This window comes from Streptomyces sp. NPDC025638 (assembly GCF_055558775.1).
In genome coordinates this window covers 229,206-339,754 of record NZ_JBVHLX010000004.1, presented here as the reverse complement: position 1 = coordinate 339,754, position 110,549 = coordinate 229,206, and the positions used below count along the sequence as shown (strand labels likewise).

The window sequence follows — 110,549 nt, the reverse complement described above, 5'->3', positions numbered from 1 at the left end:
CCCGGCACTTCGCGCCGCTGGCCCTGGTCAGGGGCGAGGGCGGCACTGTCGACCTGCGCCTGGCCTTCGGACCGCTGGCCGTCGGCATTCCGGCGGCCGACGAGGCGACGCTCGCCGCCGAGGCCCAGGCCGCGAGCGAGGAACAGGCCGCCGAGGCCGATCCCTCCGGCGGCCGCTCACAGACCACAGCGGCGGCCGAGGCCGCCGTGGAAGGAGACCGCTGATGGCCCAGCCGATGAGCGCGTCCAAGCTGGTGGAGATCCTGCGTGCCGAGGGCGTCACCGTCCACGAGGTGCGCAACTGGCGTCAGCACAACCGCAACAGCAAGGGCCCCTGGGGACCGGTGAACGGTGTCATGATCCACCACACCGTCACCTCCGGCACGTCCGCCTCCGTCGACATCTGCTACAACGGCTACTCCGGCCTGCCCGGCCCGCTGTGCCACGGTGTGATCGACAAGCAGGGCCATGTCCACCTCGTCGGCAACGGCCGCGCCAACCACGCGGGCCTCGGCGACAGCGACGTCCTGCGCGCCGTCGTCAACGAGACGAGACTGCCCCACGACAACGAGGCCGACGTCGACGGCAACCGGCACTTCTACGGCTTCGAGTGCATCAACCTCGGCGACGGCAAGGACCCCTGGCCCGAGGCGCAGAAGGAGGCCATCGAGAAGGTCTCGGCCGCCATCTGCCGCCACTACGGCTGGTCCGAGCGCTCCGTCATCGGGCACAAGGAGTGGCAGCCGGGCAAGCAGGATCCGCGCGGCTTCACGATGGACAGCATGCGGGCGCGCATCGCCGAACGGCTGGCCGGCACGGGCGGCGGGAAGGACCCGGGCGGCCCGACCGACCCGAAGCCCGCGCCGAAGCCGGCCCACGCGCCCTTCCCGGGCAGCGGCTTCTTCCACATCGGGCAGAAGTCGCCGGTCATCACGGCCATGGGCCGCCGGCTCGTCGCCGAGGGCTGCGGCCACTACGAGAGCGGGCCGAGCCCCGAGTGGACCGAGGCCGACCGCAAGTCGTACGCCGCCTGGCAGCACAAGCTCGGCTTCAAGGGCAAGGACGCGGACGGCATCCCCGGCAAGGTCAGCTGGGACCGGCTGAAGGTGCCGTCGGGCGGGTGAGCGGGCGGCGCCCGGGCGGGTCGGAGCCTCAGTCCCGCTCGGCGCCCTGCTCCTTGTCCTGCTTCAGGTTCTTGACGCGCACCGACTCCTTGCGGACCTCGGCCTGGGTGGCGCGCTCCTTCTCCAGCCACTCGGGCCGTTCCTGCTTCAGCGCCTCGATCTGCTCGGTGGTGAGGGCCTCGGTGACCCCGGCGCGGGCCAGGCCCGAGATGGAGACCCCGAGCTTCGCCGCCACCACGGGGCGCGGGTGGGGGCCGTTGGCGCGCAGCTCGCGCAGCCACTGGGGCGGATCGGCCTGGAGCTCGTTCAGCTCGGCGCGCGAGACGACACCCTCCTGGAACTCGACGGGGGTGGCGGGGAGGTACACACCCAGCTTCTTCGCCGCCGTGGCGGGCTTCATCGTCTGGCCGGTCTGCTGCGAACTCATGAGGTCAAGGGTATCGGCCGGGTACGGCAGGTCCGACCACGGCCGGTAACCTGGCCTGGTGACAGGCTCGGAGGAAACACCGTCGTTCCGGCTCGCGTACGTCCCCGGCGTGACGCCCGCCAAGTGGGTACGGATCTGGACCGAGCGACTGCCCGACATCCCCCTCACCCTCCTCCAGGTGACGGCCGCCGAGGCGCCCGACGTGCTGCGCGACGGCCGGGCCGACGCCGGGTTCGTACGGCTGCCGGTCGACCGTACGTTCTTCAGCGCGATCCCCCTCTACACCGAGGCGACGGTGGTCGTGGTCCCCAAGGACCACCTGATCACGGCGGCCGAGGAGGTCACCCTGGACGACCTCGCCGACGAGGTCCTCTTCCACCCCCTCGACGATGTCTTCGACTGGGACAGCCCGCCCGGGGAGCCCGCCTTCGAACGCCCCGCCACCACGGTCGACGCCATCGAGCTGGTCGCGGCCGGCGTGGGCCTTCTGGTCGTCCCCCAGTCCCTGGCACGCCTGCACCACCGCAGGGACCTCACCTACCGCACGGTCGTGGACGCCCCCCGGTCGAGCATCGCCCTGTCCTGGCCGGAGGAGGCCACCACCGACCTGGTCGAGGACTTCATCGGCATCGTCCGCGGGCGGACGGTCAACAGCACCCGCGGCCGCGCCCAGCCCCCGGCGCAGGAGAAGGGCAAGCGCCCCGAGAAGAAGCCCGCCGCGGGCAAGTCGGCGGCACGGAACCCACGAGGCCGCTCCGGCGGCTCGCAGGGCACCAAGCGGGGCAGGCCCCGGAAACGGTCGTAGAGGCGGGGATCCGGCGCAGACGAGGCCTGCCTGGACGTCCGGCTGACCGGCGCCGCGGTCAGGACTGCGGGGCGCGCTCGCCCAGGTCGGCGACGGCCAGGGCCAGGCCGGCCAGGACGAACAGGAGGGCCGTCAGCACGCCCAGCTGCAGTGCTCCGGAAGCCCGGCCGTGGTTGGCGAGGTGCGCGAAGTACACCGCGCCCACGGCGGCGATGCCGGCCGCCGACCCGACCCGCTGCCCCATCTGCAGCACCCCTCCGGCCGCGCCGGCCCGGCGCACCGGGACGCGGGCGAGGGTGAGGGCGGTGTTGGGGGAGGTGGTCAGGCCCGAGCCGACCCCGGCGACGAGCAGGGGCAGCGCCGCGGCCCACCCCACGCCCACACCCGGCACCAGCCACACGGCCGTCATGGTCCCCAGCAGGCCGAGCACCACGGCGCACAGCCCCAAGACCACCAGCCTGCGGCCGTACCGGACGACCAGCCGTCCCCCGGCCAGCGCGGCGACCGCCGAGCCGACCGCGAACGGCATCGCGGCCAGCCCGGCCGCCAGCGCGCTGTAGTCCAGGGTGTTCTGCAGGAACAGCGTGTACACGAAGAAGACCGAGGTGAAGCCGGCGAAGTACACCAGGCTCAGCAGCGACCCGCAGGTGAACGAACGCCGGTTGAACAGCCGCAGGTCCACCAGCGGCCCCCGCCCCAGCCGCCCCTGTCGCCGCTCCCACACCCAGAACGCGACCAGCAGCGCCATGGCCACGGGCACCAGCACCCACTTGCGCCGCCCGGGCCACGCCTGCTCCTGCACCAGGGGCAGCATCATCGCCAGCGCACCGGCGCCGAGCAGCAGCACGCCCGGCACGTCGAACCCCTCCCTGGAGCCCTTCGGCGGGGACTCGGGCAACAACCGCAGCGCCGCGGCGAACACGGCCACGCCGATCGGCAGATTGACGAAGAACACCCAGCGCCAGCTGCCGGACGCCTCGATCAACAGCCCTCCCGCCAGCGGGCCGACCGCGGTGGAGACGGCGACGACACTGCCGAACATGCCGAACGCCCGGGCACGCTCGGCGCCCTGGAACATCTGCTGGATCAGCCCCGACCCCTGGGGCGCGATCATGCCCCCCGCCACGCCCTGGAGCAGCCGGAACAGCACCAGCCACCCGGCGGTCGGCGCCAGCCCGCAGGCCGCCGAGGCCAGCGTGAACAGGGCGACCCCGACGATGAAGGTCTCCCTGCGGCCCCGCAGGTCGCCCAGCCGGCCCGCGGGCACGAGGAACAGGCCGTAGGTCAGGGCGTAGCCGGAGACCACCCACGACAGGTCGGCCTGCGCCGCGTGCAGCCTCTGCTCCATCGAGGGCAGCGCCACGTTCACGATCGACGTGTCGAGCAGGGTCATGAAGCCCGCCGTCAGACAGACCGCGAGCGCCTTCCAGCGTCGCTCGTCGGTGACCGGCTCCGTGGAGCCGGCCTGCACTGTGGTCATGGGGCCTCCGCCCGGAGCGGTCCACCGCGTCGTGGATTCCTGCGATCACCGTAGGAACCGGCACCGCCCCGCGCTCGTCGTGCCACGACCGTCCTACGCCGCCGCGGGCCGCCCGGGCGTCGCGCGGCTGATGCGGCTGCTGGCCGAGAGGGCCGTGACACACCCGAAGAACAGTTCCTGCTCGGACTGCGCCGACCGGGCGACGCCCGCGTTCACGGACGTGGCGCACCTCTTCACGGACTTACGGCAGCCGTCCGTCAGAACTTGCCCGTGCCCAGGAGCCACGCGTATGCCGACTGCGCCGTGAACTCCGCCTGGCCGCCCCGCAGGAGCAGCCCCGCGGTGGCGAACTCCGGGGCGTCGGCCTGTGCGGCGACGTACGGGATTGCGATGCAGCGCATCCCCGCCGCGTGCGCGGCCGCAGCGCCCGGTGCCGCGTCCTCCAGGACCACGCAGTTCGCGGGGGCCGCGCCGAGGCGCCGCGCCGCCTCCAGGAAGATGTCGGGCGCGGGCTTGCCGCGAGGCACCTCGTCGGCCGAGACGACCGTGCGCAGCCGGGCGTCCAGGCCCGTGCCCGCGAGCACCGCCTCGATGGCCTCGGGGGAGGAGCCCGAGGCCACAGCCGTCGGGATGCCCTCGGCCGCCAGCAGCTCCACGAACGTGCGCATCTCCGGATACACGCGGGTGCGGGTGCGGGCGAGTTTCAGATAGCGGCGGTTCGTCGCGGCGAGCAGTTCGTCGACCGGGGCGGTCAGGCGGTATCGCTCCTTCCAGACGATCACCGTCTCCAGGGTGCTGACCCCGACGTAGCTCTCGTGGTCCGACCACGTGTAGTCGTGCAGGCCGTGCTCGGCGAGGGTCTCCCGGCTCGCTTCGTAGTAGTTGGGCTCGCTGTCCACCAGCGTTCCGTCGAGATCGAAGATGACCGCGACAGTGCCGAGTCGGCCCAACTTGCTCATGGCGTCCAGGATGCCTGGCGTCAGGTGCGCGCGGCCGTCCGCCCGACCGACTCCACCAGGGGCAGCAGCCGGTACGCGACGCGCTCGCGCAGCGCCACTTCCGTCCGGGTGCGCACCACGCCCGGCAGGCTGATCAGCTTCTGGATCACGTCCTCGAGATGAGCGTTGTCCCGCGCCACGACCCGGGTCAGCAGATCCCCGCCGCCCGTGATCGAGAAGGCCTCGACGATCTCCGGCACGGCGGCCAGCGCGTCCCCGACGTCGTCGAGGTGGCCCTGGGTGACCTCGATGTGCACGAAGGCCAGCACCGGGTGGCCCAGCGCCGCGGGGGACAGCGCGGGACCCGTGCCGGTGATCACGCCCTCCCGCTCCAGGCGGTCCAGCCGGGCCTGCAGGGTGCCGCGGGCGATGCCGAGGATGCGGGCGTACTCGCGCACGCTGGTACGCGGCTGCTCCAGCAGCAGTCGCAGGATGCGGGTGTCGAGCTCGTCCACGGCCATGGTGCGCCGGCCTCCTCGTCCCTTCGATGATCACCAACGACAGTACCAATGGCACAGCTCACAGCAGCGCGGGTGAGCCGTCCGGCCTGGTCCGTTGGCCCGTCGCCGGACGCCCTCGACCGACCTCGGTTGTGCCAATGGTTCAGTGATGCGGAGGAGACTTGAGCCAGTGACCCCGTTGATGCTGTCATGGAGGCGTCGATGGCGCTGCGATTCCGCGGCGCCTTTTTCATGCCAGTGTCCACAGGGGGCGGGAAAGCAGTGCTGAAGAGGGTGTTCGTGGCTCCGGACCCGGGGCGGCTGCGGCTGCGTTTCGCCGCGCGGGCCGTGCTCGGCATCGGACTGGCGGTGGTCGTCTGCGGCCTGGCCGGACACTCCCTCGCGGGCGCCGTCACGGGCGGGCTCGCCGCACTGCTCACCCTGTTCACGGTCGCCGACGCCACCGTCCGCGGGCAGGCCGTCACCACCGCGCTGCTGCCCGCCGTGGGCCTGCCGGTGCTCGCCGCGGCGGCCGAGCTGCACGACCACCCCGTGGCGCGGGACATCGCCTTCCTCGCCGTCGTCGGCGCGGGTGTGTACGCGCGCCGCTGGGGGCCGCGCGGGCACAGCCTCGGCGTGTTCGCCTTCATGACCTTCTTCATCGCCCAGTTCCTGCACGCCACCGCGGGACAACTGCCGGAGCTGTACGCCGCCGTCCTGCTGTCCGTCCTCGCCGCGGCGGCGGTGCGCTTCGGGCTGTGGTGCTACGAGCGCCGTCTGCCCCCGGTGGCCGCGCCCGCCCCGCCCGCCGGCACCGGCCTGGCCCGGGTGACCACCCGGCAGGCCGTCCAGGCGACCGCGGGCGCCGGCTTCGCGCTGATCGTGGGCCACCTGGTGTCCGGACAGCGCTGGTACTGGGCCGTCGGTGCCACCTGGTGGATCTTCGTGAACACCGCCTCGCGCGGCGAGACGCTGGTCCGGGGCTTCCGCCGGGTGCTCGGCACGGTCATCGGCATCGGCCTCGGCCTGCTGATCGCCGTCCCGGTGCACGGCGCCCCGGCACCCACCGCGGTCCTCGTCGCCGTGGCCGTCTTCGGCATCTTCTACACGGCCGCCCTGTCCTACACCTGGATGATGCTCTGGGTGACGCTGCTCGCCGAACTGCTCTACGGCCTCCTCGGCGTCCTGAGCCCCGGCCTGCTCGCCCTGCGCCTCGCGGAGACCGGCGTCGGCGCCCTCGGTGCCGTACTCGCCGTGCTGTTCGTGCTGCCCGTCACCACCCACCTCACCACCGACGCCTGGATCCAGCGCGCCCTGCGCTGCGTGCACCTGTGCACCGCGCAGGCCGCGGCCCGGCTCGCCGGCTCGCCCACCGCGGACCCGGCGCCACGGGTGGCCGAACTGGAGCAGCTGCTCGGCCGGGTACGGCTCTCGGTCGCGCCCCTCGTGCACCCGCTCAACCCGATGCTCGGCCGCAAGCGCCGCGCCCGCCGGGTCCTCACCCTGCTGGACGACTGCGCCCGGGAGATCCGCGGCCTGGTCGCCGTCGCCGCCGACCCGGAGGCCTCCCACGACGCCCGGCTGGCCGCCGCCTGCTGGCGCGTCGAAGCGGCCGTCGAGGCGCTCACCAGGGGCTCGGAGCACATCACCTGCCCCGCCGAACCGCCCGCGGAACCCGCCCTCGCCCACCTGCACGGCGTGGAACGCGCCCTCGCCGAACTCGCCGAACCCCTGCGCACCCCGGCGGGTTCACCCCTGGTCGGCGCCTGAGACGCGCCGAACCGAAGGCCTTGGTCTAGACCGCAAACTGCTACCGTCGGCCCCGTACCGGCTCGTACTGGCTCGTACCGAGAGGGGACAGCGGTGGCAGACGGCGGCAGGCGGCAAAGGGCGTTCATCGGGTCGTTCACGGCGGCGGGCGGGCCCGGGGTCGTCACCGCGGCGGTCCACCCGCACAGCGGCGCCCTGGCCCTCCTGGAGAGCGTCGACGGTGTCCCCGACCCGTCGTATCTCGCGCTCGCGCCCGGCGGGCGCACCCTGTACGCGGTCAGCGAGACCGCCGACGGCGCGGTGGCCGCCTACCACGTCCACGACGACAAACCACGGCTCGCCGGGCCACCGGTCCCGGTCGGCGGCAGCGGGCCCACCCACCTCAGCCGCTTCGACGGGCACGTCCTGACCGCCAACTACGGCTCCGGCAGCGTCACCGCCGTCCCCGTCCGCCCCGACGGCACCCTCGCCCATGCCGCCTCCGGGCTGCTCCAGCACATCGGCTCGGGTCCGCACGAGCGACGCCAGCGCGGGCCGCACGCCCACCAGGTGCAGCCGGACCCCAGCGGCCGCTGGGCGGTCAGCGTCGACCTCGGCACCGACTCGGTCCGGGTCTGCACCCTGCACGGCGGCACCCTGGCCGTGCACCGCGAGTTCGCCCTGCGCCCCGGCTCCGGCCCCCGCCACCTGGCCTTCCATCCCGGCGGCGGATACGCCTACGTCGTCAACGAACTCACCCCGACCGTCACCGTCTGCCGCTGGGACGCGGAACAGGCCTCCCTGAAGCCGCTGACCGAGACCCCGGTGCTGCCCGGCGCTCCGGCCGGCGACGCCTACCCCTCCGGCATCGTCGTCTCGCCCGACGGACGCTTCGTGTGGACCGCGACCCGCGGCGAGGACGTCCTGTCCGTGTTCGCGGTCGACGGGGAGGGGCTGCGGCTGACCGGCACCGTCCCCTGCGGCGGCCACTGGCCCCGTGCCCTCGCCCAGTGCGGCGGTTTCCTCTACGCGGCCAACGAGCGCTCCGGGGATGTGACGTGGTTCGCCATCGATCCACTGACCGGCATGCCGCGCTACGACGGCTCGGTGGCGGTACCCGCGGCTTCCTGCGTGGTCTTCGGCTGAGCCCGCCGCCCGGCCCCGCCGGCCCCGCCCGCCTCGCCGCACAAGGCGAAGGGCCCGCCCCGTCCCGGGAGCGGGCCCTGTGTCCTACAGGTGCCGTGCGGCGTCAGCGGACCGGAGTGCCCTGCGGCTGCTGCGGGGCGATGCCCAGCGCCGTCGTGTACTTGGCCAGGGCGAGCTTGCCGATCGCCGGGTACGCGCCCAGCGCCTCGGCGGTCGCGCAGCCGGCCTCGGCGGCGGCCGCCTCCAGCAGGCCCGGGTCTATCTCGGGGCCGATCAGGTACGGCGCCAGCGCCAGCTGCTGCGAGCCCGATGACCGCAGCTGCTCGGCGACGGAGGTGATCGCACCGTCCTGGTCCAGGGCCGCCGCCATCACCGGCACGGCGAGCCGCGCGGCGAGCAGCATGCCGGTGATCCCGGCCGCCTGCACGGCCTCGTCGCCGCCCACGGAGGCGAGGATGATGCCGTCGGCAGCGGTCGCCACCGTGAACAGACGGGCACGGTCGGCGCGGGCGAGACCCGCCTCGGACAGGCGCACGTGCAGTGCCTCGGCGAGCAGCGGGTGCGGGCCGAGGACATCGGTCAGGTCGGCGGCGATCCGGCTGTCCATGACGGCCTGGCGCACCCGGCGCAGCAGCGCGCTGTCCGGACCGGCCAGCAGCGGGACGACGACGGCGACCGGGCCGTCGGGCTCCTTGACCTCGACACCGGCGGCGACGGCCTGCTCGTAGCGGGCGGTGCGCTCCTCGGCGGCGTGCGTCAGGACGGACCGGAGGGTGGGGAACTCGGCATCGTCCCCGTCCAGGTGGCCGATCCGGGCATCCAGGCCGGGCAGCTCGGAGCGGGCGATGCTCACGACCTCCTCGGCAAGGCTGCGCGTGGCGGCGCTCGGCGTACCGGGCACCGCGAGGACGAGCGCGGGCGCGCCCTCGGGAGCCACCAGCGGTTCGGGGCGGCGGTGCCGTCCGGGCTGGCGGGGTCGCGGCATTCGTACTGGCAGGCCGGACGCGGGCCCAGTGGGGGAGCTCATGGAGCCGCATGTTAGTGGCTTCCTGGGCTCCTCTGTTCGGGGAGGGTGCAGGTGAGCGGTATCCGTCCGGTTTTGTCTGATGAGTTACGCGCGAATCAGAAGTGATCGGGGCACGTGCCGGACAGTTGCGCCACCAAGCGGATCAATCACCTTTTCCGGTCACGATGTACAACATCGTCTCTTCACTCGGCAGGGTGAGCCGACCCGCCGCAAGGTCGGTCGCGACCCGCACGGCGCCGTGCAACGGGTCCCCCTCGGCCGGGACCCGCAGCGCGTGCGGCAGCCGTCTCGCCAACTCCTCCGCGAGGGGTACGAGAAGCGGGTCACCCATCTTGAACAGGCCACCGGTGAGAGCGATCCGGGGTGCACCCGCCGCAGGGCACACCGCGGCGGCGGACTCGGCCAGGTGCCGGGCCGCCGCACGCAGGATGCCGGCCGCGACCGGGTCCCCGTCCGCACAGTCGGCCACCCGGGGCGCGAAGGAGGCGAGGACGGCGGGCCGGTCGGAACGCGGGTAGAGCAGGCCCGGCAGGCCCGTCACGGGGCCGAACTGCTCCTCGGCGCAGGTCAGCAGCCGTACGGAGCCGCCGTCCCGCCCGTCGTGGGCGCGCAGCGCCGCCTCCAGACCGGCCCGCCCGATCCAGGCCCCGCTCCCGCAGTCGCCCAGCAGATGCCCCCAGCCGTCCGCCCGCCGCCAGCACGTCAGGTCGGTGCCGATCGCCACCAGACCCGTACCGCCGGCGACCACGGCACCCGGGCGCGGTCCCAGGGCGCCGACATAGGCCGTGACGGCGTCGGCGGCGAGCGCGACGGTCCGCACGCCGAGCTCCCGGGCCAGCGCACCCGGCAGTTCGGCGCGCAATGCCTCGCCCAGGGTGGCGAACCCCGCGGCGCCCACGGCAGCCGTGTCCAGCCCGCTCACCCCGGTCTCGGCGACCAGGCCGCGGACCATGGGCAGGAGCTGCTCCAACAGGTGGCCGGGATCGATCCCGCGCGCACCGGTGCGCACCGGCTCCCCGGACTCCCGCTGGGCCGACGGCCCCCGGCCGGCGACACCGACCACGGCACGGAGGCCGGAGCCTCCCGAGTCGACGGCCAGGAAGCCGGATCCGCCCGCCGTGCCGCCGGTCACGGCAGGCGCCAGTCCACGGGTTGTCCCCCCTGCTGGATCAGGAAGTCATTGGCCCGGCTGAACGGGCGCGAGCCGAAGAAGCCGCGGTCGGCGGACATGGGCGAGGGATGGGAGGACTCCACCGACGGCAGAGCGCCGAGGAGCGGCCGCAGATTTCGGGCGTCGCGGCCCCACAGGATGGACACCAGCGGCTTGCCGCGCCCGGCCAGCGCGCGGATGGCCTGCTCGGTGACCTCCTCCCAGCCCTTGCCGCGATGCGCCCCCGGGCTGCGCGGGGCCGTGGTGAGCGCCCTGTTGAGCAGCAGCACACCCTGCTGCGTCCATGGCGTCAGATCACCGTTGGACGGCTGCGGCAGGCCCAGATCGGTGTTCAGCTCCCGGAAGATGTTGATCAGGCTGGGCGGCAGGGGACGGACCTCGGGCGCGACGGAGAACGACAGCCCCACCGCGTGTCCCGGTGTCGGGTACGGGTCCTGGCCGACGATCAGGACGCGTACGTCGTCGAACGGCTGCTGGAAGGCCCGCAGAACGTTCGCTCCGGCCGGCAGGTAGGTGCGTCCGGCGGAGATCTCCGTGCGCAGGAAGTCGCCCATCTCGGCGATCCGTCCGGCGACGGGTTCCAGGGCCTTCGCCCAGCCCGCTTCGACGATTTCATGCAAAGGTCGTGGTGCCACGGGCGTCACCCTACTGCCGTACACAGGGTGACGATCAAGGGGTGGCCACAGTCCGACCGAGGTTGACCGAACCGTCGGCCCGGATGACCGGAACCTCCTTTCCTTGCGGGAGTTGACCTCATCCGACGGCCGCGGCCCGCACGCACAGCACGTCCGGCAGATGAGAGGTCAGCTGCTGCCAGCTGTCGCCGTCGTCCGCCGAGGCGTACACCTCGCCGTTGCGGTTGCCGAAATACACGCCCGCCGGGTCCGCGTCGTCCGTCCACAGGGCGTCCCGGAGCACCGTGCCGTAGTGGTCCTCCGCCGGCAGTCCGGCCGACAGCGGCTCCCAGCTCTTGCCCGCGTCCGCCGTGCGGAAGACCCGGCAGCGGTGGTCGGCGGGCACCCGGTCGGCATCGGCGTTGATCGGGAAGACGTACGCGGTGTCGGCGCGGTGCGGATGGGCGGCCACCGCGAAACCGAATGTCGACGGCAGGCCCTCGCCGATGTCGGTCCAGTGCGCGCCCGCGTCGTCGCTGCGGTACACACCCCAGTGGTTCTGCAGATACAGCCGGTCCGGGTTGCCCGCGTCCCTGGCGACCTTGTGTACGCACTGGCCGAACTCCGGGTTCGGATCCGGCAGGAACACCGCGGAGACACCGGAGTTGGACGGCGCCCAGCTCGCCCCGCCGTCCGTGGTGCGGAACACCCCGGCCGTGGAGACGGCCACGGTCACGGCATTCGGGTCGCGCGCGTCGGTGAGCACCGTGTGCAGGCCCTCACCGCCGCCGCCCGGCACCCACCGGGAGCGGGTCGGGTGCTCCCACAGGGGACGCACCAGCTCGAAGCTCTCCCCCCGGTCCTCCGAGCGGTACAGGGCGGCCGGTTCCGTGCCCGCGTAGACCACGTCCGGCTCGGCCGCGGCCGGGTGCAACTGCCACACCCGCTCCAGCGAGGCGCCGGTGTCCTGGGGGAACTTGACGGCCGGTCGGGACGGCTCGGTCCAGGTGCGGCCCAGGTCGTCGGAGTGGAACACGGACGGGCCCCAGTGCGCGCTGTCGCCCCCGGCCAGCAGCCGCGGGGTGCTGCCGCGGGTGTCGAGGGCCACCGAATACACGGCCTGGGCGTTGAAGTAGGGACTCTCGTCGAACTCCCAGGCCCCTCCGCGCCGCCGCCCGATGAACAGACCCTTCCGGGTGCCCACGGCGAGCAGTACCTCGGTCATGCCGACCACCTCCGGGACGTCTTTGTCGCAGATAGTTTTCAGACATCGGCCAGTGTGCACCCCGGCACTGACAACGACCCATGGAAACCACGTCGTCGCAGGTCGGAGGGCTGGTGTCGGCCTGTCGCGGAATTCCGGAGCGCACGTTGCGGCAGAAGCCTGCGCGAGCGGCGACTCTCGTGCGACCGTCGGGACGGGGGCTCGCCCTGAGCAACGAGAGGACCTCTCCCGTATGGGAGGGCGGTCCGGCCTGTCCGTGCGCTCGTTGAGGAGGATGCCGTTGAGGGCGTTCCGTGGTCCGAAGGTGTGGCTGTGGCGCTGGCGGCGCAACCCGCTCAGGCGTCGTGCCGACATGGTGGAGGCCTGGGTGCTGCTCGGCGCCTGGGGGCTCACCGTCCTGACCGGGGTGCTCGCCGGTCTGGTGACCGCTCGCACGGTCGAGCACGGGCTGGCCCGGGAACGCCTGGAGTGGCGGCCCGTCGTGGCGCGGGTCATCGGGAAGGCGCCGGGATCCGCCACGTCCGACAGTGAAGCCGCGGGCGGCGAGCGGGTGTGGGCGAAGGTGCGCTGGACCGCGGCCGACGGCTCCCTGCACACCGGCCAGGCACGGGTCGCGCCCGGCAGCGGGGCCGGCACACCGGTCACCGTTTGGACGGACCCGCAGGGCCACCTCGTCACCAGACCCGCCACCGCCTCCCAGGCCCACCTCCGCGCCGGCCTGATAGGCACCCTGGGAGGTCTGAGCACGGCGGTCGTCCCCTTCGTAGCCGGCCGCGCCCTGCGCGGCCGGCTGGAACGACGCCGCATGGACCGATGGGACACGGAGTGGGCCCGCCTGGGCCCCCAGTGGGGCCGGATGACGGGCTGATCCCGGCCAGCCGGACTTTGCCGTGTGCCGCCCGCCCGGCACTGGCCGTGCGCGTCCCACCCCGGCGCCCCTACCCCTCCCCCAGCACCTCGCGGCACCTCCTCAGCAACCTCTCGTCCTTCAGGATGTCGTGGCTGCCGTAGCCGCCCGTTCGGGCCGTGTGGCGGCGAGGGGTGGCGAGTTCCGTGGTCACCAGGTCCCACAGGGGCGCGCCCGCGGGGCCCATCTCGGTGAGGAGCGTGGCCGTTGTGCCCCGCGTGCGGGGGTTCTCCGCCCAGGCGGAACGGAGGATGGGGAGCACGGGCTCGGGGTCCCCGGCGATCCGCCACAAGGCGCAGGCGGCGGACATCCGCTCCCAGAGCCGGTCCGACTCGGTCATGCGGCGCAGCGCGGGCAGCGCGGGGCGGGCCTCGGGACCGAGGCGGGCCAGCTCCGCGGCGGCGGCGCGGCGGCGGCCGGACTGTTCGTGCGTCAACTCCCGTAAGAGGGCGGGGAGTACGGCGGAGGCGTCCCCCTCCGCCGACCACAGCGCCCCCGCCGCCACGGCCGCGCACCCGGTGTTCAGCAACCCCAGCAGGACCGGCACCGCCGTGCGCGCGGCCGGCCCGAACGACTCCAGCGTGCGGACCGCGTTCGCCACCACGGCCTCCCGGGGACCGGGGCCGCCCGGCGTGCCCCGGAGCAGCCGCAGCACCTCCCCAACGGCCTCCGTGTGGCCCAGGGTCCGGAGCGCCGACAGCAGCGGTACGGCACGGTCGGTGACGTCGGGGGAGTCGAGGGCCACCCGGCCGAGCCCGCGCCGCAGCGCGGGAGCCAGCGGAGCCGCGGACCCGCCGAGATGGACGATCACATGTCCGAGGTCGTCGGGTACGACCGGCCCCGCGAGCACCTCGGCGAGCAGCGGCACCGCCCGCGGATCACCGCTTCTGGCGAGGGCCTTGAGCGGTCCGCCCAGCGTCGGTGCCCCGCGCTCCCACCGGTTGACCCGCAGTCCGGGCCGCTCGGTCAGCAGCGCGGCGAGGTCGTCTGCGGCGGGCGCGGCCAGCTCGAACAGCTCCGACAGGACGGACACCGACGCGTCCCGCAACTGGTCCTGCTCCGCCCACAGCTGGGCGCCGATCAGCGCGACCGGTTCGGAATGGTCGGCGCGCCACTCGCGGAACAGCGCCGCCGACATCCACACCGCGTTGCACCGGTCGATCGGGTCCGGGCTGGTCAACTGCCCGCTGAGCAGGGCGGTCCGGTCGGTCACCCGGCCGCCCAGAGCGGTGTGGAGCGTCCGCAGCAGGTGCGAGCCCTCCTCGTCCGACGGGCGCAGGCGCCGTATCCGGCCGACGAGCGTGTCCGTCTCGGCCCGGTCCGGCCCGCCGCGACGCTGTTCGGACCTGTCCCTGAGCAGCCGCACCACGGTGGGGACCAGATCGGCCGGGAGCCGGTCCGGCGCGCCGAGCGCGAGCTGACCGAGCGCGGCGAGCCGCAGGCCGGGGTGGTACGGCGGAGCGCTCTGTGCGGTCAGGAGGTCCACCGCCGCGGCGGCGTGCCCGGGGTGGCGCCGTACGAACTGGCCGAGGCCCTCGGTCACGGCGAGCAGCACCCGGCCGTCCCGCTCGACCGTGAGCCGCTGCCGCAACAGGTCCAGCACGCGTGCCGGTTCGTCCAGGAACCGTACGAGCGCCCCGGGCGCCGCCCGCCGCACCCCCGCGTCCGGGTCCCCGGCCAGCGCGACGAAGGCCTCCGCGCCCGCGCGCACCGCGGTGTCCGCCGGCGCGCGGCCGGCTCCGGCGCACTCCTCGCCGATGCTCACCAGCAGCTCGACTATGCCGCCCCGGTCCGGCACCTCCGCGCGGGTCATGAGGCCGAACAGGAACGGCACGCAGGCCAGCGTCGAGTCGTACACGTTCCCCTGGTGGTGCACCGAGCCGTACATCCCGTCGAGCGCGATCTCCCGCTCGGCCGGGTCCGCTGAGGCGAGTCCCCGCAGCAGCGCGGGCACGTCCTCCGCACTGCCGTACGCGTGCCGCAGCGAAGCCCAGTCGACCTCGTCGATCCCCGTGAACACGTTGTCCTCCCCAGGCGATTGCCACCTGATCGCGAGTCTGCACCACGGCACTGACAACGAAGCGGAGTCGGGCGGCGACTGTGTGCGATCCGTCGGCTGTCACCGGCCACGGAGCGCGCGCCCGGCGGGAGGGATCAGTTTCCGCCGGGCAGCGCCCGCTCCAGGATCGCGTCGAGGTCGGCCGCGCCGGACAGCGTGCCGAAGGCGTGCCCCCAGTCGCCGCCGAGCCGGCTCGCGCAGAAGGCGTCGGCGACCGCGGGCGGAGCGTGCCGGACGAGGAGGGAGGCCTGGAGGGCCAGGGCCATCAGCTCCACCAATCGGCGGGCGCCGGTCTGATCGGTTTCGGCCAATCGGTCCTTCAGCCGGGCCACGGCCGCGTCCAGTCGTACGTCCGCCCCCTGTGCCAGGGCGAGTTCGGCGAACAGGGCCTCCGCGGTGCCGGGCTCGCGGCCGAGCGCCCGCAGCACGTCGAGCGCGTTGACGTTCCCCGACCCCTCCCAGATCGACAGCAGGGGTGCCTCCCGGTAGTGGCGGGGCATGCCCGAGTCCTCGACATAGCCGTTCCCGCCCAGGCACTCCAGGGCTTCCGCCGTGAAGGCCGGGCCCCGCTTGGTGACCCAGTACTTGCCGACGGCGGTCGCGATCCGCCGGAAGGCCTGTTCCCCGGCGTCCCCGCGCACCGCCCGGTCGGCCGCCCCGGCGAGCCGCAGCGTGAGCGTGGTGGCGGCCTCCGACTCCAGCGCGAGATCGGCCAGGACGTTTCGCATCAGCGGCTGGTCGATCAGCCGGGCGCCGAACGCGCTGCGGTGCCGCGCATGGTGGCCCGCCTCGACGAGCGTCTTGCGCATCAGCGTCGCCGAGGACATCACACAGTCCAGCCGGGTGCAGTTGACCATCTCGATGATCGTCTTCACGCCCCGGCCCTCGGGACCCACCAGCCAGGCCACGGTCCCGTCGAACTCCGGCTCGGAGGAGGCGTTGGACCGGTTGCCCAGCTTGTCCTTCAGCCGCTGGATGCGGAACGTGTTCCGGGTGCCGTCGGGCAGGATGCGCGGCACCAGGAAGCAGGACAGTCCCTGAGGAGCCTGGGCCAGCACCAGGAACACATCGCACATGGGCGCCGACGTGAACCACTTGTGCCCGCGCAGGGTGTACACACCGGGCTCGGCGGTGGGCGTGGCCACGGTGGTGTTCGTACGGACGTCGGAGCCGCCCTGCTTCTCCGTCATGCCCATGCCCGCGAGCAGCCCTCGCTTCTCGGTCGGCACGCGAAGTCCCGGCTCGTACTCGCGGCTCGTGAGCAGCGGTTCGTAGACCTTGGCGAGCTCCGGCTGGGCGCGCAGCGCGGGGACGGCCGCGTACGTCATCGACGTCGGACAGCCGTGGCCGGCCTCGGTGTGACCCCACACCAGCCCGCCCGCGGTACGGGCGACGTGGGCGCCCGGCCGGGCGTCCGCCCACGGCGCGCCGGCCAGCCCCTCGGCGACCGCGACCCGCATCAGGTGGTGCCAGCTGGGGTGGAACTCCACCTCGTCGATCCGGTTGCCGTACCGGTCGTGCGTGCGCAGCTCGGGCTCGTGCCGGTTGGCCTGTTCACCCCACTCCTGCGCCTGGGCGCTGCCGGCGCTCAGGCCGAGGCGCCGTACCTCCTCCTCGGCCCAGCCGGCCCCCTCGCGGCGCAGCCCTTCGAGGAGGGCCGGGTCCTCGGAGGCGTCGTAGGGCGCCAGGGGAGAGGCCTGGTTGGTGACGTCGTGGGTGGCGTACTGCGGCTGAGGCCGTGCGGGTGTCGAGACCATACGGCCATGTTGCACTCTTCCTGCGGTTGTAGCAATGATGCAACAAGAAGGCGCACGTACAGTACGTGCCCATGCGGATGAACGTGTCAGTGCAGCCCGGCGAGGCCGACCTGCGGCCGCTGTCCGCGCGATCGGTCGTGCTGAGCCTGCTGCTGGGCACGCATCCGCCGGAGCTTCCGGTGAAGGACCTCGTGCGGCTGGTGGAGCCCTTCGGTGTCGGCGGCTCCACCCTGAGGGCCGCGCTCAGCCGGATGGTGGCCGTCGGCGACCTGCGGCGCACGGACGCCGTCTACGGGCTCAGCGACCGGCTGCTGGCCCGCCAGCGCCGCCAGGACGAGGCGCTGCACCCCCGCACGCGCGCGTGGGAGGGCGACTGGGAGATGGTGGTGATCACGGCGACCGGCCGCGGCCCCGCCGAACGCGCCGAGCTGCGCGCCCGGTTGACCGCCCTGCGCCTGGCCGAGCTCCGCGAGGGCGTGTGGCTGCGGCCCGCCAACCTGGTCCGCTCCCTGCCGGACGACCTGGAGCGGGTGGCCCAGTCCTACGGCGCCCGCCCCGACGGTTCCGCGCACGAGCTGGCCGCCCGCCTGTGGCCGCTCGACGTCTGGGCCGACACCGCCCGCGCGCTGCTCGCCCATGTCGCCGAGTCCCACCGCCCGGCCGATCTGCTGACCGCCTTCGCCGCGGTCGTACGCCATCTGCTCACCGACCCCGTCCTGCCTCCCGGGCTCCTTCCCGCCGACTGGCCGGGAGAGGCCCTGCGCACCGCGTATGCGGACTATCAGCGGGAGCTGGCCCGGTCAGTCAGGTGATCTCTCCGTCCGGCGGCACGGCCTTTGCCCCACGGGTGGTAGAGGACGCATGTGAGCGCTCAACCGCCGTCCGGCCCGCCGCCCGGTCCGCTGCACGGAGCGTCGGAGCCCGGACCGCCGCCGCCCCCTCCTCCTCGTCCTCCTGCTGCTGCTCGGCGACCCTGGTGGCGTGGCGTGCCCGCGCTCGTCGTCGCGGTGCTCGCCGTCGTCGGCATCGCGGTGGTGTTCGCGATGTCCAGGGGTGGCGAAGGCGGCACGAAACAGGGCCTCAGCACCGCCGCGTCGGCTCGCGAGATCGCAAGACGCGTGGCACTGGCCCCCGCGGACTGGGGATCCGGTTTCACCCGGAGCGATCACTACGAGAACGAGGAGAAGTCCGAGGGCGTGACCGATCCCGACTGCAATTACGTGACGCAGCCGATCGTGAACGCGCTGGCCGTCCTGCGGCGCGGCGTCAGGAAGGAGGACAGAACGGTCTATGCGAACTCGACGGTCGTGGTCTACCGGAACGCGAGCTCCGCTCAGGCGGACGTGGCTCGGCTGCGCTCGGACGTGCAACGGTGCCCGATGGAGAAGGAAGCCGCGAGCAAGGCGAGGTGGGAGAGCGTCCACGAGGTCGACGTCCCGCGGCTGAAGGGATTCGACGAGGTGGTGGGGGAGGAGGGTCACCTGGTCGCCGACGAGAACGGCCGGCCGGCGGACGCGTATTACACGTACCTCACCGGCCGCAAAGGGCGCTACCTGGTGCAGACGTATGTCACCCGCGGCGGCTCCCCGGCGCAGAACCGCAGTGACGCCACGAATGCGCTCTCCCTCATGCTGAGCCGCCTATAGCGCGCATGTCACACCGACCGGTGATACTGCTCCGGCACCCGCACCTCGCCCCCGAGCTCGCGTGCCGCCAGCCGCGGCCAGGACGGGTTGCGGAGCAGCTCGCGGCCCAGCAGTACCGCGTCCGCCTCGCCGTTGGGCACGATCTTGGCCGCCTGCTCGGCATCCGTGATCAGGCCCACGGCGGCGACCGGCATCGAGGTCTCGGCCTTCACCCGTGCGGCGAAGGGAACTTGGTAGCCGGGGGCGACGGGGATGCGGACGCCGGAGGCGTTGCCGCCGGTTGAGACGTCGAGCAGGTCGATGCCGTGGGTGTGCAGTTCGCCCGCGAAGCGGACCGTGTCGTCCGGGGACCAGCCGTTCTCCTCCAGCCAGTCGGTCGCGGAGATACGGAAGAACAGCGGCTTGTCGTCCGGCCACACCGCCCGTACGGCGTCGACGACCTCCAGGGCGAAACGGGTGCGGTTCTCGTACGAGCCGCCGTATGCGTCGGTGCGGTGGTTGGAGTGCGGGGAGAGGAATTCGCCGATCAGATAGCCATGGGCGCCGTGGATCTCGACGATCTCGAAACCGGCGGCGAGGGCGCGGCGGGCGGCGGTCGCGAACTGCTCGACGATCGCCCGGATCTGATCCACCGTCAACTCGTCCGGCACCGGGTGCCTGTCGTCGAACGCGACCGGGCTCGGCGCCAGCGGCTGCCAGCCGTGCGCCTCCGGGCCGACCGGTGCGCCGCCCTTCCAGGGCCGGTCCGTGGAGGCCTTCCGGCCGGCGTGCGCGAGCTGGACCGCGGGCACGGTGCCCTGTGCGGCCAGGAAGCCCGTGATCCGGCGGAACGCCTCGGCCTGTGTGTCGTTCCAGAGGCCCAGGTCGTACGGCGAGATCCGGCCCTCGGGGGAGACGGCCGTGGCCTCGACGACGATCAGACCGGCGCCACCGGTCGCGCGGGCCGCGTAGTGGGCGAAGTGCCAGTCGTGCGGGGCGCCGGTCAGCGGGCCCTCGGGGGCGGCCGAGTACTGGCACATCGGGGGCATCCAGACCCTGTTCGGGATGGTCACTTCGCGCAGGGTGCAGGGCTCGAAGAGCGCGCTCACGGCGGACTCCATTCGTCGCGGGGCCAGTGGCAGGCTTGTACGATAGGCATCGTAGTACGGTGGATGTCAAACTACGACGCTTCTCGTACAATGAAGGTGCCGATCAGCCGAAGTGGAGCCGCCGCCGTGACCAGTAGCACCGACGCGACCAGTCGCGCGCTTCCGCATCCGAGCTGCGACGAGATCCGACTGGAGGCCGTGCTGCACGCGCTCTCCGATCCGCTGCGGCTGCAGATCGTGCGCGATCTCGCCACCGACGGCGGTGAGCTCTCGTGTTCGCACTTCGACCTGCCGGTCACCAAGTCCACGACCACGCACCACTTCCGGGTGCTGCGCGAGAGCGGAGTGATCCGGCAGGTCTACCGGGGCACGGCCAAGATGAACGGCCTGCGCAGGGAGGACCTGGAGCGGCTCTTCCCGGGACTTCTCGGCAGCCTCCTCGCCGCCGCCGACCGTCAGGCGGTCCGCCTCGGGGGCGACGGCTGAGCCGGCACAATCGCCGCGACCGGGCCGCGTACATCCCGAACCGGCCTGCCTACGAGGCCGCCGTCCGTGCCGCCGTCAGCAGCGAGTCCCAGTCGGCCAGCTTGACCACGCTGCGGCCCAGCGACGCCCCGAGTTCCGCCTCGGCCCGCTCGATGGCCTGCCAGCCCGCCCACGCGACCGGCTCGATCCCCGCGGCGCGCAGCGCCGCGACGGGGTCCGCCGGCACGTCCCGGCGTTCGAGCACGGGAGCGTCCTGAAGCAGGGACGTCGCCGTCTCCTTGGCGCAGGGGCGGTTGGTGCCGATGACACCGGTCGGACCGCGCTTGATCCACCCGGACACATACTCGCCCGGGGAGGCGAGGCCGTCGCGCACGACGCGGCCCTCCTCGTTGGGCACGGTGCCGGTGCGCGGGTCGAACGGCAGCCCTGCCAGTGGCACTCCGCGATATCCCACCGAGCGCAGCACCAACTGCGCCTCGATGTCCTCGAAGCGACCCGTGCCGGTCACCCCGCCGTGCCCGTCCGGCGCCGTCCGCTCGAAGCGCACCGCGCCCACCCGCCCATCCTCGGCGAGGAGTTCGACGGGACGCAGGAAGAAGCGCAGCCCGATGTGGCGTGCCGCGTCCCCGGGCGGCCGGTCCGCCCAGCCGCGCAGCACCTCCACGTTGCGGCGCTGCGGCGCGGGCAGTCCCGAAGAGTCGGTGTAGGCCGGGTCCAGTGCCAACTCGGCTCGGTCGACGACGACTTCGGTGTCGGGCAGGCCGCCCAGCTCGCGCAGCTCCTTCGTGGTGAAGCGGGCCTGCGAGGGGCCGCGCCGGCCCACCATGTGCACGTCGGTCACCCGGCTCGCGGCCAGTGTCGTCAGCGCCGCCTGCGGCATGTCGGTGGGGTTCAGCTCCGCCGCCCCGCGGGCCAGCATCCGCGTCACGTCGACCGCGACATTGCCCACGCCGATGACCACGGCCGACCTGACCTCGTGGACGAAGTCCTGCGGCCGGGAGTCGGGATGCGCGCTGTACCAGGACACGAACTCGGTCGCCGACCAGCTGCCCGGCAGATCCTCGCCGGGAATGCCCAGGTGCCGGTCGGTCGCGGCGCCCACGCAGTACACCACCGCGTGGTACAGCTCCCGCAGCCGGTCCACCGGCAGCCCGCGGGGGCCGCCGATCTGCACGCCACCGAGGAACCTCACCCGGTCGTGCTCCAGGACCGTCCGCAGGTTTCCCTGCAGCGACTTGATCTTCTCGTGGTCCGGTGCCACGCCGTAGCGCACCAGACCGTACGGGCACGGCAACCGGTCCAGGACGTCGACTCGCACCTCGGAGTCCTGCTGGATCAGGCTCTGGGCGGTGTAGCACCCGCTCGGCCCGGAGCCGACAACGGCGACACGCAGCACGGGGGAACCCCTTCCCCGGAAGGCCGGAGGAGATCGCTGATGGCTCCAGCATTGCACCGCAAGGGCTCCACTGACAGGGTGCAGGCGGGTGATGTGGAAGCGTGTCCATTCGTATGGATTGTGATCATGCGGTTACGTTCCGTGTGTGCTAGACGCATCCTTTCTTAATCTTTCCGCCCGTTGTGCGGCGGACGGCGCGGTGACCGTCCAGCCCGCGTGGGCGGTGCGGGAGCGCGGGGAGCGTACGTCCTGGTTCCATGTCCTGCTGGCCTTCGCCGACGGCGCCCGGGTCGACGCACTGGCCGTGGTGACCGGGGCAAGCGTCTCCATCGAGGACGTCAGGGCCCAGCCCGCCCTCTCCCTGGCCGACCTGACGGTCCTCGCCGACTGGATCGAGACACCGCTGTTCGAGGCGTGCGGCATGAAGACGAAGGCCGGGGCGGAGGCGAACGCCGCCGGGGAGACGGTTGCCGGGACAGGGACGGCGTACGGCATCGACCACGCCAGGCCGCTCGGCCCGAGCCGTGCCCGCCCCACGTGGCCGCGGGGCATCGAGGGGCGCCGGCTCGTCGCGGAGAAGTACCGCGCCGCCCGGGACGAGGGGCTCGACCCCGTCCTCGCGGTGATGTGCGCGACCGGGCGCAGTCGCCGCAGGTCGCTCCGGCTCATCGCCCGGGCGCGGGACGCGGGCCTGCTGACGCCCGGTCACGCACGGCGCTGACGGCCCGGTCCGGTCACTCCGGCCGGTCGTCCGTCGCGAAGAACCGCGACAGATCCTTCTCGCACGTGCTGCCGGGCGGCTCGGTCCCGGGCGGGATGCCCAGCTCCCAGTCGAGCCGGTAGCGCTTGAACAGCTCCGCCCGCAGGACGGGGATCTGCATCGGCACCCCGGGGATCAGCGCCGCGTACACGGCGCCCATGAGCAGCGCGCGCAGCATCGGGTAGTCGGTCGCGACGTCCTGCGAGCCGTACCGGGCGACGGTGTCGCTGAGCAGCTCCGACAGGCGCCGCTGCTCCGGGCACTGCACGAACCCCTGGGCCTGCAGGAGTCCGGCCATGTGCTGCCGCATCAGCACGGGCCGGTCGCGGGCCAGCCCCAGGATCGCGTCGATGGCCCTGGCCAGCAGCTCCCGGCCGTCCTCGGTGCGCGGCTCGCGCTCCAGGGCCTCCTGCAGCGTCCGGTGCATCAGCCGGTGCACCGCGGACTGCACCAGCTGGCGTTTGCCGGGGAAGTAGTACGACACCAGTCCGCGTGCCGAACCCGCCCGGTCCGCGATGTCACCCAGGGTCGTGGCCTCGAAACCGTGCTCGCCGACCAGCTCGACCGCGGCCTGCAGGAGCCGCTCCCGGGAACGTCGGCGCAACTCTTCATTGACCGAGGCGCTGCGCGGGGACATGCTGTAACTCCTGCGTTGACTGGCTGCCAGCCAACTATACTCAACGCGGTGGGCCCGGCTTCTGCGCGGGTCCGTTCAGGGCTGCCGTCCGTCTGGGGCGACGCGGGGGATCGTCTCAGGCGGGCGGCGTTTTCCTTCGTACGACGGTGCACCGGGGGCGGGCCGGCCCATCAGGTCCAGCACCGGCAGCAGCGCGTCCGGTCGCTCGGCGCACGGCACATGGTCCACGAAGTGCACCCGGCAGCCCAGCGCGCTCGCGCCACCGTCCGCCGGGCGGCTGTCGCCGACCATCAGTACGTCCCGCGGATCGGCGTCGAGGGCCTCGCAGGCGGCGGAGAACAGCCGTGGGTCCGGCTTCTGGACGCCGTGTTCGTACGACAGGACGTACGCGTCCACGTAGGGGTCGAGGCCGTGCTCGCGGAACACCGGGCGCAGGTCCCAGCCGATGTTGCTGACGATGCCGACCCCGATGCCGCGCTCGCGGAGCGTCCGCAGCACCTCGGCGGCGTCGGGGTACGGGGACCATGCGGCCGGGGACATGTGCCGCTCGTACAGCGCGTCGTGCAGCGCGGGGTCGGGGAGTGGGACCCGCCGGGACAGACCCGTGTACGCGGCCCGGTGCGACTCGGCGCTCTCGTCGCGCACCGCCCACACCTCGGCGAGCTCCTCGGGCAGCTCGACCGGGAACGCACCGCCCGGCAGCGCACCCGCCGTCTCCAACGCCCGTGCCGTCTCGATCAGTTCCGGCCCGGAAAGACTGAAGACCGTCTCGGCCAGTACGGCGCGCAGCCATGACTCGGTGGACTCGACACGGAAGAGGGTCCCGGAGAAGTCGAAGAGGACGGCAGCCATGTGCTGGACCCTACCGGCGGTCCGTCCAGGGCATGGCCGCGGTCCGGCGCGTGTCGGTTCGGCGGAGCGGGTCGCGCAGCGCCCCGGAACTTGTCGGCCGGTCACCCAGCGGCCCCTCGTACACCACCACCGCCACGGCCACCACCAGCGCCCCCAGCAGCCACCCGCCCACCACGTCCGAGAACCAGTGCACCCCCAGCCACACCCGGGTCAGGCCGACCCCGACGACGGAGACCACCCCCACCGTGAGCGCCGTACGCCACAGGACGCGCCCGGCGCCGAAGTGGCGCAGCAGCCACAGCAGCAGGCCGCACACCACCGTGGCGGTCATCGCGTGACCGGAGGGGAAGGCCGCGTAGTGCGCGGAGTCGACGGGGTCCGGCCAGACCGGGCGCGGGCGGCCGACAGCCGCCTTCAGCGCCTGCTGCGCCACCGTGCCCAGCGCGCAGACGACCTCCAGCCACAGCGCCGCCCGCCACGCCGAGCGGCGCCACACCAGCCACAGCGCGGCCGCCGCGGCCACCAGGCGCATGGTCAGCGGGTCCCAGACCCAGTCCGTGAGGATGCGGAAGAAATGCGTGAGGCCGTGTTCGTCGAGCGCCCAGCGGTGGGTGGTGCGGGCGATGTGCCCGTCCAGGGTCATCAGGGGGCGCCACTCGACCGCGACCAGGGTCAGCAGCGCCGCGCAGAGTACGGTCAGGGCGGCAAAGGCGAGGACGGCCGGGCGCGTCGGGCGGTGCATGCCGTGATCTTCCCCGACGCGTGGCGCCGGAGGCCAGCCCCGGAGCAATCGCCGGCGGCTCAGCCGAGCGCGCGCAGCCCTGGGACGAGCGTCACCAGCACCGGGATCACCGGCACGAACGCCGCTGCCGCCGTCAGCTTCAGGCGGCGCAGCGCGGTCAGCCGGTCCGGGGGAGTGAGCAGCCGGTGCACCCGCTCCGGGACATGGGTCTGCGAGGTGGCGCCGGGGCCGAACACACCCCGGTCCTCGTTGAGTTCGACCAGCGCCAGCGCGATGGTCAGCCGGCCGAAGCGGCGCGATGCCATGTCGTCGGCGGCCAGCTCGACCAGCCGGTGCATCTCCTCGCGGAACGCGGCGAACACCGGGACCTGCGGGAATCCGCCCGCCAGCGCGCCCGAGCAGTACAGCAGCCAGTGGTGCCGGGCCCGTGCGTGACCCTGCTCATGGGCGAATACGGCGTCCAGTTGCCGCCCCTTCAGGCGGCGCAACGCGGCCGTGGTGATGACGAGTTGAGGTGCGGCGCCGGGCAGCCACCAGGCGCCCGGCCGCTCTCCCTCCAGCATGACGAGCCGTCCGCCCACCGGCTCCTCGCCCGGCAACAGCGGGGCGCGCACCAGGAGTTCGGCCCGCCGGCGGCGCCGCCGCGCCCCGGCCCGTACGACCTCGCGGACCAGCATCGCCCCGGTCCACAGCCCGCCGCAGGCGAGCGCCACCGCGGTCGCCGCCGCCCAGGGGCCGGTCGAGCCGAGGCCGTACGCGTCCACGACGGCGCTCGGCGCCGGCGCGAACACATGCCCGCGCACCGCCTGCCAGGCCGCTGCCGCGCTGAGGGTCATCGACAGCGCGCAGCACAGCAGTACGGCCGCCACGACGCACTGCCACACCCACAGCGCGACCACCGGTTCCCGGTCCGGCCAGTCGGCCCGGGCGAGCAGCCGGGGAGCGACGACGGCGGTCAGGGCGCCGAGCAGCAGCAGTGCCACGGGGACCATCATGAACAACAGCCTAGGAGCGTCGGGCCGCCCGCGGGTACGGTCCGTCGCGGCAAGTGACGCAGACAACGCTTTCGTACGGTGCGCCGCACGGCGCCCGTCACAGCGTGAGCAGCATCGCCAGCATCCCGATCCCCATCGACAGCCGGCACGCCCGGGCCAGCTCCGGCCGGTCCCCCCATCCGGCGACGGCCCCGGTGGATCCCGCCGCGGTGGCGGGGATCAGCCGGACGCCGGACAGCAGCACATAGCCGGTGAAGTAGACGAGCAGCAGCCCCGTCACCACGGGCACCCCGGCGCCGTCGTGCGCGTGGTGACGAGGTTCCGGGGCGCCGGCCATCACGACCGCCATGTAGACCATCGCCGCGGTGCCCACCAAGTGGTGCAGATGGTGCGGGTGGCCAGGCGCGGCCCACAGGGCGCGCAAAGCGGCCGCGCCGAACACCACCGCGTACAGCGGCCACGTCCACGACGGCGGGGTGAACACCGCCGCCGGCACGGCCATGGCGGCCATGCCGAATCCCATCAGCGCCTCGCCGCCCGCGGCGCGCCGCTGCTCCTCGACGCTGCTGCGCATCCGCAGCAGACAGTAGGCGCCGGTCGCCGCACACAGCGCGACCAGCAGCCAGCCGGGCGAAGCCGGTCCGTGCACGCGCACCTCCCCGCTTTGCGCTTCACGATCCGTCCATGGTTGCGATGCCCGCGACATGCGGCGCGCACGCAAGCGCAAAGAGGTACACGGGGAGCACTCGGCGGAGCACAGCAGGTGACGACGGGGTACGGGTGGGCCTGCGGTAGATGTTTCACTAGTAAAACACATGCTAAATTGTTGGTATGAGCAGTGCCACCCCCCTCCGCCTCCCCCTCGCCGGGGTGCTGCGCCTCGGCCGGCCCTCGGACATCTGGTTCAAGCCCGCGCTCAGCGTGGTCGCCGCGGTCGCCCCGCCCAATCTCACCCTGCTGGCACTCGGCAGACTCGACCTCGCGATGTACACGATGGCCGGATCCCTGTGCGCGCTCTACGGCCACAACCGCCCGTACGCCGCACGGGCCCGCGCCCTGGCCCTGGTGGTGCTCGGCATGGTCGGCGGGCTCGCGGTGGCCCTGGTCGCCGCGTCGCTCACCACCGACGCCGTCGCCCTGGTCACCGTCGGCGCGCTCATGGCCGCCGTGCAGAAGGCGCTGTGCGACGCCGGCCGCGTCGGCCCGCCCGGGAACGTGGTGCTGACCTTCATCAGCTCCGCCTCGCTCTTCGCCCCGCAGACCCTCGGTCGGGTGCCCGGCCATGTGGGGCTCGCGCTGGCGGCGGGCGGCTGGGCCTGGCTGGTCGGCATGGCGCCCGGGCTGGTCCGCCCGCACGGCCCCGAGCGCCGCGCCACCGCCCACGCCCTGAGGGCCGCCGCCGCTTACGCCGCCACGCGCGGCACCGCCGACGGCCATGCCCGGACCCGAGCCGCCGCGGCCGTGCAGGCCGCCTGGCAGTCACTGCTCGCCACGGGCGCCCGCCCGGACCGCGCCCGTCGTGCCCTCGAACGACTCGTCGTCCGCGCCGAGGCCGCCCTCGCCGCGCCGGTGGACGCGGACCCCGGCCGGCTGCGCGCCTGGGCCCGCGACCTGCGCGGCACCGGACACATCCCCCGCGCCGACCACCTGAAGGAGGCCGCCGACGAACTCCTCGGCGTGGACGCCGAACTCGCCGCCCCACGCCCTCCGCTGTGGCGCAGACTCGGCCCCCTCACCCCGATCGCGGCCCGCACCGCCCTGGGCTGCGCCCTCGCCGGATACGCCTCCCTCGCCCTCGGAGTGGGCCGCCCCTATTGGGCCCTGGTCACCGCGGCCTCCCTCTACCAGGCCAATGTCACCCTCACCTGGAGCCGGGGCGTCCAGCGGGTCGTCGGCAACCTCGTCGGGGTCCTCGTCTTCGCCGCGGTCGTCCCGCTCGCCCATCTCCACCCGGCGGCCCTCGTGCTGTGCTGCCTGGCCTTCAACTTCGGCGCCGAGGCCCTGATCGGCCGCAACTACTGGCTCGGCAGCGTCTGCGTCACCCCGATGGCCCTGCTGATCACCGAATTCGCCCGGACGCAGGACTCCGGCCGGCTGATCACCGAACGCATCGCGGACACCCTCGTGGGCGCGCTGGTCGGGTTCGCCGCGGCCGTGGCCGTCACCAACCGGCGGGCCGGCGACCGCGTCGAGCACGCGCTGACCGCCGTCGAACGGGCCCGTGAGCACGCGGCACGCCTCCTGGCCGAGCCGCGTCCGGCGCCCCGGACCCTGGAGTCGGCCCGCCGCGGACTCGTCGCCGCGCTGGCCGAACTGCGCGCCACGGCCGACGCCGCGTCCGGCGAGTGGTGGCAACGCGCCCTCCCCCAGGAGCGGGTCGTGCTCGTCGAGCAAGCCGGACACCGTACGCTCGCCGCGACGGTACGACGCACGGGGCTGCAGTCCCGGGACGGTACGAAGGCTACGAAGACTGCGCAGTCGACAACGACAACGGAGGACGTACGGCCATGACGGCGACGAACGGACGACCGGCGGCCGGCAACGACGCGGCGAGGGGTGACACCGTCGCCGTGGTCGTCCGGCAGTGGCAGGCCGTCCACCCCGAGCTGGACACCGGGCCCATGGAGATCATCGGCCGCATCAACCGCTGCGCCGCCCTCCTGCAACAGGCCGAGGACGCCCCGCTGCGCCGCGCCGGCCTCAGCCGACCCGAGTTCGACCTGCTCGGCGCGCTGCGCCGCACCGGCCACGAACTGACCCCGAGCGAGCTGGCCCGGGAGACCTTCTCCTCGGGCGCCGCCGTCACCAAGCGCCTCAAGCACCTGACCGAGCGCGGCCTCGTCGAACGCCGTGGCGACACCCGCGACCGGCGCGTCGCCCACGTCCGCCTCACCGACAACGGCCGCGACCTCGTCGACGGCATCCTCCCCGAGCAACTGGCCTACGAGACGGCCGTACTGTCGGCGCTCGCCCCCGAGGGACAGGGACAACTGGCCGGCCTGTTGGCCGAGTTGCTGAGCCGACTCGAAGGCCGGATCGGCGTGCTGCCCGTCTGAGGCACCGGGCGCAACCCCCACGGGCAGCGCTCGGCGTACGCACCGGTCATCGACCGGGTGACGGTGACTCCGCTGGTCCGACGGATCAGCCCCGGTCGCCCTCCGCGTACACCCCGAAGGCCGCACCCTGCGGATCCCGCAGCACCCCGATGCGCCGGACGTTCCCCATCGACATCGGCTCCGCCAGGACCGAACCGCCCGCCGCGACCGCCACCTGCACCGTCGCGTCCACGTCCGTGACCGCGAAGTACGGCATCCAGTGCGGCGGCACCTCGGGCGGGAAACGGTCGCCCATGTCCGCCATCCCGCCGAAGTCCTTGCCGCCGATGCCCCACTGCGTGTACCACTCCGAGGAGTTGACGGTCCATCCGAAGACCGTGGTGTAGAAGTCCCGCGCCCGGTCGGTGTCGCGGGTCGCGAGCTCGACCCAGCCCAGCGATCCGGGCGCGTTGAACAGCCCGGCACCCGGGAACGCGCGCGCCTGCCACAGCTGGAAGGCCGCGCCCGTCGGGTCCAGGGCCACGGCGAAGCGCCCGACGTCGAAGACGTCCATCGGGCCGAGTACCACGGTCCCGCCCGCCTCCTCGACCTTCCGCGCCGCCGCGTCCGCGTCCGCCACCGCGAACGACACGTTCCACGCGACCGGTTGGGACTCCTGGTACAGCGGGGTGAGCGCGGCGACCGCCGCGTCGCCCATGTGCGCGACCGTGTAACCCCCCGCCTCCTGGCGCGGATCCGTCTCCGGAAGCCAGCCGAACAGGTCCGTGTAGAACCGCTTGGCGCCCTCCAGGTCATTCGTCCCCAGCTCCGTCCAGCAGGGTCCGCCGGTCACCGGCTTGTCGAACTTCATGGCACTCCTCCCGGCGCGGAACCGCCCCCTCTCAGCACGCTAGTCCCGCCGTCCGGCACCGGCCATCGGGAAACCCCTCGCGCGGCGCCCCGGCACGGCCGTACGCTCGTCCCGTACCGCATCGCATGGCGGCCTCCCACGACGGTTCCCGACCGGAGGTCACGCATGCCCGAGGTACGCCCCTTCCACCGCGACGACCGCGACCAGCTCACTGACCTGGTGAACGCCCATGTGGCCGCCGTCGTCCCCGGTGTCTCCGTCTCCGTGAACACCGTGCTCAGCAGCCTGGAGCGGCGGCCGGACGAGTTCCTCACCGACCCGTGGGTGAGCGAGCGCATCACACTGGTCGCCGAGCAGCGCCGGCACGTCGTCGCCGCGGCGCATCTGCTGCGCTACCGCGCCGACGCCGAGGTGGGCCCGGACTACCGGGACGCGGGCGAGATCGGCTGGTTCCTGTGGCATCCGGCGGCCTCCTACCGGCCGGACACCGAGGCGGCCGCCGACCTGCTCATGAACGCCTGCCTGGCCCGGCTCGCCCGCTGGAACGTCCGTACCCGGCACGCCTCCGGCGACCTGCCCACGCCCGCCGTCCATGGCCTGCCCCGGAACTGGCCGCACGTCCGGGCCGTCTACGAACGCGCCGGATTCCGGCACACCGGCACGACGGAGGTGATCCTGCTCGCCCGGCTCACCGACCTGCCCCGGCCCGAACCGCGCCCGGGCATCACGGTCGAGCGCACGCTGGGGGAGTGCGGCACGCGCTTCACCGCGTACGCGGCGGGATCACCCGTCGGCTTCATCGAGGTGGACACCACCCTGGCCCGCCCCGAACGCCACACCCGTGCCGAGGGCCTGGCCGACATCGGCAACCTCCACATCGACCCCGGCCGCCACGGGGAGGACTCAGAACAGCGCCTCCTCGCCCAGGCCGCCGACTGGCTCCGGCTGTGCGGCGTGGACCGCCTCCTCGCCTACGAGCGCGCCGACGACCGGGCCGGGATCGAGGCCCTGCTCAAGGCGGGCTTCCACGAACTGACGAGAACGGACCGCGTCTGGACCCACGCCTAGATGCCCGGGCGGTACCGCAGTGGATGGTCGCCCGGGACCTCCACCAGGACGATCGGGGTGCCGTCGGGATCCGCGATCCACATTTCGATCAGGCCCCACGGCTCGCGCACCGGTGGGCGCACGATCTCCACGCCCTCGGCCAGCAGTTCCGCGTGCGCCGCCGTCACGTCCGGGACCTGGAGCCACAGGCGCACGGCCGGGGGCGGCGGAGTCCGCGAGCGCCCGGAGAGCTCCAGGAAGCCGCCGCCGAGGAAGTAGACGGTGCCGTGATCGGGGCCCGTGCCGAACTCGCGGTAGACGGCGAGGCCCAGCTGCCTGCCGTAGAAGGCCCGGGACCGCTCGGGGTCGGTCGGGCGCAGGAGTGTCCGGCTGCTGAGTACGTGCACCATGCACCGGGAGCCTAGCGGCAGCGCTAGTCTCGTCACTGCCGTGCCGCGCCACAGATTCGGAGACCCGCCCCATGGACACCGCCGCCACCGCGCCCACCTTCCGCGACGCCACCGACGCCGACGTGGACGCGCTGGTCGCGCTGATCGAATCGGCGTACCGGGGAGACACCAGCCGGGTCGGGTGGACCACGGAGGCGGACATCCTGGAGGGTCAGCGGACCGACCCCGAGGGCGTGCTCCAGGTCATCAAGTCGCCCGACAGCAGGCTGCTGACGGTCGAGCGGGACGGCCGCATCGTCGCCTGCTGCCAGCTCCAGCACCGCGGTGACCACACCTACTTCGGCATGTTCGCGGTCAGCCCCACGCTGCAGGGCGCGGGCCTGGGCAAGGTGGTCATCGCGGAGGCGGAGCGGCTGGCCCGCGAGAGCTGGGCCGCCACCGAGATGCACATGACGGTGATCTCCGTACGCAACGACCTGATCGCCTGGTACGAGCGCCGCGGCTACCGCCGCACGGGCCGGATGACCCCGTTCCCGTACGGCGACGAGCGCTTCGGCATTCCGCAGCGCGACGACCTGCAGTTCGAGCTCCTGGTCAAGGAACTCGCATGACCGTTACGCCGTGAAACGGCCGGTGCGCTTGATCTCCGGGTAGTCGGTCGTCGCGCCGTCCAGCTGCAGGGCCCGTACGAGCCGCAGATGGTCCTGCGTGTTCACCACCCAGCCGATGATCCTGAGGTCCGCCTTGCGGGCGTGCTCCACGACCTCCAGGGTCAGCCGCCGGATGTTCAGGCAGACGGTCGCGGCGCCGACCTCGATGGCGCGATCCACCACGTCGGGCCCGTAGCGGCCGGCGATGAGCGCGGTGCGCACGCCCGGCACCAGGCGGGCGATCTCGGCGATCGCCTCGTCGTGGAACGAGGACACCTCCACCCGGGAGACCAGGTCCCGCTTGTGCATCACCTCGGCCAGCGCCCGGGCCGCCGCTACGTCCTTGATCTCGGCCTGCAGCGGCGCTTTCACGGCGTCCAGGACCTCCTCGAAGACCGGGACGCGCTCGCCGCGGCCCGCGTCCAGGGCACGCAGCTCGGCGAGGGTCTTCTCGGCGATCGGGCCGGTGCCGTCGGTCGTGCGGTCCACCTCGGCGTCGTGCATGACGACCAGGGCGCCGTCCTTGCTCAGGTGCAGATCGAGTTCGATCAGGTCGAGGCCGGCCTGCTGGGCGGCGACGAAGGAACGGAGGGTGTTCTCGGGCTCGACACCCATGACTCCGCGGTGACCGATGGTAAGGAAGTTCAAGGTTCGACTCGCTTCCGTCGACGGCGGCTCGGCGCACGCGCGGACGGGACGGGCATCGCGGACGTCGCTGTCCACACGGCAGAGTCGCAGCCTAATGGCCGGGTCTGCCGATGAACCCGCGCGTACACGCGGGGATTGGCGTGACAGGTGGGGCGCACCGGCCCGGCGGCTGGGCCGTGCCCGCGCCGACGCTCACCCGGGCGTGGGCGAGTCTCCCGCGCATTGACTGGCCGGATCCGATCGGTGCCCCACCGTCGGCCGCCGGGCCGCGGACCGTCGCTCGTTGAAGTCGAAAGTGAGCGTCGTCACGGTTTACGGCAGGAAAAAGAGCGGTGACCATGCGAGTCCGCAGAATATTTTCCCGCATCCACTCTTGCTGAGAGAAACCTCGTCCGCTTACGGTGTCCTCCGTTCGGTTCTCGCGTGGAGGATGGGTCATGACGGAAATTCTTGTACAGGTGGGTTCGGAGGAGCAGGTTCCTCCCGCGACCAGGGTTGTTGAGCACCCGTCGTGGCCTGTGCTCAAGGATGCCGTGGAGCAGATCCGGCCATGGCAGTCCAAGGACGGATCGATCGACTTCGACGCCGAGGGCGCCCCGCGGCGTGCGGACGCCGAGCAGGCCGTGCGCCGTGCCGTGGAGGCCGTCGAGGACCTGTCCCCGCTGCTCCCGCACGACGCCGACTACCACCAGGCCCTCGTCAAGGACCTCCGTCGCTGGGCCGACGGTGGCTTCGAGGTGCCCGACTTCCTCGACTCGCTGCTGGCCTTCCACCCCGCCGCGGGCCGCGCGGACGGCCTCCAGCACCTGGTCGTCTTCCCCATGTACACGCAGAACGGCAACCCGGACCGCAATCTGGAGGCGGTCGTCCTGCGCATGGTCTGGCCCGAGTGGCTGGCCGAGCTGGAGCGCACCCGCTATGACAACCCGCTGTTCTGCGGCATCACGTTCGAGGACTTCACGGCGGGCTACGACACCAACTCCGCCGTCCTGTTCCCCGAGACCATAGCCGTCCGTGAGGCGCCGGAACGTTTCACCTGGGGTGGCATCTTCTGCGACCGCGAGGCCGCCCGCTTCCGCCGGGTCACCGACGCCGCCGTGGACATCCTGGGCCTGGAGCTGCCCGAGGACATCGCCGCCATGGTCCACGACCAGAAGCGCTGCGAAGAGGCCTTCGTGCTGTGGGACATGGTCCACGACCGCACCCACAGCCACGGCGACCTGCCGTTCGACCCGTTCATGATCAAGCAGCGCCAGCCGTTCTGGATGTACGGCCTGGAGGAGCTGCGCTGCGACCTCACCGCCTTCAAGGAGGCCGTGCAGCTGGACGCGGACGGCGTCCCGCAGGCCCGTGACGTGCAGTACGCGGTCCTCTTCGACCGTATGTTCCGCTTCCCGCTCACCGGCGACCGCAACCGCAACTACGACGGCCTCGGCGGTCAGCTGCTCTTCGCCTACCTGCACAAGCACGATGTCGTCCGCTGGACGAACAACAAGCTCACCATCGACTGGCAGCGCGCCCCGCAGGTCACCAACCAGCTGTGCGCCGAGATCGAGAAGCTGTACCGGGACGGCATCGACCGCCCGAAGCTGGTGCACTGGTTCGCCGGTTACGAGCTGGTCTCCACCTACCTCGCCCCGCACCCGGGCTCCAAGTGGGCCAAGGGTCCCGACGCCCTGGACCTGACCCTGCCGCCGCGCAGGCTCGTCGATGACGTGCTTCCCGACGAGTTTCCGCTGAGCATGTTCTTTGAGGCACTGTCCAAGAAGCTGAAGAATGTGATCGCCTCGACCAAGGGCATCACGGCGGACAGCGCCGAGCGGGTCGCCGCGTGAGCGACCGCGCCCAGAACACTGCTACGGAGGCGAGAAAGATGGGGAACGGGGCTCTCAGCGGTGCGGTGATCGCGGTGGCCGGCGCGGGCGGTCCCGCCGGCCGGGCGACCCTGCTGCGGCTGGCCGAGGCGGGCGCGACCGTCGTCGGCGCCGACAACGACGCCGAGCGGCTGTCGGAGGCCGTGGACGCGGCCCGCTACGCGTCCGGCGGCGCCACCGTCACCGGCGACACCGTGGACCTGCTCGACCTGCAGTCCACCCGTGACTGGGCCGCCCACATCGAGAAGGACTTCGGCCGTGTCGACGGCCTGGTCCACCTCGTCGGCGGCTGGCGCGGCAGTGAGACCTTCACCAAGACCAGCCTCGACGACTGGGACTTCCTGGAGCTGCTGCTCGTCAAGACCGTGCAGCACACCTCCCTCGCCTTCCATGAGGCGCTGCAGCGCAGCGAGCGGGGGCGGTACGTGCTGATCAGCGCGGCGGGCGCGAGCAAGCCGACCGCGGGCAACGCCGCGTACTCCGCCGCCAAGGCCGCCGCCGAGGCGTGGACGCTGGCCATGGCCGACTACTTCCGCAAGGCCGGGATCTCGGAGGGCGCCGAGGGTCCGACGTCGGCGGCTGCGATCCTGGTGGTGAAGGCGTTGGTGCACGACGCGATGCGCGCCGAGCGGCCCAACGCGAAGTTCGCGGGCTTCACGGACGTCAAGGACCTGGCCGAGGCCATCGAGGGCGTCTGGAGCAAGTCCGCCGCGGAATTGAACGGAAACCGTCTGTGGCTGACCGACAGGCCGTGAACCCTCCCAGGACCGACGCGCGTCGCCACCACGACCCGGAGGTTCGCGGTTTCGCCAGTGACAACTACGCCGGTGCGCACCCGGAGGTGCTCGCCGCCCTGACGCTGGCCAACGGCGGCCATCAGGTCGCCTACGGCGAGGACGACTACACCGAGAACCTCCAGCGGATCATCCGCAGCCACTTCGGCTCCACCGCGGAGGCCTTCCCGGTCTTCAACGGCACCGGCGCCAACGTCGTCGCGCTCCAGGCGGTCACCGACCGCTGGGGCGCGGTGATCTGCGCCGAGAGCGCGCACATCAACGTCGACGAGGGCGGCGCCCCCGAGCGCATGGGCGGCCTCAAGCTGCTCACCGTGCCCACGCCCGACGGCAAGCTCACGCCCGAGCTGATCGACCGGCAGGCGTACGGCTGGGAGGACGAGCACCGGGCGATGCCGCAGGTCGTCTCGATCACCCAGAGCACGGAGCTCGGCACCCTCTACACGCCGGACGAGATCCGCGCGATCTGCGAGCACGCCCATGCGCACGGCATGAAGGTGCACCTGGACGGCTCCCGGATAGCCAACGCGGCCGCCTCCCTGAACGTCCCCCTGCGGACCTTCACCAATGCGGTCGGCGTCGACATCCTGTCCCTGGGCGGGACGAAGAACGGTGCCGTGTTCGGCGAGGCGGTCGTGGTCATCAACCAGGACGCCGTCAGCCACATGAAGCATCTGCGCAAGCTGTCCATGCAGCTCGCCTCCAAGATGCGCTTCGTGTCGGTGCAGCTGGAGGCGCTGCTCGCCAAGGACCTGTGGCTGCGCAACGCCCGCCACGCCAACGAGATGGCCCAGCGCCTCGCGGAGGGCGTGCGCGCGGTGCACGGGGTGGAGATCCTCTACCCGGTGCAGGCCAACGGTGTCTTCGCGCAGCTCCCGCACGACGTGAGTGAGCGGCTGCAGAAGCGGTTCCGGTTCTACTTCTGGGACGAGGCCGCGGGGGTCGTGCGCTGGATGTGCTCCTTCGACACGACCGAGGACGACGTGGACGCGTTCGTGGCGGCGCTCAAGGAGGAGATGGCGCGCTAGCAGGACGTGCATAGGTATGCGGTCATCTGAAAAGTCATTGACTCTCGGGTGATCGCATTCCTATGCTCTGCGGGCATGGAGCTGATCCAGAACACCCCCGACCTTTGCGCCTATCTGGCCGCCGACGAGGTCATCGACCATGACCATCCGAGGGTGCGCGAGGCGGCTGCCCGCCTCGCCGAGAGCGTTCCCGACTCGTATGCCTATGCGCGAGCCGCCTTCGAGTTCGTGCGCGACACGATCCCGCACTCACAGGACTCCGGCGACCTCCGGGTCACCTGGCGCGCCTCCGACGTCCTCGCGCGGCGCACCGGCATCTGTTACGCGAAGGCGCATGCGCTGGCCGCGCTGCTGCGGGCCGAGGACATTCCCGCCGCGCTCTGCTACCAGCGACTGGCGGACGAGGACGGTGCCGGCCATGCCGTGCACGGGCTGATCGCCGTACGGTTCCATGGCGCCTGGCACCGGCAGGATCCGCGCGGGAACAAGCCGGGGGTCGACGCGCAGTTCTCCCTCGATGGGGAGCGGCTGGCCTGGGTGCCCGACCCCGAGTGCAATGAGGTGGACTATCCGGTCCTGTACGCTGAACCTCATCCGGTCGTGCTCGGCGCTCTGAAAGCGGCGCCCGACCGGCCGTATCTGTGGAAGACGCTTCCCACCGCACTCTGAGGCGAGGCAGATGACTCTCACGCTCACCGTGTCCGACGAGGTGCGCGCTCTCGCGCCCGGCTTCACGCATGTCGCGATCGAGGCGCACGGTCTGGTCAACGGGCCCAGCACCGAGGCGAGTTCCGCGCTCCTGGACGACGCGGCCCGCCGCCTGGCCGCACGCCTCGACGGCCGCGCCCCGCACGAGGACCCGCACATGGTGGCCTGGCGCGAGGTGTACACGGCGTTCGGCTCGAAGCCCTCCCGCAGCCGCAATTCGGCGGAGGCGCTGGCCAAGCGTGCGCTGTCGGACGCCGGTCTGCCCCGCATCAATCTGCTGGTCGACCTCTACAACGCGATCAGCGTGGCCCATCTCATCCCGGTCGGCGGCGAGGACATCGACCACATCGAGGGCGCGATGCGTCTCGTGCGTGCCACGGGCGACGAGGACTTCGTGACCGTCGCCGGGGGCGAGGAGGTCGTCGAACACCCCGACGCGGGCGAGGTGGTGTGGCGCGACGGCATCGGTGTGACCTGCCGCCGCTGGAACTGGCGCCAGGGCCCGCGCACCCGGCTCACCGAGCGGACGACCTCCGGCATCTTCCTGCTGGAGACCCTCGCGCCCCTGCCGCTCGGCGAGGCCGAGGCGGCGGCCGCCGAACTCGCCGAACTGCTGGAGAAGTTCAGCCCCGGCGCCCGGATCACACCGCACGCCCCCGCCTGACCTGTGCGCGCGGGCGCGCTCGCCGGGGGCCCGCCGCCTCGGTGCACGAGCGTGGCCCGCCTCCCCCGATCTGCTGCGCTCCGCCTTCCGGCGGCATGCCGCAACGGGGGTGAACCCGGTCTCCGGGAAGGTGCTCAAGTGTGCGAGAGCCTGACGGCTCCCGTTGCCGAGGATGTCAGCGTGCCTCGGCGGCCTTCAGCTGCTCCTGCGTCGGGGCCGTACCGCCCAGGTGGGCCGGGAGCCACCAGGAGTCCTCCGTGCCCTTGGGGCGTGCGGGGTAGGCGCGCTGGGCGGCCTCCAGCAGCTCCTGGACCGTCTCGCGCAGCCGGCGGGTGATGGCGCCCGCGTACTGCTCGCGAGAGGCCTCGACCGCCTCGCCGACGCGGATCGTGACCGGGGTGTGGCTGCGCTTGAAGTTGCGCGGGTGCCCCTTGGTCCACAGCCGCTGCGTGCCCCACACCGCCATCGGGACGAGCGGGACGCCCGCCTCCTGGGCCAGGCGCGCGGCGCCCGACTTGAAGCTCTTCAGGGTGAAGGACTGCGAGATCGTCGCCTCCGGGAAGACGCCGATGATCTCGCCGGAGCGCAGCGAGTCGAGCGCGTGCGCGTACGCCGCCTCGCCCTGCTTGCGGTCCACCGGGATGTGCTTCATCCCGCGCATCAGCGGACCGGAGATCTTGTGGCGGAAGACCGACTCCTTCGCCATGAAGCGCACCAGACGCTTCTGCGGGAGGGCCGCCAGGCCGTTGAAGATGAAGTCCAGGTAGCTGATGTGATTGCTCACCAGCACGGCGCCGCCCGAGCGCGGGATGTTCTCCGAGCCCTTGCAGTCGATCTTGAGGTCCCAGGCCTTGAACATCGTCAGGGCGAGACCGACGACGGGACGGTAGACCAGCTCTGCCATGGGCGGGGTGGACCCTTTCTGCTCTGCCTGGGGAAGGGTTCCCGGCGGGAAGTTACGCAGCCGTAGGTTTACGGCGTCTCGCAGATCGTGCCCGAAGAACGGTCGGGTAGCCAGTCCTGGTGCCGCGGTTCGGCGAGATCCTCGTCACGTCGGCCTACGATCGACCTCGGCTTTTGGGCCGCCGTAGCAGTCTCGTGAATGCTGGTACGGGTGATGACCGGACGTCGACGGATCGGGAGGGTGCGGGTGCGCGGGCGGGATGAGCGGCTCGGGGCCGCCGAGTTGGGCGGCGAGCTCGGGGAGCGGGCCACGCTCGTGCAGTTTTCGAGCGCCTTCTGCGCGCCCTGCCGGGCGACCCGGCGCATCCTGGCCGAGGTGGCCGGGATGGTGCCCGGCGTCACGCACGTCGAGATCGACGCCGAGGCCCGGCTGGACCTCGTACGCGCGTGGGAGATCCTCAAGACGCCCACCGTGGTGGTCCTCGACGTGGACGGACGGGTGGTGCGGCGTGCGGTCGGGCAGCCCCGCAAGGCCGATGTGATAGCCGCGCTGGGAGAGGCGGTCCGACGGCCGTGCGGATGACGGTGAGGCACCTCCCATATCCCGGAACGTACTTGACTGTGTGCGCCACCTATAGTCAGCCTGACCCCATGGCAACGGAAATCCTTCTCTTCGGGCGGGTCCACGTCGACCTCGCCCGTACCGCGAGCGCGCGCTGTCCGGGCTGTTGAGCAGCAACGGATCCGCACGTCCCCTTTCGCAGAAGGACAACTCCATGACGGCCACGCCCGACCTCCGCTCTCCCCAGCTCGCCTCCCCCGATCTGCTGCGCTCCGCCTTCCGGCGGCATGCCGCCGGTGTCGCGGTGATCACAGCCCAAGGCGCCGGGGGACCGGTCGGCTTCACCGCCACCTCCCTCACCTCCGTCTCGGCCGACCCGCCGATGCTCTCGTTCGGCATCGGCACCGGCGCCTCCAGTTGGCCGGCCATATCGACGGCCGACCACGTCGGTGTCCATGTGCTCGGTGAGCATCAGAGGGAGCTGGCCACCACCTTCGCCCGCAGCGGCGCCGACCGTTTCGGCGCGCCCACCGCCTGGCGTGAAGGACCCGAGGGCGTACCCGTGCTCGACGACGTCCTCGTGTGGCTGGTCTGCCGCATCGTGAGCCGTGTGCCCGCCGGCGACCACCGCATCGTGCTCGCCGAGGTCGTCCTGGGCGATCCCGCGGGCGCGGGCCGGCCGCTCCTGTACCACCAGGGGCGGTTCAACGGTCTGCGCGATTGATCACTGTCCGTCCGGACTGCGAGGCAGTCGGATTCCGGTTACGCTGCGTTGCGAAGGTCACAGTTCAAAGCGCTTGCTTAGCGGGAGTGGACTGGGTGTACTGATGAGTAATATTTCGTTCGGAGCGCGCGGCCGCCCCGACCGGGATCGGCCGCTTCAGGCGCCTATGCTGCCTGCAAGAGGCAGCCCAGAAATGACGATGCAGTAGGAGAGCCGGCGTGAGCTTGAGGATCGTTGTCACTGTGAAGTACGTGCCCGACGCCACTGGCGACCGGCACTTCGCCGATGACCTGACCGTCGACCGCGACGACGTGGACGGTCTGCTCTCCGAGCTGGACGAGTACGCGGTCGAGCAGGCGCTGCAGATCTCCGAGAACTCCGACGACGACGTCGAGGTCACGGTCCTGACGGTCGGCCCGGAGGACGCCAAGGACGCGCTGCGCAAGGCGCTGTCGATGGGCGCGGACAAGGCCATCCACGTCGAGGACGACGACCTGCACGGCACGGACGTCATCGGCACCTCCCTGGTGCTGGCCAAGGCTGTCGAGAAGGCCGGCTTCGACCTGGTGATCTCCGGCATGGCCTCCACCGACGGCACCGCCGGTGTGGTTCCCGCCCTGCTGGCCGAGCGCCTGGGCGTCCCGCAGGTCACCCTGCTGTCCGAGGTCTCCGTCGAGGACGGCACGGTCAAGGGCCGCCGTGACGGCGACGCCGCCTCCGAGCAGCTCGAGGCGCAGCTCCCGGCCGTCGTGTCCGTCACCGACCAGTCGGGTGAGGCGCGCTACCCGTCCTTCAAGGGCATCATGGCCGCCAAGAAGAAGCCGGTTCAGTCCTGGGACCTGTCCGACCTGGACATCGAGGCCGAGGAGGTCGGTCTCGACGGCGCCTGGACCAAGGTCGAGACGGCGGCCGCGCGTCCGGCCCGCACGGCCGGCACGATCGTCAAGGACGAGGGCGAGGGCGGCAAGCAGCTCGCTGAGTTCCTCGCGAGCCAGAAGTTCATCTGAGGCTCGCCCCCGCTGACCGCCCCTCAACTTTCGTACGCAGGAGAGCAATCCCATGGCTGAAGTCCTCGTCTACGTCGACCACGTGGACGGTGCCGTCCGCAAGCCCACCCTGGAGCTGCTGACCCTCGCCCGCCGCATCGGCGAGCCCGTCGCCGTCGCCCTCGGCAACGGCGCCGCCGACACCGCCGCCACGCTCGCCGAGCACGGCGCGGTGAAGGTCCTCACCCACGAGGCGTCCGAGTACGCCGACTACCTGGTCGTCCCGAAGGTGGACGCCCTCCAGGCCGCCGTCGAGGCCGTCTCCCCGGCCGCCGTCCTGGTCTCGTCCTCCGCGGAGGGCAAGGAGATCGCCGCCCGTCTGGCGCTGCGCATCGGCTCCGGCATCATCACCGACGCCGTCGACCTCGAGGCCGACGACGAGGGCCCGGTGGCCACCCAGTCGGTGTTCGCCGCGTCCTTCACCACCAAGTCCCGTGTCATCAAGGGCACCCCGGTCATCACGGTCAAGCCGAACTCAGCCGCCGTCGAGGCCGCCCCGGCCGCCGGCGCGGTCGAGGCCCTGTCCGTCTCCTTCTCCGAGAAGGCGACCGGCACCAAGGTCACCGCCCGCACGCCGCGTGAGTCGACGGGCCGCCCGGAGCTGACCGAGGCCGCGATCGTGGTCTCCGGTGGCCGTGGCGTCAACGGTGCCGAGAACTTCTCGATCATCGAGGCCCTCGCCGACTCCCTCGGCGCGGCCGTCGGCGCCTCGCGTGCCGCGGTGGACGCGGGCTGGTACCCGCACACCAACCAGGTCGGCCAGACCGGCAAGTCGGTCTCGCCGCAGCTGTACATCGCCAACGGCATCTCCGGCGCGATCCAGCACCGCGCCGGTATGCAGACCTCCAAGACGATCGTGGCCGTCAACAAGGACCCCGAGGCCCCGATCTTCGACCTGGTCGACTACGGCGTCGTCGGCGACCTGTTCGACGTCGTCCCGCAGCTGACCGAGGAGATCAAGGCCCGCAAGGGCTGAGCACCTCCGGGCTGTACGAGGCCCCCGTGACCGCACGCCGGTCACGGGGGCCTCGGCTCATCCCAGGGTCAGCCACGCCTGCACGGGCAGGTGGTCGCTCGGGAACTGGCCGCTCCTGGAGAAGGTGTTGATGGAGGCCCGCTGGACCGTGACGCCCGCGGTGGCCAGGATCCAGTCGATGCGGTCGCCGTCCGGTGTGAGCGGTTTGTAGCCGTGGAAGGTGCCGTACAGCGCGCTGCGCTCGGCCGCGGTGTCCCAGCTGTCGAGGAGGCCGGCGCCCAGCATCGTGTCGTAGACCGGGTTCTTGAGCGCGGCGACGTTGAAGTCCCCGGTCACCACGATCGGCAGGCGGCGGTCGAGTTCGGCGATGCGCTGGGCCATGAGGGCGGCGCTGTGTTCGCGTGCGTACTGGCTCGCGTGGTCGAAGTGGGTGTTGAGGACGTAGAACTCCCGCCCGCCGTCGCGCAGGTCGCGGAACCGGATCCAGGTGACGACGCGGGGGAACGCGGCGCCCCAGGTGTTCGAGCGGATCACCTCCGGGGTGTCGGAGAGCCAGAAGGTGTAGTGCTCGGCCGGGGACAGACGCCGGGTGTCGTAGAAGATCGCCGCGGACTCGTCGCGGCTGCCGCCCTCGCGGCCGGTCCCGATCCAGTCGTAGTGCGGTCCGAGGTCGGAGTCGATGTCGCGCAGTTGCTGGTAGAGGCCTTCCTGGGTGCCGATGACGTGGGGCCGCTCGCGGCGCAGCAGTTCGCGCATCACCGGCCTGCGCACGGTCCAGCTGTTGGGTTCGGCGGTGCTCGCGAAGCGCAGGTTGAAGGACATGATCCCCAGGCGGTGGGCCCGGTGCTCCTCCGCCGAGGCGGTGGAGGCGGACAGTGCTGTACTGGAGAGGGGGACGGTGACGGCGGCGGCCAGCGCGACCTTGAGGCCCAGGCGGCGCGTGACTCGGCTGTGGTTCGGCACACGGGCTCCTTCGGTGGAACGGCCGGGTGACTCGAGCGGACGAAAGTGTGATACCGCGGGATGAGTTGGGCGTGAACAAGACGGGATGATGAAGCGGCACTCCTTCAACATGGTGTTGACCATCCCGAACATCCCCGGATAACTTCATTCTGCGGATTATTGATTCCGTAGAGCGGAAACATGGAGGGTGTGGGATGGGCCAGGGCCAGCAGGAGAAGGTGGCGACAAGCCTCGCGGGCGCCGTCAGCGAGGAGATCAGCGCCTCCCTCGCGCCGGTCGACGCCGAGCTGGAGCGCCACTACCCCGGAGACCCCGGCACCCGCCAGCCCGTCCACACCGTGTACGTCCCCGGTGATGTCTTCGCCGCCGACACCATCCGCTCCTGGGGCGACCGGGCGCTCGCCGCCCTCGACGAACACGCCCCGGACGCCGCCTCCTTCGCCGCCGTCCTCGGCCTCGCCGACGAGCTCGCCGAGCCGGTCTACTCCCGTGTCCGCGCCAAGCTGGAGCGCGAACCGATCGAGGACCTGCGGGTCGACTTCGAGGACGGCTACGGCCCCCGCCCGGACGCCGAGGAGGACCGGGCGGCCGCCCGCGCGGCCCGGCTGATCGCGCAGGCGTACGAGAACGGCACTGCGGCCCCGTACATGGGCATCCGCATGAAGTGCATGGAGGCCGCGGTGCGCGACCGGGGCATCCGCACCCTCGACATCTTCCTCACCGGCCTGCTGGAGGCGGGCGCACTGCCCGGCGGACTGGTCCTGACCCTGCCGAAGGTGACCTACCCCGAGCAGGTCACCGCCATGGTCCGGCTCCTGGAGGCCTTCGAGAAGGCGCGTGGCCTCCAGCCCGGCAGGATCGGCTTCGAGATACAGATAGAGACCAGCCAGTCCATCCTCGCCACCGACGGCACCGCCACCGTCGCCCGGATGATCCAGGCCGCCGAGGGCCGTGCCACCGGTCTGCACTACGGCACCTTCGACTACAGCGCCTGCCTCGGCGTCTCCGCCGCCTACCAGGCCAGCGACCACCCGGCCGCCGACCACGCCAAGGCGATCATGCAGGTCGCGGCGGCGGGCACGGGCGTACGGGTCTCGGACGGCTCGACCAATGTGCTGCCGGTCGGCCCGACCGAGAAGGTCCACGCCGCCTGGCGACTGCACTACGGCCTCACCCGGCGGGCCCTGGCGCGGGCGTACTACCAGGGCTGGGACATGCACCCCGGCCACATCCCCACCCGCTACGCGGCCGTCTTCGCCTTCTACCGCGAGGGCTTCGAGCAGGCGGCCGCCCGTCTCGCCCGCTACGCCGACCGGACCGGCGGCGACGTCATGGACGAGCCCGCCACCGCCAAGGCCCTCAGCGGCTATCTGCTGCGCGGTCTGGACTGCGGCGCGCTCGACATCGCCGAGGTGGCCGGGCCGACCGGTCTGACCCGGGCCGACCTGGAGGGCTTCGCGTCGCCGCGGCGGGCGATCTGACGGCCTCCGCCAAGTAACGGGCCGCAGTCCGGTCAGTCCGTGCGAGTCAGTCCGTGTGGGTCAGTCCCTTGTCGTGGTCCGGGGCCGCCGCAGGCCTCAGCTCTGCTCGGGCCGTACGTACCCTTCGAGACCGGACGCCGTCGCCCACTTGTGCTCCGCGAACAGCCGTGTGCCCCGTCGGCACAGTGCGGCGTCGGCGCGGGCCCGCGCGCAGAAGTCCTCCGGCGTGACACCGTACAGCTCCCGCAACGGGGCCGACCCCGCCAGGAGTTCGGTGAGCAGCGGCCGCTGCCCCGGGTGGGCGCGCGGTGTGCCGGAGCCGTTGTGCAGGACGCCGTGCCGGTTGACGTACCCGTACGCCCCGGTGAGCGTCCCGCCGTCGGACAGCTCGATCCGTACGTCCGGCGCGGGCAGCCAGGCGCGGTCGTAGCTGCCGTCCCGCAGGGGCACGCCCTCGCTTGCGTCGATCACGGTCAACTGCCGGGCGTCGAGCCAGATGACGAACAACTCGCGGGTACACCCCGGTGCCGCGACGGGCGAGGCGGAGACATATCCCAGGCGGCTGACGTGCGCGGAGACGCCGACGTCGAGACCCGTCACCCGGGTCCGCACCATCGGGACGGGCGCGGTGCTCCCGGACTCGGCCAGCTTGTGGCGCAGTTGACCGGGGCAGGCGTTGGAGCCGACCGCGAGGACCGGCACCCGGTCCTCGTGCACCAGACGGTCGAGCGGCAGTATCCGGTCGCCCCGCAGCAGCCCGGAGTCCTTCGGCCAGGCGCCCGGATAGGTCAGCGGATGGTCGCGCGGCGCCCGCGCGAGGCCCAGTTCCTCCAGGGTGCGACCCGGCATCCGCGGCTCAGTCCGCCGGCGGCAGCTCGCCCGAGCCGCGGGTGATCAGCCGGGTCGGCAGTTCGATGCGCTCCGGGACGACGAGCGTCCCGTCCAGCTGGCGGAAGAGGCGCTCGGCGGCGGTGCGGCCGAGGGCGGCCGCGTCCTGGGCGATCACCGTGACGCCCGGCTGGAGCAGGTCGGCGAGCTCGATGTCGTCGAAGCCGACGAGGGCGACCCGGCGGGAGTGCTCGGCGAGGACGCGGACGACGGTGACCGTCACCCGGTTGTTGCCCGCGAACACCGCGGTCACCGGTGTGGGGCCGGACAGCATCTCCTCCGCGGCCCGGCGCACCCGCTCCGGGTCGGTGGCACCCAGGGACATCCAGGTGTCCTCGACGGGTATCCCCGCGTCCTCCATGGCCGCCCGGTAGCCGCGCAGACGCTCGGCCGCGGTGTGGATGCGGGGCATGTCGCCGATGAACCCGATCCGGCGGTGGCCGTGGGCGATCAGATGGGCGACACCGGCGCGGGCACCGCCGTAGTTGTCGGACAGGACCACATCGGCGTCGATCTTCCCGGCCGGGCGGTCCACGAACACGGTCGCGACGCCGGCCTTGATCTCCGGCTCCAGATAGCGGTGGTCGTCCCCGGCCGGGATGATCACCAGTCCGTCCACCCGCCGTGCGCACAGCGCCAGCGCCAACTCCTGCTCGCGGTCGGGGTCCTCGGCGCTGGAGCCGTTGATCAGCAGTGCCCCGTGGGCGCGGGCCACCTCCTCGACCGCGCGGCTGAGCGGGCCGTAGAAGGGGTCGGCGAGGTCCTCCAGGACCAGCCCGATGCTCGCGGTACGGCCCTTGCGCAGCACCCGTGCGCTGTCGTTGCGGCGGAAGCCGAGCGCGTCGATGGCCTCCTGGACACGGCGCTCGGTGTCCGGGGTGACGCCGGGCTCGCCGTTGACCACGCGCGACACCGTCTTCAGCCCGACTCCGGCTCGCGCGGCGACGTCCTTCATGGTCGGACGGTTGCCGTACCGGCTCCCGGAGTGGCGGTCGGGGAGGCCGGCGGCGCGGCGGGTGGTCTCGGGCACGATGCGGTGTCCTGTCCTGTCGTCCACGGGGATGCGTCGGTCCATGGTTTTGTATGAGGATGTGGCGTCGAGCATAGAGCCTGGACAACGTTGTCAGATGCGGGAGACACTGTCCACCGCAATCAACCGGCCTGCGCCCCCACCGCTTGACCGGCCATCTTGCTCACGGTTGACGGGGAGATCTGACTCTGATGCACACCGACCTCGTGGCGGCGCTCGACATCGGCGGCACGAAGATCGCCGGCGCGCTGGTGGACGGCGACGGACGGATCCAGCTGCGCGCGCAGCGCGCGACGCCCGCCAAGGAGGACGGCGAGACCGTCATGCGGGCCGTGGAGGAGGTGTTCGCGGAGCTCGCCGACTCGCCCCTGTGGGGACGTGCGGGCTCCATCGGCATCGGCAGTGCGGGACCGGTGGACGCCTCGGCGGGCACCGTGAGCCCGGTGAACGTGCCCGGCTGGCGGGACTTCCCGCTCGTGCAGCGGGTGCGTGCGGCCACCGGCGGCCTGCCGGTCGAGCTGATCGGCGACGGCGTGGCGATCACGGCCGCCGAGCACTGGCAGGGCGCGGCCCGCGGCCACGACAACGCGCTGTGCATGGTGGTCTCGACGGGCGTCGGCGGCGGCCTGGTCCTGAACGGCCGGCTGCATCCGGGACCCACCGGCAACGCGGGCCACATCGGCCACATCAGTGTCGACCTCGACGGCGACCCGTGTCCGTGCGGCTCGCGGGGCTGCGTCGAGCGCATCGCCAGCGGCCCCAACATCGCCCGGCGCGCACGGGAGGACGGCTGGCGGCCCGGCCCGGACGGTGACACCTCCGCCGCCGCGGTGGCCGCCGCCGCCCGGGCCGGCGACCCGGTCGCCGTGGCCTCCTTCGAGCGTGCGGCGCAGGCCCTCGCCGCCGGAATCGCGGCCACCGCGACGCTCGTCGAGATCGACATCGCGGTGATCGGCGGGGGAGTGGGCAAGGCGGGCGACGTCCTGTTCACACCGCTGCGCAAGGCCCTGGCCGACTACGCGACCCTGTCCTTCGTACGGCGTCTGACGGTGGCACCCGCTCAGATGGGCACGGACGCGGGCCTGGTGGGCGCGGCGGCCGCGGCGCTGGCCCGACGGCCGGACGCGACGGCGGCCGGCGTCTGACGGCGGACACCGCGGCGGGAGGCCGGGTGCGCAGGAACGTTTTTTCTGTGCGACGGACCGGGCTCGGGGTTCTTCGTCCTCCCCCGGTCGGCCGACGGCCCCGTGGATCGCCCACGGGGCCGAGGGCCTCGGCTTTCGACCGGTCGGGCCGAGGGTCTCGGTTTCCGACCGGTCAGCGGGGCATCGGGTCAGCAGCCGAGCCGGGCGTCCGCCCAGTCCGCGTGGTCCGAGTCGATGCCGTCGCCGCCGTCCGTGACGACGAGGCGGACCACCTGGGCGCCGGTGACGTCCGCGGTGAGCGGCTGGGCGGGCATCGCGTTGGTCAGGACGCCGGTCGAGGCGACCTTGGTGCCGTCGGCCCAGACCTCGAAGGCGACGGTGCCCTTCGCCCCCTTCTCGTCGTCGACGCCGACGTTCGCGGTGACCGTCTCGCACGCCTTCCCGGTGTAGTACGCGACGCTGCTCTCCGCATGCACCCCGAGCCCCTTGGCGTACACCACGCCGCCCAGGGTGATCGGGTGCCCGTCGCCCGCGGCGCTCTCCCCGTTGCTGGTGTTGCGTTCCACCGGGCCCCACCCGTTCGTGGTCGACAGCCAGGGCAGGTCACCGAGGTACGACGTCCCCGACGGCGGCGGCACCACCACAGTGGCGGTCAGTGGCAGGGTGCTGTCGACACGCGCCCCGAACGGCGAGCGGTATGCGGCGCGCAGTGTCAGGTCGTACGACCCCGTCGGCGTCCCCGGTGGCGCGGTCACCGTCCAGCCGGTGCGCAGCGAACGGCCGGTCGCCAGGGAGGGGGCCCTCGTCGGTGACGTCGGGGTCACGGTCCAGCCGGTGGGGCCGGTCAGCGAGACGGACACCCGCAGGGCGGGCGTGCGGCCGAGGTCGGTGACCGTGGTCGTCAGCGCGGCCGGTGTGCCGGCCTCCACGAACGGGGTGCCGTCCAGGCCGAGTTCGACGGCGGGCGGGTATGCGGCCCAGCGGCGGTCGGCGGTGACCCTGACGAGGACCGTGCCGTGGGCCGGGACGGTCGCGGAGACGGTGCCGGCGGTGTTGTGGGTCCGGTGCTGCCAGAGGTCGCGCAGCGTGTAGGCCGGGGCGTCCGGCAGCCCGACGGCCTCGGCGGTCGTCGTGATGCGCTGGGCGGTGCCGGACTCGTTGAACAGGGCCACGGCACGGCTGCCGTCCCGCATCTCCTTGGCCACGACCCAGCGCCCGCCCTCGGCGGAGATGACGGTGCCCTGCTTGCCCAGCGGGTCCTGGTCGACCGCGATGACCTCCTTGTTGTCCAGGATGTCGAAGGTCGCCGGGGAGGCCTTGCGCAGGTCGGTGCCGATGAGCAGCGGGGCCGCCATGACCGACCACATCGAGAAGTGCGAGCGGTACTCGGTGTCGGTCATGCCGCCGTTGCCGACCTCCAGCATGTCGGGGTCGTTCCAGTGGCCGGGGCCGGCGTACTGCGCGAGCGGCAGGTTCTGCTTCAGGATCGACAGCATCGAGCCCCAGCTGTCGCTGATGTCCCCGGTGGTACGCCAGAGCTGACCGACGTCCGCCGCCCACTGCCAGGGCTTGTTCTCGCCCCATTCGCAGATGCTGTAGACGATGGGCCGGCCGGTGGCCTTCAGAGCGTCACGCATGGTGGTGTAGCGCTGCTTGGCGTCCACGCCCTGGTTGTTGCAGTTGTCGTACTTGAGGTAGTCCACGCCCCAGTCGGCGAACTGCTGCGCGTCGCTGTACTCGTGGCCCAGCGCGCCGGGGAAGCCCGCGCTGTTGCAGGTCTTCGTGCCCGCGCTGGTGTAGATGCCGAGCTTGAGTCCCTTGGTGTGTATGTAGTCCGCGACGGCCTTGATCCCATGGGGGAAACGGACGGGGTCGGGCACCAGCTTGCCGTTCGCGTCCCGGGACGGCAGGGCCCAGCAGTCGTCGAGGTTGACGTACTGGTACCCGGCGTCCTTGAGGCCCTTCTCGACAAACAGGTCCGCCATCCCCTTGACCATGGCCTCGTTGAAGTCGGCCCGGCAGTGCGTGGAGTTCCAGTTGTTGAAGCCCATGGGCGGCGTGAGGGCGAGGCCGTCGGCCGGGGCGGGGGTGACGGGGTCCGTGACGGGTGCGGCCACGGCGGGTGCGGCGTGTCCTGCCGCGCCGAGGAGTCCTGTGCAGAGGAGTCCTGCGGTGAGCGCTCCGACCACTCTTCGGCGGGTTGTGCGGGTGTGAGGGTGACGCATCGTTACGTTCCTCCGACTCGCGAAAGGTGGGATGACTGTGAGTGCCGTATGTCCTTCATGTGCGTGTCATCGGTGCGCGTTTACGGTAGGACTTGTTGGACTGTGATGGAAGGGGTGCGGTAACGTTCGTTCGATATCCCGTCATGGGCCTTGATTCGTTGCCCAGTTGCGAGTGATGGTCGGCGCGCGTTCGGTTGTGCTGGGTCGCGCTCCGGGGAGGGGCATGGACGCGGCGGTCGCTCGGCCCCGGTCTGAAGTGCAGTCAACCGGCCATGGCCGCCTGGCCGTACGGCCAGGCGGCCGACCCGTCACCGGAACTCGTGGATCACCTGGATCGTGCCGACGATGTGGGTGTTGAACTCGTCGAGTTCCTCCGCGGGTACCCACAGTTCCAGGATCGTCTCGCCGCCCGCCCGCTGGACGGGATAGCGGGTCAGGAACTCCGTGTCGACCTCGAAGCGGGTCACGAAGCCCGCGCCGTCGTGCTTGACGTTCCAGTCGCGGGCGATTTTGATCGCGTAGTCCTCGTTGAGCACCGGATAGAAGATCGGCTGCTCGGGGAGGCGGGGCGGCCAGGCGCGCCAGTCCAGCTCGCGGACCAGGTCCAGTTCCTTGGGGCCGGTGGGGCGCCAGAGGGTGGTCGTGGGCCGGGAGCCGGTCATCTAAGTCGCTTCCTGGTCGAGGGCCACGCGGTGGCCGCGGTTCGGGAATCCGCACGATATTAGGAACGCGATCTTCGGTTCCACGGGGTTTCGGTCCGCTCGGCGGCCGTGGATACTCGCGGCATGGGGTTCGCCGTCTTCATGACCTTGCCGGGACTGGTCATCGTGCTCACCGCCGTGGCCCTCGTCGATCAGGTGCTGATGCGTGCCGGACGCGCGGGCATTCTGCCGTGGCGCAACGGAGCCAGGCTCGGCCAGGTGTCGGCCACGGGGTTCGAGCAACTGCACGGCGCCCTGTCCCCGGGCAAGCAGCACGAGCTCAAGGAGCGGCAGTCGGCACTGCTGCTCCGGGACGACGACGAGGACGGCGCACCCCCGCACAGGACGACGATCGACCTGGAGAGCGGAACCGCGGTGATCCGCGTGACTCCCGGCGACCTGCGTAGTTGAACGGGGCATGAAGAAGCGCAGCATGCTCGCCATCGCCTCCCTCGCCACCGGGTTCGTCGTGGCCGCGATCAGCCCGTCCCACGGTGAGGACACCCACGCCGTCAGTGACCTGAACGTGTCGGACACGGTCGACACGGTGGGACACCTTGTCAGCCAGGAAAGCCTCGCCGTCGACGACAACGCCCTGGGACAGGAGTAGAACCGCACACAGGCACTGTGCGGCGCCGGGGCCCCGTCGCGGGGCGCCGGCGCCCCGTTCGCACGCCCTCAGCTGGGGCTGGTTTCCATGGCAGTGTGGAGCGGGCAAGCCACAGGGGGCCAACAGAAGAGGGGGAGTCCGTGACCGTCGTCTGGATCAACGGCGCGTTCGGTGCGGGGAAGACCACCACCGCACGGGAACTGATCGAACTGATCCCGAACAGCACGCTCTTCGACCCGGAGGTCATCGGCGGAGCGCTCACGCACCTGCTCCCGCCCAAGCGCCTCGCCGAGGTCGGTGACTTCCAGGACCTGCCGATCTGGCGGCGACTCGTGATCGACACCGCGGCAGCGATGCTCGCCGAGCTCGGCGGAACCCTCGTGGTCCCCATGACCCTGCTGCGCCAGGAGTACCGCGACGAGATCTTCGGCGGCCTCGCCGCGCGCCGCATCACCGTCCGGCACGTCCTGCTCGCCCCGGCGGAAACGATCCTGCGGGAGCGAATAGCCGGGCGGGAGGTCCCGCCGGACCTCCCCGACGGCGAGCTGCGGCAACGGCAGTGGGCGTACGACCACATCGAGCCGTACCGCGCCGCGCTCGCCTCCTGGCTCACCGCCGACGCCCACCCCGTCGACACCGGTGCCCTCACCCCGTACGAGACGGCCGTCCGCATCGCCGAGGCCGTCAGCAGCGGTGCCGTCGCCCCCTGCGACATCGTGCAGACCCCGGAGCCCACCGCCGAGACCCTCGCCGCGGGCGTGCTCCTCTTCGACGAACGGGACCGTGTGCTGCTCGTCGACCCCACCTACAAGCCCGGCTGGGAGTTCCCCGGAGGAGTGGTCGAGCGCGGCGAGGCCCCGGCCCGTGCCGGTATGCGCGAGGTCGCCGAGGAGACCGGGATACAGCTGGCGGACGTGCCGCGACTGCTCGTCGTGGACTGGGAGCAGCCGGTGCCCCCGGGCTTCGGCGGGCTGCGGCTGCTCTTCGACGGCGGTCGGCTCGACTCGGCCGAGACCGGCCGGCTGCTGCTGCCGGGTCCGGAACTGCGCGACTGGCGCTTCGTCACCGAGCAGGAGGCCGCCGACCTGCTGCCGCCCGTCCGCTACCAGCGGCTGTGCTGGGCGCTTCGGGCACGTGAGCGCGGGGCCGCGCTGTACCTGGAGGCGGGCGTTCCGGTCGGCTGAGCCCGGATGGCTTCGATGTCGTAGTGGCAGAGTCCATGGTCAGCGCGGACGTGCGTAGGTGTCCGCGGCTTTCCGTAGGACCGTCGAGGCCCCACTGGTGACGGGATCGCCGTGGCCGAAACAGGCCAGGCCCGCATCCAGGTCCGCCAGCCGGTGGAAGGACGCGACGGTCCGGGCCCGGTCGAGGTTGAACACGCCCGGCATCACCGATCCGGTGACCGGGGCCGCGGCCACCGTGTCCCCCGTGAACAGCACGCCGTGCTCGGGGAGTTGGAGGGCGATGCTGCCCTCGGTGTGCCCCGGGACGTGGACGACACGGGCTCCGCCGCCGAAGTCGAGGACATCGCCGTCGGACAGTTCGGTGACCCGCTCCGGGCGCACCGGGTCGCCCTGGGGCAGATGCCTCGCGGCCTCGGCGTGGATCGGCAGCTCCCAGTCCTCGAAGACCGGCGGCGGGCCGGGCATCTCACCCCTGACGACCGGAGCGTCCCGGCCGTGCGCCAGCACCTCGGCGCCGGTCAGGGCGGCCAACTCGCCCGCCCCGCCCGCGTGGTCCTCGTGGAAGTGGGTGAGCACGATGCGGCGTACGTCCGAAGGGGCCCGCCCGAGGGCCCGGACCGCGTCGGCGATCACCCGGCCGGAGCCGATCGTGCCGGCGTCGATCAGCGTCAACTCGTCGCCGTCGCGCCAGAGGTAGGCCTGGCCGACCGGGAAGCGCAGGAGATGGAGACGGGGAAGGAGCTCGATGACGTCCATGCGCCGACCGTAGGGAGGGCCCCCGCCCCTCGGCGAGGGCCCTCTGCTGTGGGCAGAGAGGTTCAGCCCGCCGCGTAGTTCCGCAGGAACAGGGCCTCTGCCACCGACAGCCGCTCCAGCTCCTCGGGGGAGACGCTCTCGTTGACCGCGTGGATCTGGGCCTCGGGCTCGCTCAGGCCGATGAGCAGGATCTCCGCCTCCGGGTAGAGGCCCGCGAGGGTGTTGCACAGCGGGATGGAGCCGCCCTGACCGGCGTACTGCATCGTCTCGCCCGGGTAGGCGACACCCATCGCGTCAGCCATCGCCTGGTACGCCGGGCTGCCGGTGTCGGCGCGGAAGGCCTGGCCCTGACCGACCTGCTCGGTGCGCACCCGGGCGCCCCACGGCGTGTGCGCCTCCATATGGGCCTGGAGCAGCTTGGTGGCCTCGGTCGCGTCGACGCCCGGCGGCACCCGCAGGCTGACCAGGGCGCGGGCGCTCGACTGGACGGACGGGGTGGCGCCGACGACCGGCGGGCAGTCGATGCCGATGACCGTGACGGCCGGGTCGGCCCAGATGCGGTCGGCGACCGAGCCGTCGCCGATCAGCCCCACGCCGTCCAGCACCTTGGCGTCGGTGCGGAACTGCTCCTCGGTGTACTCCAGGCCCTCCCACCGGGTCTCGGGGGCGAGTCCGTCGACCGTGGTCGAGCCGTCCTCGGCGCGCAGCGAGTCCAGGACGCGGATCAGCGCGGCCAGCGCGTCCGGGGCGGCACCGCCGAACTGGCCGGAGTGCAGATTGCCCTCAAGGGTGTCGATCTGCACGCGGACCAGGGTCATGCCGCGCAGCGTGGTGGTGACGGTCGGCAGGCCGACGCGGAAGTTGCCCGCGTCGCCGATCACGATCGCGTCGGCCCGCAGCAGCTCGGGGTGCTGCTCGGCGTACCGCTCCAGGCCGCCCGTGCCCATCTCCTCCGAGCCCTCGACGATCACCTTGATGTGCACCGGGACGCCGCCGTTCGCCTTGAGGGCGCGCAGCGCGAGGAGATGCATGATCACACCGCCCTTGCAGTCGGCGGCCCCACGGCCGTACCAGCGGCCGTCACGCTCGGTCAGCTCGAAGGGCGGGGTGGTCCAGGCGGACTCGTCCAGCGGCGGCTGCACGTCGTAGTGGGCGTAGAGCAGGACCGTTTCGGCACCCTCCGGGCCCGGGAGGAAGCCGTACACCGACTGTGTGCCGTCCGGGGTGTCGAGCAGGGCCACGTCCTCGAAGCCCTCGGCGCGCAGCGCGTCGGCGACCCAGTTCGCGGCGCCCTCGCTCTCGCTCCTCGGAAACTGGTCGAAGTCCGCCACCGACTTGAAGGCCACCAGCTCGGTGAGCTCCGCCCTCGCCCTCGGCAGCAGCGAGGCGACGGTCTCGGCGACCGGATTCGACGACATGGGCACGCTCCTTGTAGGTGCGACGTTGTACCTCTGGATAGACCCGATCCTCCCACAGCGGCCTGCGACGACCTCCGCCGTAGGATGCGGGGGACAGGAGCGGCAGACGGCTTGATCGGAGCGGCAGACCATCGTGAGCAGCGAGAACTCTTCGGCGGACGGCGTGCAGCGGGTGTGGGACGTCGTCGTGGTGGGCGCGGGCCCCGCGGGGGCCTCGGCGGCCTACGCGGCCGCGGTCACGGGACGGCGCGTGCTGTTGCTGGAGAAGGCGGAGCTGCCCCGCTACAAGACCTGTGGCGGCGGCATCATCGGCCCCTCGCGCGACGCGCTGCCGCCCGGCTTCGAGCTGCCTCTGCGGGACCGGGTGCACGCGGTCACCTTTTCGAACAACGGGCGCTTCACCCGTACCCGCCGCTCCAAGCAGATGCTGTTCGGGCTGATCAACCGTCCCGAGTTCGACCAGCAGCTGGTCGAGCAGGCGCAGAAGGCGGGCGCCGAGCTGCGTACGGGTGCCACGGTGTCGCGGATCGAGCAGCACGGCTCGGCGGTGCCGGACCGGCGCACGGTCGCCGTCGTGCTGCAGGGCGGCGAGACGCTGCTGGCCCGGGCGGTGGTGGGCGCCGACGGCAGCGCCAGCCGCATAGGAGCGCACGTCGGGGTGAAGCTGGAGCAGGTCGACCTCGGCCTGGAGTCGGAGATCCCGGTGCCCGAGACGGTCGCGGAGGACTGGAAGGGACGGGTCCTCATCGACTGGGGCCCGATGCCCGGCAGTTACGGCTGGGTCTTCCCCAAGGGGGACACCCTCACGGTCGGTGTGATCTCGGCGCGCGGCGAAGGCGCCGCCACCAAGCGGTACTTGGAGGACTTCGTCGCCCGGCTGGGCCTCGCCGGCTTCGAACCGAGCATCTCCTCGGGCCACTTGACCCGCTGCCGGGCCGACGACTCGCCGTTGTCCCGCGGCCGGGTGCTCGTCTGCGGTGACGCGGCGGGGCTGCTGGAGCCATGGACCCGCGAGGGCATCTCCTTCGCACTGCGGTCGGGTCGGCTGGCGGGGGAGTGGGCGGTCCGGATCGCCGAGGCGCACGACGCCGTGGACACCCGCCGCCAGGCCCTGAACTACGCGTTCGCGATCAAGGCGGGGCTCGGTGTCGAGATGAGCGTCGGCAAGCGGCTGCTGACGGTGTTCGAGCGCCGTCCCGGCCTGTTCCACGCGGCGCTGACGAGCTTCCGCCCCGCCTGGAGGGCCTTCAAGGACATCACCCGGGGCTCGACGTCCCTGGGCGAGCTCGTCCGCACCCACCCCATGGCCCAGCGCGCCCTGACCGCGCTGGACCGGCGCCAGGCCGTGGCCCCGGTCCCCGCCTCGCCCCCGGCCTCGGGGGACGCGGTCAGCTCGTGACCGTGACCCGGAAGACCGGGTGGTCGGGGGCGATACGACGCATCTCGTCGTCGGGGGAGTCGGGTCCGACCCCGTCGAAGAAGATGCCGACCTCGGCCTTCCAGCGCTTCAGATAGGCGCGCAGGAGCGGGACCTTGTCCTCGTCGGCGATCTCGGTCGCGGTGAACACGTCCACCTGCTTGCCCAGCCGCAGCTCGCCACCGCCGGCCGCCCGCATGTTGTGCGTCCACTGGACGTGACCGCGCGGGGCGAGCAGGTACTGCTGTCCGTCCACGGTCAGCAGGTTCACGGGGGTGGTCCGCCACTCGCCGCTCTTGCGGCCGCGCACCGCCAGGACCCGGGAGCCCCAGACACTGACACCGCGACGGGTCAGCCAGGCGACGAAGCGGTTGAAGACGTTGACGGTGAACCAGCCGGGCTTCTTGACGTGCGCGGACATGACGACCCCCTGCGGATGGGAGAGCGGGTGCTCTCACTGTTTGGGAGAGCAGTGCTCTCGCTCGAGATGAGTGTGCACCCCCTCGGCACTCCAGTGCAAGAGCGGTGCTCTCTTTTGTGTGCAGTGCTCTCGCTTCGTGGCAGACTGCTTCCCATGACCAAAGCAGGGGGCGCCCGCGCGCGGGCCAGGATCGAAGTGACCGCGGCCATCAAGGACGAGGCGCGCAGACAGCTGGCGGCTCAGGGCGCGGCCGAGCTGTCGCTGCGGGCCGTGGCGCGCGAACTCGGTATGGTCTCCTCCGCGCTGTACCGCTACTTCCCCAGCCGTGACGACCTGCTGACCGCGCTCATCATCGACGCGTACGACTCCCTCGGCGAGGCCGCCGAAGCCGCCGCGACCGAGGTCCGGGACGCCGCCCCCGCCGAGCGCTGGGTCGCCGTGTGCGAGGCGGTACGTCGCTGGGCGCTCACGCATCCGCACGAGTACGCGCTCATCTACGGCTCGCCGGTGCCCGGCTACTCGGCACCCGAGGCGACCGTCCCGCCCGCGTCCCGGGTGGGGGTCCTGCTCATCGGCATCGTCCGCGAGGCCTACGAGCGGCGCGGTGTGGCCCGTACGCCGCTGCCCGCCGAGCTGGCGCCCGAGGCCCGGCGCATGGCCGCCGACCTGGCCCCCGACCTGCCACCGGAGGTGGTCGTGGCCCTGGTCGCGGCCTGGGCACAGTTGTACGGCCTGGTCGGGTTCGAACTGTTCGGGCAGTTCACCAGGGTGGTGGAGGACCGTGAGCCGTTCTTCCGGCACGCGGCGGCCCGGCTCGCCCACGACGTGGGTCTGGTCCTCCCCCATGCTCCGCATGACTAGTCCTGCTCCTTCGGGATCAGGACGACCTTGCCGGCCACTGTGCCGGACTCGGCCAGCCGCATGGCCTCGGCGGCCTCCGTGAGCGGCAGCCGGGCGGCGATCCTTGCGGTGACCTCGCCGCGCTGGAGGGCGTGGAACACCTCGGTGAGGTCGGTGCCCAGACGGGCCCGGAAGCGGTCCTTGCTCAGGGCGCGGCCGGCCCAGACGTTGAAGAAGTACGCGTGGCGGCCGTTGGGCAGCGCGTTCCACAGCCACACCCGGCCGAGGATCTTCAGGACGGGCCACTGCTTGGAGCCCGTGTCGTCCCGGGTGGCGGCGCTGCCGTAGGAGACGAGCGTGCCGCCGGGCGCGAGCAGCCGCCAGGAGTCGATCACGCTCCGGCCGCCGACGTGGTCGAAGACGGCGTCGACCCCGCCGGGGGCGAGTTCGCGCACTCGGGCCGGGATGTCCTCGGTGCGGTAGTCGACGGGAGTCACGCCCAGCTCGCGCAGCGCGTCGTGATGGCGGGCCGACGCCGTGCCGATCACCTTCAGGCCGGCCGCCAGCGCCAGCTGGACGAGGACGGTGCCGACACCGCCGTTGGCCCCGTGGACGAGGATCGTGCCGCCGCTGCGCACGCGGGCCTTGCGGTGGAGCATCTGCCAGGCGGTGATGCCGTTGACGACCAGGGTCTCCGCCTCCGCCGCGCCGATGCCGGCCGGCACCTCCACCGCGTCGGCGGCGTCGAGCACCACATGGCTGGCCCAGCCGCCGACCTTCACCAGCGCCGCCACCCGCTTGCCGACGAGGCCGGGGGCAACGCCGGGGCCGGCCGTCAGCACCGTGCCGACCAGGTCGTAGCCGGGCACGAACGGGAAGGGCGGCTGGTCGTAGTACCGGCCGCGACGCATCTGCTGCTCCGCGAAGGAGACCCCGGTGGCCTCCACCCGGCACAGGATCTGCCCGGCACCCGCGGCCGGTATGTCCCGGCGCCGGAACTGGAGCCCCTCCGGTTCGACCGTTCCCGGCAGGACGACCTCGACGAGTTCCGTGCTTCCCATGACGACCTCCGTGTAGGGCAACTCATTTGCGTTAGAAGCTATAACTAACATGATGGCCGATAGCGTGAGTGTCAAGCTCTCGCGATAATGTCTGTTAGTGGCTATCGCTGCGGTGATAGGTTGAAACGAACCGGACGGAGAGGAGCGTGGAGGCGATGACGGCAGGCGCGGCGAGCCCTCGCGAGCGGTACCGCAGCCAGGTGCGTGCGGAGATCAAGGCGCGGGCCTGGGAACAGATCGCCTCGGCGGGAGCGACGGGGCTCTCCCTCAACGCCATCGCCAAGGAGCTGGGCATGAGCGGCCCGGCTCTCTACCGGTACTTCGGCGGCCGGGACGAACTGATCACCGAGCTGATCCGCGACGCCTACCGCAGCCTCGCGGACACCTTCCGCGCCGCCGCCGACTCGGGCGGCGGACTGCGCGGTCTCGCGCACGCCCTGCGCCGCTGGGCGCTCGCGGACCCCCAGCGGTATTTCCTGGTCTACGGCACGCCGGTCCCCGGCTATCACGCCCCGGACGACATCACGGCGATCGCCCAGGAGATCATGGCCGCACTGCTCGACGTGTGCGTGGCCGCGGGCGCCGACACCCACGGCGCCGACACTCACGGCCCCGACACCTTCGACGCCCACCTCGCGGACCACCGGCAGTGGGCGGCCGGCCACCCCGCCCCGCCCTCGGCCCTGCACCGGGCGCTGCTGTGCTGGACCCGTCTGCACGGGCACCTCTCACTGGAGCTCGCGGGTCATTTCACCGGCATGGGATTCGACCCCGAGCTGCTGTTCGCCGCCGAGGTGGACGAGCTGGCGGGCGGCCACTGATCACGCCTGCGGGCGTACTCCTCGGGGAGTACGTGTGATCACCTCGCCCGGCTGACGTCCTTGCGGACCGCGGACGTCTAGCGTGGCGGACATGGGAGAGCAGCGCGTGCGCGGGCATGGCCCGCCGCAGTGGTGGCGGTACGGGCCGCCGTGGTGGCACCACCCGGACGGTGATGCCGCTCCGGGCCGCGCGCGCCTGCCGTGGCGCTCCACCCTGCCGCTCATGGTCTTCGTGGTGTTCGGCTCGAACTTCGCCGCGCACGAACAGCTCCATCGCGTGCAGCTCGACGGCTACGCGCGCGTGCTGCTGCTCGTTGCCTCGGGGCTGCTGCTCTGGCGCCAGCGGTACCCCGTGTTCGTGGCGTCCGGCACGGCCGCGACCGCCCTGGTCTACCTGGGCGCCGGCTACCCGTACGGACCGATCTTCCTGACCGTCGCCGTCAGCTGCTTCAGTGCCGTCGTCACGGGCCACCGACTCGCGGCCTGGTCGTCGGTCGGGATGCTCTGGGCCGGACACGCCCTGATCACGCTCTGGCTCTACCGCTGGCTTCCGCCACCCGGCGACGAGGCCGCGAGCCTCAACCAGGAGATCGTCATCGCGACCTGGGTCGTGGCCGTGGTCGCGGTGTCCGAACTGGCCCGGGTGCGGCGGGAGCAGTGGGCCCGGGAGCGCGCCGACCGCGCCCAGGCGGCCCGCCGGCGCGCGGACGAGGAGCGGCTGCGGATCGCCCGCGAGCTGCACGACGTCCTGGCCCACAGCATCTCCGTCATCAATGTGCAGGCGGGTGTCGGCCTCGCCCTCCTCGACACCGACCCGGAGCAGGCACGCGAGGCGCTCACCACCATCAAGGCCGCCAGCAAGGAGGCGCTCGGGGAGGTGCGCCAGGTCCTGGACACCCTGCGTGCCCCCGGCGCCGCGCCGCGCGCCCCCGCGCCCGGCCTCAACCGGCTGCCGGAGCTGGTGGAACAGGCGGCGGGCGCGGGCCTCACGGTCGACGTCGAGGGCGAGCCGCCGCGCCTCGCGCCGGGCGCCGACCTCGCGGCGTTCCGGATCGTCCAGGAGGCGCTGACCAATGTCGTACGGCATTCCGGCTCGCGGCACGCGCGCGTGTGCTTCGAGGACGACGACGGCGTGCTGCGGCTGCGGATCGACGATGACGGGCCCGCGACCGGCGAGGACGCGGGCGGCAGCGGGAACGGGCTGGCGGGGATGAGGGAACGAGCCGCCGCGCTGGGTGGCACGATCGAGGCGGGCCCGCGCCCCGACGGGGGCTTCCGGGTGCTCGCCGTACTGCCGTTGAAGGTGAAGGTCAAGGAGGACGGCCGGTGATCCGTGTACTGCTCGCCGACGACCAGTCATTGGTGCGGGCGGGCTTCAAGGCGCTGCTGGACGCGCAGCCGGACATCGAGGTGGCCGGTGAGGCGGCCGACGGCGAGGAGGCCCTGCGCGAGGTGCGCGAACTGCGCCCCGACGTCGTCCTGATGGACATCCGCATGCCGCTCCTGGACGGCCTGGCCGCCACCCGCCGTATCACCGGTGCGCCGGAGCTGAAGGACGTGAAGGTGGTCATGCTCACCACCTTCGAACTCGACGAGTACGTCTTCGAGGCGCTCCGCTCGGGCGCCTCGGGCTTCCTGGTGAAGGACACCGAGCCCGCTGAACTCGTGCGCGCCGTAAGGGCGGTGGTCGAGGGCGACGCACTGCTCTCGCCGGGGGTGACCCGCCGGCTGATCGCCGAGTTCGCGGCCCGTTCCAAGGAGCCGGCGGCCGCCGACGCGCTGGCCCAACTCACCGAGCGGGAAAGGGAGGTGATGGCCCTGGTCGGCATCGGACTGTCCAACGAGGAGATCGCCCGCCGCCTGGTCGTCAGCCCCCTCACCGCGAAGACCCATGTGAGCCGCACGATGGTGAAGCTGGGGGCGCGCGACCGGGCCCAACTCGTGGTGCTGGCCTACGAGTCGGGGCTGGTGCGGCCCGGCTGGCTGGGCTGAGGCCCGCGGCGGAAGCGGACCAGCACGCACACGACCCGCGCGACGCCGACGACCGCCGCCAGGGCGATTCACCGCCCGCCCACGGTCCGCGGCGACAGGGTCGGGCCTGCCCGGTCGGCGAAACCAAGCTGGCTGGGCCTACCGCCGGGCCGGCGGGATGTCAGGTCTGTGGAGTTGGTGTAAGACCGATGGTTGGCACCCCAACCCTTGCCGTTGGTTCGGGTCGGCAGCTGTCGATGAAGCAGAAAGGTCAACCCGTGAGGGTTGAATCCCCCTGCTCCAGCTGGGGGAGAAGTCAAACGGGCAGTCTCACAGCCGTGTGCGCCGGCGGGGCAAGCCAAACCCCGCCGGGCGCACTCGCGCAGGCGTTTCCCTAGTCGCGGACCGGTACCGGTACCGGTTCCGCCTGCGCCTCCTCCACGGTGGACCTCGCGACCACGATCGACGGCCGCGTGCGGCGGCCGCGCAGACCGGTGAGCGTGATGAGCAGCCCGGCCACGGCGATGCCCGTGACCACAATGAACCCGGGCCGGTAGCTGTCGAGCACGGCCTGCGGGGTCGCGCGGCCGGGGGCGCCCGCGGTGACCACGGCCGTGACCACCGCCAGGAAGATCGCGCCGCCGACCTGGACCGAGGTGTTGAGCAGACCGGAGACCATGCCCTGCTCGTGGTCCTCGACGCCGTTGGTGGCCTGGATGTTGAGCGACGGGAAGACCAGCGCGCAGGCCGCGCCGATCAGCAGCATCGACGGCAGGACGACGGCCGCGTACACCGGGTCGAGGTCGATACGAAGGAACAGCGCGTATCCGACGACCATCAGCGCGAAGCCCACCGCGATCAGCCGCGGTGTGCCGAACCGGTCGACGACCGAGCCGACCTTCGTCGAGGACACCGCCACCAGTGCGCCCGCGGGCAGGAAGGCCAGCGCGGTGTGCAGCGCCGACCAGCCGAGCAGCGACTGCATGTACAGCGTGGTCAGGAACTGGAATCCGACGTACGACCCGAAGAAGGCCACTGCGCCGAGCTGGGCCCGTACTTGGCTGCCGGAGCGCAGCACGCCGAGCCGGATCAGCGGGCTCACCGCGCGCCGCTCGACCAGGACGAAGACGGTCAGCAAGGCGGCCACCGCGAGGAACGACAGCAGGGTGCGGGCGGATGCCCAGCCTGCCTCGGGTGCCTGGACGACGGTGAAGACGAGCAGCAGCATCGACGCGGTGCCGATGACGGCGCCCGGGATGTCGTAGCCGTCGTGGTCGCGTTCGCGCATGGTGCGCGGCAGCAGCCTGAGCCCGGCGAGCAGGGCGAGCAGCGCGATGGGCGCAGGCAGCAGCATGGTGAGCCGCCAACTGGCCTCGGTCAGCAGGCCGGAGAGCACCAGACCCATGGAGAAACCGGTGGCCGCGCAGGTGGTGTAGATGGACAGGGCGCGGTTGCGCAGCGGACCCTCGGGGAAGGTCGTGGTGATGATCGAGAGGCCCGCGGGAGCCGTGAACGCCGCGCTCAGGCCCTTGATGAAACGGCTGGCGATCAGCAGCGGACCCGAGTCGACGAGGCCGCCGAGCAGTGAGGCGAGCGCGAAGACGCCGAGGGCCACGAGGAACACCTGACGCCGGCCGAGCAGGTCGGCGGTGCGGCCGCCGAGGAGGAGCAGCCCGCCGTATCCAAGGATGTAGCCGCTGACGATCCATTGCAGCGTCGACGTGGAGAGGTGGAGGTCGGAGCCGATGGACGGCAGGGCGACGCCGACCATCGACACATCGAGCGCGTCGAGGAACATCGCGGCGCAGAGCACCAGCAGTGTGCCCCACAGCCGGGGAGTCCAGCGAACCGCCGACGACGGGGCCGCGGGGGTGGTGAGCGGAGAGGTCATGGCGACGACACTACATGCATGTGCATCGAATGCAAGCGCATTTAATTCCGATGCAAGGAATTCATTTCTCTGCTACGGTGCGGCCATGGCGGCGAAGAATGCCGAGCAGGCGCTCGTGGACCAGTGGCGGGGCATCCTGGCGCTGCACGCCCGCACCCAGTGCGAGCTCGACCGCGCCCTGCACGGACACGGCCTGTGCGCCAGCGACTTCGAGGTCCTCGACCTGCTCGCCGAGGGCCGTGCGGCGGACGGCGGCTGCGCCTATCGCGTCCAGGAGATCTCGGAGCGGGTGCATCTCAGCCAGAGCGCCCTGTCCCGGCTGATCGCCCGTCTGGAGAAGGACGGCCTGGTCGACCGGGCCATGTGCGCGGAGGACCGGCGGGGCGTGCGGGTGGCGCTCACACCGAAGGGGCGCGCGCTGCACGGCGAGGTGCTGCCGGTGCAGCGCGCGGTACTGACCCGGATGCTGGCGGGCTGACCGGCCGCCCGTCAGATGCCGGACCGCTCCCGCCACAGCGTGGCGAGCGCGGCGTCACCGGTCACCTCGGGCATCGGCGCCCGGTTCCACAGGGCGAGGTACAACTGGTCGGCCGGGCCGGACAGTTCGGCCTCCGCCACGCCGGACTCGTCCCGCGTGGTCATGGGCGGCTCCGCGGAGAGCCGTACGGTCCACACGTCCCCGCAGTCCGAGGCGCGCACCCGCAGCACACGCGGCTCGTCCGTGCGCACCCGGCTCCTCGTGCGGGCGTGGAAGCCGCGCAGCAACTCGTCGATGCCGTCCACCGCGAAGTCCCGCGCGACCGGGGAGGGAACCCCGGCCCGCGCGGACTCCGCGTCATAGCGGTGCACGGTCGTCTCGTGGGCCTGCCGCCTGGTCCAGAACGCCAGCGGCGAGGGGGAGGGCGCGGGGTGGAAGGTCCAGCACTCCAGGTCGGACGGCGCCGCGGCCAGGGTGTCGACCAGGCGGGCATGGCTGTCCCGGTACCAGGCCACCAACTCGGCGCCGTCGAGGTCCGGGAGGTCACCGAAGGGGCGCGGCGCGGTGCGCCCGTCGGCGACGATCCCGGCGGCCCAGCGATGCACCGCGCCGGTGTGCCGCAACAGGTCGCGCACCTGCCACTCCGGGCAGGTGGGCACCTTGGCATCGGTCCCCGCCACCTCGGCGGCCGCGGCCAGCAACCGGCCCTCCCGGTCCAGGGTCTGAAGGAAGTCGGCAGTCTCCATGCAGGTGAGTGTGCCGTATGGAACGACCGGATCCAGGGGCCTCGGTGATACGCGGCCTGTACCCGGGAGGTCAGAGGCTGATCCAACCGAGCGTCAGGGCGAGGATCCCGAGGCCCGCTCCGGCGACCGAGACGGCGAGGACGACGCGTTCGCGCTCCGAGAAGAGCCGGCGGCCCTGTTCCCGGCGGGTCATCACGAACAGGACGGTCGCGGGGGCGTAGACGATGAAGGACACCAGCAGGGACTTCGGGCCCGCCGCGAAGAGGAGGAAGGCCGTGCAGACCGTGGCGAGGGAGGCGACCACCAGCTCCCCGGTGCCGCGCCCCCGGGTCCTTCGCTGCCCCGCGATCTTCGCCGCGAAGGCCGCCGCCAGCAGATACGGGACCAGGGACAGCGCGCTCGTCAGACGGAGCGTGAAGGTGAGGGCGTCCTTCGAGAACAGCGTGACGACCAGCACGGCCTGGGACAGCAGGGTCGTCAACAGCAGCGCGCGTACGGGCACGTCGTCCGCAGTCGCCCGGCGCAGGAAGCGCGGCATGTCGCCGTCCTGGGCGGCGACGAACAGCACCTCGGCGGCCATCAGCGTCCAGGCGAGGTACGCCCCGAGGACCGAGATGATCAGCCCGACGCCGACGAAGACCCCGCCCCAGGTGCCGACCGCGTGCTCCAGGACACCCGCCATGGAGGGCCGGCGCAGCTGGGCGATCTCGCTCATGGGCATGATCCCGTACGACACGATCGTCACCGAGGCGAAGACGCACAGGACGCTCAGGAACCCGAGCAGGGTCGCGCGGCCGACGTCCTCGCGCCGCTTGGCGTGCCGGGAGTAGGTACTGGCGCCCTCCACCCCGAGGAACACGAACACGGTCGCCGGCAGGGTGCCGCGGACCTGGTCGAACAGCGAACCGGTGTGGGCGGCGCCGTGGAAGTTGGCGGCGAAGACGTCCGTGTCGAGGTAGCAGAGGGCCAGGACGACGAAGAGCAGGACGGGGACGACCTTAGCCACCGTGACGATCCTGTTGATCGACGCGGCCTCCCTGACGCCTCGCCGGATCAGCAGGAAGAACCCCCACAGGCCGACCGTGGACAGGGCGGTGGCCACGACCGTGTCGCCCTCGCCCAGCGCGGGCCACACCGTGCCCACCGTCGACATGATCAGCACCCAGTACGCCACATTGCCGACGCAGACGCTCGCCCAGTACCCGAACGCCGAGAAGAAGCCCAGGTACTCGCCGAACCCCGCCTTGGCATAGGCGTACACGCCCGCGTCGAGGTCCGGCCGCCGCAGCGCGAGGGTCCGGAGGACGAGCGCCAGCATCAGCATGCCGGCACCCGCGACCCCCCAGGCGGTCAGGGCACCGGCGACACCGGTCTGTTCGGCGAAGCGCCGGGGCAGCGAGAAGACACCGGCGCCCACCATGGAACCGACGACCATCGCGGTCAGCGTGGGCCGCGTCAGCTTGGCCGCAGGCGTCGGCTTGGCCGCGGTCGTCAGCTTGGCCGCAGGCGGTGCGGAGCCGGGACTCTCGGTCGACTGGGTCTGAGCCTGAGCCATGATGATCACGCTGGGGCATGCACCGAGGCTCCGCACCTTTTGCTGGGCGAGATGTGTCCGCGGGTCTGACGTGGGGTCAGCCCGATGCCGCGCGGCGAGTGATGACGCCGATCAGGGCCGCCACCGCCGCCAGTGCCGCGACGCTGGTGAGCGCGGTCGGCAGGGAGAACCAGTCGGCCATGAAGCCGATCGCGGGCGGCCCGAGGAGCATGCCGCCGTAGCCCAGGGTGGAGGCGACGGCGACGCCGGAGGGGCCGGCCAGGGCACCGGCCCGTTCCACGGCGACCGGGAAGAGATTGGCGAGGCCGAGTCCGGTGACGGCGAACCCGATCAGCGCCGCCCACACGGACGGGGCGAGCGAGCCGAGCAGCATGCCGGCCGCGGCGGTGCCGCCTCCGACGACGACGGTCCGGGTGCGGCCCAGACGTTCGAGCAGCGCGGTGCCGGTCAGCCGCCCCACGGTCATGGCCAGCGCGAAGCACGAGTACCCGACGGCCGCGAGGCCGGGTGAGGCGTCGAGGTCCTGTTCGAGGTGGAGCGCGCCCCAGTCGGCCATGGCGCCTTCGCCGTACGCCGTGCACAGCGCGATCAGGCCGAAGACGGCGACGAGCCCGCGCGTACGGCGATCCGCGCGGCGCGGGGTGTCGCCCTGGGGCGGGGGCGGGTTGCTGCTCGGGGGCCGGGGCCGGGGCCGGTCCGGCGGAACCGGGGCCTGCTCGCGCAGCAGAGTGCGTCCCGCGACGGCGGTGACCAGCAGGCCGACCAGGGTGAGGCCGAACAGATGGCGGGTGGGGGAGAGGGACCCCGCCACCAGCCCGCCGAGGCCCGCCCCGGTCATGCCGCCCAGGCTGAACGCGGCGTGGAAGCTGGGCATGACCGGTCGTTTCAGTGCGGTCACCAGGTCGACGGCCGCGCTGTTGAAGGCGACGTTGATGCTGCCGTAGGCCGCCCCGAACATCAGCAGCACGGCGCCGAGCGCGGGCGCCGAGTGGGTGAGCGGTGGCAGCGCGACGCTGAGGGAGAGCAGAACGGCGCACGCGACGGTCACCGGGTGGTTTCCGTAGCGGCGGCACAGCCGCCCCGTGAGCATCATCGTGATCACCGCGCCGGCCGAGACGCCGAGCAGCGCGAAGCCGAGCCCGGTGGCCGAGGCGTGGGTCTGCTCCTTGATGGCCGGGATGCGGACGACCCAGCCGGCGAAGACGAAGCCGTCCAGCGCGAAGAACACGGTGAGGGCGACACGGAGACGGGTGAGGTCGCTGCCCGGCACGACATTGTGCGATCGGGTTTTGTTTATTAGCGGCACAAAGTCAGCCTAGAGGGGTGCCGAGGGCCGGACAAGGGCACGGCCGGACGCGCGCTCCGTCCTCCATGTGTGCGGCAAGCAGCCCCATGGCATGGCCCGCGCGGGCGACCCTCCGGCCCCGGCTGCCGACGCCGCTCACCTGTGCACCCTCATCGTGGTCCGGGCCCGTGTGGCGGTGCTCATGTCCTGTTCGAAGAGAGGTTCCCATGCCCCGTCTTCCACGCCTGGCCGGCGCCGCCGTGGCAGCCGTCACCGTCAGCGTGCTCGCGTCGGCCACCGCGTCGGGCGGTGAGCCGGAGCGCTCGGACGCGCGTGTCGTCGCCCGCTTCGACTTCGCCGCCGGGCAGACACCGGAGAACATCGCGCTCGAACGCGACGGCTCCGCCGATCTGGCCTTCGCGTTCTCCCGGCAGGTCGCCAACGTCACCCCGCGCGGCCGCACCCGGATCCTCGCGACGCTGCCCGAGGTCAGGAACCCGAAGACGCCCATCGTCCACAGCGGCGTAGTCCTCGGCATCGCCCGGGCCCACGACGGCACGCTGTACGTCACCTACGCGACCGGGACCCGCAAGACCGGCATCTGGTGCATCACTCGCGACGGCGGCGCACCCAAACAGATCGCGAAGCTCCCGGCCGACGGACTGCCCAACGGGCTCGCCCTCGACGAGCACCGCGGCGTGCTCTACGCCGCCGACTCGGTGCTGGGCATCGTCTGGCGCGTCCCGCAGACGGGCGGGACCGCCATGAAATGGGCCAAGGCCCCCGCGCTCGCCCCGTCCCGCGCCCCCTCGGGCGGCTTCGGCGCCAACGGCATCAAGGTCCACGGCCATGCCGTATGGGTGTCCAACAGCGACCGGGGGACGCTGCTGCGCATCCCGGTACGGCCGGACGACTCCGCGGACGCGATCGAGACCAGGGTGACCGGGCTGCACGGGATCGACGACTTCGCCTTCACCGGCCGCGGGCACACCGTCCTCGCGGCCCTGACCGCCACCGGCCAGGTCGCCCTGGTGCGACCGGACGGCACCCGCACGATCGTCCTCGCGCGAAAGGACGGCCTGGCCGACCCGACCTCGGTGGCCGTGCGCGACCGCAGCGTCTACGTGCCCAGCGCGGCGTACTTCACCATGCGGGACCCGAACCTGGTCGTGGCCCGCCTGCCTTGGCGCGCGGGCTGACGGCCGGGCGTGGTGAGTGTCCGAGTCGTACGGAGTTGTCATCCGGTTGTTCGCGCGCGGCCGCCGGACCGTCGTCGGCATCGAACACCTGCCGCCCGGCGGTGACTTCAGACATCTTCCGGCCACTCGCTCGCCTCGTCGGGGTGGGCAGAACATGCGGAAGTGCCTGGTCCGGGAGGACATGGGGACGATTCTTTGGTGGTGTGTCTTCGGACAGACCATGGATACGGGTCGGTTAATGCTTGCTCACGTGCTGGTTGCGGAAGAGTGAGCGGGCCATGATGGGCCCATGACGTTGGCCTCGCGTGCCCTCACGCAACTGGCGACCTGGCCGGACCTGAGACAGGCCGTACCGAGCTGCGGCCTGGGGCAGGCGCTCAGCTCGGACCGGGGTGAGATCGCCCACTTCCATTCGGACAGGGACGTCGACCTGCATCTGACGGACCGTGCCATCCGGCGTTTCGCCAAGGACCTCATGGGTTCGGGGGCGATCCGGGTCGTCCCGGGTTCGCAGTGGGTGACCATACGCCTCGACGCCACGAGCGACGTCGATCTGCTGATGACCCTGGTCAGCGTTGCGCTCCAGGCCCAGCAGGTCTGGCCGGACCCCGTCGGCCGGTTCGAGGCCGGCTGCAACGACCAGCGGGGCGCGGGGTTCGTCCGGGCCGATCCCGGCGGCATCTGACGCGGCGCGCCGGGGGCGTCACACGGCGACGACCCGCATCCCCGCCTCCTCGAACCGGCGCACGGTGTCCCGCTCCACCGCCGTGTCCGTGACGAGTGTGTCCACCATCTCGGCCGCGCAGATCCGGGCGAACGCCCGCCGGCCGAGCTTGCTCGAGTCGGCCGCGACGATCACTCGTTCGGCTTGTTCACACAGCAGCCGGTTGATCGCGGCTTCCGCCTCGTCGTGAGCCGCCGCGCCGTGCGTGACGTCGAAGGCCACCACCCCGAGCACCGCCACGTCGAGCGTGATCTGGCCGAGCACACCGTCCGCCAGCGGCCCGATCAGCTCGTACGACTGCGGGCGCGCGACCCCGCCCGTCACCACGATCTTGAACTGGGGCCGTACGGCCAGCTCGTTGGCGATGTTGAGCGCATTGGTGACGATGGTCAGCGCCGGTGAGCCCGAGGTGAGGTCCGCGCGCACGGCCAGCGCGCGGGCCACCTCGGTCGTGGTCGTACCGCCGGTCAGGCCCACCACCTCGCCCGGCGCCACCAGTTCCGCAACCGCCTTGGCGATGCGCTGCTTCTCGGAGGCGTGCCGGGCCGTTTTGTAGCGCAGCGGCAGTTCGTACGACACCCCGTGCACGACCGCCCCGCCCCGGGTGCGCACCAGCATCTGCTGCTCGGCGAGCTGGTCGAAGTCCCGGCGGATGGTCGCGGCGGACACCGACAGTTGCGCCGCCGCCTCCTCGACGTCCAGGCGGCCGCGTTCCACGAGCAGTTCCAGCAGCGCCTTCCAGCGGGCGTCGCGCGACATCCGGAGCCTCCATTCCTCGATCTTCCGCGACCCTAGCGCAACCCCGTCTCGCCTCGAATGCTTGATTGTGCTTGAAAGCTGGCTATATCTTGCAAGAAAAATCACCCAGGGGAGGGGCACGGCATGACCCATGTCGAGGACGAGCTCAGCAGCCAGCCGGAGTGCTGGATACGGGCGGCCGAACAGGCGCCCCACAGCGGTAGGGCGCTGCCGGGAGAGGGGGAGCGGGTCGCGATCGTCGGCTGCGGCACCTCGTACTTCATGGCGCAGGCCGCCGCGGCCCTGCGGGAAGGGGCGGGCCAGGGCGAGACCGACGCCTTCGCCGCGTCCGAGTTCCCGTACGGGCGCCCGTACGACCGTGTCCTCGCCCTCACCCGCTCCGGCACCACCACCGAAGTGCTGGATCTGCTGGGGCAGTTGAAGGGACGCACCCGCACCACCGCGATCACCGCGGACCCGGACACCCCCGTGACGACGGCCGCCGACGATGTCGTCGTACTGGACTTCGCGGACGAACGGTCCGTCGTGCAGACCCGGTTCGCCACCAGCGCGCTCACCCTGCTCCGCGCCCACCTCGGCCTGCACACCGACACGGTCGTCGCCGACGCCCGCGCCGCGCTGTCCACCCCCCTGCCCGAAGAACTCGTCGACTGCACCCAGTTCACCTTCCTGGGGCGCGGCTGGACCGTCGGCCTGGCGAGCGAGGCCGGGCTGAAGATGCGCGAGGCCTCGCTGTCCTGGACCGAGGCCTACCCGGCGATGGAGTACCGGCACGGCCCCATCAGCATCACCACGCGCGGGACGGCGACCTGGATGTTCGGCCAGGCGCCGGACGGACTGGCCGAACAGGTGCGTACCACCGGCGGATTGTGGGTCGACGGCTCGCTCGACCCGCTCGCCGAACTCGTCCGCGCCCAGCGCCTCGCGGTGGCCGTCGCCGACCGCCGGGGCCTCGACCCCGACCGGCCCCGCCACCTCACCCGCTCGGTGATCCTCGCCCCCTGACCCACGACCCGGGAGGAGAAGCCGTGCCCCTCGCACGCACCGGCGAGCTCGTCACCCGCGCCGCCGAGGCACGCTCAGCCGTCGCCGCCTTCAACATCATCACGCTCGAACACGTCGAGGCCGTCATCGCCGGAGCCGAAGCGGCGGACGCGCCGGTCGTCCTCCAAGTCAGCGAGAACGCCGTCAAGTTCCGCTACGGACGCCTGCTCCCGCTGGCCCGCGCGGCGGCGGCCGCCGCCGAACGCTCCGGTGTGCCCGTCGCGTTGCACCTCGACCACGTACAGAGCGACGACCTGCTGCGCCAGGCGGCCGACGCAGGCTTCGGCTCCGTGATGTACGACGCGGCCCGCCTTCCGTACGCCGAGAACCTGGCCGCGACCCGCGCCGCGGTCGACTGGGCGCACGGCCAAGGGCTCTGGATCGAGGCGGAGTTGGGGGAGATCGGCGGAAAGGGCCGACCGCCGCTGGACGCCCACGCGCCCGGAGCCCGCACCGACCCCGCCCAGGCGGCCGCCTTCGTCGCGGACACCGGCGTCGACGCCCTGGCCGTCGCCGTCGGCAGCGTCCACGCCATGACGACCCGCACGGCAGCCCTCGACCACGAACTCCTCAAACGGCTGTCCGTCACCGTGCCCGTTCCGCTCGTGCTGCACGGTTCCTCGGGCGTGCCGGACGAGGGACTCGTCGCGGCCGTCGCGGGCGGCATCGCCAAGGTCAACGTCGGCACCGCCCTCAACATGGCGATGACCGGCGCCATTCGGGACTTCCTCGCCGCCCATCCCGAGGCGGTCGACTCGCGCAAGTACCTCAGCGTGGGGCGGGAGGCGATGGCACGGGAGGTGACACGGATCATCAGGGTGCTCGGCTAGCCCGCCGACAGGGTTCGACCGACCGGGTTCGACCGACGAGGCTCGGCCGACAGGGCTCGACCGACCGGGTTCGACCGCTACCGTTTGACGGCCTTGAGCACCACGAACTTCGGGTCGGAGGCCATCAGTTGGCTGTTGCCGAACAGGCTCCGCAGCTTCACGTGGTAGCCCAGGTGGCGGTTGCCGATCACCCACAGCTCGCCGCCCGGCCGCAGCGCGCGCCGCGCCCCGGTGAACATCCGCCACGCCGTCGTGTCCGTCGTCGCCTGGTGGGAGTGGAACGGAGGGTTGTTGAGGACGACGTCCACGCTGCCGGCCGCCACCCCCGCCAGCCCGTCCCCGACCCGGAACTCCGCGTGCCCAGGCACCCCGTTGGCCTTGTACGTGGCCTCCGCCGACGCCACGGCCTGGAACGACTCGTCAACGAACAGCACCTCGGCCGCGGGATCGGCCAGCGCCACCGCCGTACCCACGACCCCGTTGCCGCACCCCAGGTCCACGACCCGGCGCGGGCCGCGGCCGGCCGGCAGGTGCTGGAGGAAGAACCGCGTGCCGATGTCCAGCCGGTCGGCGCAGAACACGCCCGCGTGGTTGACGACGGTGCGCCCGGAGACCGCGCCGATGCCCTCGGGGAGGGCGTAGCTGTACGGCCACGGATTGGCGGCGCGCTCCAGCGCCGGGTCCGGGGTGCACAGGATCAGCCGGGCCTTCTGCTCAGCGAGCGAGGTCCGCGTCGGCCCGAGAATCCGCTCGAACAGCTCCAGCGTGGAGGTGTGGATCTCCTTCACCATCCCGGTGCCCACGACGACCGTACCCTCGTGCAGGGCGGGCGCCAGCCGCTGCAACTGGTCCTCCAGGAGCGCCAGGCTCTTCGGCACGCGCACCAGCAGGACGTCGACGCGGTCCGGCGGGGGATCCTGGGTGGTGAGGAGCCGTACGGCACCCGGCTCGACGCCGGCCCGCGCTAGGTTCGCCCGGGTCGCCTCCTGACTGAGGAAGGAGTCGGTGATCTGTACCGGCCTGTGCTCCGCGAGCGCCGTGACCAGCGCGCCCCAGCGGTCCCCCAGGACCACGACCGTGCCGGACAACGGGATCCGCTCCTGGGCCAGATGCCGCAGCAGATACGCGTCGGAGGCGTCCCAGGCACGCAGCCGGTCGCGTGGATCCTCGGGGAAGCGGGACAGCTCGAACTCGCCCCACACAGTCGTCATGCGATCGCTCATTGTGTGTCCAGGCTAGCGGAGCCGCAGCTCAGGCCCGGTCGGGCGGGCCCCTGGGGCAGGATGGAACGCATGGACGTGGAGCTGTTCCCCAGGGAGCGCACCGAGGTCGCCCCCGGCGCCGTGCACATGCCGGACTGGCTCGACGCCCGCGCCCAGCGGGAGCTGCTGGCGGCCTGCCGGGAGTGGGCGCGCCCGCCGGCGGGCCTGCGCACGGTCCGCACCCCCGGCGGCACCATGACCGCCCGCCAGGTCTGCCTGGGCCGGCACTGGTATCCGTACGCCTACGCCCGCACCGCCGTCGACGGCGACGGGGCCCGGGTGAAACCGTTCCCCTCCTGGCTGGGCGAACTGGGCCGCCGGGCGGTGGCCGACGCGCTGGGTCCGCGGGCGGTGGCATCGGCGCCGTACGACATCGCACTGATCAACTTCTACGACGGCGACGCACGCATGGGAATGCACCGCGACAGCGACGAGAAGTCCGACGCGCCGGTGGTGTCGCTGAGCCTGGGGGACACCTGCGTCTTCCGCTTCGGCAACACCGAGACCCGGACCAGGCCCTATACGGACGTGGGGCTGCGCAGCGGGGACCTGTTCGTCTTCGGCGGCGTGTCGCGCCTGGCCTACCACGGGGTGCCGCGGGTGCACCCCGGCACGGCGCCGCCCGGACTCGGGCTCACCGGGCGGTTGAACATCACCCTGAGGGTGAGTGGACTCTAGTTTGCGGCGCAGGCCGGCCGGTCTGCGGATCATGGGAGACTCGCCCTCATGAGCGGCAAGGCGGACCCCCGGGCGGCGGGGGAAGGAACCACCTCCAGGACGCGACTGGACCGGGGGCGCGGCGCGCTGGGGCCCGCGCTGGAGCTCGTGCACACCGGGCGCGCGCCGACCCGGGCCGTGCTCACCGCCGAACTGGGGGTGACCCGGGCGACGGCCGGTGCGGTCGCCGCCGAGCTGGAGGCGCTCGGGCTGATCCGGGTGGACGCCCGGCCGGGCGCGGCGGCCGGTTCCCAGGGGCGCCCCTCGCACCGGCTGGAGGTGGCCGACGACGGGCCCGTGGCGCTCGCCGCGCAGGTGCACGCCGACGGTTTCCGGGCCGCGCTGGTCGGCCTGGGCGGCCGGACAGTGGCGACGGCACCGGGCTGCGAGACCGTGGACGCGGACCCGGCGAAGGTGCTGGGCTCGGTGGTCGAGGCGGGTGCCGAACTGCTCCGTACGACGGGCCGCCGCTGCGTGGGCGCCGGGCTCGCCGTGCCGTCCGCCGTCGCCGAACCGGACGGCCTGGCCCTCAACCCCCTGCACCTGGCCTGGCCCGTGGGCGCGCCGGTCCGCCGCATCTTCGCCGAGTGCGTGGCCGCGGCCGGGATCAGCGGCCCGGCGTTCGCGGGCAACGACGTCAACCTCGCCGCGCTCGCCGAGCACCGGCACGGCGCGGGTCGCGGCGCCGGGGACCTGCTCTGCGTGGCCACCGGACACCGGGGAGTCGGCGGCGCACTGGTCCTCGACGGCCGCCTGCACACGGGCAGTTCGGGCCTGGCCCTGGAGGTCGGCCATCTCACGGTGAACCCCGAGGGCCGCCCCTGTCACTGCGGCAGCCGCGGCTGTCTGGACGTCGAGGCGGATCCACTGGCCCTGCTCATCGAGGCCGGCCGCGAACCCGGCCCCGAGGTGTCACTGCTCCAGCAGGCCAACGACCTGCTCCGCAACCACTACCACGACCCCACCGTGCGCACCGCCGCCGAGGCCCTGATCGACCGTCTGGGCCTGGGCCTCGCCGGGCTGGTGAACATCCTCAACCCCGACCGCATCATCCTCGGCGGCCTGCACCGCACCCTGCTCGACGCCGACCCCGACCGGCTCCGCGCGGTCGTCGCCGACCGCAGCCTGTGGGGCCAGAGCGGCGGAGTCCCCATTCTCGCGTGCACCCTCGACCACAACAGCCTGGTCGGCGCGGCGGAGTTGGCCTGGCAGCCGGTACTGGACGACCCGCTGGCCGCGCTCCAGTGACACACCGGCACCGGCGACCGCGGTGTCCCCGCCGAGCAGCAGCCGGTGGCCGAACCCGGCCTCGGCGAGGGCCAGTACGGCGTCCGGCATGCGCCGGTCGGCGGCGTGATGGGCGAGGGACGGGCCGTCGAAGGCCGGCCGACAGCCCGTCCCGGCGGCCTGCCGGTGGACGACCGGGGCGGGGGAGCGGTTGAGGTGGCCGAGGATCACCCGGTGGGGCGGAATGCCCAACTCGCCGCAGGGCAGGTCCAGTACGTCGACTGCGCCGGTGCCCTGCTCCGGGTGCACGGCGATGGGCGCGCCCGTCGCGTGGTGGGCCTGGGCCGCGGCGGTCATCGTCCAGCGCGCGTGCGCGTCGAGGGCGTGGAAGCCCGGCCACCTTGACCAGCCCGGCGCGGACGCCCGAGGTGCCGATGCCCACGGTCAGCTCGGAGACGAACACCTCGGCGAGCTTCCCGCGCGGTGAACTCCCGCCGAGCGGGACAGAAGTGGCAGGCCGGCGGCGTCCACCGGACGACAGCAGCCCCGCCCGCGGCGCGCAACGCCGCCGGCTCGGCCCGCGCGGCGGTGGCGTCGTTGAGTTCCCTGACCGGGCAGTCGCGGGCTGCGCAGGAAGAGGTGGTCGTGCGCGTCGCACACGCCCAGTTCCTCGGGCCGTATGTCGCCCAGGACCGTACGGACGGTGCTCATCACTGCCGCTCCCGCGGCAGCCGATCCCGGCCCGGCGCCGACATGTGCAGCACCTGGAACACATCGCCCGCGGCCTTGGGCGCATCGTGCTCCCAGAGCGAGAAGTGGACCAGCTCCCACCGACGCGTGTCCACGGCGGCCGCCGCCGGCACGGCCCCGTCCTCCACGGCCACCCGCCTGGTCGCGCGCACCGCGTCGTCCTTCCTCCGGTGAGGCGGTCAAGCGGGATACACGTCGGCGGACACGTGCGCGTCCCATTCGGTGATCGTGCCGTCCGCCTCGGCCTCGACGACGGCGAGGTGCGTCATCGGGGTGTCAGAAGGCAGAGCAGATCCCGGACGCCCGCGTCGAACGCGGCCGGTGAGCCGGAGGCGCGGGCGCTCGTACGGCGATCCCGGCCCGCCGAGTACTCCCTCGGCGGTAGCCCGCGGCTCCTCGGCCGTACGCCGGATCGCCGCAGGCGCCAGGTCCGGCTCGCCCTTGAAGTGGTGGTACATGCTGCCCTGGCCGGCACCCGCGCGTTCCAGGACGGACCTCGGGCTGGTGCCACCCTTTCGGACGCCGCCCGGGGGAGGAGCCGCCGCACACCCGCGTACTCCCGTGGAGGTACGCCCACTGCCGCTGGCCGTACGACGACCCGGACCCCTCCCCGGGGCCAGTCTCGATGCATCACCACCACACGCTTCGGCACAGGAGATGAACCGAGATGCAGACCCTGGCGCACTGGGACGGCGGCCCCGGCCCGTGGATCCTGTTCTTTCCGCTGATCTGGGCGGCCGTCGTGATCGGCGCCGTCACCGTCCTTCGCCGCACGGTGTGGCGCGGCCGCCGTGGACCGTGGCGCCCGATGGACGGCCGGCGCCCGGAGGGCGACTCGCCGATCGCGATCCTCGGCCGGCGCTTCGCCACCGGCGAGATCGACGAGGACGAGTACTGGCGGCGGCTGTCCGTCCTGGACGAGCAGTTCGGCCGCGTCGGCAAGGGCGGTGCGGCATGACCGCCACGACCACCACCATGACCTCCGCCCGTACGGCCGCCCGGGTCGAGGGCGCCGTGAAGGTGTACGGCCGCGGCGACACCGCCGTACGGGCGCTCGACGGGATCGACGTGGACTTTCCCGTCGGACGCTTCACCGCGATCATGGGGCCCTCGGGCTCCGGCAAGTCCACCTTGATGCACTGCGCGGCCGGGCTCGACACGCTCACCTCGGGCACCGCCTACATCGGCGACACCGACCTCGGCTCGCTCGACGACCGGCGCCTGACCCTGCTCCGCCGCGACCGGGTCGGCTTCGTCTTCCAGGCGTTCAATCTGGTGCCGACGCTGACCGTCGCGGAGAACATCACCCTGCCGCTGGACCTGGCCGGGGACCGGGGCGACCCGGAGTGGATCGACGCGCTGATCGACGTCGTCGGCCTGCGCGACCGGCTGCACCACCGCCCCTCCGAGCTCTCCGGCGGGCAGCAGCAACGCGTCGCCGTGGCACGGGCGTTCGCCGGACGGCCGGACGTCGTCTTCGCCGACGAGCCCACCGGCAACCTCGACTCCCGCTCCGGCGAGGAGGTCCTCGGTCTCCTCGGCTCGGCCGTACGCCGGACCGGCCGCACGGTCGTCATGGTCACCCATGACCCGGTCGCCGCCGCCCACGCCGACGAGGTCGTCTTCCTCGCGGACGGGCGCCTGGTGGACCGTATGGAGTCACCGACCGCCGACAAGGTCCTGGACCGTATGAAGGCCTTCGAGGTGAGGGCATGAACGCCTCGGTACGGCTGAGCCTTTCCTCGCTGCGCGCCCACCGGCGCCGCTTCGCCGGCACGTTCCTCGCGGTGTTCCTCGGCGTCGCCTTCCTGGCCGGGACCCTGGTCATGGGCGACACCCTGCGCGCGAGCTTCGGTTCCATGTTCGGCGAGGCGACCAGCGGCACGGACGCCGTCGTGCGCGGCGCCGACGCCATCACCACGCCGGGCGAGGCACAGGGGGTGCGGCGGCCGGTCGACACCTCGCTGGTGAAGACCGTCGAGAAGGTTCCCGGCGTCGCGGCCGCCGCCCCGGACATCCAGGGCGCGGGCCAACTGGTCGGCGCCGACGGCAAGCCCATCGGCGGCCAGGGTCCGCCCACCCTGGCCGGCAACTGGATCACCGACCCGGAGCTCAACCCGTACCGGCTCGCCGAGGGCCACGCCCCCCTGAAGTCCGGCGAGGTCGTGGTCAATCGCGGCACCGCGAAGAAGGGGCACCTGAAGATCGGCGACACGACGACGCTCCGCACGCCCGATCCCGTCAAGGTGACGATCGTCGGCCTCGCGACCTTCGGCGGCGAGGACGGCATGGCACAGGTGACCTTCACCGGCATGACCCAGGACGACGCCGAGAAGTACCTCACCGCGCGGCCCGGACAGGCGGCGAGCATCGAGGTGCGGGCCGGACCTGGGGTGAGCCAGCAGCAACTCGTCGACCGGCTGACTCCCGTACTGCCCAAGGGAGTCGAGGCCATCACCGGCCAGGCGTCGGCGCAGGAGAACACCGACATGATCTCCAGCCAGTTCCTGACCGTGTTCACCACCTTCCTCCTCGTCTTCTCCGGCGTCGCCCTGCTGGTCGCGACCTTCTCCATCCACAACACGTTCGCGATCGTCGTCGCCCAACGAGCCCGTGAGAACGCCCTGTTGCGTGCCCTCGGCGCCTCCCGACGTCAGGTGACGGCGTCGACGCTGGTGGAGGCGAGCGTCGTCGCGGTGACCGCGTCGGCCGCCGGGCTCGCCGGCGGCATCGGGATCGCCGCCGGGCTGCAGGCGCTGTTCCCGGCTATCGGATTCCCCTTCCCCGGGGGCGACCTGGTCGTCAAGACGCCGTCGATGGTGCTTCCGCTCGCCGTGGGCGTCGTGGTGTGCCTGGGCTCGGCGCTGATGCCCGCCGTACGGGCCGGACGCACCGCCCCGCTCGCCGCGCTGCGCGAGACGGCCGTCGACACCTCCGGCGCCTCCCGGCTCCGTGCGGTCACCGGCACGGTCCTCGCCGCCCTGGCGGTCGCGGTGGCGCTCACCGGCGTCCTGGTCTCACCGTCCGTGTGGCTGGTGGGACTCGGTGCCGTCCTGGCCCTGGTCGCGTTCGTGGTCCTCGGCCCGGTCGCCTCCGCCACGGCCGTACGGCTCCTCGGCAGCCCGCTCGACCGGCTGCGCGGCGTCACCGGTGCCCTGGCCCGGCGCAACGCCCTGCGCAGTCCCCGGCGGACGGCCGCCACCGCGAGCGCCCTGATGATCGGTGTCGCCGTCGTCTCCCTGTTCACGGTGTTCGGGGCCTCGCTCAAGGCGACGATGGACCAGACCGTGTCCCGGTCCTTCGCGGGTGACGTGGCCGTCAGCACCCCGTCCTTCGGCGCGGGCGGCAGCGGGCTCAGCCCCGAACTGGCCCCGGCCGTCCAGCGGCTGCCCGAGGTGGACACCGCCGTCGGACTCGGCCGCGGGGTCGCGCAGGTCGACGGCAAGGGACGGGCGCTGACCGTCACCGACCCGGCGGCGCTCGCCCGTTCCTTCGACCTCGGCACGGTCCAAGGCGACCTGCGCGGCCTCGGCGGCGACGGCATCGCCGTCACCCGGAAGGAGGCCGACCGGCAGGGACTGCGTACGGGCGACACCGCCCGGCTCACCTTCACCGACGGCACGACGGAGAAGTTCACCGTCCGCGCGGTCTACGGCCAGTCCGAACTCGCCGGTGACTACGTCATCACGCGCGCGGCCTGGGCGCCGCACCGCACCCAGGACTCCGACCGGCTGGTCGCCGTGACGTTCAAGGACGGTGTGAGCACGGCGGCGGGCAAGGCCGCGGTGCAGAAGGCGGCCGCCCGGTACGGCGATCCGCAGGTGCAGACCCGCGACGAGTACGCACAGTCGTCGGCCGGCGGCATCGACATGATGCTCACCCTCGTCTACGCGCTGCTCGCCCTCGCGGTGTTCATCGCCCTGCTCGGCATCGCCAACACGCTGACGCTGGCCGTGCACGAGCGCACCCGGGAGCTCGGCCTGCTCAGGGCCGTCGGTCAGACCCGGTCCCAGTTGCGGGCCATGGTCCGCTGGGAGTCGGTGCTGGTCGCCGCCTTCGGTACGGCGGGTGGGCTCGGCCTCGGCGCGTTCCTCGGCTGGGTGCTGGTGCGGGCCTCGGACGGCGCGAGTGACAGCGCCTTCGCCTTCGCGCTCCCACCCGCACGGCTCGCGGTGGTCGCCCTGGTCGGCCTCGCCGCCGGAGCCCTGGCGGGCCTGCGCCCGGCACGGCGGGCGGCCCGGCTGGACGTGCTGCGGGCCATCGCCACCGAGTGACGACCTACCGCCGTCGCCCCCGGGCGCCGCACGAAAGAGCGAAGAAGAACGTCACCGCCCGGTCAGCCGGCAACGGCCGACCGGGCGGGAGCGTGCGCGGGAGACGGGCCGCACACCGCCGGTCCGGCCTCCGCGAACGGATGCGCGAGCGGCTCCACGGCCGCACGGCGCAGCGGCCGGGCCGGCTTGGGCTTCGCCGCCGGGGGCGCGGGCAGGGTGAACCACACGACCTTGCCGTTGTCGCCGTCGGGGCGCACCCCCCAGCTCTCGCTCACCGCGGCCACCATCGCCAGCCCCCGGCCACAGGTGGCCAGCGGTGCGATGTCGGCCGCCTCGGCGACCTCGGGGAGGCGGGGATCGTGGTCACGCACGGAGACCGTGAGCCGGTCGAGCAGCAGTTCCATCTCCACGGTGCACGACTTGTCGGGCTGGGCATGCCGGTGGACGTTGCTCAGCAGCTCCGTCACACCGAGCGCGGCCCGGTCTATCAATGGGTCGAGATGCCAGTAGCGCAACTGCGCAGATACGATTCTGCGGACCTGGCCGATCCGCGACGGCAGGGCTTGAAGCTCCACCGTGCAGTGCCTGCTCGGATGACTGATCACGGCTGCGACTCCCCGACGTGAGGTCCGGAAGAACACGGAGAACGGATCCAGCAGGGTGCATGCGTCAAGCGGCCGCCTGCTGTCGTGGCCGGCGGGCTGGTTCGCAGCGTTATCGCCGGTAAACCCAGAGTGACGTGAGACCAGCGTGACGCAGTGGTCACGCTCCCGCAACTCGCCGCGGACCGGCGCCGCTCAGCCGCCGCGCCCCGCCGCCCTGCGCACCGCCTCGATGAACCGGCGTGCGGCGGGCGGACCCGGCTCGCCCGGTGCGGGGTCGTGCTCGCCCAGAGTCAGCGAGTAGCGATTGCCGTTGAGGTCGGCCAACGCCCGGTCGTCCGGGGCGAACCAGGGCCTGGAGGCGCGCACCGCCTGTACCGGGGCGCTGTCGATCTCACTGCCATAGCTGGTGAGCAACTCCAGCCTGCCGTCGCTGATCCGGACCTGCCCGGCCCGGGTGAGCGACCGCAGTCGCTTGCCGATCCGTACGCCCGTGGCCGTGAACTCGGGCTCCGCCATCCTTCCCCGCCCCCTTGTGCGCGTCGGTCGCCGTGCCGGATTCCTCGTGGGCCGTGGCCCGGCGGGATCCGGCTCGTGTCGTGATCCAGTGTGCGCCCCCGTTCGGGGCGTTCGGCCCGTCCGGTGCAGTGTGCCCGCAGCCTGCGGAGAGCACCAGTACGCACGAGGTGTGTGGGGCGAGTGGACGGAGCACTCGCCCGAATGCGCCCCCGGGTGTTCGCACGGGTGTGCCCCAGGGGCTTCTTTGGGCTGTCCAAAGGTGTGTTTATGCAGGTGAGAAGTGGTGTGGAAGCTGCCTATGATCGAGGTGGCGGCCGCCTCGGGCGCCGTCGGCGCGAAGCGTAAGGAGCCCCGCCGTGAGCACCACCCCACAGACCCGGACCGGCGCCACTCTGGACGTCGACCACAGCGACGCCGACTACCGGAACTGGCTGAAAGAGGCTGTCCGGAAGGTCCAGGCGGATGCGAACCGCTCGGCCGACACGCACTTGCTGCGTTTCCCGTTGCCCGAGAAATGGGGCATCGACCTGTATCTGAAGGACGAGTCGACCCACCCCACCGGAAGTCTCAAGCACCGGCTCGCGCGTTCCCTGTTCCTCTACGGCCTGTGCAATGGCTGGATCCGGCCGGGCCGCCCGGTGATCGAGGCGTCCAGCGGCTCGACGGCCGTCTCCGAGGCCTACTTCGCGGGGCTCATCGGTGTGCCCTTCATCGCGGTCATGCCGCGCACGACGAGCGCCGAGAAGTGCCGCCTCATCGAATTCCACGGCGGGCAGTGCCACTTCGTGGACGACTCACGCAAGATGTACGAGGAGTCCGCCCGCCTCGCGGTGGAGACCGGCGGCCACTACATGGACCAGTTCACCTACGCCGAACGGGCCACGGACTGGCGCGGCAACAACAACATCGCCGAATCCGTCTTCCGGCAACTGGAGTTGGAGCGCTTCCCGGAGCCCACGTGGATCGTCGCCACGGCGGGCACCGGCGGCACGTCCGCGACCATCGCGCGCTACGTCCATTACATGCAGTACGACACCCGCATCTGCGTAGCCGATCCGGAGAACTCCTGTTTCTTCGAGGGCTGGACCACTGGCGATCCGGACGTCACCTGCGACTGCGGCTCGCGCATCGAGGGCATCGGCCGGCCGCGCATGGAGCCGAGCTTCGTGCCCGGCGCCATCGACCGGATGATGAAGGTTCCCGACGCGGCCAGCGTCGCCGCCGTCCGCGCCCTGGAGCGGGCCATCGGCCGCAAGGCCGGTGGCTCGACGGGCACCGGCCTGTGGAGCGCCCTGAAGATCGTCTCCGAGATGGTCGCCGAGGGCCGCCGGGGCAGCGTGGTGACCCTGCTGTGCGACCCGGGGGACCGCTACCTCGACAAGTACTACTCGGACGCGTGGCTGGAGGAACAGGGCCTGGACATCACGCCGTACGCGGCGGCGATCGAGTCCCTGCTGGAGACGGGCGTCTGGCCGGACTGAGCCGCGCTTTCACCCCGGCTGACGCCGTCCCCCGACGTCCGGCTCGGGTAGATCGTCGACGGGCTCCCGGCGCATGTCGCCGCGGTCGCCTTTCCTCGCCGGCTCGACCTGTGGTGGATGAACGGGGCCCTCATCCATGCGGAATCCACCGGGGAGGCCGCTCCAACCACCGCTCGGGCGACGACCCCGGAACACACGGAGCACTTGCTGTCACCGTGCGTACCCCTGCTGGAGGATCCCTTCGAACCCGGGGCCCGTCCGACAATCCCGCCTGCCCTGCGACGCCTGGCGCGCGGGCTCTAGCCGGACAGGCGCCGGTCCAGCGCCGTGACCGCCTTCCGGAACGCCCTGCCCGTGCCCGCGCGGGCGAGGCCGAACAGGAAGCGGAACGGGGCCGTTCCGTCGACGGCGAAGGTCATCTGGACCCGTGTGCCGGTGCCGGCCGGGGAGAGCCGCCACTCCTCGACCCAGGCGCGGGGGCCCGGGATGTTGGTCAGGTCGACCCGGTACGCGTACACCTCGGGCGCCTTCGTGACGATCACCGTCTCCTCGAAGCGCGTACCGCCCCTGAGCCGGACCTCGCGTCCGCCCTCGGTCGGCCGGGCGGAGGCCACCGCCGAGAACCACTGCGGCCAGCCCGGCACGTCCTCGGCGAGCGCACGGAAGACCGCGTCCGGGGCGGCCGTGATCTCCCGTGCGAACACGAGACGTACGGGGGCGGTCTCGACGAAGTCGATCCCCACCGGGCGCAGACGGTGAGCCATGGACGACAACCCCCTTGTGAAGTCACGGGAGCGAACGGGCCGTTGGCCGGTCACCCTAGCTGACGGTCCGTCAGAAGTCTGCATCCTCGTCGTCGGTCTCGCCCGCCACCACCAACCGCCGCAGATGCTCGGAGATCTCCGCCCGCGCCTCGGCCGGCAGGCCCGCGTCCGTGACCAGGGTGTCGACCTGCTCCAGCGCCGCAAACGAACTCAGGCCCACCGTGCCCCATTTGGTGTGGTCGGCGACCACCACGACCCGCCGCGCCGACTGCACCAGCCGCCGGTTGGTCTCCGCCTCCGCGAGGTTCGGCGTCGACAGGCCCGCCTCCACCGATATCCCGTGCACACCGAGGAACAGCAGATCGAAGTGGAGCGCCGCGATCGCCTGGTCGGCCACCGGCCCCACGAGCGAGTCCGACGGGGTGCGCACCCCACCGGTCAGCACGACCGTGGCCGCGCCCTGCCGGGGTCCCGAGGTGCGCTGCGCCGCATGGAAGACGTCCGCGACCCGCACGGAGTTCGTCACCACGGTCAGATCGGGCACCTCGACGAGATGGTGAGCGAGCGCATAGGTCGTCGTACCGCCCGACAGGGCGATCGCGGTCCCCGGGGTGACCAGCTGCGCCGCGGTCCGCGCGATGTCCTCCTTGGCGCTGAGCTCCAGACCCGACTTGGCCTCGAAGCCCGGCTCATGGGTGCTCGCCTCGACCACCGGCACGGCACCGCCGTGCACCTTCTCCAGCACACCCTGGCGGGCCAGCGCGTCGAGGTCACGGCGCACGGTCATGTCCGACACGCCGAGCTTGCGGGTCAGTTCGTTCACGCGCACGCCGCCGCGGCGCCGGACCTCGTCCAGGATCAGGGCGCGCCGCTGCTCCGCGAGGAGGTTCTGATTCTCACTCACGTACGCTCCGGTCCTCTCGTCTCGACAAGCCGTCCGACACACCCTGCGCACCTGCCCCTACCAGGACGTTCCGCCCCTCTCCGGTGCGCGGGCGTCTCATCCTTTCACGGGAGGGTGCAGGTTGCGCCACTACCCGTACCGACGCGCACATGCCATTCGGTCACCACCCGTCCCGGCGGATGTCACTCGGACCGGGGAGATTCCGTGACGAGAGGTGTACATCGCATCCGAAGCGGAGATCCTGAAGGCCGCACGGACACAGCCGACGGCGGGTCACGGGGGAAGTGCGAGAACAGTGGAACGTGCGCAGGAACGTGCAGCGAAGGACGGACCGGACGGCCTCGCCGCACGGCCCGGGGGACCGCAGACCGACCTGGAGCTCCTCGTCCACGGAGTCGGTGGCACCACACCCGAGGAGATGCTCGGCGACCCGCGAACGGTACGGATCACCGGCGACGACACCGCCGCGGTCTTCCGGCGCGCCGACGACGCCGACGCGGAGTCCGCACCGGACGATCACCGGGACGGGCCCGTGCCCGAGGCGTACGTCTGGTGCAACCTCACCTCCGGCAACGGAGCCCGCGCCCTCTGGTTGTTGCTGCTGCCCTTCATGGTCGTCAACCTCGCCCACTGGATGCGCCCCGCCGCACGCGGCCGGAAACGCGCGGTGCAGCTGTACGGCCTGCTGGTGCGGCTCGCGGGACTCACCCTGACGGTGCTGCTGGTGGCGGCCGCCTGCGAGGTGGCACTCGACCTCGCCGCCTGGCAGTGCGCGGGCACCGGTGCCTGCGCCCGGCACCACTCCTGGCTGGGCTTCCTCTCGCCCGCCGTCTCCGGCGACGGCTGGTGGAGCCGCCCAGGGCGGCGGCTCGCCGTGGCGGCGCTCGTCCCGACCGCGCTCACCGGCCTGCTCTGGTACCTCTCGCACCGCACCTGGACCGCGTACGAGTCCGAGAAGCCGATGACCCGCGATCCCGGACCCGACGACCACGACGACCGCACCTCGCTGGGCCGCCCCGGCTTCTGGTACGGCCGCCGCCCGGTGGCCCGGCTGCGCGCCGCCCACACCACGGCGGGACTGCTGACGGTCGCCGCGGCGGTCATGACACCGGTGCTCGCCTTCGACCGCCGGGCGGGCGGACCCGCGGCACCGGAGATCCTGGGCCCCCTCCTGGCCGCGGCGACGGCCCTCTGGGCGGCCGTCGCGGTGGGGGTGGTCTGCCGCCGGGGCCGCAGCGAGAACCGCCTCGACCAGGAGCTCGACGAGCATCTCGTACGACGCCTGCCGCTCGGTGCCCTGGCCCTGCTCGCCCTCACCCTGGTGTACGCGCTCTGGCCGCGGCCGGGATGGCACTCGACCGGGCGGCTGCCCGGCGACACGGCCTTCGGCGGCATCGCCCTCGCACAGGGCGTGCTGGTCATCGCCCTCGGCGTGGTCGCCCACGACCTGCACCGCCGGCACCCCGACCCGCGCGCCGCCATGCGCGGCCTGGGCGGACCGGCGGTCGCCCTGCTCGCCTGCGCGCTGGGCGGGGTGATGTCGGGAGGTGTCGCACAGCGCGTGGCCGACTGGCTGGACGGCACCGGCGGCTCCATCACCGGACCGCCCGTGCTGCTGACCTGGCAGGCCTCGGTGATCCCACCCCTGCTGCTGGCCGTGCTGGCCCTGGCCGCAGTGCTGACCTGGCACACCTGGCAGCGCAGCCGCGCCGAGCGGCGCACGGTGGAGCACGGCCACGGGGGGGAGCCCGAGGACACGGCACGTACCCGCCGTATCGCACGCATCCGGGCGATGGCCGCCCTCACCGACCGGGCACCGCTCGTGGTCGCCGTTGTCTCCGCGGCCACGTTCCTGCTGGGCGCCGGAGCGCTGGTGGGCGCCCAGGTCAGCGAGCGGACCCCCGGCGAGGCGGCCCGGCGCGCCCACGCCGTGGTCCAGGGCGCGGCCGAGACCGCGCAGGCACTGGGCTCCTGGCTGGTCGGACTCGGCTTCATACTGTTCGTCACCTGGGGCCGCCGCGCCTACAAGGACGCTTCGGCCCGGCGCACCATCGGCGTCCTCTGGGACGTCGGCACCTTCTGGCCGCGCGCCGCCCACCCCTTCGCCCCGCCCTGCTACGCCGAGCGCGCGGTGCCGGACCTGACCTGGCGGATGGCGACCTGGACGCGGCGCACCGGCGGCCGCGTGGTCATCTCCGGGCACTCCCAGGGCAGCGTGCTCGCGGCCGCCGCGGCCTGGCAGCTGGAGCCCTCTGTACGCAAGAAGGTCGCGCTGCTGACGTACGGCGCCCCGCTGGAGCGCCTGTACGGCCGCTGGTTCCCGGCCCACTTCGGGCCGCCCGCGCTGAGCTCCCTGCACCGCGAGGTCGCCTGCTGGCGCAATCTCTACCGCCTCACCGACCCCATCGGCGGCCCCGTCCGACTGCCCGGCGACTGCGGGCCCGAGGTGGACCGCGAGCCGCTGCACGACCCGCTCGCCTACGGCCGCACCGCCCTGCACCCGCTGCCCGCCCCCATCCTCGGCCACTCCGACTACCAGGCGGACCCGGCCTTCGCCGAGGAACGGGCCCGGCTGCTGGCACGGCTGCGGCCGGATGTACCGGGCCCGCGGCATCGGGGCGAACCGGCCGCCGGGCCGGACCCGGACGGGGAGGCCGGCTCTCAGGGCAGCTCGGGCAGGTCCTCGGCGTAGAGCAGGGTCAGATCGTCGGTGGTCGGCTCGACGACCTGGGCGACCCGGCTCGCGTGCCGTTCCACCATCGCCTCGAACGTCTGGCGGGCCGTGCGGCCGTTGCCGAAGGCGGGGCCCTTCGGAATCTCCGTGAAGTACTTCAGCAAGGCCTCCGGGGAGCCCGGCGCCAGCCGGTACTCGTGCTCCTCGGCCTGCTGCTCCACGATGCGCAGCAGTTCCCCGGGGCCGTAGTCGGTGAAGGTGATGGTCCGCGAGAAGCGGGACGCCACACCGGGGTTGATGGACAGGAACCGCTCCATCTCGGCCGTGTAGCCCGCGACGATGACCACCACCGCGTCCCGGTGGTCCTCCATCAGTTTCACCAGCGTGTCGATGGCCTCCTTGCCGAAGTCACGGCCGGCGTCCTCGGGCGACAGCGCATACGCCTCGTCGATGAACAGCACACCGCCGCGTGCCCGTTCGAAGGCCTCCTGGGTGCGGATCGCCGTGGAGCCGATGTGCTCGCCGACCAGGTCGACGCGGGAGACCTCGACGAGATGGCCCTTGTCCAGGACGCCGAGGGAGGCGAGGATCTCGCCGTAGAGCCGGGCCACCGTGGTCTTTCCCGTGCCGGGGGAACCGGTGAAGACCAGATGGCGCTTGACCGAGGCCGCCTTGAGGCCCGCCTGTTGGCGGCGCCGGCCGACCTCGATCATGTCGGTGAGGGCGCGGACCTCGCGCTTGACGCTCTCCAGGCCGACCAGCGCGTCGAGTTCACCGAGCACGGCCTTCGAGGTCCGCGACGGCTTCTCCGGCTCCGTGGCGGTGACGAGCGGTTCCTGTTCGGTCGTGCGCTGTCCTGGGATCGCGCCCAGCAGACCGGAGGACTGGTTCGCCGTCTGCACCGCCGGCTCCGGGGCCGGGCGCCCGATCCCGGCCCCGCTCTCGTCGCTGGTGCAGTCCTCCACGACCGGGCCCGTGCCGGATGCCGCGTCCGGGCCCGCGTCGGCGAACTCGTAGCCGCCGCGCGCGCACCGCTCCGTGCGGCATTTCTTCAGCGTCGTACGGCATCCGTCTATCACGTGGAAGCCGTATCCGGTGCTGCCCGTCACCCGGCAGCCGGTGAAGCTGCCCCGGCCGCCGGCCGACACATAGAAGCCCGCCTCCGCCGGGGAGTCGACCGTGCAGCGCTCGATGGTGGGGTCGGCGCCCTTGGTGACGATGACACCGGTCTGGGTGCCGTCCAGGGTGCAGTTGTTGAGGGTGCCCCCGCTGCCGTGGTCGCGGAACCACGCGCCGGTGGCCGCGTCCCGGATCCGGCAGTCGTCCAGTTGCGCGGTGGCGCCGTCGCTCACCGACACGGCCGTGTTGCGCACCTGGGACAGATCGCTGTCCACGACGTCCGCGCGGGAGCCGCGGTCCAGCACGAACAGCGCGTCCGGTACGTCGTGCACCCGGCAGGAGTCGAGCACCGCGGTGGCGCCGTCGCTCACCCACACCGCGGGATAGTCGCCCGTGCTGTCGAAGATCTCGCACTGGTTGGCGTCCACACGTGTGCCCGGGTCCCACACCGACAGGCCGTTGCGGCCGAACTGACGCACGGTCGTCCGAGTCAGCGTCAGCACCGAGCGGGACCGCAGGTCGACCGCGTTCTCCGGGATGTCGTGGATACGGCAGTCGGCCAGGGTGAGCACGGCCTCCGTGTCGAGCGTGACGCCGTCGGCGGTGGTGCGGTGCACATCGCAGTCGGTCAGGTGTGCGGTGGCCCGCGAGGTCACCTGGGCTCCGGAGCCCCGGATCTCGTAGACCTCGCAACCGACCGCTTCCAGTGCGGAGTTCTCGCCCGTGACCATCAGGCCCGCGCCGGAGGCGTGGTGCACCCGGCAGCGGTCCAGCCGGGGGTGCGCACCGCCGCGTACCGCGACGCCGGACTGACCGGCCGCGACCACCTCGCAGTCCTCGAACACCCCACCGCCACCGTCGAGTACGGCGATGCCGACGCCGGCGGGGTTGTCGACGGTGCAGCGGCGCACGGTGGGCCGGGCGCCGCCGCGGACCTCGATTCCCGCGGCGGACCGGGTGACGACCCGGACGTCCAGCAGCTCCGGCGTGCCCTCCTCCACCAGCAGCGCGGGTGCGGCCGCGTCCTGCCCCTCCACGTGCAGGTCCTGCACCACGGCCGAGGCGCGCAGGGTCAGCGGCACCCCGTCCGTGGGCGCGATGCGCACCGAACCGGGCGAGCCCTCGGGCCCGCGCAGTGTCACCGCCCGCTCGACGACGAGATTCTCCCGGTAGGTACCAGGGGCGACGGTGAGGACGTCCCCGTCGGCCGCGGCCTCCAGGGCGGCGGCGAGCGAAGAGTACTCACCCGTGCGGCGCCGCCACCGCGATGTGCCGGTGTGCGTCACCTGGACCGTGCCCTGTGCCATGGCGTTGCTGTGCCCCCACCTCGTCGTGCTGATGGCTCGTTCGCCTTCGGGGCATACGGCCCCTACGACTCCCTCGCGCGCGGGTCGATGCCGAATGGTTCGGCGGTCCACCGTAGCGTGTGCGCAGGCAGTGGGTTGACCAGAGACGGAAGGCGGTCAGCTGCCCGTGCCGGCCCTGCCCCAGTCCGGGCCCGCCCGGTCCCAGGCCTGGTCCCAACGCGCGTACCTCCGGCGGACCATGCGCCACACGATCAGCCGTCTGCCGCTCTCGACCGCCCCCGCGGTCAGGAGCGCCGCGCCGAACCCGGCGAGCACGGCGTGCGTCGTCGCCGTCGCGGAGTCCAGCGGGCGGGCGACCACGCGGCCGTGCGAGTCCGTCCAGAGTCTGAAGTGGTCGCCCTTGTGCGGGGACTTGAGGTCCGACATCACCGGCCCGTGGTGCCGGGTGCCGTCGGGCGCTGTCCAGTCGGCAAGGACACGGCTGCGGCTGTCGTGCGCCGAGGTCGAGTCGGGGTCGGGCTCCAGGCGGGCGCTGTCCAGCTTGCGCACCACGGTGGCGGTGACCGGATGGCGGGAGTGGTGCTGGTCGACGACGGACTGCTGCAGGGCGTCCTGTGCCACCGCCCCGACGAGCGAACCGATCAGGGGCGCGGCCACCACGATGAGGAGCAGGGCCACGAGGGCCACCCAGGCCTCGGCCAGATCGCTCGTGCGGCGCAGCGGATTGCGCCGCCAGCGCCACAGACCGCTGATTGCTCGCACAGTCCCGCACCCCCCTTCCCGCTCCGTGATAACCCCCGGCGGAGCCGTTCACCCACGGGCCGGTCGAAGAGAGAGCGAAATCACCTCTGACCCTCTGACCGGAACCCCTTGAGCACTTCTCACCACATCCCAACGACCGGGGCCCGGCGTCCGGTTCCCCTCCTCCAGAACACAGCGCCCACCTGGAATGCCGGTCGAGTTCCTGGAGTCCTAGTCGAGGATCCGCACCGGGTCACCGACCCGTATCGTGCCGGGCGACGCGGGCACCAGATTCTGGCCGAAGACGAGGTCGGTGCCGAAGCGGCGGTGCCGTGCCAGGGTGCGCAGAGGCTCCCGGCCGCGTTCCGCGGTGCCCTGGTCGGTCGTGGTCACGACGCACCGCCCGCACGTTTTGGCCACGCGGAACACCACGTCGCCGACGGCGAGGCGCGACCAGTCGTCCTCGGCCCAGGGCTCGGTGCCCGCCACGACCACGCTCGGCCGGAAACGCTCCATCGGCAGCGGGCCCTCGTGGGCGTGGTCGCCCTGCGCTATCAGGGAGTTCAGGGCGTCGAGGGAGGAGACGGTGGTGACCAGCAACGGGTAACCGTCCGCGAAGCTCACGGTCTCGCCCGGCAGCGCGAAGTCCGGGTCGATCGGGCGGCGGGTCGCCGGATCGTCCAGATGGACGAGACGGACGTCGGCCTCCAGGTAGTCGGCGCACCAGGTGCTGGCGGCGTCCTCCGCCAGGACCGCCTCCACCTTGGTGCCGAAGATGTTCACCGGTACCGTGCCCGACGGTTCAGGAACGGGCACCGTCAGGGGCTCCCGCCCGGGCGCGGACAAGCGAACACCGCCGCCGGGCACGAGCTCGGCGGCGGCCAGCGCCAAGCGCGGCTGCTCGCGCTGTGTGACGACCTTTCCCCCGTCGTCGATCAGAGCCCAGCGTCGGTCCCCGGACAGCCCCCAGGGCTCCACCACGGCCTGCCGCGGTGAGATGCCCCGGAATGCCTTGACCGGGTGGACGTGAATCGACTGCAGTACGGCGTTCCCCATGAAGCCATGGTGCCAGGCGGCACCGACAGCCGGGGAGACCGGTCAGTAGCCGCGGTACTGCTGCTGGTTGTACGGGTCCTGGTATGGAGTCGGCGCGGGCCGCGGAGCCGCGGGACGCATCGCCTCGTAGCCGGTGCCCGCCGCCATCGGCCGGGGCGGCTGCTGCATCTGCTGCATCTGCGGGCCGGGATAGCCGCGGGGCGCGGTGGCCTGCTGCGGGATGTAGGCCGCGGGGGCCTGCTGCAGCGGAGCGGGCTGCGCCGCCTGCGGGTAGCCGTAGGAGGGAACGTGGTGCGACGGACCCGCGGGGAGCGCGGGCAGTGCCGAGGGCAGCGCGGGCAGGTTGCTGCCCATCGCCGACAGGTTGCCGCCCATGTCGTAGGCGGCGGGGACCCGGATCGGGGCGATCTGCGGGGTGCCCCGCTCGGCCACGAGCGAGTCGTAGATCGGGGTGTCCGGGAAGGAGGCGGAGTAGTAGCCGCCACCATAAGTGGAGCGGGGGGAGGTCATGGCACATAAGTTAAGCCCACGATGTGCTGGTTGGGGAGACCGATAAGAGGGTTGTTTTCCGTGTCGGCAGTGACGCGGGATCCCTAATCCGAGCGAACTTGGCAAAAAAGGGCGGCGATCAGCGTTCTGATCGTGTAAAGGCCGAGTTCCCGGCGGGTTACCGGGGGTTGGCCAGCGATCTTCCTGTGCCGCCCATGGGAGTTCGCCGTCCCTCGGGAATAGGTTGGGCGGGTAGGGATGGAAGCCCACGGCCGGGGTGCGGCCCGGCGGGGCGACACAGGAGATGGGGGCGTACATGTCAATGCCGAAAGGGTCGAATGCGCCGGTGCCGACGAAGGCCCTGCGCGTCGAATTGGGCTGGCGCTCCGGACCCGGCGTCCCGGACGCGGATGCCTCGGCGCTGCTCCTCGTGGCGGGAAAGGTGCGCTCCGACGGCGACTTCGTCTTCTACAACCAGCCGGCGCATCCCTCCGGCGCGGTCCGGCACGAGGGCAAACGGAACACGGGCGGACGGGTCACCGACACCCTCTTCGTCGACCTCGCGCGCGTGGAGGGCGCCGTCGAGCGGGTCGTCCTCGCGGCCTCCGCGGACGGCGGCGCCTTCGGGCAGGTGCCGGACCTGTACGTCGAGGTCCAGGACGCCGACGGGGGCGGAGTGGTCGCCCGCTTCGACAGCCCCGGTGCCACGGTGGAAACGGCCTTCGTGCTCGGCGAGTTCTACCGCCGCCAGGGCGGCTGGAAGTTCCGGGCCGTGGGCCAGGGCTACAGCAGCGGGCTCGAGGGCCTGGCCACGGACTTCGGGATCACCGTGGACGAGCCGCAGCACGCGGCACCTCCCACCGTCCCGCCCGTCGCACCCCCGGTGACCGTGCCGCCCCCGCCCGCGCCGCCCGCCCCGATGCCCCCGCCCCCGGGTTCCACCGCCCACCTGCCCCCGCCGTCCGGGCCCCCGGTCCATCTGACTCCGCCCCCGTCGGCGCCGCCCGCCCAGCCCGTCCGCCTCAGCAAGGTGACGCTCACCAAGGCGGCCCCCTCGGTGTCGCTGGCCAAGCAGGGCGGCACGTCCGGCACCATGCGCGTCAACCTCAACTGGCAGATGCGCAAGCAGTTCCCCACCTGGGGCGGCCGGCGGGGCGCGGCACAGGGAGACCTCGACCTCGACCTGTGCGCCCTGTACGAACTCGCCGACGGCCGCAAGGGAGTCGTACAGGCACTCGGCAACGCCTTCGGATCGCTGCACCGGCCCCCGTACATCCACCTCGACGGCGACGACCGCACCGGCGCGGTGGCGAGCGGCGAGAACCTCACCGTCAACCTCGACCACACCCGCGACTTCCGGCGCATCCTCGTCTTCGTGACCATCTACGAAGGCGCCTCCTCCTTCGCGGACCTGCACGCGACGGTCACGCTCCAGCCGCAGCACGGCGCCCCCGTCGACTTCTCCCTCGACGAGTGCACCGTCCCCTCCACCGTGTGCGCGCTCGCCCTGATCACCAACACGGGCGCCGACCTCGTCGTCCAGCGCGAGGCGCGATACCTGGTGCCGGATCGCGGAGTGAGCCCGCAACGGACCGTCGACCGCGCCTATGGGTGGGGCATGAACTGGACCCCCGGCCGGAAGTAGATGGGTCAGCCCTCGTCGGGCACGGTGTCCGGACGCGCGTACGTGCGGCCCTTCCAGGCCGCCCCGCGCCCCCTGTAGTGCTGCACCGCGGAATCGACCGTCATGAGGAGATAGAGGAACGCGGTGAAGGGCAGCAGGGGAGCGAGCCACAGCGGCAGGCGGTAGTAGCGGAGCATCGGGACGTACGTCGCCGTCATCACCAGCCACGCGGAAGCGCCGGTGACCGTGGCCGCCGTACTTCCCGCCGCGGCACCCGCCACCACGGCCGCGGGCGGCACGAGGTACACCAGCGCCAGCCCGGCGACCGTACCGAGCAGCAGCAGCGGGTTGTGCCGCAGCTGTGCGTACGCGCTGCGCGAGACCATGCGCCACAGGTCGTGCAGCCGCGGGTAGGGGCGCACACTGTCCACCCGCTCGGCCAGCCCAAGCCAGATGTGGCCCCCGCCGCCCTTCACGGCACGGGCGAGGGCCACGTCGTCGATGACGGCGTGCCGGATGGCGTCCGGGATGCACGCCCGCTGTGCCGTATCCGCGCGCAGGAGCACACAGCCGCCCGCCGCGGCCGCCGTCCGGGCCCCTCTCCGGCCGATCCGGCGGAACGGGTACAGCTGAGCGAAGAAGTAGACGAAAGCGGGCACCACGAGCTGTTCCCACAGGCTCTCCACCCGCAGCCGGGCCATCTGCGACACGGCGTCGAAGTTCCCGGTGCGCGCCGCCGCCACCAGATGGCGCAGGCTGTCGGGCGTGTGGGCGATGTCCGCGTCCGTCAGCAGCAGGTACTCGGGACCACGCGCGCGTGCCAGGGCGATGCCGTGGCGCACCGCCCAGAGCTTGCCCGTCCAGCCCGCGGGCGGCTCGCCGGGGGAGTCCACCGTCAGCGGCAGTCCGCCGTGGCGCGCGGCCAGTTCACGGGCCAGTTCCCCGGTGCCGTCCGAACTGCCGTCGTCGATCAGAAAGACCTCGGCCCGCCCCGGATAGTCCTGCGCCAGCAGCGACGGCAGACTCGCCGGCAGTACGGCGGCCTCGTCCCGGGCCGGTACGACGACACACACGGACGGCCAGTCGTCCGGATCCCTGCGCGGCGGCAGCCGTACGTCCGTACGCCAGAAGAAGCCCTGGCAGAGCAGCAGCCACAGCCAGGCGGCGAGGGACAGGGCGGAGATCCACACGATCGCGCTCACCCGCGAAGTCTGCACCACCCGGCCGGTCCACAGGGGCCCATCGTCTATCGTGGCCGGGTGAAGATCGCGCTCATGGACTCCGGAATCGGCCTGCTGGCGGCCACCGCCGCGGTACGGCGCCTGCGCCCCGACGCCGATCTCGTTCTCTCCCTGGACCCCGACGGGATGCCCTGGGGACCGCGTACCCCGGAGGACCTCACCGGCCGTGCCCTGGCCGTCGCCGAGGCCGCCGCGGCCCACCGGCCCGACGCGCTCATCGTCGGCTGCAACACCGCGACCGTGCACGCCCTGCACACGCTGCGCGCCCGGCTGGAGCCCGCCATCCCGGTGATCGGCACGGTCCCGGCGATCAAGCCCGCCGCGGCCGGCGGCGGCCCCCTCGCGATCTGGGCGACGCCCGCCACCACGGGCAGCCCGTACCAGCGCGGTCTCATCGAGGAGTTCGCCGACGGCGTCCCGGTCGCCGAGGTGCCCTGCTGGGGCCTCGCCGAGGCCGTGGAGCACGCCGACGAGGCGGCCATCGACGCCGCCGTCGCCGTGGCCGCCGCACTGACTCCGGACGAGGTGACGACCGTGGTCCTGGGCTGCACCCACTACGAACTGGTGGCGGAACGTATCCGCGCCGCGGTGCAGCGGCCGGACGCGCCGCCGCTGGTCCTGCACGGCTCCGCCGGGGCGGTGGCCGCACAGGCGCTGCGCCGGATCGGTGAGGAGCCCGCCCCCGGGGCCCCGGCCGACGGCACCCTCACCGTGCTGCTGAGCGGCCGCGAGGGCGAGCTGCCCGTGCCCGCGCTGAACTACGCCGAGGGCAGGCTCCTGCCCGCCGTCACCCCCGTCCGCTGACCCCGGCTGTCCTCGTCCGCGGCAGTCACCCTCCGCGACGCGGTACCCGCGCAGCGAAACCTGAGTAACCTCGTAGCCATGAGGGACCACCCCCACGACGCGGACGCCGTGCAGCCCGAGGTGTGGACCGGACGCGCTACGAACCGGGCCCAGTGGCTGCCGGCTCTCGCCGGCGCGGCCTGCATGGCGCTCGGTATCGAGCTGGCGGTGGACTCCGCCTGGACCTCGGGCGTCGCCCCGCTGGTCATGTCCGTCGTGGGCTGCATCGCGGCCGGACTGCTGGTCCTCTTCGGCACCCTCGCGTTCGTGCACGTCGACCTGAAGCTCGACCGGGAGTGCGTCGAGGTCCGCTGCGGCCATATGGGTGTGCCCCGCCGCCGTATCCCGCTCGACCAGGTCGCCGGAGCCGAGTTCGCCCCGATGGTGACTCCGCGGCACTGGGGAGGCTGGGGCTACCGCTGGCGTCCCGAGAAGGGCACGGCGGTCGTCGTGCGCCGGGGCGAGGGTGTGGTCCTGCGCCTGTGGGACGGCCACACGTTCACGATCACCGTGGACAACGCGGAGTCCGCGGTGACGGCCATCCGGGACCGTCTGCGGTCGATCGCGCCGGGGACCGCTCGCTGACGTCGCGGGAGCTGTGCGGGGTCACACAGGTCCTCCTCGGTGCGGCCCGCGCGAGCGGCCGGCCCGAGTCACTGTTCCGTGGGTTCGTGCGCGACGAGCGGCCGGGCCGTGGCCAGGCCGGCCAGCAGCCCCGCGCCCACCGACACCGTGGTGAAACTCAGCGGATTGCCGACCGCGGCGATCGCGGCCAGGGCCGTGAGCGCGGCGCCCGCGCTGAGCGCGACCGGCGTGCTGCGGGGACTGCGCCACAGGGCGTACAGCACCCAGCAGAACGCCGCCGCCAGCAGCAGCACACCGACGAGTCCCTGTTCGGCCGCCTGTTGCAGCGGCGCGGAGTGCGGCTTGCCGTCGGGCAACAGCGCCTGATGTGCGGTGGTGCTCAGTTCGCCGAAGCGGCCGGGGCCGATGCCCAGGGCGGCGTTCTGGCGGGCCAGCCGCAGCGCGTCCTGCCACAGCCCGACGCGGTGCTGGGTGAGCCGGCCCTCCAGGGCGGCGGTGAGCCCCTCCGGCAGGGTGTGCTCGGCCAGTGCCCAGGTCACTCCGGCCGCCAGGGCCGCCGCCAGGGCCAGGCCCACGAGGCCCGGGCCGCGCCGGCTCATCCGGCCCGCGGCGAGGGAGCACAGCAGGACGCCGGCGGCCAGGGCGCATCCGACGGCCGAGCCCAGGGCGGCCGCGGTCAGCGTGATCCCGAGGGCCAGCAGGTGCAGGGCGAGCCGCAGGGCCGGCACGGGCGTGGCCCACGCGGCACAGCAGGCGGCTCCGGTGGCCAGGGTCAGCAGCGCCGCGGTGGCGCCGGTGGGCCCGAGCGGGGTGGTGAACTGGGGGCCGGGGGCGAGGTGGGGCATGGCCACCGCCAGTCCCAGCCCGGCCAGCGCCCCGGCGCAGGGCGCGGCGACCGGCAGCAGGGCTCCGGAGATCCGGCCCGAGGCATAGCCGGCGGCCACGGCAAGCACCGCGAGCAGGACGCCCTCGGGCCGGCCGCCGTGCGCCGCCGCGGTGATCAGCGCCCACGCGGCGCAGGCCCCGAGCACCACGACACCCGTGGCGTCAGAAACGTTTCGTCTGTCGCTCTCCGCGTCCGCCCCCGCCGCGGACGCCATCCCCGTGGAACCCACCCAGTCGCCCCTCGTACCCGTCCCCCGACGTGTGGCCGACCCGTCCGCGCGACCGGGACGACCGCACGACACAGGCTCCGGCACACCGTAACGGCTGATCACCGTTTTGTGGACGAGTTACGCAGGAAGGATGTGGCTCCCGGACGGCGGCCGCTGCGCTCCCCGCCATCCGGACCGTCCTGTCCGCGGCAAGGTCACCCGCCGTACACTCCCCGAGTGACCGTCACCGCAACCTCCGTGGACCAGTCGGACCAGCCGGACCAGCTCCCGTTGCAGCCCGCGCCCACCGCGCGCGGCCTCCGGCTGCTCCGGCGTCTGGCCCCGGCCGCAGCCGCCGCGCTCTGCGGCGTGCTCCTGTACGTCAGCTTCCCGCCCCGCACCCTGTGGTGGCTCGCCGTGCCCGCCTTCGCCGGCTTCGCCTGGGTGCTGCGCGGCCGCGGCTGGAAGGCGGCCCTCGGCCTCGGCTACCTCTTCGGCCTCGGCTTCCTGCTGCCGCTGCTGGTGTGGACGGGTGTGGAGGTCGGTCCCGGGCCGTGGCTGGCGCTGGTGGCCATCGAGGCGGTCTTCGTCGGCCTCGTCGGCGTGGGCGTCGCCGCGGTGTCCAAGCTGCCCGCCTGGCCGCTGTGGGCGGCGGCCGTATGGATCGCGGGCGAGGCGCTACGCGCGCGCGTGCCCTTCCGCGGCTTCCCCTGGGGCAAGATCGCGTTCGGTCAGGCGGACGGCGTCTTCCTGCCGCTCGCCGCGGTGGGCGGGACGCCGGTGCTCGGCTTCGCGGTCGTCCTGTGCGGCTTCGGTCTGTACGAGGCCGGGCGGCTGGTCGCCGAGGGGCGCCGCACCCGGACCCTGCGCAAGGCGGCCGCGGCCACGGCCCTGCTGAGCGTGGCCGTCCCGGTGGTGGGAGCCGTGGCCGCCCGGGGGCTGGTCAGTGACAAGGCGGAGAACGGCACCGCGACCGTCGCGGTCATCCAGGGCAATGTGCCACGCGCCGGTCTGGAGTTCAGCGCCCAGCGGCGCGCAGTGCTCGACTACCACGCGCGTGAGACCCGGAAGCTCGCCGCGGACATCAAGGCGGGCAAGGTCGCCAAGCCCGACTTCGTCCTGTGGCCGGAGAACTCCTCGGACATCGACCCCTTCACCAACGCCGACGCGGCCCAGATCCTCGACGACGCGGCAGAGGCCGTCGGCGCGCCCATCTCGGTGGGCGGTGTCGTCGAGAAGGACGGGAAGCTGCTCAACGAGCAGATCCTGTGGGACCCGGTCAAGGGGCCCACGCAGACGTACGACAAGCGGCAGATCCAGCCGTTCGGCGAGTACCTTCCGCTGCGGTCGCTGGTCGGGGCGATCAACAAGAACTGGACCAGCATGGTCCGCCAGGACTTCAGCCGGGGCACGAAGCCGGGTGTGTTCGACTTCGACGGCTCCAAGGTCGGCCTGGTCACCTGCTACGAGGCCGCCTTCGACTGGGCCGTGCGGTCCGAGGTCACCGACGGCGCTCAGCTGATCTCCGTGCCGAGCAACAACGCGACCTTCGACCGCAGCGAGATGACCTACCAGCAGCTCGCCATGTCCCGCGTCCGTGCCGTCGAGCACAGCCGTACCGTGACCGTGCCGGTGACCAGCGGTGTCAGCGCCGTCATCATGCCGGACGGGACGATCACCAAGAAGACCGGCATGTTCGTGCCCGACTACCTGGTCCAGAAGGTGCCGCTGCGCTCCTCGAAGACACCCGCCACCGAGCTGGGCATGCTGCCCGAGACCGCCCTGCTGCTGATCGCCGCGGGCGGGCTCGGCTGGGCGATCGGCGCCGGTGTGCGCGGCCGGCGCGCCGACGAGGCGTAGCCGCGCGCCCCGCCGCGCGCCCGCTGCGTCGCGCTGAAGGACGCGGCGTCGCGCTGAAGGAAGGGAACCGGCCGGTTAGGGTCGGTTCCATGGCTACTCCTGACTTCATCCGTACGCTTCGCGCCTCCGCCGGACACCAGTTGCTGTGGCTCCCCGGAGTCAGCGCCGTGGTCTTCGACGACCAGGGCAGAGTCCTGCTGGGGCAGCGTGCGGACAACCACAAGTGGGCGGTGCTCTCCGGCATCCCGGATCCCGGTGAGCAGCCCGCCGCCTGCGCCGTGCGCGAGGTGTACGAGGAGACCGCCGTGCGGTGCGTGGCCGAACGGATCGTGATGGTGAAGTCGGCGGAGCCGGTCACCTTCGGCAACGGCGACATCTGCCAGTTCATGGACATCACCTTCCGCTGCCGGGCCGTCGGCGGCGAGGCGCGGGTCAACGACGACGAGTCCCTGCAGGTCGGCTGGTTCGAGGTGGACGCGCTGCCGGAGATGGACGAACGCCACCACATTCGGATCAAGCAGGCCATGTCCGATGAACCCACGTGGTTCGAGCCTACGAGCTTCAAGTAAAGTGTGGGGCCTGACCATATGTGGCCGGGTGGGAGGGCTGCCTAGGGTCGGCACATGACCTCGCCCAGCGCCCTGCCCGGCCCATACGCCTCCACGCTCGACCTCGGTGGCCGTACGGCCCTCGTCACCGGCGCCGCCGGCGGCATCGGCCGCGCCTGCGCGCTGCGTCTCGCGGCCGCCGGGGCCAAGGTGAGAGCCGTCGACCGGGACGCAGCGGGCCTGGAAGAGCTGGCCGAGGCGGCCCGCGGCCTCGCGGGCGGCATCGAACCGCACGTCCTGGACCTCACCGACCTGGACGCCGCCGAACTCGCCGCCGCCGGCACCGACGTCCTGGTCAACAACGCCGGACTGCAACTGGTGCGCCCCATCGAGGAGTTCCCGCCCGACGTCTTCCACACCGTGCTGACCGTGATGCTGGAGGCGCCGTTCCGGCTCGTCCGCGGTGCCCTGCCGCACATGTATGGACAGGGCTGGGGCCGCATCGTCAACGTGTCCTCCGTCCATGGTCTGCGCGCCTCGGCCTTCAAATCCGCCTATGTGGCCGCCAAACACGGTCTTGAGGGCCTGTCCAAGACGGCCGCCCTCGAAGGCGCGCCCCATGGGGTCACCTCGAACTGTGTGAACCCCGCCTATGTGCGCACCCCACTGGTCGAGAAGCAGCTCACTGACCAGGCACGCGCGCACGGCATCCCCGAGGAACGCGTGCTGACCGAGGTGCTCCTGCAGGACAGCGCCGTCAAGCGGCTCATCGAACCCGAGGACGTTGCCGAGGCCGTGGCCTACCTGTGCAGTCCTCGGGCGTCCTTCGTCACCGGCACCTCGCTGGTCCTCGACGGCGGCTGGACGGCGCACTGAGCCACCCGCCGCCCACGCGACCGAAGGTTTTCCACAGGCCCCGACGGACCGACGGACGATGCGGAATCCTGTGAGCATGTCCCGCGATCACCTGCACTCCGCCGGACGCCCCGCCACCGGTGCCGGGGCGCCGGCCGGCGCCGCCGTCACGCCCGACCCCGGCGCCGAGACGCCGTTCCTCGAACTGCTCGCACGCGGCGCGCCGGCGGAGGCGTACGAGCAGCCGGTGCTGCTCGCCCGCGCCGAGGGCCGCCCGGCCGACCGGATCGCCGCGCTGGAGCGGGCCAGGCTCCTGGCCCTGCGGGTCCGCTCGGACCTGGAGGGACGCCGCCGCCGCGAGGCGGAGCTGTCCGCCCTCTTCGAAACCGCGCACGACCTGGCGGGCCTCAGGGACCTGGACGCGGTGCTGCAGGCGATCGTGCAGCGCGCCCGCTCCCTGCTCGGCACGGACGTCGCCTACCTCAGCCTCAACGACCCCGACCGGGGCGACACCTATATGCGGGTGACCGAGGGCTCGGTCGCGGCCCGCTTCCAGCAGCTGCGCCTGGGCATGGGGGAGGGGCTCGGCGGACTCGTCGCCCAGACGGCCCGGCCGTACGTCACCGACGACTACTTCAAGGACGCCCGCTTCCAGCACACCCTCGCCATCGACGCGGGTGTGCGGGACGAGGGCCTGGTCGCCATTCTCGGCGTGCCCCTGATGCTCGGGCCCCATGTCATCGGCGTCCTGTTCGCCGCGGACCGGCGCGCCCGGGTCTTCGAGCGTGAGCAGATCGCACTGCTCGGCTCCTTCGCCGCTCTCGCCGCGGCCGCCATCGACACCGCGAACCTGCTCACCGAGACCCGCTCGGCGCTCGCCGGGCTGGAGCGCGCCAACGAGATCATCCGGGACCGCAGCGCGGTCATCGAACGCGCCTCGGACGTCCACGACCGGCTCGCCGAACTCGTGCTGCGCGGCGGCGGGGTCCACGACGTCGCCGCCGCGGTGTCCCAGGTCCTCCCCGGAACCGTCGAGTTCGCCGAGGCGGACGCCACACCGCCGCAGGCGCTGGAGGAGTCCCGGGCCGAGGGCCACGCGGTGCGGCACGGGGACGACTGGATCGCCGCGGTGGCCGCGGGCGGTGAACTCCTCGGCGCCCTCGTGCTGCGCGGCCACCCGGGTCTCGACCCCGTCGACCAGCTCACCCTGGAGCGCGCCGCGATGGTCACCTCGCTGCTCCTGCTCGCCCGCCGCTCCGCCGCCGAGGCCGAGCAGCGCGTCCGCGGCGAACTCCTCGACGACCTGCTCGACGCCCGCGACCGCGACCCGCGTCTGCTGCGCGCCCGCGCGGCCCGGCTGCACGCCGACCTCGACGCCACCCATGTCGTCCTGGCCGCCCGCCTCGACGGCCCGGCGGCCGACGCCGAACAGGAGGCCGCCGCCCGACGCCGGCTGTGGGCCGCGGCCTCCCATCTCGCCGCCACCCGGCACGGCCTGGCCGCGGCCCGTGACGGAGGCACCGTCCTGCTGCTGCCCCTCGGCCCCGGTGACACCGCCACCGAGGTGGCCCGGCGCACCGCGCGCCACCTCGGCACCGCCGTCCATGAACCGGTCACCGCGGGCGCCTCCGCCCCCGTCGCCGACCTCCTCGCACACCCCGACACCCTGGCCACCGCCTACGCCGAGGGCCGCCGCTGCCTCGACGCGCTGCGTCTTCTGGGCCGCTCCGGGGACGGCGCCGCCGCCGAGGACTTCGGCTTCCTCGGTCTGCTCCTCGCGGGCGAGCGGGACGTCACCGGTTTCGTCGACCGCACCATCGGCCCGGTGGTGGCCTACGACGAACGGCGCGGTACGGACCTGCTGCGCACCCTCGACGCCTACTTCGCCTGCGGTATGAGCCCGGCCCGCACCAAGGACGAACTCCACGTCCACGTCAACACGGTCGCCCAGCGGCTGGAGCGCGTCTCCCGCCTCCTCGGCGACGACTGGCAGGGCCCCGCCCGCGCCCTGGAGATCCAACTCGCCCTGCGCCTGCACCGGTTGGCGGCACCGGCACGGCACTGACCCCCGTACGGACGACCGTACGGGGGCCGGTGCGGGCGTAGCCGATCACCCGGTGGACGCGCCCGACGCCGAGGCTCCGGCGGTCTCGGAACCGCCCAAGGCTCCGGCCCCGGCTCCGTGCCCGGCCCCGACATCGGCGAGGTCCCGGTGCCGGGTCTCCTGCGCCACCCCCACGGCGATCAGCGTCAGCACGGCCGCCGCGATCACATACAGGGCGATCGGCGTCGAGTTGCCGTAGTCGGCGAGCAGCGCGGTGGCGATGAGCGGCGCGGGGGCACCGGCCGCCACGGACGCGAACTGGGCGCCGATGGAAGCGCCGGAGTAGCGCATCCGGGTCGCGAACATCTCGGAGAAGAAGGCGGCCTGCGGCGCGTACATCGCGCCGTGCAGCACGAGCCCCACGGTCACGGCGAGGACGAGGTTCCCGAACGTGGCCGTGTCGACCAGGGAGAAGAAGGGGAACATCCACAGGCCCACACCGGCCGCGCCCAGCAGATAGACGGGACGGCGCCCGACCCGGTCGGACAGCGCGCCCCAGGCCGGAATGACCGCGAAGTGCACGGCCGAGCCGATGAGCACGGCGTTCAGCGCCGTCTGCTTGGAGACGCCGGCCGACGTGGTGGCGTAGACGAGGATGAACGCGGTGATGACGTAGTAGCTGATGTTCTCCGCCATGCGCGCGCCCATCGCCACGAGCACATCACGCCAGTGGTGCCGCAGGACGGAGACGAGCGGCAGCTTCTCGGCATCCTCCGCGCGCTCCGCCCTGCGGGCCTCGGCCCGCTCCAACGCCTCACGGAACACAGGCGATTCATCGACAGAGAGCCGAATCCACAAACCGACGACGACCAGCACACCGGAGAGCAGGAACGGGATCCGCCAGCCCCAGCTGCCGAAGGCGTCGTCCGACAGCATGGCGGTGAGCAGCGAGAGCACACCGGTCGCGAGGAGTTGTCCCGCCGGGGCCCCGGTCTGCGGCCACGAGGCCCAGAACCCGCGCCGCCGCGCGTCCCCGTGCTCGGACACCAGCAGCACGGCCCCGCCCCACTCACCGCCGAGCGCGAAGCCCTGGACGAGGCGCAGCGCGGTGAGCAGGACGGGGGCGGCGGCGCCAACGCTGGCGTGCGTGGGCAGCAGCCCGATCGCGAAGGTCGCGCCGCCCATCAGCAACAGGCTCAGCACCAGCAGCTTCTTGCGCCCCAGCCGGTCGCCGTAGTGCCCGAAGACCAGCGCGCCGAGCGGCCGCGCCGCGAATCCGACGGCGTACGTCAGAAACGACAGCAGCGTGCCGACGAGCGGGTCCGCGCCCGGGAAGAACAACTTGTTGAACACCAGCGCGGCGGCCGAGCCGTAGAGGAAGAAGTCGTACCACTCGATGGTGGTGCCGATGAGGCTGGCGGCGACGATGCGGGGGAGGTTCGGGGGAGCGGGTGGGGCGCTTGCGGGCGACGACATCGGCACCACTTCCTGGCGTGTGACGGGGACGTTTGCGTGTCGCCACACCGTAGGAACGTGCAGGTCAGAGGCGTATGTGTTGGGACACCATAGTTCTGGGCGTGGGAGTGCGCGCGCACACCATGGAGGCACTCCCGGGGCGTCGTCGATGGCCGCGATGAGGCGGCGAAGGGCGCTGTCCGAGTTGCGCCGTTCGGGCATGATTCAGAGGTGCCGTGCTGACTCCCGTGCTGGTTTGGTGCTGACCAAAAGCCCACGTCATCACCCGTTCTCACCCCTCCCGTGCTGACTTGGTGCTGACTACGCAGCGTAGGACTCCGGCATGAGTCGCAGATCGGGCGTCGCAGTGCTGGGAGGGCCTGCGAGGCGCGTAGCTCCCCTGGTCCTCACCTTCGGTTCGCTGGTGGCTGCCGGTCTGCCCCTGCTCACCGCGCTGCTGGGCGTGGGGATCGGCGGCTCCGTGATCAGCGCGCTCGCCCACACGTTCGACCTCGGCGACGTCACCTCCACCCTGGCGATGATGCTGGGCCTGGCGGTCGGCATCGATTACGCGTTGTTCATCGTCACCCGCTACCGGACCGAACTGGCCGAGGGGCGGGACAGGGAGGAGGCCGCCGGCCGTGCCACGGGCACAGCGGGCTCCGCGGTCGTGTTCGCCGGCCTCACGGTGGTGATCGCCCTGGCGGCCCTGTCCGTGGTCGGTGTCCCCGTGCTGCCGAAAATGGGTCTGGCGGCGGCCGGTTCGGTCGCCCTCGCCGTGATCGTCGCGCTCTGCTCCGGGCGGAGGGGCAGATGCTCTTGTTCACCGGTGAGGCCCTGCACACGGCCCTGGCCGCCTCCGTTCCCGCGGCACTGCGCGCCGCTTTGACGGAGCATCATCGAGCGCGACGGCCGGGCGTGCCGACGCCCTCCGCAGAGGACACCCCGTCGCGGACGCCCGCCGCCGACGCCAAGTCCCGCGCTGCGGATGCCGCCCGCGGTGCATCGCCCTGGTCGTCACGGACGCGGCACCGGCCCACCCGGTGGTCGACGTCGTCCTCCCATGATGTGACGTCCTCCACTCCGCTCCCCTCCCTGTGCCCCCGCGGTGAACCTCTCGTGGAATATGTGTCCGAAGAACTGTTATCCGAGGCTCACCGAACGATCTCCCATGCATCGGACAGCATCGTTCGGCGTCGAGGACAGGGAAGTTTTTTGATGAGCACACAGAACCCGGTGGAGACCGCGGCACTGGTGACCGCTGCCCGAGGGGGCGACCCCGAGGCTCAGGACGCCCTGGTCAGTGCGTACCTCCCGCTGGTCTACAACGTCGTGGGGCGGGCTCTGAACGGCTCGGTCGACGTCGACGACGTGGTGCAGGAGACGATGCTCCGCGCCCTCGACGGGCTGGGCGGACTGCGCGACCCCGAGAGCTTCCGCTCCTGGCTCGTGGCGATCGCGATGAATCAGGTCCGGGCCCACTGGCAGGACCGGCAGGTCGCGCCGGGCGCCGTGGAGGACGCCCAGGACTTCGCCGACCCGGGCGCCGACTTCGTCGACCTGACCATGGTGCAGCTGCAACTGTCCGGCCAGCGCCAGGAGACCGCCCGGGCGTCACGCTGGCTGGAGCCGGACGACCGGGGACTGCTGTCGGTGTGGTGGCTGGAGTGCGCCGGTGAACTGACCCGGACCGAGGTCGCCGCGGCCCTGGAGCTGTCGCCGCAGCACACGGCGGTCCGGGTGCAACGGATGAAGGCGCAACTGGAGGCCGCCCGCGTGGTGGTCCGGGCACTCGACGCGCAGCCGCCGTGCGAGGAACTGCGGGGCATGCTGGGCACTTGGGACGGCCGGCCCTCGGCGCTGTGGCGCAAACGAATAGCCCGGCACGCCCGTGGCTGCGCGCGCTGCTCCGGTCTGTGGAGCGGGTTGATGCCGGCCGAGGGGCTGCTGGCCGGTCTGGCGCTCGTCGCGGCGGCGCCCGCACTGCTGGAGAAGGTGCTCTCCGCCTCCGACTCCATGGCACCGGTCGGGTCGGCATCCCTGCTCGGCGCCTCCGGAAGTCACGCCTCGGCGGGCACGGGAGCCGGACACCGTGCCACGCGCGGCCGGTCGAACACCCGTGGCGAGGCGCGGCGACTCCGGCGGGTCCGGCGCCGGGCCGTCGGCGGTGCCGTGGTGGCGGCCTGTGTGGCGGGGGGCGGCCTCTGGTACTTCGGCACGGACTCCGGGGCCGACAGTTCGACCACCGCGCGGACGGCCGATGCCCCCGTGGTGGACCTCTCGGCACCGAGCGCCGTCGAGACCTCCCCGTCGGCCTCCGCGTCCCCGTCGCCGTCCGCCTCGAAATCGAAGAAGGCGAGCGCCTCCAAGACCCCGAAGCCCGCCAAGAAGAGCGTGCCGCCGACCTGGCAGTCCGCCCGGCCGACTCCGACTCCGGCCAGTACCCCGCAGACCCAGTCGGCCCCGACGGGCACGGTTGCGCAGGTGGTCGCGCTGGTGAACAAGGAGCGGGCGAACGCAGGCTGCGGTCCCCTCACGGAGAACGCGCAACTGGAGAAGGCCGCGCAGGCCCACTCCGACGACATGGCCGCCCGCAACTTCTTCGACCACACCAACCCGGACGGCGTCGACCCCGGGCAGCGCATCACCGCCGCGGGCTACCGCTGGTCCACGTACGGGGAGAACATCGCCCAGGGCCAGCAGACCCCCCAGTCGGTGATGGACTCCTGGATGAACAGCCCCGGCCACCGCGCCAACATCCTCAACTGCTCGTTCAAGGAGATCGGCGTGGGCGTCCACAAGGGTTCGGGCGGCCCGTGGTGGACCCAGGACTTCGGCGCCAAGCTGTGAGGTGAGCGGCACCCGCTGGGCCGCGCCTGCGAGTGGGCCGAAGTCGGCGTGGACGTCCATCCGGCAGCACGTGGTCACCGTGCTCGGCCTGCCGGACACCGTGCCGACGGACTGCGCGCACTGCCGTCAGCCGGTCGAAAGCGGGCGGTTGGCAGTGCCGTCTTCCGCGGTGCTTCGGGCCGCTGCGAGGTAGGTGTAGGCGGAGGCGCGGGAGATGCCGAGCCGGGTCGCCACCTGCTGGACCGCGCCCCGTACGGCGAACACACCGCGCCGGTCGAGGTCGCGGAACAGCTCCACGCGTTCCTCGCGGCCGAGTTGCGGCCAGGGCTTGTTCTGGCGCAGCTGGCGGGCGTCGACGATCGCGTCCAGCACCGTGCCGATGTCGTCCCCGAAGGTCGTGGTGGGGAGCGTGGTGGCGGGCGCGGTGACGCCGGCGATCTCGCCGACCAGGGTGTGCACCTGGTTCACGGCGGTCACGTCGAGGTTGATGCACAGCGCGCCGAACACCGCACCGCTCGAATCGCGCAGCACCATGGTGGACGACTTGACCAACTTCCCGTCCTGCGTGCGGGTGATGTAGTTCAGCTCGTCGCGCGCCTCGGCACCGCGAGCCAGGATCTGCATGCCGATCTCGCTCATCGACCCGCCGACGCCCCGTCCGGTGACCGATCCCGCGAGGGCGACGACGGAGTGTTCGGGCCGGCGGAAGTCGTGGATCACCACCTCGCAGAAAGATCCGAGGCTCGCGGCGATCCCGTCGATCACCGGAGTCAGCGCGGCGATGATCGCGTCCTGCTCGTCGGCCGGCATGGCACACCCCTCGCGCTGCGTCACGCACCCTGCCCCGGTGGCGGGTCTGGACATGCAGTATAGGTGTTGGACAATAATTCCAGAGCCGATGTTCCGGACCGTCGAAGGGACCACGACCATGCCCGACGCCCAGCCCGTCACCCTGCACGACGTCCAGGACGCCGCGGCGCAGATCAAGGGAGTGGCCCACCGCACGCCCGTACTGCGCTCCCGCACACTGGACGCACTGGTCGGAGCCCAGGTCTTCGTCAAGTGCGAGAACTTCCAGCGCGTCGGCGCCTTCAAGTTCCGCGGCGCGTACAACGCCGTGTCCAGGCTGTCCCCCGAGCAGCTGGCCAAGGGGGTCGCCGCCTACTCCTCCGGCAACCATGCGCAGGCCGTCGCCCTGGCAGCCCGGGAACTCGGCGCCCGCGCGGTCATCGTGATGCCCGAGGACACGCCCCGCTCGAAGCTGGAGGCGACCGCGGGCTACGGGGCGGAGATCGTCACCTACGACCGTTACACCGGCGACCGGGAGGCGATCGGGGGAGCCCTCGCGGCCGAGCGGGGCCTGGCGCTCGTGCCGCCGTACGAGCATCCGCACGTCATCGCGGGGCAGGGCACCGCCGCCCTCGAACTCATCGAGGAAGTGGGGGACTTGGACGCCCTCGTCGTGCCGGTCGGGGGCGGCGGGCTGATCGCCGGCAGCGCCACCGCCGCCAAGGGGCTCCTTCCGGACATCCGTGTCATCGGGGTCGAGCCGGAGGCCGGGGACGACACCAAGCGGTCTCTCGAAGCCGGGCGGCGCGTCTCCATTCCCGTGCCGCGCACCATCGCCGACGGTCAGGCCGCCGACATCCCCGGAGAGCTCACCTTCTCCATCAACCGGCGTCTGCTGGACGGCATCGCCCTGGTCGACGACGACCGGATCCGGGACGCCATGCGCTTCGCGTTCGAGCGCATGAAGATCGTCGTCGAACCCAGCGGAGCAAGCGCGCTCGGCGCCCTGCTGTCCCACCGCACCGACCTCGGCCCGGCTCCCCGCAGGATCGGGGTCATCGTGTCCGGCGGCAACATCGGCGCCCAGCGCTTCGCGGAACTCCTCGGCGGCTGAGGATCACGAACCGGCCTGTCGCTGCTGCTGTTGTCCCCGCTCCCGCTCCTGTTCCCGCTCCTATTCCTGCTCCTGCTCCTGTTCCGCCAGTCGGCGGCGGGCCTCCGTCCAGTCGATGGGCAGGGCGGACGCCGGTACCTGCCAGAAGGTGAAGACCGACGCCTTCATCGAGGAGCGCAGTCCGGTCATGATCGACCGGTGCGGTTCGGTCTTCGCGTACCGGTACAACGCGTCCTTGTCCTGCCAGGCCGACAGGGTCCAGAAGGTGCGCTTGAGGGGCTGGGCTGTCAGCGAGGCGCCGTACGCACCGGGTGCGCCGGTCACCTGTTTCCATGTGGCGAGCGAGCGCAGGAAGAAGCGCGGTACGTCGGAGAGCTTGCGAACCTCCAGACGTGACGCCATGACGAACGCCTCGGCGTCCGGTGCGGGCTTGTCGACGGTGGTCCAACGCAGAGTGGGCATGGCTGCCGCCTTCTCGGGTTCAGGGGTCGGAGCACGACGGGAGAGAGGAACCCCTATTGGATACCTCTGCTATCCAGATTAGATAGTAGAGGTATCCAGTTTCCAGAGCGAGGCCGATTTCGATGCGCATGTCCGAGCTGAGCCGCCGCGGCGGCGTCTCCGTCTCGACCGTCAAGTACTACATCCGCGAGGGCCTGCTCCCGCCCGGCCGGACGACCGCGGCGACCCAGGCCGAGTACGACGACCACCATCTGCGCAGGCTCCGTCTGATCCGTGCGCTGACCGGGGTGCGCGGGCTGTCCGTGGGCACCACCCGGGAGCTGCTCGACGCCCTGTGCCGGAACGCCGACGACACCCACCTCACGCTCGGCCTCGCCCTGGGCTCGATCGGACCGGCCGGGGAGCCAGGAGAGCAGGCCCCCGCCGCAACCGAAGTCGATGAGCTGGTCGAGGAGCTGGGCTGGGACGTGCACCGGTCGGCACCCGCCCGTGCCACGCTCGCCGAGACCCTCACCTCACTGCGCTCGCTCGGAGTCCCTCTGGACCGGCGTACGTTGCTGCCGTACGCGCGGCTGGCGGAGCGGACCGCGGTCCTCGACCTCGACCAACTCGACGGAATCGAGGACCCGTTGGAGGCAGCCGAACGCGCCCTGCTGCTGACCGTCCTCCTGGAGCCCGCGCTGATGGCGCTCAGACGCATGGCCCAGGAGAACGAGTCGGCCCACCGCCACGCCGGCCCCGGACCCTCACCCGCCTAGCCGGCTCAGCAGTCGCGGAACTCCGGTGACCGGCGGCGCGACGCACGGCCGGCCGCGTCCTCAGTCGGTGTCGCGGCGGGAGACCTCCACGTTCTCCAGGATGCCGAGTGCGTCCGGTACGAGCACCGCTGCTGCGTAGTAGGTGCTCACCAGACAGGAGGTCACCGCCTGCTCGTTGACGCCCATGAAGCGGATGTTCAGGCCCGGTTCGACCTCGTCCGGCAGGCCCGTCTGGTGCAGGCCGATCACGCCCTGGTCGTCCTCGCCGGTGCGCATCGCGATGATCGACGACGTACGGGCCTCGGTGACCGGGATCTTGCCGCACGGCAGCAGGGGAACCCCGCGCCAGGCGGGCAGTCTGTGGCCGTTCACCTCGACACCGCCGAAGTACAGGCCCCGCTTGCTGCACTCGCGGCCGAACGCGGCGATCGCCCGTGGATGCGCGAACAGGAAACTCGTCTCGCGCCGCATGCTCAGCAGTTCGTCCAGATCGTCCGGCGTCGGCGGCCCGGAACGGGTGGAGATCCGCTGGTCGTAGTCGGCGTTGTGCAGCAGCCCGAAGTCCCGGTTGTTGACCAGCTCGCGCTCCTGCCGCTCCCGCAACGCCTCCACGGTCAGCCGGAGTTGCTGCTGGGTCTGGTGCATCGGCTGGTTGTAGAGATCGGCGACACGGGTGTGCACCCGCAGCACGGTCTGCGCGACGCTCAGCCCGTACTCGCGCGGCTCCACCTCGTAGTCCACGAACGTCCCCGGGATGTCGGGCTCGCCCGAGTGCCCCGAACTGAGCGCGATCTCGGCCTCTCCGGAGCCGTTGACCGGCCGGTGACCGTCCGGCCGGGCCAGATCCACGTGCGCCCGCAGGTCGTCGTGCCGCTGCGCGACCTCCTGGTACGCCGAGTGCGGCAGCGCCAGCACGGTGGTGGCGGTCGCCGCGCGGGCGGTGAACTCCCAGGCGCCGTCCAGGCCCGCGAGCACCTGGCCGCCGAAGGTGTCCCCGTCGGCGAGCAGGCCGACCACCGTCTCGTCGCCGTAGGGGCCCGCGCCGATCTTCTCCACCTTGCCGTGCGCGACCAGGTAGACATGGTCGGCCGGCCGGCCCCCCGCGGCGATCACCTGGCCGGGCGCGTACTCCCGCTGCTCGAACCGTGCCGCCAGCGCCCGCAGCGCGGCACCGTCCGGGAACCCGCGCAGCAGGGGCAGTTCGCCCAGCTCCGCCGGGACCACCCTGACCTGCGCGCCGGTCTTGACGAACGTCACCCGTCCGTCGCCGAGCACATACGCCAGCCGCCGGTTGACGCGATACGTACCGCCCGGCACGTCCACCCAGGGCAGCATGCGTGTCAGCCATCGTGAGCTGATCCCCTGCATTTGGGGCTCGGACTTGGTCGTCGTCGCGAGATTCCGTGCCGCGGCGGTACCGAGGCTCTGCCGCTCCCGCTCCTCGGCACCCGCCGCGGGTGTCGTACCGGTCTCGACCGACATGGTTCCTTCTCCCTGTAGCACCGGTGACGGCTCATGCTCCTACCGTCACCCTCCGTGTCTACAGTTACCCGGAACCGGTCACGACGAGTGATGACTTGGGAGGGCGTGCGAGGCACGGCCCGCCGCGAACGGCCCCCGCACCACCC

At 72.4% G+C, this 110,549-nt stretch carries 104 protein-coding genes and 5 pseudogenes (1 of these 109 only partly in view); 56 read left to right on the top strand and 53 right to left on the bottom strand.

Annotated elements, in window-relative coordinates; genetic code table 11:
* Positions 1 to 224, top strand: the 3' end of a protein-coding gene (locus ACZ4EG_RS12590) for a DUF6519 domain-containing protein (protein WP_467790625.1). The gene continues 1,324 nt to the left of window position 1, outside the view; only the last 224 of its 1,548 coding nucleotides appear in the window; its start codon lies beyond the left edge, outside the window; its stop codon occupies positions 222 to 224.
* Positions 224 to 1,123 (top strand): peptidoglycan-binding protein, encoded by a 900-nt coding sequence (locus ACZ4EG_RS12585; protein ID WP_467790624.1) that lies wholly within the window; start codon positions 224 to 226, stop codon positions 1,121 to 1,123. Before ACZ4EG_RS12590 ends, ACZ4EG_RS12585 begins: the two co-directional genes overlap by 1 nt.
* Positions 1,124 to 1,151: 28 nt before the next feature.
* On the opposite strand, the gene ACZ4EG_RS12580 is transcribed toward ACZ4EG_RS12585, so the two are convergent.
* Positions 1,152 to 1,550: a DUF5997 family protein gene (locus ACZ4EG_RS12580; RefSeq protein WP_453550812.1), complete on the bottom strand. Its 399-nt coding sequence runs from the start codon at positions 1,548 to 1,550 to the stop codon at positions 1,152 to 1,154.
* 58 nt (positions 1,551 to 1,608) lie between these two features.
* Between ACZ4EG_RS12580 and ACZ4EG_RS12575 the strand changes: the two genes are divergently transcribed.
* Entirely contained in the window at positions 1,609 to 2,355 is a 747-nt protein-coding gene (locus tag ACZ4EG_RS12575) for a LysR family substrate-binding domain-containing protein (protein ID WP_453550809.1), read from the top strand.
* Between the two features lie 58 nt (positions 2,356 to 2,413).
* Here the strand turns inward: ACZ4EG_RS12575 and ACZ4EG_RS12570 are convergent, their stop codons facing one another.
* The 3 genes from ACZ4EG_RS12570 to ACZ4EG_RS12560 all read right to left on the bottom strand — a co-directional run bounded on the left by ACZ4EG_RS12570 (position 2,414) and on the right by ACZ4EG_RS12560 (position 5,294).
* Complete coding sequence (locus ACZ4EG_RS12570) at positions 2,414 to 3,835, bottom strand: MFS transporter (protein ID WP_467790623.1); 1,422 nt, start codon at positions 3,833 to 3,835, stop codon at positions 2,414 to 2,416.
* A 257-nt stretch (positions 3,836 to 4,092) separates the two neighbouring features.
* Positions 4,093 to 4,794, bottom strand: coding sequence for an HAD family hydrolase (locus ACZ4EG_RS12565; protein WP_467790622.1), 702 nt, complete (start codon positions 4,792 to 4,794; stop codon positions 4,093 to 4,095).
* 20 nt (positions 4,795 to 4,814) lie between these two features.
* Positions 4,815 to 5,294, bottom strand: a complete 480-nt coding sequence (locus ACZ4EG_RS12560; RefSeq protein WP_453550800.1) for an Lrp/AsnC family transcriptional regulator — start codon at positions 5,292 to 5,294, stop codon at positions 4,815 to 4,817.
* 261 nt (positions 5,295 to 5,555) lie between these two features.
* Here ACZ4EG_RS12560 and ACZ4EG_RS12555 point away from each other — a divergent pair, with 261 nt between their 5' ends.
* Both ACZ4EG_RS12555 and ACZ4EG_RS12550 read left to right on the top strand, forming a co-directional pair.
* Positions 5,556 to 7,043, top strand: coding sequence for an FUSC family protein (locus ACZ4EG_RS12555; RefSeq protein ID WP_467790621.1), 1,488 nt, complete (start codon positions 5,556 to 5,558; stop codon positions 7,041 to 7,043).
* A gap of 93 nt (positions 7,044 to 7,136) precedes the next feature.
* Entirely contained in the window at positions 7,137 to 8,168 is a 1,032-nt protein-coding gene (locus ACZ4EG_RS12550) for a lactonase family protein (RefSeq protein ID WP_467790620.1), read from the top strand.
* Between the two features lie 103 nt (positions 8,169 to 8,271).
* On the opposite strand, the gene ACZ4EG_RS12545 is transcribed toward ACZ4EG_RS12550, so the two are convergent.
* The 4 genes from ACZ4EG_RS12545 to ACZ4EG_RS12530 form a co-directional block, all read right to left on the bottom strand.
* On the bottom strand, positions 8,272 to 9,195 hold the full coding sequence (locus tag ACZ4EG_RS12545; RefSeq protein WP_467790619.1) for a sirohydrochlorin chelatase: 924 nt from the start codon (positions 9,193 to 9,195) through the stop codon (positions 8,272 to 8,274).
* Positions 9,196 to 9,337: 142 nt separating this feature from the next.
* Positions 9,338 to 10,327 (bottom strand): N-acetylglucosamine kinase, encoded by a 990-nt coding sequence (locus ACZ4EG_RS12540; protein WP_467790618.1) that lies wholly within the window; start codon positions 10,325 to 10,327, stop codon positions 9,338 to 9,340.
* Positions 10,324 to 11,001 carry a uracil-DNA glycosylase gene (locus ACZ4EG_RS12535; protein ID WP_390710534.1) on the bottom strand — a complete coding sequence of 226 codons (678 nt, stop codon included), beginning with the start codon at positions 10,999 to 11,001 and terminating at the stop codon, positions 10,324 to 10,326. The genes ACZ4EG_RS12540 and ACZ4EG_RS12535 overlap by 4 nt, the downstream gene beginning before the upstream one ends.
* A gap of 118 nt (positions 11,002 to 11,119) precedes the next feature.
* On the bottom strand, positions 11,120 to 12,205 hold the full coding sequence (locus ACZ4EG_RS12530; protein ID WP_453550785.1) for a WD40/YVTN/BNR-like repeat-containing protein: 1,086 nt from the start codon (positions 12,203 to 12,205) through the stop codon (positions 11,120 to 11,122).
* 280 nt (positions 12,206 to 12,485) lie between these two features.
* Between ACZ4EG_RS12530 and ACZ4EG_RS12525 the strand changes: the two genes are divergently transcribed.
* On the top strand, positions 12,486 to 13,073 hold the full coding sequence (locus ACZ4EG_RS12525) for an Rv1733c family protein (protein WP_467790617.1): 588 nt from the start codon (positions 12,486 to 12,488) through the stop codon (positions 13,071 to 13,073).
* Between the two features lie 70 nt (positions 13,074 to 13,143).
* Here the strand turns inward: ACZ4EG_RS12525 and ACZ4EG_RS12520 are convergent, their stop codons facing one another.
* Entirely contained in the window at positions 13,144 to 15,132 is a 1,989-nt protein-coding gene (locus ACZ4EG_RS12520) for a HEAT repeat domain-containing protein (protein ID WP_467790616.1), read from the bottom strand.
* A gap of 134 nt (positions 15,133 to 15,266) precedes the next feature.
* Positions 15,267 to 16,928: a DNA alkylation response protein gene (locus ACZ4EG_RS12515; protein WP_467790615.1), complete on the bottom strand. Its 1,662-nt coding sequence runs from the start codon at positions 16,926 to 16,928 to the stop codon at positions 15,267 to 15,269.
* 71 nt (positions 16,929 to 16,999) lie between these two features.
* Here ACZ4EG_RS12515 and ACZ4EG_RS12510 point away from each other — a divergent pair, with 71 nt between their 5' ends.
* Both ACZ4EG_RS12510 and ACZ4EG_RS12505 read left to right on the top strand, forming a co-directional pair.
* The gene (locus tag ACZ4EG_RS12510; protein WP_467790614.1) at positions 17,000 to 17,740 is read left to right on the top strand and encodes a PaaX family transcriptional regulator C-terminal domain-containing protein; all 741 of its coding nucleotides are present in this window, start codon (positions 17,000 to 17,002) and stop codon (positions 17,738 to 17,740) included.
* A gap of 174 nt (positions 17,741 to 17,914) precedes the next feature.
* Positions 17,915 to 18,574: a hypothetical protein gene (locus ACZ4EG_RS12505; RefSeq protein WP_467790613.1), complete on the top strand. Its 660-nt coding sequence runs from the start codon at positions 17,915 to 17,917 to the stop codon at positions 18,572 to 18,574.
* Between the two features lie 8 nt (positions 18,575 to 18,582).
* Here the strand turns inward: ACZ4EG_RS12505 and ACZ4EG_RS12500 are convergent, their stop codons facing one another.
* Positions 18,583 to 19,662, bottom strand: a complete 1,080-nt coding sequence (locus ACZ4EG_RS12500) for an NADH:flavin oxidoreductase/NADH oxidase (protein WP_467790612.1) — start codon at positions 19,660 to 19,662, stop codon at positions 18,583 to 18,585.
* A 126-nt stretch (positions 19,663 to 19,788) separates the two neighbouring features.
* On the opposite strand from ACZ4EG_RS12500, the gene ACZ4EG_RS12495 reads away from it, so the two are divergent.
* Positions 19,789 to 20,148 (top strand): ArsR/SmtB family transcription factor, encoded by a 360-nt coding sequence (locus ACZ4EG_RS12495; RefSeq protein WP_467790611.1) that lies wholly within the window; start codon positions 19,789 to 19,791, stop codon positions 20,146 to 20,148.
* A 49-nt stretch (positions 20,149 to 20,197) separates the two neighbouring features.
* Here ACZ4EG_RS12495 and ACZ4EG_RS12490 read toward each other — a convergent pair whose 3' ends face one another.
* Positions 20,198 to 21,544: an FAD-dependent oxidoreductase gene (locus tag ACZ4EG_RS12490; protein WP_467790610.1), complete on the bottom strand. Its 1,347-nt coding sequence runs from the start codon at positions 21,542 to 21,544 to the stop codon at positions 20,198 to 20,200.
* A gap of 199 nt (positions 21,545 to 21,743) precedes the next feature.
* Between ACZ4EG_RS12490 and ACZ4EG_RS12485 the strand changes: the two genes are divergently transcribed.
* On the top strand, positions 21,744 to 22,265 hold the full coding sequence (locus tag ACZ4EG_RS12485) for a DUF6214 family protein (RefSeq protein WP_467790609.1): 522 nt from the start codon (positions 21,744 to 21,746) through the stop codon (positions 22,263 to 22,265).
* Between the two features lie 13 nt (positions 22,266 to 22,278).
* Here the strand turns inward: ACZ4EG_RS12485 and ACZ4EG_RS12480 are convergent, their stop codons facing one another.
* The 5 genes from ACZ4EG_RS12480 to ACZ4EG_RS12460 all read right to left on the bottom strand — a co-directional run bounded on the left by ACZ4EG_RS12480 (position 22,279) and on the right by ACZ4EG_RS12460 (position 26,179).
* The gene (locus tag ACZ4EG_RS12480; protein ID WP_467790608.1) at positions 22,279 to 22,941 is read right to left on the bottom strand and encodes a TetR/AcrR family transcriptional regulator; all 663 of its coding nucleotides are present in this window, start codon (positions 22,939 to 22,941) and stop codon (positions 22,279 to 22,281) included.
* Positions 22,942 to 23,016: 75 nt separating this feature from the next.
* The gene (locus ACZ4EG_RS12475; protein ID WP_467790607.1) at positions 23,017 to 23,793 is read right to left on the bottom strand and encodes an HAD family hydrolase; all 777 of its coding nucleotides are present in this window, start codon (positions 23,791 to 23,793) and stop codon (positions 23,017 to 23,019) included.
* A 10-nt stretch (positions 23,794 to 23,803) separates the two neighbouring features.
* On the bottom strand, positions 23,804 to 24,535 hold the full coding sequence (locus tag ACZ4EG_RS12470) for a phosphatase PAP2 family protein (protein ID WP_467790606.1): 732 nt from the start codon (positions 24,533 to 24,535) through the stop codon (positions 23,804 to 23,806).
* Positions 24,536 to 24,594: 59 nt separating this feature from the next.
* Positions 24,595 to 25,530, bottom strand: coding sequence for a M56 family metallopeptidase (locus tag ACZ4EG_RS12465; RefSeq protein WP_453550752.1), 936 nt, complete (start codon positions 25,528 to 25,530; stop codon positions 24,595 to 24,597).
* A 97-nt stretch (positions 25,531 to 25,627) separates the two neighbouring features.
* Positions 25,628 to 26,179: a DUF5134 domain-containing protein gene (locus ACZ4EG_RS12460; RefSeq protein ID WP_453550749.1), complete on the bottom strand. Its 552-nt coding sequence runs from the start codon at positions 26,177 to 26,179 to the stop codon at positions 25,628 to 25,630.
* A 182-nt stretch (positions 26,180 to 26,361) separates the two neighbouring features.
* On the opposite strand from ACZ4EG_RS12460, the gene ACZ4EG_RS12455 reads away from it, so the two are divergent.
* On the top strand, positions 26,362 to 28,041 hold the full coding sequence (locus ACZ4EG_RS12455; RefSeq protein WP_467790605.1) for an FUSC family protein: 1,680 nt from the start codon (positions 26,362 to 26,364) through the stop codon (positions 28,039 to 28,041).
* Positions 28,038 to 28,586, top strand: a complete 549-nt coding sequence (locus ACZ4EG_RS12450) for a MarR family winged helix-turn-helix transcriptional regulator (protein WP_390710551.1) — start codon at positions 28,038 to 28,040, stop codon at positions 28,584 to 28,586. The genes ACZ4EG_RS12455 and ACZ4EG_RS12450 overlap by 4 nt, the downstream gene beginning before the upstream one ends.
* Positions 28,587 to 28,671: 85 nt before the next feature.
* Here the strand turns inward: ACZ4EG_RS12450 and ACZ4EG_RS12445 are convergent, their stop codons facing one another.
* Positions 28,672 to 29,436 (bottom strand): VOC family protein, encoded by a 765-nt coding sequence (locus ACZ4EG_RS12445; protein ID WP_467790604.1) that lies wholly within the window; start codon positions 29,434 to 29,436, stop codon positions 28,672 to 28,674.
* Between the two features lie 165 nt (positions 29,437 to 29,601).
* Here ACZ4EG_RS12445 and ACZ4EG_RS12440 point away from each other — a divergent pair, with 165 nt between their 5' ends.
* Complete coding sequence (locus tag ACZ4EG_RS12440; RefSeq protein WP_467790603.1) at positions 29,602 to 30,504, top strand: N-acetyltransferase; 903 nt, start codon at positions 29,602 to 29,604, stop codon at positions 30,502 to 30,504.
* Here the strand turns inward: ACZ4EG_RS12440 and ACZ4EG_RS12435 are convergent.
* The gene (locus ACZ4EG_RS12435; protein ID WP_453550739.1) at positions 30,501 to 30,893 is read right to left on the bottom strand and encodes a VOC family protein; all 393 of its coding nucleotides are present in this window, start codon (positions 30,891 to 30,893) and stop codon (positions 30,501 to 30,503) included. The genes ACZ4EG_RS12440 and ACZ4EG_RS12435 overlap by 4 nt on opposite strands.
* A gap of 71 nt (positions 30,894 to 30,964) precedes the next feature.
* Between ACZ4EG_RS12435 and ACZ4EG_RS12430 the strand changes: the two genes are divergently transcribed.
* Complete coding sequence (locus tag ACZ4EG_RS12430; protein ID WP_467790602.1) at positions 30,965 to 31,504, top strand: GNAT family N-acetyltransferase; 540 nt, start codon at positions 30,965 to 30,967, stop codon at positions 31,502 to 31,504.
* 3 nt (positions 31,505 to 31,507) lie between these two features.
* Here ACZ4EG_RS12430 and ACZ4EG_RS12425 read toward each other — a convergent pair whose 3' ends face one another.
* Complete coding sequence (locus ACZ4EG_RS12425) at positions 31,508 to 32,191, bottom strand: glycerophosphodiester phosphodiesterase (RefSeq protein WP_390710555.1); 684 nt, start codon at positions 32,189 to 32,191, stop codon at positions 31,508 to 31,510.
* Between the two features lie 437 nt (positions 32,192 to 32,628).
* On the opposite strand from ACZ4EG_RS12425, the gene ACZ4EG_RS12420 reads away from it, so the two are divergent.
* The 5 genes from ACZ4EG_RS12420 (at position 32,629) to ACZ4EG_RS12400 (ending at position 37,259) form a co-directional block, all read left to right on the top strand.
* A complete protein-coding gene (locus ACZ4EG_RS12420) occupies positions 32,629 to 34,026 on the top strand; it encodes a DUF6421 family protein (protein WP_467790601.1) in 1,398 nt (465 codons plus the stop codon).
* A gap of 38 nt (positions 34,027 to 34,064) precedes the next feature.
* Entirely contained in the window at positions 34,065 to 34,820 is a 756-nt protein-coding gene (locus tag ACZ4EG_RS12415) for an SDR family NAD(P)-dependent oxidoreductase (RefSeq protein ID WP_363300678.1), read from the top strand.
* A complete protein-coding gene (locus tag ACZ4EG_RS12410) occupies positions 34,817 to 35,887 on the top strand; it encodes a threonine aldolase family protein (protein WP_453550731.1) in 1,071 nt (356 codons plus the stop codon). Before ACZ4EG_RS12415 ends, ACZ4EG_RS12410 begins: the two co-directional genes overlap by 4 nt.
* 75 nt (positions 35,888 to 35,962) lie before the next feature.
* Entirely contained in the window at positions 35,963 to 36,556 is a 594-nt protein-coding gene (locus ACZ4EG_RS12405) for a transglutaminase domain-containing protein (RefSeq protein WP_467790600.1), read from the top strand.
* A gap of 10 nt (positions 36,557 to 36,566) precedes the next feature.
* Positions 36,567 to 37,259 carry a B3/B4 domain-containing protein gene (locus ACZ4EG_RS12400; RefSeq protein ID WP_467790599.1) on the top strand — a complete coding sequence of 231 codons (693 nt, stop codon included), beginning with the start codon at positions 36,567 to 36,569 and terminating at the stop codon, positions 37,257 to 37,259.
* Positions 37,260 to 37,434: 175 nt separating this feature from the next.
* On the opposite strand, the gene ACZ4EG_RS12395 is transcribed toward ACZ4EG_RS12400, so the two are convergent.
* A complete protein-coding gene (locus tag ACZ4EG_RS12395) occupies positions 37,435 to 38,163 on the bottom strand; it encodes a lysophospholipid acyltransferase family protein (protein WP_390710559.1) in 729 nt (242 codons plus the stop codon).
* Positions 38,164 to 38,376: 213 nt separating this feature from the next.
* Here ACZ4EG_RS12395 and ACZ4EG_RS12390 point away from each other — a divergent pair, with 213 nt between their 5' ends.
* From ACZ4EG_RS12390 to ACZ4EG_RS12375, 4 genes are all read left to right on the top strand, one after another.
* Positions 38,377 to 38,745 (top strand): thioredoxin family protein, encoded by a 369-nt coding sequence (locus ACZ4EG_RS12390; protein ID WP_467790598.1) that lies wholly within the window; start codon positions 38,377 to 38,379, stop codon positions 38,743 to 38,745.
* 193 nt (positions 38,746 to 38,938) lie between these two features.
* Complete coding sequence (locus tag ACZ4EG_RS12385; RefSeq protein WP_467790597.1) at positions 38,939 to 39,448, top strand: flavin reductase family protein; 510 nt, start codon at positions 38,939 to 38,941, stop codon at positions 39,446 to 39,448.
* Between the two features lie 218 nt (positions 39,449 to 39,666).
* The gene (locus ACZ4EG_RS12380; protein ID WP_263205872.1) at positions 39,667 to 40,455 is read left to right on the top strand and encodes an electron transfer flavoprotein subunit beta/FixA family protein; all 789 of its coding nucleotides are present in this window, start codon (positions 39,667 to 39,669) and stop codon (positions 40,453 to 40,455) included.
* Positions 40,456 to 40,507: 52 nt separating this feature from the next.
* A complete protein-coding gene (locus ACZ4EG_RS12375) occupies positions 40,508 to 41,470 on the top strand; it encodes an electron transfer flavoprotein subunit alpha/FixB family protein (protein WP_467790596.1) in 963 nt (320 codons plus the stop codon).
* 57 nt (positions 41,471 to 41,527) lie between these two features.
* On the opposite strand, the gene ACZ4EG_RS12370 is transcribed toward ACZ4EG_RS12375, so the two are convergent.
* The gene (locus tag ACZ4EG_RS12370; protein WP_467790595.1) at positions 41,528 to 42,433 is read right to left on the bottom strand and encodes an endonuclease/exonuclease/phosphatase family protein; all 906 of its coding nucleotides are present in this window, start codon (positions 42,431 to 42,433) and stop codon (positions 41,528 to 41,530) included.
* Positions 42,434 to 42,627: 194 nt separating this feature from the next.
* On the opposite strand from ACZ4EG_RS12370, the pseudogene ACZ4EG_RS12365 reads away from it, so the two are divergent.
* A pseudogene (locus tag ACZ4EG_RS12365) lies at positions 42,628 to 43,931 on the top strand (DUF6986 family protein).
* Positions 43,932 to 44,010: 79 nt separating this feature from the next.
* Here ACZ4EG_RS12365 and ACZ4EG_RS12360 read toward each other — a convergent pair.
* Together ACZ4EG_RS12360 and ACZ4EG_RS12355 are read right to left on the bottom strand one after the other, a co-directional pair.
* Positions 44,011 to 44,763: a hypothetical protein gene (locus ACZ4EG_RS12360; RefSeq protein ID WP_467790594.1), complete on the bottom strand. Its 753-nt coding sequence runs from the start codon at positions 44,761 to 44,763 to the stop codon at positions 44,011 to 44,013.
* A gap of 7 nt (positions 44,764 to 44,770) precedes the next feature.
* A complete protein-coding gene (locus ACZ4EG_RS12355; protein ID WP_467790593.1) occupies positions 44,771 to 45,877 on the bottom strand; it encodes a LacI family DNA-binding transcriptional regulator in 1,107 nt (368 codons plus the stop codon).
* Positions 45,878 to 46,023: 146 nt separating this feature from the next.
* On the opposite strand from ACZ4EG_RS12355, the gene ACZ4EG_RS12350 reads away from it, so the two are divergent.
* The gene (locus ACZ4EG_RS12350) at positions 46,024 to 46,977 is read left to right on the top strand and encodes an ROK family protein (RefSeq protein WP_467790592.1); all 954 of its coding nucleotides are present in this window, start codon (positions 46,024 to 46,026) and stop codon (positions 46,975 to 46,977) included.
* A 188-nt stretch (positions 46,978 to 47,165) separates the two neighbouring features.
* On the opposite strand, the gene ACZ4EG_RS12345 is transcribed toward ACZ4EG_RS12350, so the two are convergent.
* Together ACZ4EG_RS12345 and ACZ4EG_RS12340 are read right to left on the bottom strand one after the other, a co-directional pair.
* Positions 47,166 to 49,202 carry an NPCBM/NEW2 domain-containing protein gene (locus ACZ4EG_RS12345; RefSeq protein WP_467790591.1) on the bottom strand — a complete coding sequence of 679 codons (2,037 nt, stop codon included), beginning with the start codon at positions 49,200 to 49,202 and terminating at the stop codon, positions 47,166 to 47,168.
* A 308-nt stretch (positions 49,203 to 49,510) separates the two neighbouring features.
* Positions 49,511 to 49,864 (bottom strand): hypothetical protein, encoded by a 354-nt coding sequence (locus ACZ4EG_RS12340; RefSeq protein WP_453550876.1) that lies wholly within the window; start codon positions 49,862 to 49,864, stop codon positions 49,511 to 49,513.
* Between the two features lie 123 nt (positions 49,865 to 49,987).
* Here ACZ4EG_RS12340 and ACZ4EG_RS12335 point away from each other — a divergent pair, with 123 nt between their 5' ends.
* The 3 genes from ACZ4EG_RS12335 to ACZ4EG_RS12325 all read left to right on the top strand — a co-directional run bounded on the left by ACZ4EG_RS12335 (position 49,988) and on the right by ACZ4EG_RS12325 (position 51,697).
* Positions 49,988 to 50,314 (top strand): DUF6191 domain-containing protein, encoded by a 327-nt coding sequence (locus ACZ4EG_RS12335; protein WP_390710578.1) that lies wholly within the window; start codon positions 49,988 to 49,990, stop codon positions 50,312 to 50,314.
* A gap of 7 nt (positions 50,315 to 50,321) precedes the next feature.
* Positions 50,322 to 50,513 (top strand): hypothetical protein, encoded by a 192-nt coding sequence (locus ACZ4EG_RS12330; protein WP_467790590.1) that lies wholly within the window; start codon positions 50,322 to 50,324, stop codon positions 50,511 to 50,513.
* 140 nt (positions 50,514 to 50,653) lie between these two features.
* On the top strand, positions 50,654 to 51,697 hold the full coding sequence (locus ACZ4EG_RS12325; protein WP_467790589.1) for an NUDIX hydrolase: 1,044 nt from the start codon (positions 50,654 to 50,656) through the stop codon (positions 51,695 to 51,697).
* Positions 51,698 to 51,736: 39 nt separating this feature from the next.
* Here ACZ4EG_RS12325 and ACZ4EG_RS12320 read toward each other — a convergent pair whose 3' ends face one another.
* Both ACZ4EG_RS12320 and ACZ4EG_RS12315 read right to left on the bottom strand, forming a co-directional pair.
* The gene (locus ACZ4EG_RS12320) at positions 51,737 to 52,453 is read right to left on the bottom strand and encodes an MBL fold metallo-hydrolase (RefSeq protein ID WP_453550694.1); all 717 of its coding nucleotides are present in this window, start codon (positions 52,451 to 52,453) and stop codon (positions 51,737 to 51,739) included.
* A 62-nt stretch (positions 52,454 to 52,515) separates the two neighbouring features.
* Positions 52,516 to 53,871: a M20/M25/M40 family metallo-hydrolase gene (locus ACZ4EG_RS12315; RefSeq protein WP_467790588.1), complete on the bottom strand. Its 1,356-nt coding sequence runs from the start codon at positions 53,869 to 53,871 to the stop codon at positions 52,516 to 52,518.
* Between the two features lie 133 nt (positions 53,872 to 54,004).
* On the opposite strand from ACZ4EG_RS12315, the gene ACZ4EG_RS12310 reads away from it, so the two are divergent.
* Positions 54,005 to 55,270 (top strand): geranylgeranyl reductase family protein, encoded by a 1,266-nt coding sequence (locus ACZ4EG_RS12310; RefSeq protein ID WP_467790587.1) that lies wholly within the window; start codon positions 54,005 to 54,007, stop codon positions 55,268 to 55,270.
* Here the strand turns inward: ACZ4EG_RS12310 and ACZ4EG_RS12305 are convergent.
* On the bottom strand, positions 55,260 to 55,709 hold the full coding sequence (locus ACZ4EG_RS12305; RefSeq protein WP_390710584.1) for a nitroreductase family deazaflavin-dependent oxidoreductase: 450 nt from the start codon (positions 55,707 to 55,709) through the stop codon (positions 55,260 to 55,262). The genes ACZ4EG_RS12310 and ACZ4EG_RS12305 overlap by 11 nt on opposite strands.
* A 153-nt stretch (positions 55,710 to 55,862) precedes the next feature.
* Between ACZ4EG_RS12305 and ACZ4EG_RS12300 the strand changes: the two genes are divergently transcribed.
* Entirely contained in the window at positions 55,863 to 56,570 is a 708-nt protein-coding gene (locus tag ACZ4EG_RS12300; RefSeq protein WP_453550685.1) for a TetR/AcrR family transcriptional regulator, read from the top strand.
* On the opposite strand, the gene ACZ4EG_RS12295 is transcribed toward ACZ4EG_RS12300, so the two are convergent.
* Positions 56,567 to 57,610: a medium chain dehydrogenase/reductase family protein gene (locus ACZ4EG_RS12295; protein WP_467790586.1), complete on the bottom strand. Its 1,044-nt coding sequence runs from the start codon at positions 57,608 to 57,610 to the stop codon at positions 56,567 to 56,569. The two genes, ACZ4EG_RS12300 and ACZ4EG_RS12295, sit on opposite strands and share 4 nt — an antisense overlap.
* Before the next feature lie 155 nt (positions 57,611 to 57,765).
* On the opposite strand from ACZ4EG_RS12295, the gene ACZ4EG_RS12290 reads away from it, so the two are divergent.
* From ACZ4EG_RS12290 to ACZ4EG_RS12280, 3 genes are all read left to right on the top strand, one after another.
* The gene (locus tag ACZ4EG_RS12290; protein ID WP_453550680.1) at positions 57,766 to 58,431 is read left to right on the top strand and encodes a TetR/AcrR family transcriptional regulator; all 666 of its coding nucleotides are present in this window, start codon (positions 57,766 to 57,768) and stop codon (positions 58,429 to 58,431) included.
* Between the two features lie 91 nt (positions 58,432 to 58,522).
* Positions 58,523 to 59,761: a sensor histidine kinase gene (locus tag ACZ4EG_RS12285; protein ID WP_453550678.1), complete on the top strand. Its 1,239-nt coding sequence runs from the start codon at positions 58,523 to 58,525 to the stop codon at positions 59,759 to 59,761.
* Positions 59,758 to 60,423, top strand: coding sequence for a response regulator (locus ACZ4EG_RS12280; protein ID WP_453550675.1), 666 nt, complete (start codon positions 59,758 to 59,760; stop codon positions 60,421 to 60,423). The genes ACZ4EG_RS12285 and ACZ4EG_RS12280 overlap by 4 nt, the downstream gene beginning before the upstream one ends.
* On the opposite strand, the pseudogene ACZ4EG_RS12275 reads toward ACZ4EG_RS12280, so the two are convergent.
* Positions 60,384 to 60,482: pseudogene (locus tag ACZ4EG_RS12275) on the bottom strand (DUF6332 family protein); the annotation flags it as partial. The gene ACZ4EG_RS12280 and the pseudogene ACZ4EG_RS12275 overlap by 40 nt on opposite strands.
* 314 nt (positions 60,483 to 60,796) lie before the next feature.
* Entirely contained in the window at positions 60,797 to 62,293 is a 1,497-nt protein-coding gene (locus ACZ4EG_RS12270; protein ID WP_467790585.1) for an MFS transporter, read from the bottom strand.
* A gap of 85 nt (positions 62,294 to 62,378) precedes the next feature.
* On the opposite strand from ACZ4EG_RS12270, the gene ACZ4EG_RS12265 reads away from it, so the two are divergent.
* On the top strand, positions 62,379 to 62,771 hold the full coding sequence (locus tag ACZ4EG_RS12265; protein ID WP_467790584.1) for a MarR family winged helix-turn-helix transcriptional regulator: 393 nt from the start codon (positions 62,379 to 62,381) through the stop codon (positions 62,769 to 62,771).
* An 11-nt stretch (positions 62,772 to 62,782) separates the two neighbouring features.
* Here the strand turns inward: ACZ4EG_RS12265 and ACZ4EG_RS12260 are convergent, their stop codons facing one another.
* The 3 genes from ACZ4EG_RS12260 to ACZ4EG_RS12250 form a co-directional block, all read right to left on the bottom strand.
* On the bottom strand, positions 62,783 to 63,517 hold the full coding sequence (locus ACZ4EG_RS12260) for a maleylpyruvate isomerase family mycothiol-dependent enzyme (protein ID WP_467790583.1): 735 nt from the start codon (positions 63,515 to 63,517) through the stop codon (positions 62,783 to 62,785).
* 70 nt (positions 63,518 to 63,587) lie between these two features.
* On the bottom strand, positions 63,588 to 65,072 hold the full coding sequence (locus ACZ4EG_RS12255; RefSeq protein WP_467790582.1) for a basic amino acid/polyamine antiporter: 1,485 nt from the start codon (positions 65,070 to 65,072) through the stop codon (positions 63,588 to 63,590).
* Positions 65,073 to 65,148: 76 nt separating this feature from the next.
* On the bottom strand, positions 65,149 to 66,342 hold the full coding sequence (locus ACZ4EG_RS12250) for an MFS transporter (RefSeq protein WP_467790581.1): 1,194 nt from the start codon (positions 66,340 to 66,342) through the stop codon (positions 65,149 to 65,151).
* A 242-nt stretch (positions 66,343 to 66,584) separates the two neighbouring features.
* Here ACZ4EG_RS12250 and ACZ4EG_RS12245 point away from each other — a divergent pair, with 242 nt between their 5' ends.
* Complete coding sequence (locus tag ACZ4EG_RS12245) at positions 66,585 to 67,556, top strand: SMP-30/gluconolactonase/LRE family protein (protein ID WP_467790580.1); 972 nt, start codon at positions 66,585 to 66,587, stop codon at positions 67,554 to 67,556.
* Between the two features lie 289 nt (positions 67,557 to 67,845).
* Positions 67,846 to 68,241 carry a luciferase domain-containing protein gene (locus ACZ4EG_RS12240; RefSeq protein ID WP_467790579.1) on the top strand — a complete coding sequence of 132 codons (396 nt, stop codon included), beginning with the start codon at positions 67,846 to 67,848 and terminating at the stop codon, positions 68,239 to 68,241.
* 18 nt (positions 68,242 to 68,259) lie between these two features.
* On the opposite strand, the gene ACZ4EG_RS12235 is transcribed toward ACZ4EG_RS12240, so the two are convergent.
* Positions 68,260 to 69,039 carry a DeoR/GlpR family DNA-binding transcription regulator gene (locus tag ACZ4EG_RS12235; protein WP_467790578.1) on the bottom strand — a complete coding sequence of 260 codons (780 nt, stop codon included), beginning with the start codon at positions 69,037 to 69,039 and terminating at the stop codon, positions 68,260 to 68,262.
* Positions 69,040 to 69,162: 123 nt separating this feature from the next.
* Here ACZ4EG_RS12235 and ACZ4EG_RS12230 point away from each other — a divergent pair, with 123 nt between their 5' ends.
* Together ACZ4EG_RS12230 and ACZ4EG_RS12225 are read left to right on the top strand one after the other, a co-directional pair.
* Complete coding sequence (locus tag ACZ4EG_RS12230) at positions 69,163 to 70,044, top strand: SIS domain-containing protein (RefSeq protein WP_467790577.1); 882 nt, start codon at positions 69,163 to 69,165, stop codon at positions 70,042 to 70,044.
* Between the two features lie 23 nt (positions 70,045 to 70,067).
* Positions 70,068 to 70,913 (top strand): class II fructose-bisphosphate aldolase, encoded by an 846-nt coding sequence (locus ACZ4EG_RS12225; protein WP_467790576.1) that lies wholly within the window; start codon positions 70,068 to 70,070, stop codon positions 70,911 to 70,913.
* Positions 70,914 to 70,990: 77 nt separating this feature from the next.
* On the opposite strand, the gene ACZ4EG_RS12220 is transcribed toward ACZ4EG_RS12225, so the two are convergent.
* Positions 70,991 to 72,124 (bottom strand): methyltransferase, encoded by a 1,134-nt coding sequence (locus tag ACZ4EG_RS12220; RefSeq protein WP_467790575.1) that lies wholly within the window; start codon positions 72,122 to 72,124, stop codon positions 70,991 to 70,993.
* Between the two features lie 81 nt (positions 72,125 to 72,205).
* Between ACZ4EG_RS12220 and ACZ4EG_RS12215 the strand changes: the two genes are divergently transcribed.
* Together ACZ4EG_RS12215 and ACZ4EG_RS12210 are read left to right on the top strand one after the other, a co-directional pair.
* Positions 72,206 to 72,853 carry an alpha-ketoglutarate-dependent dioxygenase AlkB family protein gene (locus tag ACZ4EG_RS12215; RefSeq protein WP_467790574.1) on the top strand — a complete coding sequence of 216 codons (648 nt, stop codon included), beginning with the start codon at positions 72,206 to 72,208 and terminating at the stop codon, positions 72,851 to 72,853.
* A 48-nt stretch (positions 72,854 to 72,901) separates the two neighbouring features.
* Entirely contained in the window at positions 72,902 to 74,140 is a 1,239-nt protein-coding gene (locus tag ACZ4EG_RS12210; protein ID WP_467790573.1) for an ROK family protein, read from the top strand.
* Positions 74,141 to 74,146: 6 nt separating this feature from the next.
* Here the strand turns inward: ACZ4EG_RS12210 and ACZ4EG_RS12205 are convergent.
* Positions 74,147 to 74,830, bottom strand: a pseudogene (locus ACZ4EG_RS12205) (phosphotriesterase family protein); the annotation flags it as partial.
* A pseudogene (locus tag ACZ4EG_RS12200) lies at positions 74,830 to 75,027 on the bottom strand (DUF4865 family protein); the annotation flags it as partial. The pseudogenes ACZ4EG_RS12205 and ACZ4EG_RS12200, both read right to left, overlap by 1 nt.
* Before the next feature lie 509 nt (positions 75,028 to 75,536).
* On the opposite strand from ACZ4EG_RS12200, the gene ACZ4EG_RS12195 reads away from it, so the two are divergent.
* From ACZ4EG_RS12195 to ACZ4EG_RS12185, 3 genes are read left to right on the top strand one after another with little or no spacing between them, the layout of a single operon-like run.
* Positions 75,537 to 75,827 carry an SHOCT domain-containing protein gene (locus ACZ4EG_RS12195; RefSeq protein WP_453550644.1) on the top strand — a complete coding sequence of 97 codons (291 nt, stop codon included), beginning with the start codon at positions 75,537 to 75,539 and terminating at the stop codon, positions 75,825 to 75,827.
* Entirely contained in the window at positions 75,824 to 76,585 is a 762-nt protein-coding gene (locus ACZ4EG_RS12190) for an ABC transporter ATP-binding protein (protein ID WP_467790572.1), read from the top strand. The genes ACZ4EG_RS12195 and ACZ4EG_RS12190 overlap by 4 nt, the downstream gene beginning before the upstream one ends.
* On the top strand, positions 76,582 to 79,143 hold the full coding sequence (locus ACZ4EG_RS12185) for an ABC transporter permease (protein WP_467790571.1): 2,562 nt from the start codon (positions 76,582 to 76,584) through the stop codon (positions 79,141 to 79,143). Before ACZ4EG_RS12190 ends, ACZ4EG_RS12185 begins: the two co-directional genes overlap by 4 nt.
* Positions 79,144 to 79,205: 62 nt before the next feature.
* Here the strand turns inward: ACZ4EG_RS12185 and ACZ4EG_RS12180 are convergent, their stop codons facing one another.
* Together ACZ4EG_RS12180 and ACZ4EG_RS12175 are read right to left on the bottom strand one after the other, a co-directional pair.
* Positions 79,206 to 79,748 (bottom strand): ATP-binding protein, encoded by a 543-nt coding sequence (locus ACZ4EG_RS12180; RefSeq protein WP_467790570.1) that lies wholly within the window; start codon positions 79,746 to 79,748, stop codon positions 79,206 to 79,208.
* A gap of 192 nt (positions 79,749 to 79,940) precedes the next feature.
* A complete protein-coding gene (locus tag ACZ4EG_RS12175; protein ID WP_263205774.1) occupies positions 79,941 to 80,264 on the bottom strand; it encodes a hypothetical protein in 324 nt (107 codons plus the stop codon).
* 356 nt (positions 80,265 to 80,620) lie between these two features.
* Here ACZ4EG_RS12175 and cds1 point away from each other — a divergent pair, with 356 nt between their 5' ends.
* On the top strand, positions 80,621 to 81,745 hold the full coding sequence (cds1, locus tag ACZ4EG_RS12170; RefSeq protein ID WP_390710610.1) for an L-cysteine desulfhydrase Cds1: 1,125 nt from the start codon (positions 80,621 to 80,623) through the stop codon (positions 81,743 to 81,745).
* Positions 81,746 to 82,044: 299 nt separating this feature from the next.
* Here cds1 and ACZ4EG_RS12165 read toward each other — a convergent pair whose 3' ends face one another.
* On the bottom strand, positions 82,045 to 82,509 hold the full coding sequence (locus ACZ4EG_RS12165; RefSeq protein ID WP_453550633.1) for an SRPBCC family protein: 465 nt from the start codon (positions 82,507 to 82,509) through the stop codon (positions 82,045 to 82,047).
* A gap of 70 nt (positions 82,510 to 82,579) precedes the next feature.
* Positions 82,580 to 83,413, bottom strand: a complete 834-nt coding sequence (locus ACZ4EG_RS12160) for a DeoR/GlpR family DNA-binding transcription regulator (RefSeq protein ID WP_363301534.1) — start codon at positions 83,411 to 83,413, stop codon at positions 82,580 to 82,582.
* A 295-nt stretch (positions 83,414 to 83,708) separates the two neighbouring features.
* Here ACZ4EG_RS12160 and ACZ4EG_RS12155 point away from each other — a divergent pair, with 295 nt between their 5' ends.
* Positions 83,709 to 86,105, top strand: a complete 2,397-nt coding sequence (locus ACZ4EG_RS12155; protein WP_467790569.1) for a hypothetical protein — start codon at positions 83,709 to 83,711, stop codon at positions 86,103 to 86,105.
* Here the strand turns inward: ACZ4EG_RS12155 and ACZ4EG_RS12150 are convergent.
* The 4 genes from ACZ4EG_RS12150 to ACZ4EG_RS12135 form a co-directional block, all read right to left on the bottom strand.
* Positions 86,075 to 88,513: a right-handed parallel beta-helix repeat-containing protein gene (locus tag ACZ4EG_RS12150; protein ID WP_467790568.1), complete on the bottom strand. Its 2,439-nt coding sequence runs from the start codon at positions 88,511 to 88,513 to the stop codon at positions 86,075 to 86,077. The genes ACZ4EG_RS12155 and ACZ4EG_RS12150 overlap by 31 nt on opposite strands.
* Positions 88,514 to 88,669: 156 nt before the next feature.
* A complete protein-coding gene (locus ACZ4EG_RS12145; RefSeq protein WP_467790567.1) occupies positions 88,670 to 89,275 on the bottom strand; it encodes an Rv1733c family protein in 606 nt (201 codons plus the stop codon).
* Between the two features lie 210 nt (positions 89,276 to 89,485).
* A complete protein-coding gene (locus ACZ4EG_RS12140) occupies positions 89,486 to 90,310 on the bottom strand; it encodes an MOSC domain-containing protein (protein ID WP_467790566.1) in 825 nt (274 codons plus the stop codon).
* Positions 90,311 to 90,352: 42 nt separating this feature from the next.
* Complete coding sequence (locus tag ACZ4EG_RS12135; RefSeq protein ID WP_467790565.1) at positions 90,353 to 90,820, bottom strand: DUF6643 family protein; 468 nt, start codon at positions 90,818 to 90,820, stop codon at positions 90,353 to 90,355.
* Between the two features lie 283 nt (positions 90,821 to 91,103).
* On the opposite strand from ACZ4EG_RS12135, the gene ACZ4EG_RS12130 reads away from it, so the two are divergent.
* Positions 91,104 to 92,444: a TerD family protein gene (locus ACZ4EG_RS12130; RefSeq protein ID WP_467790564.1), complete on the top strand. Its 1,341-nt coding sequence runs from the start codon at positions 91,104 to 91,106 to the stop codon at positions 92,442 to 92,444.
* A gap of 5 nt (positions 92,445 to 92,449) precedes the next feature.
* Here the strand turns inward: ACZ4EG_RS12130 and ACZ4EG_RS12125 are convergent, their stop codons facing one another.
* Complete coding sequence (locus ACZ4EG_RS12125) at positions 92,450 to 93,643, bottom strand: glycosyltransferase (RefSeq protein ID WP_467790563.1); 1,194 nt, start codon at positions 93,641 to 93,643, stop codon at positions 92,450 to 92,452.
* Positions 93,644 to 93,682: 39 nt separating this feature from the next.
* Here ACZ4EG_RS12125 and ACZ4EG_RS12120 point away from each other — a divergent pair, with 39 nt between their 5' ends.
* Together ACZ4EG_RS12120 and ACZ4EG_RS12115 are read left to right on the top strand one after the other, a co-directional pair.
* Complete coding sequence (locus ACZ4EG_RS12120) at positions 93,683 to 94,468, top strand: glutamate racemase (RefSeq protein ID WP_467790562.1); 786 nt, start codon at positions 93,683 to 93,685, stop codon at positions 94,466 to 94,468.
* A gap of 78 nt (positions 94,469 to 94,546) precedes the next feature.
* A complete protein-coding gene (locus ACZ4EG_RS12115) occupies positions 94,547 to 95,092 on the top strand; it encodes a hypothetical protein (RefSeq protein WP_453550612.1) in 546 nt (181 codons plus the stop codon).
* A gap of 68 nt (positions 95,093 to 95,160) precedes the next feature.
* Here the strand turns inward: ACZ4EG_RS12115 and ACZ4EG_RS12110 are convergent, their stop codons facing one another.
* The gene (locus ACZ4EG_RS12110; RefSeq protein ID WP_453550871.1) at positions 95,161 to 96,192 is read right to left on the bottom strand and encodes an O-antigen ligase family protein; all 1,032 of its coding nucleotides are present in this window, start codon (positions 96,190 to 96,192) and stop codon (positions 95,161 to 95,163) included.
* Positions 96,193 to 96,423: 231 nt separating this feature from the next.
* Between ACZ4EG_RS12110 and lnt the strand changes: the two genes are divergently transcribed.
* From lnt to ACZ4EG_RS12090, 4 genes are all read left to right on the top strand, one after another.
* Positions 96,424 to 98,046, top strand: coding sequence for an apolipoprotein N-acyltransferase (gene lnt / locus ACZ4EG_RS12105; protein ID WP_467790561.1), 1,623 nt, complete (start codon positions 96,424 to 96,426; stop codon positions 98,044 to 98,046).
* 89 nt (positions 98,047 to 98,135) lie between these two features.
* Positions 98,136 to 98,615 (top strand): NUDIX hydrolase, encoded by a 480-nt coding sequence (locus ACZ4EG_RS12100; RefSeq protein WP_467790560.1) that lies wholly within the window; start codon positions 98,136 to 98,138, stop codon positions 98,613 to 98,615.
* Positions 98,616 to 98,669: 54 nt separating this feature from the next.
* Positions 98,670 to 99,470 carry a 3-hydroxybutyrate dehydrogenase gene (locus tag ACZ4EG_RS12095; RefSeq protein ID WP_467790559.1) on the top strand — a complete coding sequence of 267 codons (801 nt, stop codon included), beginning with the start codon at positions 98,670 to 98,672 and terminating at the stop codon, positions 99,468 to 99,470.
* A gap of 76 nt (positions 99,471 to 99,546) precedes the next feature.
* Complete coding sequence (locus tag ACZ4EG_RS12090) at positions 99,547 to 101,514, top strand: helix-turn-helix domain-containing protein (protein ID WP_453550604.1); 1,968 nt, start codon at positions 99,547 to 99,549, stop codon at positions 101,512 to 101,514.
* Positions 101,515 to 101,559: 45 nt separating this feature from the next.
* Here ACZ4EG_RS12090 and ACZ4EG_RS12085 read toward each other — a convergent pair whose 3' ends face one another.
* The gene (locus ACZ4EG_RS12085; protein WP_467790558.1) at positions 101,560 to 102,969 is read right to left on the bottom strand and encodes an MFS transporter; all 1,410 of its coding nucleotides are present in this window, start codon (positions 102,967 to 102,969) and stop codon (positions 101,560 to 101,562) included.
* Positions 102,970 to 103,294: 325 nt separating this feature from the next.
* Here ACZ4EG_RS12085 and ACZ4EG_RS12080 point away from each other — a divergent pair.
* A pseudogene (locus tag ACZ4EG_RS12080) lies at positions 103,295 to 103,741 on the top strand (MMPL family transporter); the annotation flags it as partial.
* 425 nt (positions 103,742 to 104,166) lie between these two features.
* A complete protein-coding gene (locus ACZ4EG_RS12075) occupies positions 104,167 to 105,798 on the top strand; it encodes a sigma-70 family RNA polymerase sigma factor (RefSeq protein ID WP_467790557.1) in 1,632 nt (543 codons plus the stop codon).
* 126 nt (positions 105,799 to 105,924) lie between these two features.
* Here ACZ4EG_RS12075 and ACZ4EG_RS12070 read toward each other — a convergent pair whose 3' ends face one another.
* Positions 105,925 to 106,608: a helix-turn-helix transcriptional regulator gene (locus tag ACZ4EG_RS12070; RefSeq protein ID WP_467790556.1), complete on the bottom strand. Its 684-nt coding sequence runs from the start codon at positions 106,606 to 106,608 to the stop codon at positions 105,925 to 105,927.
* Positions 106,609 to 106,726: 118 nt separating this feature from the next.
* Between ACZ4EG_RS12070 and ACZ4EG_RS12065 the strand changes: the two genes are divergently transcribed.
* Positions 106,727 to 107,701 carry a threo-3-hydroxy-L-aspartate ammonia-lyase gene (locus ACZ4EG_RS12065; RefSeq protein ID WP_467790555.1) on the top strand — a complete coding sequence of 325 codons (975 nt, stop codon included), beginning with the start codon at positions 106,727 to 106,729 and terminating at the stop codon, positions 107,699 to 107,701.
* Between the two features lie 60 nt (positions 107,702 to 107,761).
* Here ACZ4EG_RS12065 and ACZ4EG_RS12060 read toward each other — a convergent pair whose 3' ends face one another.
* On the bottom strand, positions 107,762 to 108,163 hold the full coding sequence (locus ACZ4EG_RS12060) for a DUF3291 domain-containing protein (RefSeq protein ID WP_467790554.1): 402 nt from the start codon (positions 108,161 to 108,163) through the stop codon (positions 107,762 to 107,764).
* A gap of 122 nt (positions 108,164 to 108,285) precedes the next feature.
* On the opposite strand from ACZ4EG_RS12060, the gene ACZ4EG_RS12055 reads away from it, so the two are divergent.
* Positions 108,286 to 108,921 carry a MerR family transcriptional regulator gene (locus ACZ4EG_RS12055; protein ID WP_453550589.1) on the top strand — a complete coding sequence of 212 codons (636 nt, stop codon included), beginning with the start codon at positions 108,286 to 108,288 and terminating at the stop codon, positions 108,919 to 108,921.
* 60 nt (positions 108,922 to 108,981) lie between these two features.
* Here ACZ4EG_RS12055 and ACZ4EG_RS12050 read toward each other — a convergent pair whose 3' ends face one another.
* Positions 108,982 to 110,403 carry a family 2B encapsulin nanocompartment shell protein gene (locus ACZ4EG_RS12050; RefSeq protein ID WP_467790553.1) on the bottom strand — a complete coding sequence of 474 codons (1,422 nt, stop codon included), beginning with the start codon at positions 110,401 to 110,403 and terminating at the stop codon, positions 108,982 to 108,984.
* Positions 110,404 to 110,549: the final 146 nt, after the last annotated feature.

Coding starts and splice junctions, on each gene's coding strand:
- ACZ4EG_RS12585 (WP_467790624.1), top strand. CDS start 224: ATGGCCCAGCCGATGAGCGCGTCCAAGCTGGTGGAGATCCTGCGTGCC.
- ACZ4EG_RS12580 (WP_453550812.1), bottom strand. CDS start 1,550: ATGAGTTCGCAGCAGACCGGCCAGACGATGAAGCCCGCCACGGCGGCG.
- ACZ4EG_RS12570 (WP_467790623.1), bottom strand. CDS start 3,835: ATGACCACAGTGCAGGCCGGCTCCACGGAGCCGGTCACCGACGAGCGA.
- ACZ4EG_RS12565 (WP_467790622.1), bottom strand. CDS start 4,794: ATGAGCAAGTTGGGCCGACTCGGCACTGTCGCGGTCATCTTCGATCTC.
- ACZ4EG_RS12560 (WP_453550800.1), bottom strand. CDS start 5,294: ATGGCCGTGGACGAGCTCGACACCCGCATCCTGCGACTGCTGCTGGAG.
- ACZ4EG_RS12545 (WP_467790619.1), bottom strand. CDS start 9,195: ATGAGCTCCCCCACTGGGCCCGCGTCCGGCCTGCCAGTACGAATGCCG.
- ACZ4EG_RS12530 (WP_453550785.1), bottom strand. CDS start 12,205: ATGACCGAGGTACTGCTCGCCGTGGGCACCCGGAAGGGTCTGTTCATC.
- ACZ4EG_RS12515 (WP_467790615.1), bottom strand. CDS start 16,928: ATGGTCTCGACACCCGCACGGCCTCAGCCGCAGTACGCCACCCACGAC.
- ACZ4EG_RS12510 (WP_467790614.1), top strand. CDS start 17,000: ATGCGGATGAACGTGTCAGTGCAGCCCGGCGAGGCCGACCTGCGGCCG.
- ACZ4EG_RS12480 (WP_467790608.1), bottom strand. CDS start 22,941: ATGTCCCCGCGCAGCGCCTCGGTCAATGAAGAGTTGCGCCGACGTTCC.
- ACZ4EG_RS12475 (WP_467790607.1), bottom strand. CDS start 23,793: ATGGCTGCCGTCCTCTTCGACTTCTCCGGGACCCTCTTCCGTGTCGAG.
- ACZ4EG_RS12470 (WP_467790606.1), bottom strand. CDS start 24,535: ATGCACCGCCCGACGCGCCCGGCCGTCCTCGCCTTTGCCGCCCTGACC.
- ACZ4EG_RS12465 (WP_453550752.1), bottom strand. CDS start 25,530: ATGATGGTCCCCGTGGCACTGCTGCTGCTCGGCGCCCTGACCGCCGTC.
- ACZ4EG_RS12455 (WP_467790605.1), top strand. CDS start 26,362: ATGAGCAGTGCCACCCCCCTCCGCCTCCCCCTCGCCGGGGTGCTGCGC.
- ACZ4EG_RS12450 (WP_390710551.1), top strand. CDS start 28,038: ATGACGGCGACGAACGGACGACCGGCGGCCGGCAACGACGCGGCGAGG.
- ACZ4EG_RS12445 (WP_467790604.1), bottom strand. CDS start 29,436: ATGAAGTTCGACAAGCCGGTGACCGGCGGACCCTGCTGGACGGAGCTG.
- ACZ4EG_RS12440 (WP_467790603.1), top strand. CDS start 29,602: ATGCCCGAGGTACGCCCCTTCCACCGCGACGACCGCGACCAGCTCACT.
- ACZ4EG_RS12435 (WP_453550739.1), bottom strand. CDS start 30,893: ATGGTGCACGTACTCAGCAGCCGGACACTCCTGCGCCCGACCGACCCC.
- ACZ4EG_RS12430 (WP_467790602.1), top strand. CDS start 30,965: ATGGACACCGCCGCCACCGCGCCCACCTTCCGCGACGCCACCGACGCC.
- ACZ4EG_RS12420 (WP_467790601.1), top strand. CDS start 32,629: ATGACGGAAATTCTTGTACAGGTGGGTTCGGAGGAGCAGGTTCCTCCC.
- ACZ4EG_RS12415 (WP_363300678.1), top strand. CDS start 34,065: ATGGGGAACGGGGCTCTCAGCGGTGCGGTGATCGCGGTGGCCGGCGCG.
- ACZ4EG_RS12405 (WP_467790600.1), top strand. CDS start 35,963: ATGGAGCTGATCCAGAACACCCCCGACCTTTGCGCCTATCTGGCCGCC.
- ACZ4EG_RS12400 (WP_467790599.1), top strand. CDS start 36,567: ATGACTCTCACGCTCACCGTGTCCGACGAGGTGCGCGCTCTCGCGCCC.
- ACZ4EG_RS12395 (WP_390710559.1), bottom strand. CDS start 38,163: ATGGCAGAGCTGGTCTACCGTCCCGTCGTCGGTCTCGCCCTGACGATG.
- ACZ4EG_RS12390 (WP_467790598.1), top strand. CDS start 38,377: ATGACCGGACGTCGACGGATCGGGAGGGTGCGGGTGCGCGGGCGGGAT.
- ACZ4EG_RS12385 (WP_467790597.1), top strand. CDS start 38,939: ATGACGGCCACGCCCGACCTCCGCTCTCCCCAGCTCGCCTCCCCCGAT.
- ACZ4EG_RS12375 (WP_467790596.1), top strand. CDS start 40,508: ATGGCTGAAGTCCTCGTCTACGTCGACCACGTGGACGGTGCCGTCCGC.
- ACZ4EG_RS12360 (WP_467790594.1), bottom strand. CDS start 44,763: ATGCCGGGTCGCACCCTGGAGGAACTGGGCCTCGCGCGGGCGCCGCGC.
- ACZ4EG_RS12355 (WP_467790593.1), bottom strand. CDS start 45,877: ATGGACCGACGCATCCCCGTGGACGACAGGACAGGACACCGCATCGTG.
- ACZ4EG_RS12350 (WP_467790592.1), top strand. CDS start 46,024: ATGCACACCGACCTCGTGGCGGCGCTCGACATCGGCGGCACGAAGATC.
- ACZ4EG_RS12345 (WP_467790591.1), bottom strand. CDS start 49,202: ATGCGTCACCCTCACACCCGCACAACCCGCCGAAGAGTGGTCGGAGCG.
- ACZ4EG_RS12340 (WP_453550876.1), bottom strand. CDS start 49,864: ATGACCGGCTCCCGGCCCACGACCACCCTCTGGCGCCCCACCGGCCCC.
- ACZ4EG_RS12335 (WP_390710578.1), top strand. CDS start 49,988: ATGGGGTTCGCCGTCTTCATGACCTTGCCGGGACTGGTCATCGTGCTC.
- ACZ4EG_RS12330 (WP_467790590.1), top strand. CDS start 50,322: ATGAAGAAGCGCAGCATGCTCGCCATCGCCTCCCTCGCCACCGGGTTC.
- ACZ4EG_RS12320 (WP_453550694.1), bottom strand. CDS start 52,453: ATGGACGTCATCGAGCTCCTTCCCCGTCTCCATCTCCTGCGCTTCCCG.
- ACZ4EG_RS12315 (WP_467790588.1), bottom strand. CDS start 53,871: ATGTCGTCGAATCCGGTCGCCGAGACCGTCGCCTCGCTGCTGCCGAGG.
- ACZ4EG_RS12305 (WP_390710584.1), bottom strand. CDS start 55,709: ATGTCCGCGCACGTCAAGAAGCCCGGCTGGTTCACCGTCAACGTCTTC.
- ACZ4EG_RS12300 (WP_453550685.1), top strand. CDS start 55,863: ATGACCAAAGCAGGGGGCGCCCGCGCGCGGGCCAGGATCGAAGTGACC.
- ACZ4EG_RS12295 (WP_467790586.1), bottom strand. CDS start 57,610: ATGGGAAGCACGGAACTCGTCGAGGTCGTCCTGCCGGGAACGGTCGAA.
- ACZ4EG_RS12290 (WP_453550680.1), top strand. CDS start 57,766: ATGACGGCAGGCGCGGCGAGCCCTCGCGAGCGGTACCGCAGCCAGGTG.
- ACZ4EG_RS12285 (WP_453550678.1), top strand. CDS start 58,523: ATGGGAGAGCAGCGCGTGCGCGGGCATGGCCCGCCGCAGTGGTGGCGG.
- ACZ4EG_RS12270 (WP_467790585.1), bottom strand. CDS start 62,293: ATGACCTCTCCGCTCACCACCCCCGCGGCCCCGTCGTCGGCGGTTCGC.
- ACZ4EG_RS12265 (WP_467790584.1), top strand. CDS start 62,379: ATGGCGGCGAAGAATGCCGAGCAGGCGCTCGTGGACCAGTGGCGGGGC.
- ACZ4EG_RS12260 (WP_467790583.1), bottom strand. CDS start 63,517: ATGGAGACTGCCGACTTCCTTCAGACCCTGGACCGGGAGGGCCGGTTG.
- ACZ4EG_RS12255 (WP_467790582.1), bottom strand. CDS start 65,072: ATGGCTCAGGCTCAGACCCAGTCGACCGAGAGTCCCGGCTCCGCACCG.
- ACZ4EG_RS12245 (WP_467790580.1), top strand. CDS start 66,585: ATGCCCCGTCTTCCACGCCTGGCCGGCGCCGCCGTGGCAGCCGTCACC.
- ACZ4EG_RS12240 (WP_467790579.1), top strand. CDS start 67,846: ATGACGTTGGCCTCGCGTGCCCTCACGCAACTGGCGACCTGGCCGGAC.
- ACZ4EG_RS12235 (WP_467790578.1), bottom strand. CDS start 69,039: ATGTCGCGCGACGCCCGCTGGAAGGCGCTGCTGGAACTGCTCGTGGAA.
- ACZ4EG_RS12230 (WP_467790577.1), top strand. CDS start 69,163: ATGACCCATGTCGAGGACGAGCTCAGCAGCCAGCCGGAGTGCTGGATA.
- ACZ4EG_RS12220 (WP_467790575.1), bottom strand. CDS start 72,124: ATGACGACTGTGTGGGGCGAGTTCGAGCTGTCCCGCTTCCCCGAGGAT.
- ACZ4EG_RS12215 (WP_467790574.1), top strand. CDS start 72,206: ATGGACGTGGAGCTGTTCCCCAGGGAGCGCACCGAGGTCGCCCCCGGC.
- ACZ4EG_RS12210 (WP_467790573.1), top strand. CDS start 72,902: ATGAGCGGCAAGGCGGACCCCCGGGCGGCGGGGGAAGGAACCACCTCC.
- ACZ4EG_RS12195 (WP_453550644.1), top strand. CDS start 75,537: ATGCAGACCCTGGCGCACTGGGACGGCGGCCCCGGCCCGTGGATCCTG.
- ACZ4EG_RS12190 (WP_467790572.1), top strand. CDS start 75,824: ATGACCGCCACGACCACCACCATGACCTCCGCCCGTACGGCCGCCCGG.
- ACZ4EG_RS12185 (WP_467790571.1), top strand. CDS start 76,582: ATGAACGCCTCGGTACGGCTGAGCCTTTCCTCGCTGCGCGCCCACCGG.
- ACZ4EG_RS12175 (WP_263205774.1), bottom strand. CDS start 80,264: ATGGCGGAGCCCGAGTTCACGGCCACGGGCGTACGGATCGGCAAGCGA.
- ACZ4EG_RS12165 (WP_453550633.1), bottom strand. CDS start 82,509: ATGGCTCACCGTCTGCGCCCGGTGGGGATCGACTTCGTCGAGACCGCC.
- ACZ4EG_RS12150 (WP_467790568.1), bottom strand. CDS start 88,513: ATGGCACAGGGCACGGTCCAGGTGACGCACACCGGCACATCGCGGTGG.
- ACZ4EG_RS12140 (WP_467790566.1), bottom strand. CDS start 90,310: ATGGGGAACGCCGTACTGCAGTCGATTCACGTCCACCCGGTCAAGGCA.
- ACZ4EG_RS12135 (WP_467790565.1), bottom strand. CDS start 90,820: ATGACCTCCCCCCGCTCCACTTATGGTGGCGGCTACTACTCCGCCTCC.
- ACZ4EG_RS12130 (WP_467790564.1), top strand. CDS start 91,104: ATGGGGGCGTACATGTCAATGCCGAAAGGGTCGAATGCGCCGGTGCCG.
- ACZ4EG_RS12115 (WP_453550612.1), top strand. CDS start 94,547: ATGAGGGACCACCCCCACGACGCGGACGCCGTGCAGCCCGAGGTGTGG.
- ACZ4EG_RS12110 (WP_453550871.1), bottom strand. CDS start 96,192: ATGGCGTCCGCGGCGGGGGCGGACGCGGAGAGCGACAGACGAAACGTT.
- ACZ4EG_RS12100 (WP_467790560.1), top strand. CDS start 98,136: ATGGCTACTCCTGACTTCATCCGTACGCTTCGCGCCTCCGCCGGACAC.
- ACZ4EG_RS12095 (WP_467790559.1), top strand. CDS start 98,670: ATGACCTCGCCCAGCGCCCTGCCCGGCCCATACGCCTCCACGCTCGAC.
- ACZ4EG_RS12090 (WP_453550604.1), top strand. CDS start 99,547: ATGTCCCGCGATCACCTGCACTCCGCCGGACGCCCCGCCACCGGTGCC.
- ACZ4EG_RS12085 (WP_467790558.1), bottom strand. CDS start 102,969: ATGTCGTCGCCCGCAAGCGCCCCACCCGCTCCCCCGAACCTCCCCCGC.
- ACZ4EG_RS12075 (WP_467790557.1), top strand. CDS start 104,167: ATGAGCACACAGAACCCGGTGGAGACCGCGGCACTGGTGACCGCTGCC.
- ACZ4EG_RS12070 (WP_467790556.1), bottom strand. CDS start 106,608: ATGCCGGCCGACGAGCAGGACGCGATCATCGCCGCGCTGACTCCGGTG.
- ACZ4EG_RS12065 (WP_467790555.1), top strand. CDS start 106,727: ATGCCCGACGCCCAGCCCGTCACCCTGCACGACGTCCAGGACGCCGCG.
- ACZ4EG_RS12060 (WP_467790554.1), bottom strand. CDS start 108,163: ATGCCCACTCTGCGTTGGACCACCGTCGACAAGCCCGCACCGGACGCC.
- ACZ4EG_RS12055 (WP_453550589.1), top strand. CDS start 108,286: ATGCGCATGTCCGAGCTGAGCCGCCGCGGCGGCGTCTCCGTCTCGACC.
- ACZ4EG_RS12050 (WP_467790553.1), bottom strand. CDS start 110,403: ATGTCGGTCGAGACCGGTACGACACCCGCGGCGGGTGCCGAGGAGCGG.